The organism is Balneolales bacterium ANBcel1 (assembly GCA_029688905.1).
Taxonomy (GTDB): Bacteria; Bacteroidota; Rhodothermia; order Balneolales; family Natronogracilivirgulaceae; genus SLLW01.
This window is the reverse complement of the sequence record JARULB010000002.1, coordinates 1-115,343: the sequence shown is the minus strand read 5'-3', so window position 1 is coordinate 115,343 and position 115,343 is coordinate 1. Positions and strand designations below refer to the sequence as shown.

73 protein-coding genes (1 of these 73 running past the window's edge) are annotated in these 115,343 nt (G+C 53.2%); 19 read left to right on the top strand and 54 right to left on the bottom strand.

Annotated elements, in window-relative coordinates:
• The 7 genes from QA596_02705 to QA596_02675 all read right to left on the bottom strand — a co-directional run.
• On the bottom strand, positions 1–806 hold the beginning of the coding sequence (locus tag QA596_02705; protein ID MDG5766362.1) for a ribulokinase. Its footprint begins 883 nt before the window's first position; only the first 806 of its 1,689 coding nucleotides appear in the window; its start codon is at positions 804–806; its stop codon lies beyond the left edge, outside the window.
• Between the two features lie 171 nt (positions 807–977).
• A complete protein-coding gene (locus tag QA596_02700; GenBank protein ID MDG5766361.1) occupies positions 978–1,694 on the bottom strand; it encodes an NUDIX domain-containing protein in 717 nt (238 codons plus the stop codon).
• A 91-nt stretch (positions 1,695–1,785) separates the two neighbouring features.
• Positions 1,786–3,297 (bottom strand): alpha-L-arabinofuranosidase C-terminal domain-containing protein, encoded by a 1,512-nt coding sequence (locus QA596_02695; GenBank protein MDG5766360.1) that lies wholly within the window; start codon positions 3,295–3,297, stop codon positions 1,786–1,788.
• A 211-nt stretch (positions 3,298–3,508) separates the two neighbouring features.
• The gene (locus QA596_02690; protein MDG5766359.1) at positions 3,509–4,627 is read right to left on the bottom strand and encodes a galactose mutarotase; all 1,119 of its coding nucleotides are present in this window, start codon (positions 4,625–4,627) and stop codon (positions 3,509–3,511) included.
• A gap of 237 nt (positions 4,628–4,864) precedes the next feature.
• Positions 4,865–7,465, bottom strand: coding sequence for a T9SS type A sorting domain-containing protein (locus QA596_02685; GenBank protein MDG5766358.1), 2,601 nt, complete (start codon positions 7,463–7,465; stop codon positions 4,865–4,867).
• Positions 7,466–7,577: 112 nt separating this feature from the next.
• Positions 7,578–10,502 carry a TonB-dependent receptor gene (locus tag QA596_02680; protein MDG5766357.1) on the bottom strand — a complete coding sequence of 975 codons (2,925 nt, stop codon included), beginning with the start codon at positions 10,500–10,502 and terminating at the stop codon, positions 7,578–7,580.
• 405 nt (positions 10,503–10,907) lie between these two features.
• Entirely contained in the window at positions 10,908–13,259 is a 2,352-nt protein-coding gene (locus QA596_02675) for a glycoside hydrolase family 3 N-terminal domain-containing protein (GenBank protein ID MDG5766356.1), read from the bottom strand.
• Between the two features lie 547 nt (positions 13,260–13,806).
• Between QA596_02675 and QA596_02670 the strand changes: the two genes are divergently transcribed.
• A complete protein-coding gene (locus tag QA596_02670; GenBank protein MDG5766355.1) occupies positions 13,807–16,896 on the top strand; it encodes a DUF5060 domain-containing protein in 3,090 nt (1,029 codons plus the stop codon).
• 73 nt (positions 16,897–16,969) lie between these two features.
• On the opposite strand, the gene QA596_02665 is transcribed toward QA596_02670, so the two are convergent.
• Complete coding sequence (locus tag QA596_02665) at positions 16,970–18,169, bottom strand: glycosidase (protein ID MDG5766354.1); 1,200 nt, start codon at positions 18,167–18,169, stop codon at positions 16,970–16,972.
• Positions 18,170–18,388: 219 nt separating this feature from the next.
• Entirely contained in the window at positions 18,389–19,600 is a 1,212-nt protein-coding gene (locus tag QA596_02660; protein ID MDG5766353.1) for an ROK family transcriptional regulator, read from the bottom strand.
• A gap of 310 nt (positions 19,601–19,910) precedes the next feature.
• Between QA596_02660 and QA596_02655 the strand changes: the two genes are divergently transcribed.
• Positions 19,911–20,873, top strand: a complete 963-nt coding sequence (locus QA596_02655; protein MDG5766352.1) for a Gfo/Idh/MocA family oxidoreductase — start codon at positions 19,911–19,913, stop codon at positions 20,871–20,873.
• Positions 20,874–21,187: 314 nt separating this feature from the next.
• Positions 21,188–23,257, top strand: a complete 2,070-nt coding sequence (locus tag QA596_02650; protein ID MDG5766351.1) for an AMP-binding protein — start codon at positions 21,188–21,190, stop codon at positions 23,255–23,257.
• A 109-nt stretch (positions 23,258–23,366) separates the two neighbouring features.
• On the opposite strand, the gene QA596_02645 is transcribed toward QA596_02650, so the two are convergent.
• Positions 23,367–26,864, bottom strand: a complete 3,498-nt coding sequence (locus tag QA596_02645) for a two-component regulator propeller domain-containing protein (protein ID MDG5766350.1) — start codon at positions 26,862–26,864, stop codon at positions 23,367–23,369.
• 251 nt (positions 26,865–27,115) lie between these two features.
• Here QA596_02645 and QA596_02640 point away from each other — a divergent pair, with 251 nt between their 5' ends.
• Entirely contained in the window at positions 27,116–28,264 is a 1,149-nt protein-coding gene (locus QA596_02640; protein MDG5766349.1) for a transporter substrate-binding domain-containing protein, read from the top strand.
• 33 nt (positions 28,265–28,297) lie between these two features.
• Here the strand turns inward: QA596_02640 and QA596_02635 are convergent, their stop codons facing one another.
• The 3 genes from QA596_02635 to QA596_02625 form a co-directional block, all read right to left on the bottom strand.
• Positions 28,298–29,575, bottom strand: a complete 1,278-nt coding sequence (locus QA596_02635; protein ID MDG5766348.1) for a metallophosphoesterase family protein — start codon at positions 29,573–29,575, stop codon at positions 28,298–28,300.
• 536 nt (positions 29,576–30,111) lie between these two features.
• Positions 30,112–33,573 (bottom strand): CotH kinase family protein, encoded by a 3,462-nt coding sequence (locus QA596_02630; protein MDG5766347.1) that lies wholly within the window; start codon positions 33,571–33,573, stop codon positions 30,112–30,114.
• An 80-nt stretch (positions 33,574–33,653) separates the two neighbouring features.
• The gene (locus QA596_02625) at positions 33,654–34,529 is read right to left on the bottom strand and encodes a hypothetical protein (protein ID MDG5766346.1); all 876 of its coding nucleotides are present in this window, start codon (positions 34,527–34,529) and stop codon (positions 33,654–33,656) included.
• 63 nt (positions 34,530–34,592) lie between these two features.
• Here QA596_02625 and QA596_02620 point away from each other — a divergent pair, with 63 nt between their 5' ends.
• Positions 34,593–34,823: a hypothetical protein gene (locus tag QA596_02620; protein MDG5766345.1), complete on the top strand. Its 231-nt coding sequence runs from the start codon at positions 34,593–34,595 to the stop codon at positions 34,821–34,823.
• Here QA596_02620 and QA596_02615 read toward each other — a convergent pair.
• From QA596_02615 to QA596_02585, 7 genes are all read right to left on the bottom strand, one after another.
• Positions 34,760–37,300 carry a T9SS type A sorting domain-containing protein gene (locus tag QA596_02615; GenBank protein ID MDG5766344.1) on the bottom strand — a complete coding sequence of 847 codons (2,541 nt, stop codon included), beginning with the start codon at positions 37,298–37,300 and terminating at the stop codon, positions 34,760–34,762. The two genes, QA596_02620 and QA596_02615, sit on opposite strands and share 64 nt — an antisense overlap.
• A 282-nt stretch (positions 37,301–37,582) precedes the next feature.
• Positions 37,583–37,876, bottom strand: a complete 294-nt coding sequence (locus QA596_02610; protein MDG5766343.1) for a HigA family addiction module antitoxin — start codon at positions 37,874–37,876, stop codon at positions 37,583–37,585.
• A gap of 430 nt (positions 37,877–38,306) precedes the next feature.
• Positions 38,307–39,476 carry a UDP-N-acetylglucosamine 2-epimerase (non-hydrolyzing) gene (gene wecB / locus QA596_02605; GenBank protein ID MDG5766342.1) on the bottom strand — a complete coding sequence of 390 codons (1,170 nt, stop codon included), beginning with the start codon at positions 39,474–39,476 and terminating at the stop codon, positions 38,307–38,309.
• 120 nt (positions 39,477–39,596) lie between these two features.
• The gene (locus tag QA596_02600) at positions 39,597–40,628 is read right to left on the bottom strand and encodes a stealth family protein (protein ID MDG5766341.1); all 1,032 of its coding nucleotides are present in this window, start codon (positions 40,626–40,628) and stop codon (positions 39,597–39,599) included.
• A gap of 519 nt (positions 40,629–41,147) precedes the next feature.
• Positions 41,148–42,047: a DUF4249 family protein gene (locus QA596_02595; GenBank protein ID MDG5766340.1), complete on the bottom strand. Its 900-nt coding sequence runs from the start codon at positions 42,045–42,047 to the stop codon at positions 41,148–41,150.
• A gap of 11 nt (positions 42,048–42,058) precedes the next feature.
• On the bottom strand, positions 42,059–44,377 hold the full coding sequence (locus QA596_02590; protein ID MDG5766339.1) for a TonB-dependent receptor: 2,319 nt from the start codon (positions 44,375–44,377) through the stop codon (positions 42,059–42,061).
• 243 nt (positions 44,378–44,620) lie between these two features.
• Entirely contained in the window at positions 44,621–46,153 is a 1,533-nt protein-coding gene (locus QA596_02585) for a capsule assembly Wzi family protein (protein ID MDG5766338.1), read from the bottom strand.
• A 295-nt stretch (positions 46,154–46,448) separates the two neighbouring features.
• Here QA596_02585 and QA596_02580 point away from each other — a divergent pair, with 295 nt between their 5' ends.
• Complete coding sequence (locus QA596_02580) at positions 46,449–47,540, top strand: sugar transferase (protein MDG5766337.1); 1,092 nt, start codon at positions 46,449–46,451, stop codon at positions 47,538–47,540.
• A gap of 60 nt (positions 47,541–47,600) precedes the next feature.
• Here the strand turns inward: QA596_02580 and QA596_02575 are convergent, their stop codons facing one another.
• The 16 genes from QA596_02575 to QA596_02500 form a co-directional block, all read right to left on the bottom strand.
• Positions 47,601–48,653: an NAD-dependent epimerase gene (locus QA596_02575; protein ID MDG5766336.1), complete on the bottom strand. Its 1,053-nt coding sequence runs from the start codon at positions 48,651–48,653 to the stop codon at positions 47,601–47,603.
• Positions 48,654–48,712: 59 nt separating this feature from the next.
• Positions 48,713–50,044: a nucleotide sugar dehydrogenase gene (locus tag QA596_02570; protein ID MDG5766335.1), complete on the bottom strand. Its 1,332-nt coding sequence runs from the start codon at positions 50,042–50,044 to the stop codon at positions 48,713–48,715.
• A 221-nt stretch (positions 50,045–50,265) separates the two neighbouring features.
• The gene (locus QA596_02565; GenBank protein MDG5766334.1) at positions 50,266–51,312 is read right to left on the bottom strand and encodes a DUF354 domain-containing protein; all 1,047 of its coding nucleotides are present in this window, start codon (positions 51,310–51,312) and stop codon (positions 50,266–50,268) included.
• A complete protein-coding gene (locus tag QA596_02560) occupies positions 51,309–52,568 on the bottom strand; it encodes a glycoside hydrolase family 127 protein (GenBank protein ID MDG5766333.1) in 1,260 nt (419 codons plus the stop codon). Before QA596_02560 ends, QA596_02565 begins: the two co-directional genes overlap by 4 nt.
• Positions 52,489–53,577 carry a glycosyltransferase family 4 protein gene (locus QA596_02555; protein ID MDG5766332.1) on the bottom strand — a complete coding sequence of 363 codons (1,089 nt, stop codon included), beginning with the start codon at positions 53,575–53,577 and terminating at the stop codon, positions 52,489–52,491. The genes QA596_02560 and QA596_02555 overlap by 80 nt, the downstream gene beginning before the upstream one ends.
• Positions 53,574–54,137: a GNAT family N-acetyltransferase gene (locus QA596_02550; protein ID MDG5766331.1), complete on the bottom strand. Its 564-nt coding sequence runs from the start codon at positions 54,135–54,137 to the stop codon at positions 53,574–53,576. The genes QA596_02555 and QA596_02550 overlap by 4 nt, the downstream gene beginning before the upstream one ends.
• Complete coding sequence (locus QA596_02545) at positions 54,130–55,188, bottom strand: hypothetical protein (protein MDG5766330.1); 1,059 nt, start codon at positions 55,186–55,188, stop codon at positions 54,130–54,132. Before QA596_02545 ends, QA596_02550 begins: the two co-directional genes overlap by 8 nt.
• Positions 55,185–56,225 carry a hypothetical protein gene (locus QA596_02540; protein ID MDG5766329.1) on the bottom strand — a complete coding sequence of 347 codons (1,041 nt, stop codon included), beginning with the start codon at positions 56,223–56,225 and terminating at the stop codon, positions 55,185–55,187. The genes QA596_02545 and QA596_02540 overlap by 4 nt, the downstream gene beginning before the upstream one ends.
• Position 56,226: 1 nt before the next feature.
• Complete coding sequence (locus QA596_02535) at positions 56,227–57,369, bottom strand: O-antigen ligase family protein (GenBank protein ID MDG5766328.1); 1,143 nt, start codon at positions 57,367–57,369, stop codon at positions 56,227–56,229.
• Positions 57,370–57,506: 137 nt separating this feature from the next.
• Positions 57,507–58,679, bottom strand: a complete 1,173-nt coding sequence (locus tag QA596_02530; GenBank protein MDG5766327.1) for a hypothetical protein — start codon at positions 58,677–58,679, stop codon at positions 57,507–57,509.
• 120 nt (positions 58,680–58,799) lie between these two features.
• Complete coding sequence (gene murB, locus QA596_02525) at positions 58,800–59,774, bottom strand: UDP-N-acetylmuramate dehydrogenase (GenBank protein MDG5766326.1); 975 nt, start codon at positions 59,772–59,774, stop codon at positions 58,800–58,802.
• Positions 59,775–59,777: 3 nt separating this feature from the next.
• Complete coding sequence (locus QA596_02520) at positions 59,778–61,046, bottom strand: UDP-N-acetylglucosamine 1-carboxyvinyltransferase (protein MDG5766325.1); 1,269 nt, start codon at positions 61,044–61,046, stop codon at positions 59,778–59,780.
• A gap of 14 nt (positions 61,047–61,060) precedes the next feature.
• Entirely contained in the window at positions 61,061–62,371 is a 1,311-nt protein-coding gene (locus QA596_02515; GenBank protein ID MDG5766324.1) for a lipopolysaccharide biosynthesis protein, read from the bottom strand.
• Between the two features lie 130 nt (positions 62,372–62,501).
• Entirely contained in the window at positions 62,502–62,990 is a 489-nt protein-coding gene (locus tag QA596_02510; protein ID MDG5766323.1) for a winged helix-turn-helix domain-containing protein, read from the bottom strand.
• A 276-nt stretch (positions 62,991–63,266) separates the two neighbouring features.
• Positions 63,267–63,809, bottom strand: coding sequence for a hypothetical protein (locus QA596_02505; GenBank protein ID MDG5766322.1), 543 nt, complete (start codon positions 63,807–63,809; stop codon positions 63,267–63,269).
• A gap of 65 nt (positions 63,810–63,874) precedes the next feature.
• Positions 63,875–66,262 carry a polysaccharide biosynthesis tyrosine autokinase gene (locus QA596_02500; protein MDG5766321.1) on the bottom strand — a complete coding sequence of 796 codons (2,388 nt, stop codon included), beginning with the start codon at positions 66,260–66,262 and terminating at the stop codon, positions 63,875–63,877.
• 507 nt (positions 66,263–66,769) lie between these two features.
• On the opposite strand from QA596_02500, the gene QA596_02495 reads away from it, so the two are divergent.
• The 6 genes from QA596_02495 to QA596_02470 all read left to right on the top strand — a co-directional run bounded on the left by QA596_02495 (position 66,770) and on the right by QA596_02470 (position 76,726).
• Positions 66,770–71,020 (top strand): T9SS type A sorting domain-containing protein, encoded by a 4,251-nt coding sequence (locus tag QA596_02495; GenBank protein MDG5766320.1) that lies wholly within the window; start codon positions 66,770–66,772, stop codon positions 71,018–71,020.
• Between the two features lie 167 nt (positions 71,021–71,187).
• Positions 71,188–73,359 (top strand): T9SS type A sorting domain-containing protein, encoded by a 2,172-nt coding sequence (locus QA596_02490; protein ID MDG5766319.1) that lies wholly within the window; start codon positions 71,188–71,190, stop codon positions 73,357–73,359.
• Positions 73,360–73,444: 85 nt separating this feature from the next.
• On the top strand, positions 73,445–73,600 hold the full coding sequence (locus QA596_02485; protein ID MDG5766318.1) for a hypothetical protein: 156 nt from the start codon (positions 73,445–73,447) through the stop codon (positions 73,598–73,600).
• Positions 73,601–73,625: 25 nt separating this feature from the next.
• Entirely contained in the window at positions 73,626–74,867 is a 1,242-nt protein-coding gene (locus tag QA596_02480; GenBank protein MDG5766317.1) for a hypothetical protein, read from the top strand.
• Positions 74,864–75,325 carry a lasso peptide biosynthesis B2 protein gene (locus tag QA596_02475; protein ID MDG5766316.1) on the top strand — a complete coding sequence of 154 codons (462 nt, stop codon included), beginning with the start codon at positions 74,864–74,866 and terminating at the stop codon, positions 75,323–75,325. The genes QA596_02480 and QA596_02475 overlap by 4 nt, the downstream gene beginning before the upstream one ends.
• Before the next feature lie 240 nt (positions 75,326–75,565).
• Entirely contained in the window at positions 75,566–76,726 is a 1,161-nt protein-coding gene (locus tag QA596_02470) for a GAF domain-containing protein (GenBank protein MDG5766315.1), read from the top strand.
• Positions 76,727–76,851: 125 nt separating this feature from the next.
• Here QA596_02470 and QA596_02465 read toward each other — a convergent pair whose 3' ends face one another.
• From QA596_02465 to QA596_02445, 5 genes are all read right to left on the bottom strand, one after another.
• Positions 76,852–78,057, bottom strand: a complete 1,206-nt coding sequence (locus QA596_02465; protein MDG5766314.1) for a nucleotidyltransferase family protein — start codon at positions 78,055–78,057, stop codon at positions 76,852–76,854.
• Between the two features lie 31 nt (positions 78,058–78,088).
• Entirely contained in the window at positions 78,089–78,226 is a 138-nt protein-coding gene (locus QA596_02460) for a hypothetical protein (protein MDG5766313.1), read from the bottom strand.
• A 77-nt stretch (positions 78,227–78,303) separates the two neighbouring features.
• Positions 78,304–81,231 (bottom strand): T9SS type A sorting domain-containing protein, encoded by a 2,928-nt coding sequence (locus tag QA596_02455; GenBank protein ID MDG5766312.1) that lies wholly within the window; start codon positions 81,229–81,231, stop codon positions 78,304–78,306.
• Between the two features lie 875 nt (positions 81,232–82,106).
• A complete protein-coding gene (locus QA596_02450; protein MDG5766311.1) occupies positions 82,107–85,940 on the bottom strand; it encodes a chitobiase/beta-hexosaminidase C-terminal domain-containing protein in 3,834 nt (1,277 codons plus the stop codon).
• Positions 85,941–86,196: 256 nt separating this feature from the next.
• Positions 86,197–86,427 carry a hypothetical protein gene (locus QA596_02445; protein ID MDG5766310.1) on the bottom strand — a complete coding sequence of 77 codons (231 nt, stop codon included), beginning with the start codon at positions 86,425–86,427 and terminating at the stop codon, positions 86,197–86,199.
• 56 nt (positions 86,428–86,483) lie between these two features.
• On the opposite strand from QA596_02445, the gene QA596_02440 reads away from it, so the two are divergent.
• Positions 86,484–86,765, top strand: coding sequence for an HPr-rel-A system PqqD family peptide chaperone (locus tag QA596_02440; GenBank protein MDG5766309.1), 282 nt, complete (start codon positions 86,484–86,486; stop codon positions 86,763–86,765).
• Between the two features lie 38 nt (positions 86,766–86,803).
• Here QA596_02440 and QA596_02435 read toward each other — a convergent pair whose 3' ends face one another.
• Entirely contained in the window at positions 86,804–88,669 is a 1,866-nt protein-coding gene (locus QA596_02435; GenBank protein ID MDG5766308.1) for an ABC transporter ATP-binding protein, read from the bottom strand.
• 171 nt (positions 88,670–88,840) lie between these two features.
• Positions 88,841–91,759: an endonuclease gene (locus tag QA596_02430; GenBank protein ID MDG5766307.1), complete on the bottom strand. Its 2,919-nt coding sequence runs from the start codon at positions 91,757–91,759 to the stop codon at positions 88,841–88,843.
• Between the two features lie 309 nt (positions 91,760–92,068).
• On the opposite strand from QA596_02430, the gene QA596_02425 reads away from it, so the two are divergent.
• Positions 92,069–92,767 carry a metallophosphoesterase family protein gene (locus QA596_02425; GenBank protein ID MDG5766306.1) on the top strand — a complete coding sequence of 233 codons (699 nt, stop codon included), beginning with the start codon at positions 92,069–92,071 and terminating at the stop codon, positions 92,765–92,767.
• A gap of 147 nt (positions 92,768–92,914) precedes the next feature.
• Here QA596_02425 and QA596_02420 read toward each other — a convergent pair whose 3' ends face one another.
• The 4 genes from QA596_02420 to QA596_02405 all read right to left on the bottom strand — a co-directional run bounded on the left by QA596_02420 (position 92,915) and on the right by QA596_02405 (position 98,294).
• On the bottom strand, positions 92,915–94,531 hold the full coding sequence (locus QA596_02420; GenBank protein ID MDG5766305.1) for a LytS/YhcK type 5TM receptor domain-containing protein: 1,617 nt from the start codon (positions 94,529–94,531) through the stop codon (positions 92,915–92,917).
• The gene (locus tag QA596_02415; GenBank protein MDG5766304.1) at positions 94,528–95,541 is read right to left on the bottom strand and encodes a hypothetical protein; all 1,014 of its coding nucleotides are present in this window, start codon (positions 95,539–95,541) and stop codon (positions 94,528–94,530) included. Before QA596_02415 ends, QA596_02420 begins: the two co-directional genes overlap by 4 nt.
• A gap of 313 nt (positions 95,542–95,854) precedes the next feature.
• Entirely contained in the window at positions 95,855–97,180 is a 1,326-nt protein-coding gene (locus QA596_02410) for an outer membrane protein transport protein (protein MDG5766303.1), read from the bottom strand.
• Positions 97,181–97,538: 358 nt separating this feature from the next.
• Positions 97,539–98,294: a class I SAM-dependent methyltransferase gene (locus QA596_02405; protein ID MDG5766302.1), complete on the bottom strand. Its 756-nt coding sequence runs from the start codon at positions 98,292–98,294 to the stop codon at positions 97,539–97,541.
• Between the two features lie 255 nt (positions 98,295–98,549).
• Between QA596_02405 and QA596_02400 the strand changes: the two genes are divergently transcribed.
• The 3 genes from QA596_02400 (at position 98,550) to QA596_02390 (ending at position 102,858) form a co-directional block, all read left to right on the top strand.
• A complete protein-coding gene (locus QA596_02400; GenBank protein MDG5766301.1) occupies positions 98,550–99,182 on the top strand; it encodes a Maf family protein in 633 nt (210 codons plus the stop codon).
• Between the two features lie 158 nt (positions 99,183–99,340).
• Positions 99,341–101,419, top strand: a complete 2,079-nt coding sequence (locus tag QA596_02395) for a tetratricopeptide repeat protein (GenBank protein ID MDG5766300.1) — start codon at positions 99,341–99,343, stop codon at positions 101,417–101,419.
• A 29-nt stretch (positions 101,420–101,448) separates the two neighbouring features.
• Complete coding sequence (locus QA596_02390; GenBank protein ID MDG5766299.1) at positions 101,449–102,858, top strand: asparagine synthetase B; 1,410 nt, start codon at positions 101,449–101,451, stop codon at positions 102,856–102,858.
• 100 nt (positions 102,859–102,958) lie between these two features.
• Here QA596_02390 and mazG read toward each other — a convergent pair whose 3' ends face one another.
• Positions 102,959–103,735: a nucleoside triphosphate pyrophosphohydrolase gene (mazG, locus tag QA596_02385; protein ID MDG5766298.1), complete on the bottom strand. Its 777-nt coding sequence runs from the start codon at positions 103,733–103,735 to the stop codon at positions 102,959–102,961.
• A 10-nt stretch (positions 103,736–103,745) separates the two neighbouring features.
• Entirely contained in the window at positions 103,746–104,063 is a 318-nt protein-coding gene (locus QA596_02380) for a ribonuclease E inhibitor RraB (protein ID MDG5766297.1), read from the bottom strand.
• A 619-nt stretch (positions 104,064–104,682) separates the two neighbouring features.
• Between QA596_02380 and QA596_02375 the strand changes: the two genes are divergently transcribed.
• Both QA596_02375 and QA596_02370 read left to right on the top strand, forming a co-directional pair.
• On the top strand, positions 104,683–105,843 hold the full coding sequence (locus QA596_02375; protein ID MDG5766296.1) for a citrate/2-methylcitrate synthase: 1,161 nt from the start codon (positions 104,683–104,685) through the stop codon (positions 105,841–105,843).
• Positions 105,844–105,941: 98 nt separating this feature from the next.
• The gene (locus QA596_02370) at positions 105,942–107,417 is read left to right on the top strand and encodes a GH3 auxin-responsive promoter family protein (protein ID MDG5766295.1); all 1,476 of its coding nucleotides are present in this window, start codon (positions 105,942–105,944) and stop codon (positions 107,415–107,417) included.
• Between the two features lie 42 nt (positions 107,418–107,459).
• Here QA596_02370 and QA596_02365 read toward each other — a convergent pair whose 3' ends face one another.
• The 5 genes from QA596_02365 to QA596_02345 all read right to left on the bottom strand — a co-directional run.
• On the bottom strand, positions 107,460–109,427 hold the full coding sequence (locus tag QA596_02365; GenBank protein MDG5766294.1) for a GDSL-type esterase/lipase family protein: 1,968 nt from the start codon (positions 109,425–109,427) through the stop codon (positions 107,460–107,462).
• Between the two features lie 25 nt (positions 109,428–109,452).
• Positions 109,453–109,821, bottom strand: a complete 369-nt coding sequence (locus tag QA596_02360) for an SxtJ family membrane protein (protein MDG5766293.1) — start codon at positions 109,819–109,821, stop codon at positions 109,453–109,455.
• Between the two features lie 20 nt (positions 109,822–109,841).
• Positions 109,842–109,991, bottom strand: a complete 150-nt coding sequence (locus QA596_02355; protein ID MDG5766292.1) for a DUF5989 family protein — start codon at positions 109,989–109,991, stop codon at positions 109,842–109,844.
• A 46-nt stretch (positions 109,992–110,037) separates the two neighbouring features.
• Complete coding sequence (locus tag QA596_02350) at positions 110,038–111,948, bottom strand: carbamoyltransferase (GenBank protein ID MDG5766291.1); 1,911 nt, start codon at positions 111,946–111,948, stop codon at positions 110,038–110,040.
• 176 nt (positions 111,949–112,124) lie between these two features.
• A partial coding sequence (locus QA596_02345) for a T9SS type A sorting domain-containing protein (GenBank protein MDG5766290.1) occupies positions 112,125–115,343 on the bottom strand: 3,219 nt, incomplete at its 5' end.

The following is a 115,343-nucleotide window of genomic DNA, read 5'->3' as shown; positions in this document are numbered from 1 at the left end:
ACCACATCCTCGCTCAGTCCCAGTTTTTCCGCCCATTTTGGAGAGAGTGTACCGGCGGGTTTGTCGGCGGTAAAGGTATCCTGATACAGCCTGTCACGGATTCCGTCGAGCAGCGGGTCGAGCGCGGTCAGAAACTTCTGGTCGGGCAGTCCGCCGAACTCTTCGTGCCACATGGCCTTGTGTCCAGCGGCACAGCGGCTTCGGATCATGTTCGTCACATCGGTACCGCCGGTCAATTCAAACGGTATCCAGTCGCAGTGCTCCACCCACGACCATGCCGCCTTGCGTACGCTTTCATCCTCGCGGAGGGTATGCAGAATCTTGGCCCAGAACCATTCCGAAGAATAGATTCCGCCCACGTATTTCGTGTAGTCGATATCCCACTTCCGGGCCAGGACATTGATCTCCTCCGCTTCCCGGATCGCCGTATGGTCTTTCCAGAGAATGAACATGGCGTTGGGGTTTTCCTCGAATCCTTCGGTCAATGCCAGGGGAGTTCCGGATTTATCGACAGCCACGGGGGTAGATCCGGTGGTGTCGACCGAAATGGCCTTCACCTTTTCCCTCACCCCGGCCGGGGCCTTTTCGAGCACGCCCTTGATCGTGTTTTCGAGACCTTCGAGGTAGTCAAGCGGGTGCTGGCGAAACCGGTTTTCGGAGCTGTCGCAATAGGCGCCTTCAGCCCAGCGGGCGTAATAGTGTACCGAATCGCTGATCAGTTCGCCCCCGGTGCTAATGAGAACGGAACGTACCGAATCTGATCCAAAATCGATTCCAATAACATAGTGTGCGTTTGAGTCTGCCATATTTTTAAATAATTTCCGGGAGTAAAAATTCACGAAGCGGATTTACGTGAACATAGCAATATGTCGACTTTCGGAAAACCGCTTTTTTACATAAAGTGTAATTTTAACACTTTAGATTATGCAATTCAAGGACGGATTCACAAAGCCGGTCTGTTTCAGCACCAAAGCGGGTCAGTCATTGGGTGGTTTGAATATTAGTTGTGAACCGTTACCGGGTGCGCCATGTTTCTGATATTTTTCCTTGTCGAATCGGTAGAGAAAGGCCCCTTTTTTTGAAAATCCCTTCTGTTTTTCATTGGTTTTGACCAGTACCCCCATGGAAAGAATCCTCCTGCGAAAGTTTCTTTTATCGAGACTGGTTTCATAGATGGCTTCGTACAGTTGCTGCAGTTCAGGCAGCGTAAACTTTTCCGGAAGGAGTTCAAATCCTACCGGTTGCCGGGCGGCCTTGTACCGAAGGCGGGACTTGGCGGCGTCGACCATTTTCTGGTGGTCAAAAATCAGTTCCGGCAGATCATCGGCCGGAAACCACTTGGCGCTGTATTTTTTGACCAGGTTCTTGTCGTGGTTATGAATATTGATCAGCGAATAGTAGGCGATGGATATCGTCCGTTCCACCGGATCCCGGTTGATATCACCAAAACCGTGCAGTTGCTCGAGGTAGATATCGGTCAGGCCGGTCAACCGGGTCAAAATGCGGGATGCGGCTTCATCCAGGCTCTCGTCCTGTTTCAGAAATCCACCCATTAGTGACCATTTCCCTTTTTCCGGCTCAAAATCTCTCTTAATCAGCAGCAGTTTCAGTTGTTCCCGGTTGAAGCCGAATATGATTCCGTCCAGTGCTACCGGAAAGCGGTCAATGTTGTCGTATTGTTTTCGAATGGTCATGTTGTGCTAAAGCCATCTCCGACGCCTCCGCTGGTGCTGATCTGTAGTACCATAACAAAAGGAGGCCGCCGCAAGGCAGCCTCCCTGGCAATTATTCCATGGTAACAACAACGACAGATTTCGCCGGCAATGTCATCGACAGTCTGTTATTTCTCAGATTATAATCAGTAAAATCCCGAATAGCGACGTTATCGGGATTATCAAATGTATTTATGGAATCAACTTCATCTGCGGTCAGCAAGCGTCCGTTGGTCACTCTTCGAACATCCTGTCCGCGAATATCAATATCAGCGATCTGCGCTTCCCGTGCATGCAGATTGGTTATGGTAATATTTATCCTCCCGTCATCACTCTTGGAAATGGTATGACTGATTGTGGGAATCTGCTCATCATTGTACTCATAATCGGATATTTCGCCATGGGTATGCAGCAGCGTAGCATCAAAATGAACTCTGTACATATCAAAGATATGATAGGTCGGAGTCAGTAACATCTCCTCTCCGTCCGTGAGTATGACTGCCTGCAAAACATTGACCATCTGCGCGATATTCGCCATTCGAACGCGGTCGCTATGCTTGTTCAAGATATCAAGAGATACCGATGCAATCAAGGCATCTCTCAGGGAGTTCTGCTGTTGGAGGAAACCGGGATTGGTGTCCGGCAGCGGGTCGGTCCATATTCCCCACTCATCAACGACGAGTGCCACCCGCTTTTCCGGGTCGTGACGATCCATTCGGTTAGAGTGTCCCTCAATAAATCGATCCAGCCAAAGTGCTTTCTGTACACCGATAAAGTATCTGTCTTCATCAAAATCCATGGAAGGACCCTTATCCTCCCACTCGGGACCGGCAACGGTATAGTAATGAAGGGAGAGTCCTTCCATCATATCACCTGCCCGCTCCATCAGGGTATCGGTCCACCAGTATTTGTCAAGATCAAATCCGCTGGCTACACGGAACAGCTCATGCCCGCTGTATTCTCTCGTATACGTTGCAAACCGGCGATATAGATCGGCATAATATTCCGGGCGCATGTTACCGCCGCATCCCCAGCTTTCGTTACCGACACCGATATACTTCACTCCCCAGGGGTCTTCCCTGCCGTTCTTGCGACGCAGGTTGGCCATTTCGCTGTCACCGTCATAGTTCATGTACTCGAGCCATTGCTGCATTTCCCTGGGTGTGCCGCTGCCCACATTCATGGCGATTACCGGTTCCGCTCCCAGAAGCTCGGTGAAGCGCAGGAACTCGTGAGTTCCGAAACTGTTGTCTTCAATGACCATTCCCCAGTGGGTGTTGATGCGTTTCGGGCGGTCTTCGCGCGGACCAATTCCGTCTTTCCAGTAGTATTCGTCAGCAAAGCAGCCTCCCGGCCAGCGGATGTTGGGAATCTCGAGTTTCTTCAGTGCTTCCAGCACATCGGTCCGGATCCCATCGGTATTCGGAATGTCGGAGTCTTCCCCGACCCAGACCCCTCCGTAGATACCTGTTCCCAGGTGTTCGGCAAAGTGTCCGTAGATATGCCGGTCGATCTTGCTCAGCTCTTCATCGGCGCTTACGGTTATCCGGTTTTGAGCGATAGCCGAGGTGGATATAAGTAACATTACCGTTAACAGTAAAGTGAAATGGTTCTTCATGGTTCATGTATTGTTAAGTGTGAAGCTTTCATGCAAATGGATTCGCGGGAGGCCAGCTCAAATCCTTCAGGTCCGGCAGGATGAACCAGCTGGCCCGTTGCTCGGAGAGAGGCGAGCTGCTGCCTGACTTGTTTTCTGGTGGAGACATCCCGCGTCAGGTGATTTTTTTCACATCGAACTATTCCGTTCCGAACCGGTAGACGGTTGTTGAGCGGTAGGTTTCCCCCGGTCTCAGGATAGTGGATGGAAAATGGTCATGGTTGGGCGAGTCCGGGAAAAACTGAGTTTCAAGGCACAGGGCAGCGTACCGGTCAATCGGCCGGTTCTCCGGGTCAAAGAGGGTTCCGTCGAGAAAATTTCCCGAATAGAACTGCAGGCCGGGTTTGTCGGTATAGACATCCATAATGCGTCCGGATGACGGGTCGTGCAGGCGCGCGACGCGGCTTACTTCTCCGGATTCCGGGTTCAATACCCAATTATGGTCGTAACCGCCGGGTACCTGATCAATACGGGCACCGATCACTTCGGCGGATGTGAAATCGAACGGTGTGCCGGCAACCGGTGCCAGTTCTCCGGTGGGAATCAGGTTCTCATCGACAGGCGTATACCGGTCTGCATCAATCGTCAGCAGGTGGTCCAGGATTCCCTCGGTTTGGTCACCGGTGAGGTTGAAGTAGGCGTGGTTGGTCAGGTTCACCGGCGTTGCCTGATCGGTGGTAGCCTCATAATGGATTTCCAGCTCATTATCATCGGTAAGCCGGTAGATCACCTCAACATGGAGGTTGCCCGGGTATCCCTCCTCGCCGTCTTCACTCAGGTAGCGAAGAGCCACGGCCTGTTCATCCAGCAATTCATACTCCCATAGCACGCGGTCGAAGCCGTCCACACCGCCATGCAGGTGATTTGGTCCGTCGTTGGTGGCCAGTTCGTACACTTCGCCATCCAGCTCAAAGCGTCCCTCGGCGATACGGTTGGCATACCGGCCGATAATGGCTCCGAAAAAGGGGTGTTCTCCGAGGTAATCGTCCAGGTTGTCAAAGCCCAGAACGACATTCTCGAGCTGTCCGTCACGATCGGGCGCCATAATCCGTGTAATAATACCACCGTAGTTGGTAACGGTCAGTTCCATGCCGCCGGCATTCACGAGGGTGATCAGATCGGCGGTTGTCCCGTCATCCAGGGAGCCGAATTCCCGGACTTCCGCTCCGGGCTGTTCGTCGGGGGTGCATGCTCCGGCTGCAAGCAGTAACAGCAGAAGTACAGAGGCTGATATTCTTGTTCTTTTCAGGTTTTTCATGACAGGTTGGGTTGATGGGTGTCGGAATAATGGGGCGGTCCTTCGGTCAGCAATACTGTATAGGTGTTATTTGGACACTTGCTAAATAACAGAACCTGAAGCCCATTTGCAAGCGCTTTTAATAAAAAGGCCGAAACGGTTGCCACCGCTTCGGCCTTCTACTTCTATTGTCTCCAGGCGCGCATGCCGGGATACCTATCATACGCGTTTTGGAGGCTTCTCCTGAAAGACCCTCCCTTATTTAATCAGGGTCATTTTGCGTACAGCTACATGGTTACCCATTTGAAGACGATAGATATATACGCCCGAAGCCAGGTTGGCTCCGTCAAATGTAACCTGGTGCGTGCCTTCCGTGCGATATTCATTCACCAGTGTAGTTACCCGCTGCCCGATCAGGTTGTAGACATCCAGACGCACATCCGCTGCATTCGGCAGTTCGAATGAAATCTGTGTCGCAGGGTTGAAGGGGTTCGGGTAGTTCTGGTTCAGTCTGAAGCCATCAACCACTTCAGGTCCGCTATCGCTGGAAGTAGCCGTGCTGAAGCTGAATATTTGTGCATATTCAATAGTCAGATCACCACTATTGGAAGTAAAGGCAACCGTATTGGAACCTTGATTCATCGCATAAATATCGGAATCAAAGATTTGGCGTTCCGCATTATCAGCAGGCAAAGCAGTGGTTATCACGTCATCTCCATTTATTGTCAGTGTAGCCTCCTGTGCTCCGCTTTCGGATTGATAGAACAAACGGACAAAGTACTGGCCGTCGCTGGCAAGATCCACATTCCAGGAAACACTTCCGTCTTCAACCGGGATCATCTGCCAGTTTCTTGGAATAAAATCAAGTCTTTCTCCACCCATTTCAGCAGCGCCGCGGTAGGTGGTTCCACTCTCAACAGCGGCTTCCTGTGCTATCATTTCTGCGACAGGCTCACTGGAACCGGCAGGCAGTACCCGGAGTGAAGCAACGCTGATTTCACCCCATCCTGCATTGACGGTTACCGTATTGGTACCTTCATGAAGTGTAAGGGCACCATCTTCCACGATTTCATCCTGCACAATGGAAGCCCATGTCCAGGAGTTGGTCGGGATCCCTGCATGCACGCCGTCGTCAGTATCAAAGACATACTCGCCCCATCCTTTCAGATCATGGATTTCTGTATCATTAACAAACATGTTAACAGCTCTCATACCGCCATTTTCCATGTGAATAAGAAGTTCCAGGTCATACTGACCGGCATCGGGTACTTCAAATTCCCATTCGATACCACCATGCCCAAAGAAGTACCACCCAAATCCGTCAAACTCTTCCAGAGAAGCGGAACCGCTGACTGAAGCATCGGCAGCTTCCAGGGTAGCAACGATCTCGAGATCAACTTCTCCACCGGCCTTGGCCTCAATATCACTCACCCAGGCATCGCGATTGGCTTCATAATTCGCTTTTGCGTCCGGGAACCAGTTCAGATCACCTAACGGCTGACCGTGGGTACCTGCGGTGTAATAGTCATGCTCAGTAGCATATGAGAAATCCTCGGGAAGCGGATAAACAAATCCGGCAGGACTCCAATCCTGGAAATCACGTCCGGGATCCCATACCCATGCATCATCCCAGGTTGAGGATTCGTTATTGGCACGAAGCCGGTTGATCACTTTCCACTGCTCGGGAACCAGGTCCTCAAGGGTCCTATAGTTGGGATCCACCTCCGGAGGGGTTCTGTAGGAAACCAGATCGGGATCATTCTGCCAGTGGTTGGCATCTTCAACCATGGCATCCCATTCTCTGAACCAGTACGCTGTCGTATCGGCAAAGAGCGGCTGTGCCCGAACAGTATCTCCATAGAATTCATGGAACTGCGGGTCTCTCCAGTGTCCGGAGTTTGCATAGACGATTCGACGTCCGAGATCGGCACCAAACTGTGGCGGCAATTCGCCAATAGTAAACCAGCCGGTATAATCGGTATCACGACCGGGAGCATCATAATCGGCACTTCCTTCTCCATGCCAGGCCGGATTAATATGCAGGTTGTTTGTGAAATATGCTTCCTGCCAGATACCACCTGAGTTCAGGGTACGCCCGACATTAACCGTTGTATTCTGATTGAAGAGGACATAGTTGATAGGGCGTGCTTCGGATTGCACGACAGTGTGACCGATATTAAAGAAGGTATTGTTCTCCATTACCAGCGTATCGGCTCCCTGCTCATACATAATACCACGGCCTTCCCACTGTTGCGAGGTATTGATGTAGTTACGGTAGACACTGTTGGTAATATATGCTTTGGTGCCGGTACCGGAGACAATGATGGGCGCAAAATTATTACGCTCGAAAATCACATTGTCAATAATCATGCGAATATCCGACGCCTGCACACTCATAGGTGCATAGGCACTCGTTCCACCTTCTTCATCTGCCGTAGAGAACCAAACATTCTTAAAAGTAATATCATCCTGGATATTGATCATACGGGCTTCGATGGAACCATCATCCCGGGCACCCATTTGAATAACCGGTGGCCCAAAATCACCAGCCTCACCAGCGCCTTCCATGGAGCCAATGATACGAAGGTGATAACCATCATTTTCAATGGAGTTGAGGTTGATGTAAATCCCTCCCCGCTCAAGCATGTAGATTCGGCCTTCCGGACGATCTTCATCGTTGGCGATGGTATTTCGAAGGGCATCACGGATGATATCACCATCGTGAATCCATTCGACTTCACAAATGTCCTCGTCGGTCGGACAGACCGTGTATTGTGGATCATCCTGAGCCAATGCCTTGCCGGCCCATAAAGATCCAACCAGACACATCAGGACGGTCAATTTTGTTATTCGTAACATATTGAATTCCATATTGTTATTGTTATTATTATTGGTTGTTGTTTGTACTTTCAAGCATTTAGTGTTTGTTTGTCAGAAAAAGCACATCATTGGTCACGGTTTAAGTTTAAGATTAGAAACGATATCGCATACCAATATCCACGGTAGTACCATAATACTCTATGTAGGTCGGATCACCGCCAACAGACCCCTGGAAGTTCCGATCGGCGGTATTCAGCAGGTTGTTAAGATGCACATAGAACTCAAGTCCCATTTGGAGCTTTTGCCTGACCGACATATCGATACGCGAATATTCGCCGGTAAAGGTATCAAATACAGGAGTAGTTGCATCCACCGAGTTTGCACGGTCGGACTGGTACAGATAGGATACACGTGTTGAGAACCCCTTGTAGTCATAACCCACGGTTACGTTTGCAAGGTGAGCCGGCTGATCGACCATTCTCCCTTCCCGGGTTTGTGCTACCTGGATATTGTCGTACGTTCTAAATCGCTCACCGGGGAGCAGGTTGCCGTCATCATCACAATTGTTGCAAACCTGGTCACGACGAAAATAGGTGTACTTGGTATCGGAGAAGATCCGGGTATAGTTGAGATTCAAGACTATTCCCTGCAAAACACCCGGCAAATACCACAAGTTGGTTTGCCAATCGAGCTCCACACCGTAGTATGTTGCGTCGTGGGGGTTGTTGATATAGGTGTCCAGTCTCGGATTTTGTGAAAGCCAGTTATCCGGCAGATGAAGATCAGGATCTGGAAGTTCTCCCTGGTTCACAAACTGCCGGGTCCATATGATATGATCGGCGATCGTTTTGTGGAATCCGGCCACTGAAAACAGGCCGAGTTCATTGGTATAAAACGATAACGCCGCATCATAATTGACCGAATGTGCAGGTTTGAGACCGGCATTGCCCGCGCTGGCATAATTCATCTGCGAGTCAATTGAGGTAATGGGCACATACTGCATAAAGTCGGGACGCTGCAAGGTCTCTGTTCTGGCCAGTCGAAGGTCGGCCCAGTCGACAGGTGAGAACTGAAGATGAACCATGGGGAGGTAGTAATTATTTGTTCTCTCAACTTCCAATTCTGCCAGATCCACCGGTTCGGCTTGCTGGTTATTAATGACTACTTCACGAAACTGCTGACCGGTATATTTGGACCAATCACGCTCCCATCGAAATCCAGGGATGAACCTGACATAGTTTCCGATGTTAAAATCGGCCATAACATAGGCCGCATAGGTGTGTTCGGTCCCTTCATAATCCCGTCCCCTGGAATCGACGGCATTTCTGGTAAAGAAATCCCAATCCAGGTCATCCAGTGCATGGGTCAGTTTCTTGAGCATATTCGGATCAGCCGTGTACCCCAGCGGATAATCCCCCTCCATGAAATCCGGACGTGAATATCCATCATCAAAAACATAAATAGGTACCCAGCCATACTCCAGGCCTTGCTCATAGAGATCATATCCGTTAAAATCATCCGGAGAGAGCATTTCCATGGCCTCTCTGACCGCCCTTCCGTTCTCACTGGCGGCAGCGAATCCGTAATGCATACCTTCCGTACCACGGCTGTACTGGTCATTGTGTCTATCCAGAAAATTGACTTTACCACCCGTTTTAAAATAACCGTCAAATATGCCGTAGGATACGGGAAACTGCAGATTGAGCTGGGCACTATATTGATTTTCGGATCTTTCCACACCACTTATATTTATCGAGTTCAAAGCCGTCAGGCTTGAATCCGCGATCATAAATGGAAGTACCTCTCTGGGATCCATCCCCTGCTCTCGGGTAAAGGGGTTCACTGCGCCATAATGGCTGAAAGCCCACCCATAATTCTTCGGGTTCTCCGCTCTGGAACCTGTCACTGAAACCGTTGCATCATATTGCACCCAGTCAAAATCCTGCATGATACCCAGTGCCGCTGTCATAATGGAAGTCTGGTTATCGAATTCGTTCATACTATAATGGCGGCGGTTGTCATCATAGCTAAATATCTGGTTGGTACGACTCCGGCCTTCATTATTCAGACGGTTAAAAAATGCATTTGCATTGATTTTTCCGTTGGGAATATTTGCATCCAGGACAACACTCGCACCTAGTCTGCCTCGATCGACATTATCTTCAATCGCATTCATTGATGTAATGACGAGCTCGGATGCTCCGGTTTGCGGATTATCGCGCTGGCCATATCCGGCATTGAACTTATCGGCACTTCGGTCATACTGTTCGATATTGAAATTTGCAATGACTCCAATCCGATTGTCCAGGAATCGGTTGCTCATACTGCCCACAAACTTGTAGTTTCCATAATGGTCTTGTAAGCGGGTATAGCCTCCCTGGGCGGAAACGTCGACCTGAAGTTGTTCCGGAGCTTCCCGAAGCCGAAGGTTGATGGCCCCTGCAACAGCATCTGCATCCTGATCCGCCGTGATTGCTTTCATCACTTCAATTCCATCCAGCATATTGGAGGAAATCAGAGAAAGGTCAATACTGCGGTCCCAATCGCCGGTAGAGGGTACACGGACTCCGTTGACGGAAACCGTGCTGAATTTGGGAGACAGACCGCGAACGGCAACCCGGTTGGCTTCACCGCCGGATCTCTGAATTGAAACGCCGGGCAGACGGCCAATTGATTCCGCTGCATTGACATCCGGCAGCTCCTGTATTCTGTCGGCGGATACGATATTGGTAATCGTATTGGAGCGGAGCTGTTCGTTGATCGCACTTACCTGTCCCTGCGCCTGGGCAGAGATAGTCACCCCTTCCCCGGTCAGGCCCATCCACTGCATTTCAAAGTTTACGATATTGGTTTCACCTCCAATAACTTCGACATCCTGACGTACCGGCTCATATCCTATATATGTAGCTACCAGTGTCTGGGTTCCGGCCGGAACATTGCGAATCACAAACTCACCATCCAGATTGGTTGCCGATCCACGGGATGTACCTTGAAGCACGATATGCACACCTATCATTTCTTCGCCATTCGTCGCATCTACAACCGTACCTCTGATGATACCTGTGCCTTGTGCCATAAGATTGCTGAATCCGACCAGCAATAAGGCTACCAATAGAAAAGAGGAGAATTTTGTATACATGTTCATATTGCACGTGATTAGTTTTGAAATTTGATTAAACACACAGCATCAGCAGTATTATGCTGTAAGCGCTTTTCCTCGTAATATCGGACCACGTCCTAATCATTTAACGAGTATTATCAACTGAGAAACCCTTGCCAGGTATTTTTAATATACCCCCTGCTTATCCACTTTCTCCAATAGTGATATAAAAAGATATATTCTAATTAATCAATTTGATTGATGATTGTCAAACAAAAAAGCTCTTTTTTAAAAAATTGTGAAAATCGCAGTCGGGATTGATTATTCATAAGATTGAGCCCGCAAACAGAAATGGTTGTCTGTCTGCGGGCGGAAAAAAAATCACGGGATATAATAAAAGGGCAACGAGTGTTTGTAGGGACGTGAGACATGTGCTTCGTCCGGATCTTCCGGCGGCTCAAACTCAAATCCGAAGCCTCCGATCATGAACCGAATTTCCCCTTCTTCTATACCTCTGATGTAGGTTCCTCTTTCTTCACCATAGCGGACATACGCGAGGTCGTCTGTCGAAATCTCAAACTCCACCCGTTTCTCTTCCCCCGGCTCGAGATGAATCTGCCGGAATGCGCGCAGCCGCCGCAATGGCGGAACGATCGAGGGGTACATGTGACGTGAATAGAGTTCAACGGCTTCATGACCGGCACGGTCGCCGGTATTGGTCACGATCACCGATGCCCGGATGGAATCATCTCCCCGAAGCGTATCCCGGTCAATTTCAAATCCGCTGTATCCAAAGGTGGTGTAGGAGAGGCCGTGTCCGAAGGGGAATTGCGGGTCGTATCCCCCCACTTCGGGCTGTCCGGCGTCATCCTCATAGTTCAATTCGGTCCATTTGTGGTCATACAGTACCAAATCGTGAGGATTGCGCGGGTAGGTAAACGGAAGCTTCCCTCCCGGATTCCAGTCACCGTACAAAACATCGACGATGGCGTTGGCGCCCTCGCTGGCGGGCCTGTATGCCATCAGGATGGCGTCTACCTCGTCGGCGAACTCACGGATAATCCGGGGTCGGCCCTGCGCAAGTACCACCGTTACAGGGGTGCCGGTTTCGGCGGCGGCCAGTGCCAGTGCCGACTGCCTCGGATCGATGGCCAGATCGCGTATGGAGCCCGGTGACTCGGCATAGGAAAACTCACCGAGTACCAGCACGATGTGATCGGCCCTGGCCGCAGCCTGCCGCAACCGTGCGGTGTCGTAATTGGCATCGGCGTAGTAGTCGGGATCCGAGATATTGGTGACATTGTCACTGCCGATACGTGCGGTGAGCGCTTCGAGTACGGTGCGTGTGGTTTCCGGATACAGCTCCGGGACTTGTCCCTGCCACGAGAACGACCAGCTTCCGTGCAGAGCCGGCAGGTTGTCGGCGCCGGGCCCGGCCAGCAGAATGGTTTCCGTGCCGTCCAGCGGCAGGACTCCTCCGTTGTTCTGCAGAAGCGTCATGGTCTGCCTGGCCGCGTCCAGGGCCACCTCCGCGTACTCCTCAAGGCCGAACATTTCAGCCGCTTCCGGCTCCGGGTAGGGGTTGTCAAACAAGCCCAGTTCGAATTTCAGGCGCAGAATACGCCGTACAGAGGCATCCACACTGGCGGCCACTTCCGGGTCTTCGTCATAGAGTTCGATCACGTAGTCGGCAAAATAGAAGTCCTGGGGCGTCATGCTGATGTCGATTCCGGCCATTACGGCTTGCCGTACCGCCTCTTTCAGCGTCGGGGCCACGTTGTGACGCTCATGCAGCCGGTTGACATCCTCCCAGTCGGAGACAATCACCCCTTCGAAACCAAGTTCGTTGCGCAGCACTTCGGTCAGCAGATAGGGATCGCCATGGACCGGCACGCCGTTGACGTCACCCGAGTTGATCATCACGGTAGCGGCGCCGGCATCGATCGCCTTCTGGTAGGCCGGCAGTTCGTATTCGCGGTATTCGATTTCCGGGATCCAGGCCGGGGTCCGGTCTCGGCCGGTGCGCGGATTCGAGTATCCCAGAAAATGCTTCAGTGTGGCGGCAACGGCCGGAGGTTTGGAGAGGTCGCTGCCCTGGTACCCGTCGATGGTGCGCAGGTTCATTTCGGTCACAATATGGGGATCCTCGCCAAACGTCTCCTCAAACCGGGGCCACAGCGGATTGCGTCCGATGTCCAGTACCGGATCAAAATTCCAACGGATACCCGAAGCGCGGGTTTCCCGGGCAGTGATCACCGACGATTCGTACATCAGTTCCGGATTGCGGGATGCGGCCATGCCGATATTGTGGGGAAAAAGCGTCGCGTCGGCGGTATAGTTGGTTCCGTGGATGGCATCAATACCGTAGATTACGGGAATCTGACTCGGGTTTTCCATAGCGGCATCCTGGATAGCCGTGATTATTTCATGCCAGGTTTCTACGTCATAGGGGATGTTGATGTTGTTCAGAATGGATCCAACGTGATATTCATTGACAGCATGTCGGAGCCGCTCGGGATCAATGGAGCCGTCGACATTATAGTAATCACCATCCAGGATCAGGTTCAGGTTGACCTGGGTCATCTGTCCGGCCTTTTCGGCTATGGTCATACCGGCCATTACAGAGTCGATCTTTCTGTCAATATCACTGGTTCTTTGGGCGGTGTCTGTCTGGCAGCCGGATATCATCAATCCTGCAAAAAAAATCAAAATGTAAATCAAGGTATTTCTCATGCTATGCGGTGTATATGATTTGAAAAGATCTTTTGAGATAATAAGCACCCGGCGATCCGCAGACAGAGCGCAGGGTTCTTTTTGTAACGGGTACTGATTGAGGCTGATCTGCCTATCTAATGAGCATCATCTTGCGGGTCCGGACAAAATTACCTGCCTCTGTGCATTCTGCAGAACGTTTCGGGGCGATAACTAAAAGCGCTTCCTCTTTTAATCCCCCGTGTTTGCTTTGGATACATTATGTCTTCCTTCGCTTCTCACACATCCACCCGCCTACCTTTGCAAGTAAGCAAACTTGAATAATAAATTCAAATGATTTTATAAATTATTTGCGGAGGCCGTTTCATTCAGGTCGTGTCTCCTGAAGCAGCGGGTGTACTGCTGTATGTCGTTGCCGTTCATCATGTAAGTCTTTTCCGGGATCTAATTGGTAAATTCATTTGATTTTACCGGGTCGGGATGGTAAACTTTTTTAGCTCTCTTTTCCTCCAAATCCGTATCCCTCATGAATCGCATATCTTCAGAAACGATCTATCGGCCTGCCGGTATGTTATCGATAATCACAGCCTCATGGCTGAGCCTGCTGCTTGCCACGGCCGTTCCCGCCCTGGCCGACAGCCCTCTTTCCGGATTTTTCGACACGTTCGACAGGCCCTCGCCCGACACGGTGTGGAACGGGGAGGTTCATCCGCTGTGGCAGACATCCGCGCCGCAAACCTATCAGCTTGCCACCGGCGACGGCGCGCTGGTGATCGAATACACACGCACCGGTCAAAGTGGTGCGAATGACGGGTTCACCTTCACCCCTCCCCGGCCGATCGATGCCTCGGAAACCCCGCGAGTGTACCTGACCGTCCGTTCGGATATCGATACCGAAATGACCATCCGCGCCCGGTACTCGCGTATCAGTATCGACGACCATGTTATTGACATTCCCGGAGACGGTGTTTGGCACACCCGCATGGTGAGGCTCGGTGACCATGCCCTCAGCCAGACGCTCGACCAGATGCTGTTTTACCTGGATCGCGGCACGACCGCCCCCAACGACGGAACCGTGGAGTTTCGCGATTTTCGGGTCGCCGGGCCCGGCATCCGGATCACCGGTCTGGAGGCTCAAAACAGCGGGGCTGGAGCCATCCGCCTGCAATGGGGCTCCGATAACCCCGACGCGCTATCGCGGTACCATATCCACCGCTCCACCGATCGCCATTTCGAGGCATCCGAAGCAAACCTGGTCGGCACCAGTGAAACCGGCGAATATCTGGATGAGAACCTGGAGATCAACACCTTTTATCATTACCGGGTCAATCCGGTCGACACCCTCGGCGGTATCCATCCCGGTGAACGGGAAATCCGTTTCCCCGCGTTCGATCCGGCGGTTACTCCGGGCGTCTCTGTCAGCGGGAGCTTTCCTGCGGGTGACATCCGGCGCTATGAGCCCATCACCATCAGCGCAACCATCCGGGATGCCGTCTATGAAAATCCGTACGACCCCGACGAAATCGACCTGCGCGCCACCTTTTACGCCCCATCCGGCGACACCTTCCAGGTATTCGGGTTTTATAACGGGGCACCGGAATGGAACACCTGGATGATCCGGTTTTCCCCGATGGAGACCGGCAACTGGGAGTACCGGCTGCATGTGAGCGATATGAGCGGCAGCGACCAGAGCGAAACACGGCAGTTCACGGCTGTCGCGTCCGAGCACCCCGGCATGCTCACCATTTCCCCGGATAATCCCTCCTTTCTGATGCACCACGACAGCACGAGTTTCTATGGCCTGGCGGTCTACTACCCGTGGTCGGTCTCCCAAACAGGGTTGGATCGTTTTCGTGAGTACGGCGGCAACATCTTCGGCTACTGGAACAGCACCTACGACGGGGGTGGCAACCAGGGAGGCCGGTACCTGCTGATGTCGAACGACTCCGGCCTCGGCTATATCGACGAGCGGAAAGCCGCGCGGATCGATGAGGTGCTGGAGTGGTCCGAGGCGCGCGACATGTACGTCATGCTCGCCATCTGGCCGCACGACTGGCTCCGCATTAGAGGCACTCCCTGGAACGTGGAGCACTCGCGGTGGCTGGATGAAAATCCCTTCAGCGAACTCTTCACCCCGGAAGAGTTTTACACCTCCGAAGAGGCCTGGGAAATTCAGGAGAAGCTCTATCGCTACATCATTGCCCGCTGGGGCCACAGCCGCGCCATGGGCATCTGGGAGCTGATCAACGAAATCCACGGTACCACCGGCTTTGTGCACAACGAGCCGGCCGCCGTGGAGTGGACAAACCGGATGCACCGGTACTTCCGCGAATATGACCATTACAATCGGCCCACCACCGCCTCCTACGGCAGCATCGACATCTATAACCGGCGCGATATCCAGCCCGACATCGTCAACCGCCACTATTACGAAGCCCAGGGCGGTTACTCGCGGCCTTATGGCGATGCCGTGCGCGACGGCCTCTACAACATCACCAACGCCTACCGCCAGATGATCGACGTTGGCGAACGGCCCGCAGTGCTCGGTGAGGCGGGCTATTACACCATGTTCGCCGAAGCCGGCAGCGATGAATACACCCGGGAGTTTCACAACGCCTTCTGGGCGGGAGCCGCCATGGGCATGGCAACCACCCCCTTCTGGTGGGACTATACCCAGAACGCCATTTTTACCAATGAGCGGATGGAGATCTACCGGAACCTGGAGCGGTATGTCCGGGATATCAACTACGCGCTGACCCCGTTTACCGACTCCGGGCTGTCCGGCGAAAGCACCAAGGCCTTCGGCCTGTCGGCCGATACGGTCGCGATCGGGTGGCTATGGACCACCGGCAGCGACATCTCCGGAATGCAGGCCCGGCAAAACGGTCTGCAGAACGGTTCGTTTGAGACCGCGTGGTACGACACCCGGACCGGCGACGTGGTCCGTACCGTCATTGGAGCTTCCGTCGATAACACGCACCCGCTGCTGACCACCTCGCTCCCCGACCCACAGCCTGATATCGCCTTCAAGACCCGGCGCATCGAAAACGGCACCGACGCCTCCAGGCTGAACCTGTTTTTCCGCAAAGCGGATGGCGTCAGCGACAACGGTGCGACAGACATCCTGCTCTATGTCAGCGACGCGGAAGGCCGCCTGGTTCCCGGCGAAGAAAACGGCTATCAGGTGGATGTTACTCTGGATGGCGCCGGATCCCTGAGCGCCACCCGTGTCGTCACCACGGACGGCTATGCGGTGATCACCTATGAGCCGGATCCCGGCGCGGGAGGTACGGTCGTCATCACCGTCGAAGCCGACGGACTGGAGCCGGCGGAACTGGTCTATCGTACCGCCACCAGCGCAGGGCCGGAGCATCTCGATGAAGCGCACCCCGGCCGCGTGGAGCTCCATGGCAACTACCCCAATCCGTTCAACGCGTCAACAGTCATCCAATACGCGCTACCGGAGGCGGGTCAGGTCATCCTGAACGTCTATGACGCGCTCGGCCGGGAAGTGCGCCGCCTCGTCGACGGCTATCAGGAAGCCGACACCTATTCTGTTACCTTCGACGGCACGGGCCTGCCCAGCGGTTTGTATATCTTCCGGCTGCGCGCGCCGGGATATGCGGACAAAAGCCGTGCGATGCTGCTCGTGAAATAACGCGCCCCATGCGTCGGGCCGCGGCGGTTTGCCGAGGTTCCCTCCGTGCAGGACGAAGGAGGCCGCAATTCGGCTATTTGCCGGTATATTCCAGATTCCTGCGAATAAAATCGATGCGCTGGAGGGTGCATGCGTGGGAGCGCATGGCGTCGGGTGGCGTGTTTTTGGCATAATCGAGGAGCAGGTCCACGTGCGTGGTCGCCACATGCATCCGGGTATCGGACGACGCGTAATAGAGGAACACCGTCCCGTCATCGTCCTTGATCCAGCCGTTGGTGAAAGTCACATTCAGCACATCGCCGACATACTCGTCACCGCTGGGTGCCAGAAAATAGCCGCCCGGCTCATAGATCACTTTGGAGGGGTCCTGCAGGTCGGTGACAAATACATAGAGAACGTAACGCAGGCCGGCCGCGGTACCCCGCACGCCGTGGGCCATATGGATCCACCCTTCCTTTGATTTGATGGGGGCCGGACCCTGACCGTTTTTTACCTCTTTGATGGTGTGATAAGCGCGGTGGTTGATAATCTTCTCCTCGCCGACCACCGGGTTTTCGATGTCGTCGCACAGTGCCCACCCGATACCGCTGCCGGAACCGGTGTCGATGAAACCGTCCTGTGGACGAGTGTAAAACGCATATTTGCCATCCACAAATTCGGGATGCAGCACCACGTTGCGCTGCTGTTTGGAGTTGGTTTTCAGATCGGGCAGGCGCTCCCAGGTGACCAGGTCTTTTGTCCGTGCGATGCCGGCCTGGGCCACAGCGGCCGACATGTCGTGCATCGGCGCGTCCGGATCCTTGCGCTCGGTGCAGAACAAACCGTAGATCCAGCCATCCTCATGATGCACCAGCCTCATGTCGTAGGTATTGGTATCGGGGTTATCGGTCTCCGGTATCACCAGCGGATAGTCCCAGAACCGAAAGTTGTCGATGCCGTTCGGACTCTCGGCCATCCCGAAGATGGATTTGCGGTCGTTGCCCTCCACCCTGCCGGCCATAAGGTATTTTCCGTTCCATTTGATGGCCCCGGCGTTGCACACGGCGTTAATCCCCATGCGCTCCATGAGGTTGGGATTACTCTCGGGGTTGAGGTCATAGCGCCAGAAAAGCGGCGTGTGATCGGCCGTTAGTACGGGATGGCGATAGCGCCGGTAAATCCCGTTATAACTGTCTTCCGGTTCGTTCTTCCTGGTAATGAGCTGATCGTGCCGGCGCTCAAGTTCCGCCAGCTTTTCCCTGAAACTGTTTTTTGATCCAAATGAAAGTGACATCGTTGCTTTCTGATGACGGGTGAAGGTTTGGACCTAATTAATCAATTTGATTGGTTAATTACAACCTTGAATTTCTATTTCAAGCCCTGAATGCGGCAGAAACAGGCGAATCGAGAGCGTGGTGATTCAATCGGGCAGCGCCTGCCAGGGCTACACCTGCCAGGGCGGCACGTGCCGGGTCCGGTGGCCGGGCGAATTACCGGACGATTTGTTGTAAGGCTATCGTGCCTGGCGCATTTCCTGCATCAGCAGGCGGTGTTGGGGTGCGAACGAGGAGTAAAGCGGCAGGGATGCCACACCAAGGGCGGCGGCATCGATCCCGGCCGAGGCGATCCGGAAGCGGGGCTGCTCCAGCGTACGTTCGATCCGGGATGGCGGCAGAAGTTCCTGGAGCTTGTCCAGCAGCGATCGCAGGATGGAATCGGGCATCCTTCCGCCCAGGAATATGGCTTCGGGATCAAGCAGATAGTCGATACCAAGGATGAGAGGAACCAGCGACCGTGCGCCCGAGGTGATCCATTCATCCAGCACCTGCGGCTCCCGTTCGTATAAGGTCCCCAGTTCCGACATGCTGTGCACATCGTACCCTTTTTTGCGCATTTTCTTCTGGAGGCGCGGCATATCGAAAAAACCGCCCAGGTGATCGTATTCATACTCCTTACCGGATTCCAGAAACGCCGATGTCGGGAAATAGCCCAGCTCGCCGGCGTTAGTGCTGTAACCGGAATAGAGCTGGCCGTTGATCACAATCCCCCCGCCAAGTCCGGCGCCGAAATAGATGTAAAAAAAGGAGTCGATGTGTTTGCCGTCGCCGTACCAGTGCTCGCCGATTGCGGCGGCCGACGCGTTGTTTTCAAGCAGAATCGGCATATGGAGACGTTTTTCCAGCTCTCTGATGATCGGGACATTCTCCCAGCCGGGAAACGCTTCGGGATTCATCACGCGGGTGGAGTCCTCCTGTTCGCTCACCGAAAGCGGGCCCGGAAATCCGAGGCCGACACCCAGAATCAAGTCCCGGTCAATGCCCTCTTCACTGATAATATCCCGGACAAAAGCGCTCATCAACTCGATGGATTCCATCGGTTCGGGAAGTCTGAGGGCGGCGGTCTTCTTCTGGCAGATTCTCCCGTTAAAGTCGACCAGTATGACGGTCAGGTGATCCTTGTCAAAATCGATACCAACAGAGTAGCCCGCCTTTTCATTGACTTTCAGCAAAATGGAAGGGGCTCCGGGTCCGACCGACTCTCTGGAGTCCTCGATCACCAATCCCGCCTTCATCAGCTTCTTGGTGATATTGGTAACGGTCTGGGCCGTCAGCTGGGTTCGCTTTGCTATGCCGACCCGCGAAAGGGGTCCGTACAATCGAATCGTTTCCAGTATGATTCGGTTGTTGTAGGAATTGGCATACTGCAGGTTGGTTCCAATAAGCATAGGCTGTATCTCCGGCCGTTTACGTGCGGCATATTCGGCGCAATATAGTCAATTTATACCAGAACGGCATTCGCTTTCCCCCGCATGTGCCTGCAAAACTGTGCAATTATTCCTGCCTGTTTTGCAGGTTCTGCCAAGCTTGCCAATTCAGCCGGTTCTACCGGTTCTGCCCCCTCCCTTTTCCATTTCAATCGGCGAAAGATTTCGAATATATTGCCATACAGGCCCGGCAAGTAGACATGCATATCAGTGGCCATCCGTCAGAAATCACAATCACCGGCAACCCCTTCCCACCCCAACCATCTGAGCTATGGACTTCATCCGCATCGGAATTCTAAGCACTGCGCAAATCGGAACGAACATGGTGATTCCCGCCATGAAAAGATCGAGTCGATGCAGAGTCACCGCCATTGCCTCACGCGACGGGGAAAAAGCGGAATCCGCCGCCCGGCGCCTGGGGATCCCCAAGCACTATGACTCCTATGAGGCGCTTCTGGAAGACCCGGATATTGACGCGATTTACAACCCGCTGCCCAACCACCTCCATGTCCCGCTCAGTATCAGTGCCATGGAAGCCGGTATCCATGTTCTCTGCGAAAAGCCCCTGTCGATGGATGCCCGCGAGGGCCAAATGCTGCTGGATGCCACCCGCGACTACCCCGCGCTGAAGGTGATGGAGGCCTTCATGTACCGGTTCCAGCCCCGCTGGGACCGTGTCCGGCAGCTGGTACTTGACGGCAGCATCGGCGATCTCAAAACCATCCATTCTTTTTTTTCCTACTACAACGACAATCCGGAGGATATCCGCAACCAGCCCGGCATGGGCGGCGGCGGACTCATGGACATCGGCTGCTATTGCATCAACAGTGCCCGGTACCTGTTCGGATGTGAACCGGGCAACGTCTCCGGCGTGACGGAAACCGAACCGGGCTTTGGTGTGGACCGGCTGGCCTCCGGCCTGCTCGATTTCGGAACCGGCACAGCGGTGTTCAGCTGCACCATGCGCAGCCCGGCGTACCAGTACATGAAAATATTCGGCACAAAAGGACATATCCATCTGGAGTGGCCGTTCACCCCCGACCTCGAAAAAGAGTCGGAGCTCACCCTGGTCACCAGTGACCAAACCCGCACCGAATCCTTCCCTCCGGCAAATCATTACACGATTATGGCAGACCGCTTCGCAAAATCCATCATTCATGACACAGCGGTACCCATCCCGCTTGAAGACGCGGTTGCCAATATGAAGGTGATTGATGTCATTCACGGCCGATAGGCAAAAGCATGGCACCTGTCTCTCTGCTCCCGACACTTCCCGAAATGTATTGATAGGATAACAGCCCTGTCACAGACTGCCACCCTGTTCATCAAGAAACACACATCATCAAGTGAGATTGACGACAACATACAGAGCAGCGCAGCCTCCGGTTCTTACAGCGGAAACGGTGCCGGCAAGTGCTATTCGGAGATCATTTTTGAATTTGAGATGCTTTTGGTTTTCTCTGATATTATCCGACAGAACAAAAAGTATTTCGCAGAACCGGAATCATCCGGCAGAGCCACTATTATCCATTATTAACTCCTGTTGCCATGCAGACCCTCGTACGTTTTGTAGAAGCGCTTGTTGAAGAACACGCCGATCGTCCCTATATGTGGGAAAAACCGCGCATACGTGCCACCGATACCGGGCAGGATTCCGATTCGAAGACAGACGACACCTACCGTCCCACCACGTATCGTGAGACCCTGGAACAGGTATATGATTTCGGGGCCGGACTGATGTCCCTTGGCATCGAGCCCGGCGAGCGGGTCGCCCTGCTCTCGGAGGGGCGTAACGACTGGGTGGTCAGTGAACTGGCGATCCTCTTCAACGGCGCAGTCAATGTGCCGCTCTCGGTCAAGCTCTCGCCCGTTGAGCTTCAGTTCCGCCTGTTCCACTCCGACGCCACCGTACTGATCGTCTCCGAAAATCAGGCTCAGAAAATCACCTCCATTCGCGAGAATCTTCCTCAGCTGCAGCGCATTATCCTGCTGGATTCCAAAGAACAATACGCCGAAGACGAGATCAGCAAAAACCAGGTGGTTCAGATGGGCCGCAAGTTTCTGAAGAAGAACCGGGAGGCGTTTCTGAAGCGCAAGGATGCCGTGCAGCCGGACGATCCCGCCAACATCTCCTACACCTCCGGAACCACCGCCGATCCCAAGGGCATCATCCTCACCCACCGCAACTATACCGCCAATGTCGAGCAGGCGCTCACGCTCATGGACATCCCTCCCACCTACCGCACCCTGCTCATCCTGCCGCTGGATCACTCGTTCGCCCATACCGCCGGCATTTACTCCTTCATGGCGAAAGGGGCCAGCATCGGCATGGTCCAGGCGGGCAAGACCGCCATGGAGACCCTGCGCAACATCCCGAAGAATATCAGGGAATTTAAACCCAATCTGCTGCTGAGCGTCCCCGCTCTGGCCAAAAGTTTCCGGAAGAACATCGAGGCGGCCATCCGCACAAAGGGTCCGTTGATCCAGCGGCTGTTTGACGACGCCCTCCGCACGGCCTACCGCTACAACCGGGAGGGGTACAATAAAAACAAGCGGGATCTGCTCAGCCGCTCCAAGCTGTTTCTCTACGACAAGATCCTGTTCAGCAAGATCCGGGAGAATTTCGGGGGCGAGCTGCGCTTCTTCATCGGTGGCGGCGCTTTGCTGGATATTGAACTGCAGCGCTTCTTTTATGCTCTGGGGATGCCGATGATGCAGGGGTACGGACTTTCGGAAGCCACTCCCATCATATCGTCGAACTCACTGGACCGGCACAAGCTGGGATCCTCCGGCCACCTGGTCAGGCCCCTTGAACTCAGGATCATCGATGACGAAGGCCGGGAGCTTCCTCCAGGGGAGAAGGGAGAGATCATCGTAAAGGGTGAAAATGTCATGAAAGGGTACTGGAAGAATCCCCAGGCTACCCGTGAAACCATCCGAAACGGCTGGCTCCACACCGGCGACATGGGGTATATGGATGAGGACGGCTTTCTCTATGTGCTGGGGCGGTTCAAGAGTCTGCTGATCGGCCACGACGGCGAGAAATACAGTCCGGAGTCGATTGAGGAGACCCTCACCGAGAAATCCCCCTGCATCGAACAGATCATGCTCCACAACAACCAGGACCCCTACACCATCGCCCTGCTTTATCCCTCACCCGAAGCGCTCAGGCGAGCCGTTGACAAGGAGAAGGCCGCCTCTGCCGCGAAGGCCGGCAAAGCCGCGAAAAAGGAGAAACCAGGCGAGTATGGCGGTACCCCGGGCAAGGAGCAGGCTGCCGGGCCCGGCCGTTCATCGGATGATGAGCTTGCCGCCGACGTCGACCTTGCCCTGGATATCATTGAGCGGGAAATCGGCCGGTTCCGGGACGGCGGAGAATTCGGCGACCATTTCCCCGACCGCTGGCTGCCTACGGCGGTCGGTATTCTGCCCGAGGGGTTCACCGAAGCGAACAAGATGATGAACAGCACCATGAAAATCGTGCGCGGCAAGATCAACGACCACTACGAGGAACTGATCCAGTACCTGTACCTTCCCGAGGCGAAGAAGATCCGGAACAGCCGCAACCGCAAGGTCATGGAAGAGCTGCTCAAGCGGCAGGGATCACAGAAGGGCTGATCGGATTACCCTATGACAAGGCCGGTGAGCAGGACTGCATGGCTCAAGCAGCAGGGAGCACAGAAGGGCTGATCGGACCCGCATCCAGCCACTCCGCCCGGATACCGGCCTAATGCGGCTTATCCGGGCGATCCCGCGCACCCGGCGAGTCGCCGGAAACTTGTCGGTTTTCCGGTCGCGGGAACACCATGGAAAACGTGGATCCGCGGTTATGGCCCCCGCTCTTCACACAAATCTCCCCTCCCAGCTCCTTCATATAATTTGAGGCGCTATGCAATCCAAAACCGTACCCGGACTTTTTGGTGGTATACCCGTGAGAGAAGACTCTTGTCAGGTTCTCTTTCTCCACCCCGATTCCACGATCCGATACTTCCAGATAGATATGCTGCTCATCCTGCCGGAGGGAAACGGTTATGAGTTTCTCATCCGGAGGAAGGTGCTGCATCGCTTCGGCGGCGTTCTGAATGAGGTTGACCAGCACGTGCACCAGTTTGGAACGCTCCACTTCGATTTTGTCAACCTGATCAAAGCGGGTCTCCACCCTTACTCCGTCCTTTTCCAGATTCCCGGCCTGCAGCTTGAGGGTGTCTTCCACAAAAATGATCAGCGACAACTTTTCTTTGACTCTCCCAACTCTGGCGAACTGTTGCTGGGCGTAGACCACATCGTTGATCAGCCTGACTTTTTCCACCAGCCGCGCATTGTATTCGACAAGCTGTTCCACTTCCGTCTCAAATGACTTTTCCAGACCCAGATAGTATTCCATCAGCAGCCGGCCTTTCTCGTCCTCCAGGATGAAATGTTCCAGGTTGTTGATGTTATCCTTCAGCAGTTTATTCGCCTTTTTGAAATTATGGAGCTGCGAATTCATGAGCGTCTCTCCGGTCATGCTCACCGAGGTGTTCATGGTATTCAGAATATTGCCCAGATCGTGCAGAACATCGGTTGCCAGATCCGCCATACCCGCCTTGTGCGCCTTCTCGACCAGTTGGCTCCTGGTTTCACCAAGTTCTTCAAGCGCTTCCTTAAGTTCCCTGTTACTCTGACTGAGGTCAGACGTCCGCATCGCCACCTCTTTTTCAAGGCGGCGGTTGATGCGGGTGACGGATTGCATTCTCTGCTGGTAGCCCAGCCCGATGACCCCTGCCACCAGCAGGAAAACCATGACGTAGAACCAGGGGCTTTGCCAGAATGGCGGGACGATCTTCAGGTCCATGGTTGCGACCTGATCCCCCCAGACGCCGGCCAGATTTGCCGTGCGCACTTTGAGGCGGTAATTACCCGGACCCAGGTTGGTATAGGTTGCCGTCCGGTTTCCACCGACATAGTGCCAGTCGGTATCAAACCCTTCCAGCTTGTAGGCATACTCGTTAGGTGAATTGAGGTTGAAGTCCAGTGCTGCAAAGTCGAATGCCAGGATGGCACGGTTATGAGGGAGCTCGATGGCATCCGTCTGGCTGATGTGCCTGTCCAGAACCGATCCGGGCCCTGGGGCAACGGACTGATTGTTGATCCGAAAGTCGGAAAACCGCACCGGTGCGATCCGGTCGTCAATACTCAGGCTGTCCGGATGAAACCGATTGAAGCCGTTTGTGCCTCCGAAATAGAGATAGCCGTCACTGTCGCGGTAGGAGGCGCCACGATTAAACTCGAGTCCCTGCAGGCCGTGCACCATGCTGAATGAGGTGAATACTTCCCGGTCCGGGTCAAATCGAACGATCCCCTGACCGGTGCTCAGCCAGATATTCCCCCTGTCGTCATCCAGGATTCCGAAAATGTCAAGCGAGGGGAGTCCGTCGGCAAACGAATAGGAATGCATGTACCCGGAGTCGCGGTCCAAAAGCAGAAGCCCGCCTCCCACCGTACCGACCCAGAGGTTGTCCCGGCGGTCTTCGTGAAGCACTATAACGACATGACTGGTGAGTCCCTGGTCGCCATAATAGTAGTACTTCAGGATTTCCTCGCGATGCGGATCGATGGCACGCAGTCCGCCTCCGTACGAGCCCACCCAGAACGTCCCGCGGGAGTCTTCAAGCAGGGCTCTGGTGGCGTCATTGCCGTTGGAAAACTCCCTGAGACGTACGAAGCGGTCGTTTTCGGCATCATAGCGGTTGACTCCGCCGCCATTGGTGCCGATATAAATGTCTCCGCTGCTATGCTCCATAATGCTGAATACATGGTCGCTTGCCGGGGTATGCGGGTCGTCGGGGTCATGCCGATAGCGTGTGAACCGGCCGGTTTCGGCATCAAGGCGAATCACTCCGCCGTTGTAGTAGCCCGCCCATTTATTGCCGCGGCTGTCCTCCATCAGCGCCAGTACGGCATCGCCTTCCGATGGATCCTTTTCTCCGCGTTCATGATAGTGTTCGGACCCAAACCGCCGGGCCTGACGATCAAATACGTTGATTCCCAGGCCGGTACCGACAAAGAACCTGCCATCGCGATCCTCCAGGAAAGAGGTCACAGAATTGTCGCTGAGGGTATTATCCATATAGGGGCGGCGCATGTAGTGCTCGAACCCGGAAGATTTCAGCTCAAGCAGATTGACGCCTCCGGTTTCGGTTCCGACCCACAAAAGTCGGTTATCGCTCTCAAAGACCGCATAGATGACATTACTGGTGAGACTTGCGGGGTTGTCGCTGTCGGCGGTCAGTGTCTGAAAGTTCTGTGTCCCTGGAAGCAGCATGTTCAGTCCGCTGCCACTGGTACCTGTCCACAGTCTGCCGGCGGAATCCCTGAAAATGGCGGTTATGTGATTTCCGCTGATGCTGCCGGCAACCTGCTCATCCGCCTTGTAATGCTCAAAACGGCCTTCCTCCGGATAAAAACGATTGAGTCCGCCGCCTTCGGTTCCAACCCAGAATTTCCCGAAGCAATCTTCATAGAGCACGGTTACATGATTGTGGCTGAGACTGTTCGGATCATGCGGATCGTGCTTGAAATGTCGGAACACCCCGTTTATGTGATCCCAATAGTTGAGGCCATCCACCGTGCCGACCCACAAGAAGCCATCGCGATCATCCATCAAGGCGGTAATATGGCTGCTTGAGGGACTTCCCTCCCACTCTTCGGTTTCAAAAAAATGGATAAACTCCTCCGTTTCCGGATCAAACACGTTGAGCCCGGCGGTTGTTCCGATCCATATTTCACCGTTGCGGTCTTCCAGAATGGAGGTGACGGTATTATCGCTGATACTGGAGGCGTGATCCACATAATCGGTCTGAAAGCGGGTGAATGTTTCCAGGTTACGGTCAAAGCGGCTGATGCCGCCGCCCGCTGTTCCAATCCAGAGCGTCTGTTCGCTGTCTTCGTAAATAACGGAAATATTGTTTCCGCCTATGGATGTGGAGTCGAGTGGATCGCGTCGAAAAATATCAATCTCCTCACCGTTGTAGCGGTTCAGGCCATTCCATGTGCCAATCCACATGTAGCCCTGGTGATCCTGGAGAAATGCATTTACGGCACTCTGCGAAAGGCCGTCCTGCCTGCCCAGATGTTTGAATTCCATCGGAATCGGATCCGGCTGTGCCGCAACATCGACAGTACAGGTCCCCGCAATCAGAACGAACCCGGCAATTGAAACAGCCTTGATCAATGTAACCCTCATACAGCATTTTTGTATGAACCGGTTTGCCAAGAGTAAACCGGCACTTTATGCAGACATCCAGTGCAGCTCGCTCCTTGTGGAGCGTATCCGCCGACTTCACTTATCGGCGCATCATTAAAATAATTTAATCACTAGCCAAGTGAATTTCACGCAGTATTTTATGTTTCTTTTACACATAGAGTGCGACAGACGAGAATTGCGTTACAACCGGAAATGTTCTTCAAGCATATATGCATGAATCCAAATTACTTATGATAAAGTGTTGCAAATCAACGACCCTTGTAACAACGATCCTGATTTATGCTTTGGCGGCCGGAGGAACCGGGCGGGCATGGGCCGCGGAAATCGACGCTATTGGCCCGGAGAGCGGCGCTTCGGCCGGGACTGAGCAAGTGACGGTTGGGGTGCGGGTCGTCCCGCCGTTTGTGATCGCCGAGCCGGACGGCTCGTACAGCGGTCTGACGATCGCCCTGTGGGAGCATATCGCCGATCAGCTCGGCATTGCCTACCAACTGGAAGAGCGTGATATCCAGGGACTGCTTGACGGGGTGCGGATTGTGGAGGACACCCTCCGGCACGCCCCGGAGCTGTTTGCCGCAGCCTCGGCCCTGACCATCACCGCCGAGCGGGAGGAGATGCTGGATTTCACCCACCCTTTTCTGGTCACCGGCCTGGGCATTGCCGCCACCTATACTCCATCCGGACTGTGGCAGGCTTTCATGGCAATATTTTCCCCGGAGTTTCTCTGGATCGTCGCGCTGCTGATTCTGCTGTTGCTCTTCTGGGGCGTGCTGGCCTGGTGGTTTGAGCGACGGCACAATCCCGACCACTTCGGGGGAACGCCGGCTGAGGGTATCGGCAGCGGTTTCTGGTGGGCGGCGGTGACCATGACCACCGTCGGTTACGGCGACAAAGCGCCGGTCACGTTCGCGGGCCGCACCGTCGGTTTCATCTGGATGTTTGCGGGCATTATTCTGGTTTCGTTTTTCACCGCATCGATCGCTTCCAGTCTGACCGTCACCCGGCTGGACAGCCGCATATCGGGTCCGCAGGATCTTCCCCATGTGCGTGTCGGCGCCCTTCAGCATTCCGCCACCCTTGATTACCTGGATGAGAACCGTATCCGCTACCAGACGTTTGAAACCATATCCGACGGCCTGCGCGCCGTTTCCGAGGATGCCATCGACGCGTTCGTCCATGACGCTCCGATCATCCGCTATTACGCGACCAACGAGTTTCCCAACAAGGTACGTGTGCTGCCCCGGACGTTCAACGAGCAGTACTACGGCATCGCTCTTCCGCTGGATTCCCCCTGGCGCAACGACATCAACCGGGTGATGCTGGAGTACATCGGCAGTGATGAGTGGGAGGCGCTGAACCGTCGCTATCTGGGCAACTGACAGCTACCTCCTGTCGGCGCGAAAGGCCTGTTTTTATTTCGCACGCTCCGCGCGTATGACGGGTTCTGTTCTTCCGGCCCCGGTGATCTCGAACCGGTCGAGCAGCCGTGCGCCTTCGTCAAACATCTCCACCCGCAGATCATCGCCGTCGATCTCCACCACGGCAAAATTGAATACCGAATCGGCTTTGGCAATGTACCAGGGCAGGTTTCCCTCCTCATCGGTACGCGGCTGCCGGAGCCGGACTCCCCAGGCCCCGTCGCCGACATAATAGATCCCGGTTTCGTCTATTTGATTATTTCTGATCGGATGGGTCCGTTTGAAGGTATGGTCGTGGTGCTCCAGGGCCAGCCGCACGCCATGATCCTCAAAACGCGGCACCCACTGCTCCCGGACGGTGCGTGACAGGAAGGAGTCCTTATCACGGAAAGAGGGCCAGGCGGGCACATGATAGACCGGAATGATGTGCCGGGTGTCCGGGCGCCGGGACAGTTCGTACTCCAGCCACTCCGTCTGCCGGCCTTCGATAAAATTCAGGTGTCCGGAATCCAGAATAAACAGGCTGAGATATTCACCGAAATCCAGCACCCCATACCCCTGCGCCCCTGGAAACGGGATAAAGCGGGAGAAATAGGGCGCCTCGCGCAGGGCAAAGTCCGGCCGTTCGTATTCCGCCGCCGGGTATCGGTACACGAACTGTTCGACCACTTCGTGATTGCCGATCGCCGCAATGTGGGGGATCACTCTTCCGGTGGGGGTAATCATGGTCTCGGACCATACCTCGAAATAGTCGAACCAGCGAAACGCCTTGCGCGCCAGGCCGTCGGCATAGGCCAGGTCACCGCCGAGAACGGCAAAATCGGCCTCCTCTCCGGTCACCTGCATTGCCGCTTCCGCGGTACGCTGCATCCACTGGCGGTGGTGCATGACATCTCCGCCTGCGATAAAGCGGATGGGGCGATCGGCTTGCCGTGGCATGGTCCGGAACGAGTATACCGGATCGGCGCCGGAGAATCGAAATTCATAATAGGACTGCGGTTCCAGGCCTGTGAGCTCTTCACGCATCAACCGGCGCGGTGATCCGGGGATCGTCAGGGACGCGCCCTCCGCGAAGATCCACTCATCCTCCCCCCGCTTGCGATATTCCAGCCAGCTGTGGGCATCCGCTTCGGGATGCCAGTCGATGGTCATGGTCGTCGCCGGATCCTGCTGCCAGGAAAGCAGAAACGACCCCGGAGGCTCGGGCGTCACACTGGAGGAAAAGGTGCACCCGCCTACAAAAACCAGAAGTACTAAAACAATGAATACCATAGGTTTGTCCTATTGTTTACATGAAATTGTGCCTGTGAAAACACTTCGGTTGGGCATTCCGTGCATTATTTTTTTTTAATAAATCACAAAGGTGCCGGATAAGCAACAAAATGGGCCATTTTAATTTGCAGAAGAACTATGCAACGCGCTGCGTTTTTTGTAATATAGTTTAATAGTCAACCAGATATATTAATTCTTTATCTATCTGTTTTTTATACATATTCATCACTCATTACTATTGTGGGTATCATTGTGATCAAGAACAGCAACATATGCAGCGAGTGCGGCATGCCCATGATGCGCATCAAGAGAAAACGGTGGCACAGGGCGCTTAGTCTTATTGTACCTGTGGTTCACATGGAGTGCTGCGGCAGGAAGTATCTGGTACGCAAATCCGGGATTTTCAAGAACGGCTCCGGACAGCACCACCGGCCGGGTGACAAAACCGCGGCCAAGCATAAAGAAACCATCGAGTGATGGCCGGGAGGGGCGGGCCGTCAGGCATACCTGGTCGTGTTTGCCCGCATGTCAAACAATCACCGGATGAGTGTCATTTTCCCGTGCCCGATCCAATCCGGTGTTTCCACGCGATACAGGTACATGCCGCTGGAGAGTCCCGAGGCATCCACACGGATGGCATGGTGTCCCGCAGAAAGCCGCATCCGTTCCCGGACCCTCATCACCTTCCGGCCGCTCACGTCAAACAGTGAAACGGCGACCGTTGTCTCCTCCTCGAGCTGAAACTGAATGAACGTGTTCTGGTTGAACGGGTTCGGATAATTGGCCAGCACCCGGTTCTTCTCGACAGGCTGCCCGTCGTATTCCCGGGCGTACCGTCCGGTCACATGAATCTCCCCTACCCGCAGGCGTGAACGCGCCCCGCTCTCATCGTCCTTGCGGATTCCGGTGTAGTAATATTTCCAGCGCAACTCCACCCTGGGTTTGTTGGCCGTGGCGTCCGGCAGCCGGATATCGCGGAAACGCCGGCTGTGCCCCGCTTCATGGTGGCGTTCGTACTCAACCGGCTCGCCCGACTCATCGACGACATCCCGGAACTCGCCGTCACTGCCTATCCGATGCTGCAGACGCAGGTGATATACTCTGGAGTTCGGCTCCACGGTGCCTCCGGTCCAGCTCACGCTCACCTCCTTCATTTCGCGGGTATCCAGAGCCAGAACCGCCGCTCCGAGCCGCAGGCCGGGGAAGCCCGGATTGCCCTCCAGGCTGGATGTGTTTATAAATGAGAACCCCTTTTCCCCCATTCCGTTAATACGTGTTCTGGAAGAAAGATTATAGGCTCCGCCGGCCACTCCTGCGGCGGGGGAGTCCAGTCCGGGTTCGGGATCGGCCATATACTGGAAGACCATATTGTCGGGCCATGAACCCGGATCGGCATCCGGATCCCAGCGATCCATCCGGTAATCTCCTTCGACCAGCGGGTGTGCGGCGGGAAGGCCCGGCAGGGATGTTTCATCAGGGACAAACACCGCTTTGAGTTCGACATGCCGGTCGGGGGCGAAAATCAGCGTGAGGGTATCGGAATCGATGGCGGAGGATCCGCTGTAGCCCGACACAATGGAGGCATTTTTGATGCCGGTCCCCTCCCAGTGTGAAAACCGGTACCCGTCGTACGGCAGGACGGTGACCCGGACCGGGACATCGGCAAAGTAACGGCCTTTCCACGGGTAGGGACTTTCGCGGCGCGCTGCGGGCCCTTCAGTCTCGCCATCGATCACAAGGCGGTTCACCTGCACCCTGCCCTTGTGCAGCCCGGACACGTCGACAGTCAGGTCGGCCATCCCCCGCAACCCGAAATGCCTGCGGATGTGCTCCCTGTTATAGCCGGGCCGTTTTCGGGCAAATTCGCGCATGCGCTCGACATTGAAATGCCAGCGCTCTTTGGACGCGATCTGCCCCCAGCGGCGGATATGTTCCTCGATCACCGGCTCCAGGTTCTCCTCGAACCGGTCAATCAGCGGAATCACGTGGTCGGGGTGAAACAGGGTGTTCATGTAATCGGCCGACCGGTTGATAAACTCGTTGCGAAACTCCTCGTACCTCATCATGCGGCGGATCAGCCGGGTGGACCATTCGGGGTTGGGCCAGTCGTCGTACCGGTCGCTGGTCATGTGGTTGATCATATCGAAGCTTTCCACCCTCCAGGGGTTCAGCAGGCCGAACCCGGCGTCGGTGTCGATCATGAGCCACCGCCATCGGCCGTCGTGGCCGGGCGGCGTGTCGGGATCGTACTCCGTATCGAGCCGCCAGTACTCGATATTGTTGCCGGGCCAGTCCACATTGCGGATAAACGCTTGCGCCACCAGATAATCCAGGTAGTTGTCGACATCCATCATGGTGCGGATGTGTTCATAATTCGCCGGGTCGGCGGGATCACGCTCCGCGACAAAGTCCATCATCGCCAGATAGTGTTCGTTGCTGCCGATATCCACCTCCGCACTATCGTTCAGCATCTGCACACGGCCGGGATCCACGCCGTAGGTTCGCGCCAGGTAATCTTCGTCGTACCGCTCCCGAATGTTGTGGATCCCCCAGTATTCGCCGTTGATAAACACGACGGAAGGCCGGTAGGCCTGGGTGTCGAAATTGAGTCCCCCAATGAGCTTCTGCATGAAGGCGTCGCGGAACATGGTGGAGCGCACGAAGAAATCCTGGCCGGAATTACGAAGAATAAGCCGGTTGTACTCCCGGTGCGGGAGATCCGGGAACACCTGAAAACGGAACCGGTTCTCTCCATATTCGTTGCGGGCATAGAGGCGCAGCGACTTCTGGGTCAGCGCCCTGGAGCCGCCGCCGTGAATCCGGATACCGATATCCTGGGAGTGGACGCGTCCGCCCTGCTCGTCAAAAAACTCAAACGAGGCGGGCCGCTCCCAGTCATGTCCACGCTGACTGTAATTGCCCACCAGGTGCTCATCGGCATCATAGAGCTTCTCATACACCTCAAACGGGAGTTCGTCAAGCCGGTCGCGGTAGTCGTGAACGATACCCGGAACATAGATGCCGGTTTCGTAACCAAACAGGTGGAGCGAATCGGTGACGATAGAGACCACCGGCATATGGTAGCGGTCGCCGCCGCGCCTGTCCACAAAAAAGGAGTGCGTGGCGGTGCGGGAAGGCCGGCTTCCGGGGCGGAACACTCGGGCTCGCACCACATTGCCCTTGAACACCTGCCCGTCGGGCCACTCGGGATAAAATCCCAGAATATGCACACCGTCCAGGGGCGCCGTTACGATCATGGAGAGGTTGTTGGGCAGCGGGGTGCGGTCGGTGATGCGGATGGGTCCATCCAGCACCGGACTGGTACTGTCGGGTTCGGAGCCGTCCAGCGTGTAGCGGATCACCGCTCCGGTGGATGGGGTTGAAAGCTCCAGATCGAAGTCCTCCGTGTAGAAACCTCCGGTATGGGAAAACGAAGGCGGTTCAAGCAGTTCGTCGAATCCGGATGAGACATTGGGTTCGCCGGGAGTCGGCCGGTCGAAAAACTCCAGGTGATCCGAGCCGTCGGGATAGCGGCCGTACGATACGTCGGTGGGGATAAATGTGGGCGGGATGTGGTCGATCCGCCGGCCGTTGACATCGGTAAGCACCACCTCCTCCCCCGACTGGCTGACGCGGAAGTTGGTGTGCAGGGGCGCGGCCGGATCCGACCGGTTCTTTCCGGAGGCGAAGATCAACAGAAACTCACCGGGCTGGAGGGTGACATCCGGCATCACCCAGCGCCAGGGCCGCGAGTAATCGTCAGACAGTCCGTAATAGTGCAGGGAGACCGGCTGGTCGCCGGCGTTATAAAGTTCGATCCAGGGGACAGTATCGCCGTCCTCGTCCTCGATACCGCTTCCGTTGGAGGAAAGCACCTCGTTAATAACGACACCGGTCATTTCGCCTCCGCCTTCGTTTCCGATGGCGGTGCCGGTACCTGCCGTAAAGGCAAGAAAAAGAAACGCAAACAGTGCCGCTGCATTTGCGGTGATGGCCATTGTTGCCGATAGCGGGGCTATTCCGCGATCAGGTGGCGGCAGGCGGTGCCGGGAGCTTTGAATTTCAGTACAATGAGACATCAAAAGGTCCTTCCAAAGCTGAGGCCGGGAATCATGCGAAACCCTTTAAAATCGAGGTAATCATGCAGGTCGAGGGCGCCGCGATCTTTCAGTTCATCAAAAAAGCCGGAAAGTTCGCTGTTGATGGTGATCATGTAATGCGGAGAGAGTCCGATTCGAAACAGGTAGTTGTGGACCGACACGCGGTAGCCGATGACTGTGGTCACGGCCACTCCCTTGTAGCGGTTCCCCAGTTCCACATCATTATAACCGAGGTCGAACGGTCCGCCCTCGAACTTCATCGAGAAAAACGTGAGGCCGACCCCGAGTTCCAGCTGGTTGATTCCTTCGAAGAGGGTGAGGCTGAGTCCGGCCGGAATGGTATACAGATCGAAAAACAGGTCTTCGCCGCGATCCTCATACCGGACCTGGTCCGAGTAGCCGATCCAGGACGCGCCGATTCTGGCGTGGAGGTTCTCTCGCAGGGCGCGTTCATAATAAATGGCGTAGAGGTTGATCGCGCTGCCCAGCACCTCGGCAAACACGGCGTTGCGTCCGGTTCTCTGCAGCGGGGACGCGGCCCGAAGTGCGGTTTCATGAATGGTGTCGGCGGATGGGTTCGGCGCCTCCGGGCCATGCGCATCGTCGGCTTCCGCCGCTGTCAGCGTGTCGCCCCCATCGGGCGGCTCCGGTGTCGCGTCGTTACCGCTTGCCGCGGTATTACCGAACTCGCCATCATTGGCGGGATCAACTTCCGCATCCTCGTGGAGGACATTCAGCGTATCCTGCCGTTCCGCTTCAAAAAGCGCATGTTCGGCGTATTGTCCGGCGCTCACAGAGGCAAATAATAACAGAGCGGCCGAAGTAAAAAAAAGAGCCTTGGGAAGGGGAATCATGGTGAGGGGGTGATGAGTGTTGCTACAGCCTTCAAATTTACACCGCTTTCGTGAAACGGTCAAATGCGAGACCTCACAATGCGTCTGTGCGCCGAAACCACCTACGACACCGGGCAATGGTGGTCCCGGGTACGGGTACGCCATGTCCTGACCCAGGAGCGCATCGCCGAAGCCGAAGATGAGACCGGCGGTTGTATGCTCACCGAGGTCTCCGAAGACGCGTGGCTCACCTACTTCAACAATGTCATTTGCAGGGTTTCATGGTGTGGCCCTGCTTGCAGGTGCAGGAGGTAGATGCCGCTGGGACGGTTGCCTGCATCAAACATTTCCGAGTAAATACCAGGCGGTTTGATGTCATCCACCAGGGTGGCTACCCGACGGCCCAGCGTATTGTAAACATACAGTTTAACACGAACCTGTTCAGGGATCGAGTACTGAATCCGGGTAATCGGGTTGAAGGGGTTCGGATAATTCTGATAGAGTTTGAAGTCCATTGGTGCAGGCTCCGGGTCCGAGGCGACCGGCATAAATGTTGTAAAATGGCGAACATCAGACCAGTTGCTGTAGCCACTGCGGTTTGCGGCCCGGATGCGCCAATAATAGGTGGTGCCTTCCGCCAGTTCCCCGGTCACCTGATGTTCCAGACCCTCGATGGATTCCATATCCAGCACCTGATGGTTGAAATTCACATCATCCGAAAGCTGCAAATGGTACGTTTCCGCGCGATCCGAAGCGCTCCATACCAGCAACGGTGTAAGTGACACGTTATCCTCGCCGTTGCATGGCTCCCAGTAAGGTGTTTCGGGAACGCGCAATTCGGTCGTAAAGCTCCATACAGGAGACCAGCCGGTCACATGATCATCCACCCTGGCACGAACTCTCCAGAAGTAAGCGGTGGCGTCTTTAAGATCCGGGAGTTCATAACGGGTACCATCAAATTCGTAAACGGCATAGGCGTATTCAAAAGACGATGCTTCCGATACATGCAGGTCATAGGTGCCGGCCCGGTCAAATGCATTCCATTCGATCACGGCAGGCAGTGGGGCATCAACCATTTCATTGGCCGGAGCTGCGGGAGTCACCGTAGCTGTAATGGGCGGTCCGGCCGTAGTAAAACTGCGGGTTTCACTCCAATCGCTGAAAACATCTCCGGCTGCCGCTCTGACCTGCCAGTAATATCGGGTATCATAATCGGGTATTTCGACGGTTTTGGCAACCATCCATCCGGCGGATTCCGGCAGCCCTCCGGCTTGCTTCGGAGAATCGGAGGCGATCACTTCCGCACCGGCCGGATCCAGACCGATCAGGGATTCAAAAGAGGCACTGGTCGAAATCTGAAGTTCATAATCTGCGGCATGCAGCACAGGCGACCATGTAAAGGTTACGTTTGTACCCTGGTCGATGGATTCATGCTCCGGCTGCAGCAAATCGGGTGACTGAAGGACCAACTGCTCATCCTCATCCTCGTCGTCATCGGCAGGTTCCACGACCCGGAAAACAACCTTTCTTTTGGCATAGAGCCCCATTTCCCCAAGCCCGTCTTCATAGGCATAGAGAATTACAGGCCAATCTCCCGTTTCAGCAGGAACTCCGGAGATGTGCGGTGCTTCCTCCGTAAGCGGTACCCCCCAGCTGGTCGTATTTCTGGTAACCCCCGGCGGGAGGTCAACACCAACTTCCAGATTTGTTCTGAGCCGGTCGGGGTTGAATCCGATTGTATGTACGGTATGTTCAAAAGGCTGGTTTATCACAAGATCGACGATATCCGGCCCGGTTATGGCGGGGTATCCGCCGGCATGTTCGTAGGGCGCGTAAAAAATCCCGACATCACCGGCCAGGACAAAACCTTCCTCTCCGGCGGCAACCCCTCTGATATTGCCACGCGAAATATCGGGGTCAGCGGAAGCGATGCGGTAGATATTGGAAATATTCCGTTCCAGATCCGTGGAATACCTCGCGCGGGTAGGTGACGTATAATCCCCCCGGTCGGGTATCATGTACATTCCGTTGCCATAGGCAATGCCGGTTCCCCTTCCCTGCGAAATATCCTGCCAGGCCACCCCGTCATAAGAGATGCTCATTCCGGAACTGCTCAGAGTAACAAAATGGTCATTGAGAAACTGGAGGTCGTCGGAAGTGGGCTGATCCGGAAGAGTGGTCCATACCATTCCGTCGGTGGAATAAGCCATGGTAATGGCCCAGGATCTGGATATGGTATTCAAGGCTACAAAAATGCCGTTGCCGTAAGCTACTTTCTGCAAGCCGAACTGATCGGAGTCGGTGACTTTGGCAAACGAACCAATCCCCCCGGTAGAGATGTAAAGGTGTTCGTTGATGGCGGCAACAAACGCGCCATCCCCATAGGTGATATCCATGACGCCAAACTGCGTATTCCCATCCACTATTTCGGAGAACGCCTCCGACCATCCGATACCATTGGCCGAAGTCCAGATGGTGCTGTACTCAGGCATCCACATATCCTCCACATCCCTCCATTTGCCAAACACGTAAAACGTGCCTTCCAGGAATGTGACGCCCTGAATGGTGGCATCCTCGAGTTCATGCGTCAAGCTCCAGTTCCTGCCATCCTCCGAAACGTAAATACCGGGAGGGTCTCCGCTCCCCTCGCGTTCAACAGCTACAAAAACACCGTTACCGTAGGCGACATCCTGGATATCGGCACCCAATTCAGCCCTTGTTTGAACCTGTTCGAAATAGGCGGGATCGGCTGAAGTTGTGGTTATCAGAAAAAACAGTACAAATAATTTCATGGCAACCTCCTGTATAATATGAAATACCTCTGGATAGGCGAGTCAGGAAATACGTTGTACCGATATGGTATTAATATATTTTAACAAAAAAAACCCGTTGATGTCAGTTAACCGTTTATCAACGGGGCGAATCTGCAAGTCGCAAAATGAAATTATTTGATAACGGACATACGGCGGGTCAACGACACCAATCCGGTATCAAGCCGGTAGAGCTTTGGCAGAGGTACGTCTGGTTATAAGATATTTTACCGGATTCTTGACTCTTCGCCAAGATAACGCTTGTTATGTCTGAACGGCAGTTTTCAAAGCTGAAACATGCTTTTTAGGCCTATGAGCCGACAAATCATAAGCGACTTGAAGGTTGAGCCAAAATTGCGGGGAAGTATTAAAAGCTTCAGAAAAGAGCCATGCTGTGTCAGGAGAAATACCCCGTTTGCCTTTTACAATTTCATTGACTCGTTGAACAGGTATGCCCAGATGGTTGGCAAGTTGTTTTTGGCTCAACCCCATAGGCTCAAGATATTCCTTGAGCAAAATGGTACCGGGATGGGTTGCTATTCTGTTTTTGGGGATCATGGGAATTCAAAGACAATTATTTGTGATAATCTATTATCTGAACGTCAAAGGCATTGGATTCATGCCATCGGAAAACAATTCGCCACTGAGAATTAATTCTGATGCTGTGAAAGCCCTGGAAATTGCCATGCAAAACTTCAAGTCGATTACCAGGTGGCGAACGCAAATCATCAAGTGAAGATGCTGCATTGAGAATATCAAGCTTGAGGTAAGCAGTATCCAGGATCTGATTCGGAAGACTTCGAACTTTTCGGCTGGATATGCCATGAAATAAGTCTGATGTAGCCTTGTCATTGAATGATTTGACCATGAATGCAAATTAATGCATTCCCGGTAATCATGCAATGAATTTGAATAGTGAAGACATAACAATAGCATAGCCACGCAACGGATGTCAACTCCGGGTGTTTCGAATGGCGACGAATAAAAATCAGCCGATCCGTGTCAGCAGCGTCTCATCCTTGTAGGGCACCGGCGGATCCAGCCTGCCGGAAGATTTCAGCTCCAGCAGGATGTCCACGATGCGTTCGGCGGTTCGGCCGTCCCATTTCTCGGGGATGGATCCCTGCTTCCAGTTTCCGCTCATCAGCCGTTCCAGCACCGGTGTAACCGCGCCGGGATCGGTGCCCACCAGCTCGTTGGTCCCCTGGATCACGGTTTCCGGTCGTTCGGTATTGTCGCGCAGGGTCAGGCACGGTATGCCGAGCACGGTCGCTTCCTCGGTGATGCCGCCCGAATCGGTGATCACGGCCCGTGCCCGCTTCACCAGATAAATAAACTCAAGGTAGCCGAGCGGATCCACATAATGCAGGTTCGGCCAGGAGAGTCCCAGGCGGTTCAGAATATTCCGCGTGCGCGGATGGGTGGGGAAGATGACGGGCTCACCGGCGGCGCCGTCAACGATTGACGCGATCAGTTCGCGCAATTTTTCTTCCTGATCGACATTGGCCGGGCGGTGCAACGTCATCACAAAATAGCCTCCCTCCTGCAGCCTTTTCTCCTCCCAGACGGCGGGTTTCTGCAGCCGGTCGAGCTGGGCGTAGAGCGTATCGATCATGGTGTTGCCGACAAAGAAAATCGCGTCATCGGCCACGCCTTCCGCGCGCAGATTGCGGTTGGCCGCCTCGGAGGTCGTAAAAAAGAAATCGGTGATACTGTCTGTTACGATGCGGTTGATCTCTTCGGGCATGGTCCAGTCGCGGGAGCGGATCCCCCCCTCAATATGCGCCACCCGCACGCCCAGCTTTTTGGCCGTGATGGAGCAGGCCATGGTGGATGTTACATCACCGACGACGATGCAGATGTCCGGGGTCCCCTTCTCCGTCAGAAGCTTTTCATAGCCGGTCATGATCGCCGCCGTCTGTTCGGCCTGTGACCCGCCGCCGGCTCCCAGATTGGCATCCGGATCGGGGATGTCGAGCTGACGAAAAAAATCGTCGCTCATGTTCTTGTCGTAGTGTTGACCGGTGTGGATCAGGCGAAAGCGGACCGGCTCGCGCCCTTCTTCGTCGCGGCGCTGCTGAACTTTCTGAATAGCATGGGTGACGGGCGCAATTTTCATGAAGTTGGGACGTGCGCCGGCAATCAGGTCAATTAGCATGTAACTGTGATTAACTGTGATGTGGGATGAGCTCTGTCAGATGGAGTTTCCGGGTGTTTCCCTGGTGGATAACTGTTTCTGCGGAAGCGGGTTATCACCGCGGTAAATAGTAGCGATTTATCACTTTAGTGGCAACCCGGATTCGCCGGATCCGGTGCTTTCCCGTGACACCAGCCGGTCGAATGTGCGGCGGATGGCGTCCAGGCGCGAAGCGCTGAAACGTTCGAGGGCGTGAAGGCAGGCGAAGCGGGTACGGCCTGCAGCTATGCGGCTCAGTTTGCGGCGCAGGATAAACCCGAAATCGTTCTCGCCGTTGATCATCACATATCCACCGGTATCGCGCAGTTCGGCCTTGCCGGCGGCAATCTCCAGATGGTGCGCCAGGAAGATGCCGCTGAACTGCTTTTCGCTGCGGAATTGGTAGGCGATATTCTCCTCCAGCACATCGGGGCGGGTGTCGAACCAGGCGCGGAGCGTCTCTGTGCGGACCGCATGCGGGATGTGGGTGGTCCGGAAATAGCGGCCGGTATGGCCGGCGAGCCGGGCCGAGCGGATCTGCAGCAGCAGGTTCATCGAGCGGGTGATGCCGAGCAGCCGTTTGGAAAGCCGGGTGGCGATGCCGTTCAGTTTCAGGCGGATTGGGCCGTAGCGCGTCATCGCGTTCCATTTCCCGTGGATGACGACCCCGTCGTCGGTGAAAAAGTCACCGGGCGAAACGGGGGCTGTGAGCACAAAATCGTCATTAAAATAGAGAAACCGCGGGGCCAGGCCGGGGATGCGCCAAAGGGCGGTTTCGATCGACCGGCTGTTGAACGTCGGCAGATGATGCTCGTACGGGGCGAAGATCTCGCGGTGGCCGACCATGGTGACGCCAAGCCGCTGCCGTTCCTCATGCGTCAGGAACGGCGGGGTCTGATCGGCGGTGACCAGGAAGATGGTGCGGATCCAGGGGGCGAATTTGCGGATGGACCGGATACAATAGAACAATTCGCCGTTATCCAGAAACCGGGTGGGGTCGCGCGAGGTCCGCACTTCATGGGTTTGCAGCGCTCCGGTTCGGGCGATGACTTCCTGCATGCTGCGCCGATGCTGCTCGTCGTTGCCGTCCACCCAGGTGATGACGGCGTCGATATTGGGAGAGGGTGTTTTCAAGGAATATCTCTATCTGCGGGATGTGATATGGCAGATGAGAAAATGCGAGGATCCACGGTAGCAATCAAGACGTTAACAAGCGTGGTGTCCAGGCCAGGTGGCAGAACACCTGAAAACGGAACCAGGCAGTTTGGGGAAAGCGTACCAGGAACCAGTGGCAGAACACCTGATCCGTTGGATGTCAACGGGAAAGCACCGCTTTAAAAAAAAACAGCTCGCGGCTAATTGAGCGATCAGAAAAAAATTATTCGCTGCCGACGCACAGCAATTCCACTTCGGCGAGACTCAATTCTTTATCAGCGGAATAATTTTCCTGATGCCGAGAAGCTGCGGAAATATTTTCTTTTTTGTTCTGAAGACTTTCACGTCTCCTGAACTCCTTTTCGTAGATCTCAATCTCCTTTGCGGACAAATCAAACATGAGAACCTCCTTTACTTCAATAATTAATATAATTTAATATTCACATTTCCATATACAAGTGCAAGCGCCGTACCAATTTTTTTTAAGAAAGTTTAATATTACTCATCAAGCGGTTCGGGATTCTCCACATAAATTTCGAAAGTGACCGATGAGAGGGATCCGAACAACCCTCTGCCCCCCTTTACATTGGTGATGGTGTGTTCAACCTGTCCGGGTATCAGAGTTGAGCCGCCTGCCTGCACATACTGGGAGCGATAATAATCATAGACATTGTCATCGATCGCGTGAATCGTTACCCGGCTTGGGCCGAACCACGAAATTTCCGACCATGGGTAGCGTATGGTTACCGTTTCATCGTGATTTCGTACGAAATTGGCCTCCGACAGGATTTTGGACGTTTGGCGCTGGCGTGCTGACCGGTTTGAAGAATTGTTCGTGTGATAGTACGGGGTCATGGGATAGTCATCCGGCGCGAGGGCTCTGGTTTCGAAAATGAACATATTCTGCCGGCCGGGAAACCAGCTGCGAGACAAGGTCACCTCTATCTGCTCATCCGACAGATACACGGCGCTGTTTTCTTCAAAACGCACAATCCGGAACGTATCGGGTACGGTTGTAAACGCGCGCAATGTGACCTGGTCCGGAGTAATCACTTCCAGTTCGTAGGTCTGGCGTGGCTGCGGTATCAACTCGCCGTCAACAGTATAATACCCTGTGCCGCTTTCACTCAGGATGTAGGAGTCGGCCCTGTTACCATCGGAATCGAGGCGAAAGATCGTTACATCCGCCCCGCAGACGCGAGAATCGCTCTTTGTATACTCTTCATCAAATGCTGCGGTTTTGGAGAGCTGGACTCTGTTAAATGGTTCGCCGGCCACCAGGAAGCCTTCGACAAAATACTCATTTTCATACGGCTCCATGTTGTAAACATCACAGGAAGAAAATAATGCAACGAGTGTTATCAGCAGTAAAAGCCGGGGTATTGAGGATGTGTACATGGTCCGATTGACTAAAACTCAATGGTGTAGGTAACCGATGGAAGAATGGGGAGCAGCGGCATTTCCTGTTTCTGGGGAGGGTTCTGATTGTAGTCGAACGTATAGAACCAGACATTGCGGCGGGAATAGACATTGATGACCTGTATTTGCAGCTCTGCCTGTGCAATGCCGAAGAAGGAGCCCCGACGTGTTGCCGCAATATCCAGCCGGTGATAGGCCGGCATCCGGGCACCGTTCACACGGTCAACTACCATGTGATTCAGCCGGCCATTTTGCAGCGGATTTCCTGACAACATGGAACGGCCAACAGGCTGCGTGTAGGGTTGACCGGTCTGGTAGGTGAAGGTTGTTGAAAACCGCCAGCTCGAACTGACTCTGTAGTTCAGTGCTGTAGTAAGGTCATGAGTGCGATCGAAGCGCGGCGGAAAAAACCGTCCCTGGTTGTATTCGGGAAAGCGCCGCCAGGTTCGTCCAAAGGTATAGCCGACATATCCGGTGAGGCGCCCTTTGGTGCGTTCCACCATCGCTTCCAATCCGTAGGCGTACCCGTCCCCTGTCCGGAAAAGTTCATGATATTCGAAACCGGCGACATCCCCCAGGAGCGGGTCAAACTCAAAGAGATCGTTCATGGTTCTGTAGTAGCCTTCCACTTCCACTTCCCAACCGGCTCGCGGTTCGTACTTGAGACCCACCGCGAACTGGTCGCTGCAGGATGGCGCGACCTTCTCACCTGCCATCACCCAGACATCAAATCCGGAGAATGTCGGGTTGCTGACCAGGCTCAGATACTGATAATACCGGCCATACCCTGCCTGGAGGCGGAGGTCCGGAGTCAGGAAAACGTCGGTGGATACTCTCGGGCCAAGTTTCCAGTAATCGCCGGTCCCATAATGCTCGACGCGAACACCGGAGTTGATACGCACGCGATCCACCGGCCGCCACTCTCCCTGCACATAGAATGCGGAATTCCACGAGCGAATTTCCGTATCCAGGGTGGCGATGCCGTTGAAGCTGTCGACAAGGGAGTAGGACATGCGTCCGACTTCTGCGCCTGCGCTCAGTTCATATCTTGTGTTCGGAAACCAGACCAGGGCGGCATTCATCTTCCCTTCACTCAGGCGGTTGTTTCGGTCGAACGGGGTCCCTCCCATATCCGTGAAGGGATAATTAAAATACTGAGAGCCGGTCAGGCTTATCCTGGAGAGCAGGCTGGATCCTGAGAAATGGGTCCAGGTGGTATTAAACGTGCGATTTCCATATCGGAAATTAAAAATCATCTGATCATCAAACGGCAATTGCACATCATCGGTACCCGAATAGATCGAGGCGTTCACACGATTCCGGCCGTTGAGGTCATAGGAGACCCTGGCATTCAGGTCATAGAAATAAAACTGATCGGGCACTCCGTCCACTTCGCCCTGCATGACGTGCAGGATCGGCTCCATGGTCGACCGGCGGAACGCTGCCAGGTAAGACCCTTTTCCGTTCAACGGACCTTCCGCCATGATTCGTGAGGAGAGCATGCCAAGGCTGAGCACACCGCCATGGCTTTCCCTGCTGCCGTCTCTGTTGCTGATGTCGATCACGGATCCAAGTCTTCCTCCATATTCGGCCGGGTAGGTGCCTTTGTAGAGATCCACATCACTTATGGCGTCGCTGTTAAACGTGGAAAAAAAGCCAAAGAAATGGCTGGGGTTGTATACCGTTGCCTGATCCAGCCGGATTAGGGTCTGGTCGGTGCCGCCTCCCCGTATATGCAGGCCACTGGAAAAATCGGAGGCTGCCGCCACGCCGGGCAGCAGCTGAATAGACCGGAACAGGTCATCCTGAAGCACGGAGGGTGTTTGGATAGATTCCTCAACAGAGATCCGGCGACGCCCCAGGTTGCGTTGCTCCATACGGTTTCTGGATGACGTTACGGTCACTTCATCCATTTCGTAGCGGGAAGGATACAATTTGATATCCAGCCGTTTCTCTTGTCCATGAACGATGGTAATCTCCCGTTCCACAGACTCATAATTGAGATAGGAAATGCGAAAAGTATACGTCCCGGGAGAGAGGCGGTCAATTTGGAAATATCCGATCGGATCTGACGAGGCACCGGTGGTAGTGCCGGGTAGGTAAATCCCGGCGCCGGTCAGGGGCTCTCCTGTTTCAACATCCTCGACATAACCGAACAAGGCGGCGGGTGCCAGTTCGCCATGGGCCGTCTCTTTTTCTGAAGACGGATTGACGGGATCCGGGTTGCCTGATGATCGGGGGGGCACAATCAGAATCACCAGGTACAGCAGGCTGAAAATCAGTAAGCATCTGTGGGGCAGTATTGCCATGGGAACCGCGATTTGAATCTGCAAGGTGACAAAGGGCGTGCACGGGGGGATGCACTACCGCATTTATCGAGCAAATTCAGGCAATACTGAAGCTTTTCAGCCTCTCAAACACCAATAAACTGTGTTTATATCTCTAAATAAATATTCTTAAAAGATTGCTATATAATAATTTACAACGGCTCTGAAATGTTAATAAGTTTATTAATAAATTTTAATTAAGATTGCTTAACAAGTAAATATTGGCTATCTGGCGGTCCATCTGAGCGAGATCATCAGGCCGAGATTATCCTTGTACACTTCGCCGGTATCGAGGGCGAGTGCGGCGCCGGCGACGAGAGATGGGTGGAAGGCTCCGGTTTCCAGTTCCAGCATGAATGACCACTGGTCGCGGCGCTCATTGGGCAGCTGCACGCGGGTTCCATCCAGCCGGGTGACACGTCCTGCTCCATAATTCCGGCTGTAGGTAGTAAACACGCGCCAGTCAATGGGGCCGGCATGACCCATGGCACCGGCGTGGTGTGCAATGATGATGTTATTAACGACTCCCAGGTAGTCGGGATCCCCAAAAAAAAGAGGGTTACCGAGGGATCGTCCGTAGTAGGTCCACCCGCCTCTGTACGAAGAGTGGTTATAATAATTAAAATAGCTGGTCATGTCCCGGTGTGGAAAGCGGGGAATCCCCTCTTTGGTATCGAGGTATTCGTAATGGACGGCTCTGAGCAGCGGGCGGTGGGGCGTGGCGACTCTGTCGTTGGGGAGATTGGACCGCCACCGGGTCCGGCTATCGGGCCTGAGCTCGACATAAGCGCCCCAGAGGCCATCCCACGGAGTACCAAACCGGGCGTTCGGGGTGTCCTCCAAAATAAACTGCCGGCTTATCGATACCCGGTATTGCCCCAGGTTTAGCCGCAGGTTAAAATCGTAGGAGCCCATGTGGTTCTGCTGGCTGTTCAGCAGTTCACCGCCTTCGAAAATTTCTTTGGAGTCGGCTGCCAGTGAAAAAAACACATCCCGGAAGGCGCGCAGGTTTTTCGGAGACCGGCCGAAAACCGGCGAGTCTCCCCCCCACTGGGCGAAATGTTTCAGGCCGCCCCGGCCCACGACAGGCGCGTCGTCACTGAATATCTGCAGATAGAGGTATTTCTGATGAAGCCATACATCGTCGACAAAGCGGTGGTTGGTGTCATTCATCCATCCGTGAGAGATACCGGCCTTATAATTAAGTACGCGCCTGGTTCCTGGAACTTGCTGGAAGCCATCGGTCTCAAAAGTGATTTTCGGGATGGGCCTGGCATTGTGGGACAGGTCGGTAGTACCCATGGAAAGATGCGGGTGCACCATTCCGAAATTCTCGCGTTTACGTCCCGCCCACAAAATAAAATGGCTGTACCCGGCTTCAAGATACGCTTCCTGCAGGCAGGCATCCGACGAAGCGGCTGCTCGAAGCAGCAGATTGCCTCCGGCTTTCAGGTGAATTCCCGAATCAAAACGATGCGACCAACTGCCAAACAGGTGTGTAGCCAGGTTGGCGCTCTCCTGATCGAGGGTGCCCAGCCTGTTGGAATGAATCCAGAATGGGAGCGGGCCGGCGGTTGAGGCTGCCGCACGTATCATCCAGCCATAAGAATAGGCGCCGGGCTCCTCTGTGCCGGTAATCCCGGCACCCTGGAAATACGGGTTTTCCTGTTCGGCGGGAAGGTCAGGAGCCTTGTTTGTGGCGGCGGTTGCCATCCCCCCATGAAAAAAAAGAAATATAAAAAGTGTGAATGCGCGCATAGAAACAAATAGCGTATTTAATTTCGGTAAATCGAGAAGTAAATAAGGTACCGCTTTTCCGGTACATACTCAGGGGCTTTTCCGGAAAAAAACTACCGGGCTACTTCAATATTACCGCATGGTTATGCGGTTGTAACTCATTGTGTTAAATGTTCTTAATTAATCTGGATATTCGTATTACAAACAATATATTTATGAGCACCAAACATTCTACAATGCAAGAAGAGTGGCTACGCCAAAACAGGATTTGGCAGCAACCAATGATGTTCTTTAAATATCTGAAACAGAGTTGCACATGGATAACACAATTACAATAGATAGGCGTGTTACGGATACCCCCTTGGATATTGGGCGCAAAAAGGAGATTTCGTACACCGGATGCAGGGAAGCCGACCTGTTCATCGAAGAAGCTACGTGGGTGCGCGGGGAAGTTTTTTTCCTGCTGCGTGAGTCTTCGAACCATGCCGCTTCCCATTTGGCAGTGAATGACTCTCCTGGTGTGATATGCCACCAGAAAATTAACAATGTACGGTACCTCAATAAATTTTTCGAAACCGTAAACGAGTCACTCAATATTGGCGATAAGTTTATCGGGTGCGTGGAGACCAATCATCAGTTTCGCTCCCGCATCAAAAAGAACTACCCGTTCTTCATCGTACAGCCCTATCTGTTCCTCCACTTTCTGGTCAAGCGGGTACTGCCAAAGTGGTCGGTATCCAAGCGGCTTTACTTTTTTATCACCCGGGGCCGGGGGCGCATGCTCTCTCTTACCGAAGTACTTGGACGGCTGGTTTCCTGCGGATTTGTGATAGACTCATACCGCCATATTAACGGACTCACCTGGTTCTCTGTGACCAAAAAAAGCACCCCTCTGTACGATATGGATCCGACCTACGGTCCATTGGTCAGATTAAAAAGAACCGGCAGGAACGGCAAAATCATCAAGATGTACAAGTTTCGCACCATGCATCCCTATGCCGAATACCTGCAGGAGTACATAGTAAATAAAAACGGCCTGGACAAGGGGGACAAGATCAGGGATGACTACAGGGTTACCAGCTGGGGCAAGATCATGAGAAAATTCTGGATAGACGAGCTCCCCATGTTTCTCAACTTTTTCAAGGGAGACCTGAAGCTGTTTGGTGTGCGGCCGTTGAGCAGTCACAAGCTCAGTCTCTACTCTCCTGATTTTCAAAAAATGCGGAACCGCCACAAACCCGGGTTGATTCCTCCGTTCTATGTGGATTTACCGGACTCCTTCGAGGGGCTGGAAGAATCCGAACACAGGTACCTCGTGCAATACGAACAAAGTCCATGGAAAACCGACTTTGTCTATTTCTGGAAGGCGCTTTACAACATTTTCATCAAGCGTGCAAGAAGCGCGTAGTGCTTGAAGATTGTGTTTGCCGGTGATCGAATGATTTTTAAAACATTCGCAGGCAGATACTTACTTGCGATAATACTCGCGATACCAGGTTACGAAGTTGGCTATCCCTTCGCGGATGCCTATTTGCGGTTTATAGCCGGTGTATTCAAACAAGTCACTCACATCCGCCCAGGTTTTCGGCACATCACCGGGCTGGATCTCCATGAAATTCTTCTTCGCCTCAATACCCAGGTTGCGCTCGATCTCGGTGATAAAATCCATTAGTCGCACGGGATTATTGTTCCCGATGTTAAACAGCTGGTATGGGGCAAAACTTGTGGCCGGGTCGGGTCTGTCGCCGTTCCATTCCGAATTGCCCTCAGGGGGAAGCGGAAGCAGCCTGGCGATACTTTCAATGATATCATCGACATAGGTGAAATCACGCTCCATCTCGCCGTGGTTGTAAACATCGATAGATTTGCCGGAGGTCATCAGATCGGCAAACTTAAAATAAGCCATATCCGGACGACCCCAGGGACCATATACCGTGAAGAATCGCAGGCCGGTGACCGGAACACCATATAAATGCGAGTAGGTATGCGCCATGAGCTCATTTGCTTTCTTGCTGGCGGCATATAGGGAAACCGGATGGTCCACATTATGCTTCACCGAAAATGGCAAGTTGGTATTGGCCCCATACACCGAACTGGACGAAGCATAAATCAAATGTTCCACGGGATGGTGCCTGCAGCCTTCCAGTATATTCAGAAATCCGGTGATATTGCTATCGGCATAGGCATGGGGATTCTCCAGGCTGTATCGCACTCCCGCCTGTGCTGCAAGATGAATAACGGCATCAAACGACTCTGCCTCAAATACCGTAGAAACCAAACTGCGATCGGCGATATCCGCTTTTAAAAACCTGAAGTTTTCGCGGGTTTGGCTTGTCACGATCTGCTTCTCTCTGATGTTCTCCTTGCGAATACCTAACTGTGCGAGCCGATCATACTTCAAACCGACCGTATAGTAGTCGTTTACAACATCCAGTCCCAGAACTCGATGGCCTTCCCCGAGCAGTTTATTTGCGGTATAATAACCAATAAAACCAGCTGCGCCGGTTACCAGTATGTTCATACGAAATAGTTACTACGAAATGTAATCTTCAATTAGTTTTTGGCTTAACACTTGGCACATTATGCTTTCCAAACCTGGCCGTCCTTAACCCCTTCGCGACCGTTCATAGCGTTTCTTGTGTCGACTATGCAGTCAGCCCAATGTGCCAATGTATCATAATCAACATCAGCGTGATCGGTGGCTATCACTACGCAGTCGAAACCGCTTATCGAATTTTCATTCCATCCGACTGATTTTGTTCCGGCCCAGTGCGCATGTTCTCTCGTTTTTCGTATAACCGGCACGTAGGGATCATAATAGGCTACCTCGGCGCCCAACTCCTTGAAATTGTCCATCAGCTTATAGGTGGGCGATTCGCGATCATCGTCCACATTGGGCTTGTAGGCCAGGCCGAGCAGCAAAATACGGCTGCCATTGACCGCTTTCTTGTGAGCATTAAGCGCTTCAATAGTTCGCCGCACCACGTAACGGGGCATTTCCGTGTTAATTTCGCCGGCCAGTTCAATAAAACGGGTGTTCTGCTCATATTCTCGCGCCTTCCAGGTGAGATAAAACGGATCGATGGGAATACAGTGACCGCCCAGGCCGGGTCCCGGAGTGAATTTCATGAATCCGAACGGTTTGGTCGCCGCGGCATCAAGCACCTCGTGAACATCAATTCCCATTTTATGAAACACCACCTTCAGTTCGTTGACCAGTGCGATGTTGACCGACCGGAAGATGTTCTCGGTCAGTTTCACCGCTTCGGCGGTTCGTGTATCGCTGACCGGCACGGTTTGCACGATGGCGGTGTCGTAGAGCGCGGTGGCCAGCTTGAGGGCATCGGCGCCGTGGCCGCCCACCACTTTGGGAATTTTGGCGGTGTTGAAGTCGGCATTGCCGGGATCTTCGCGTTCGGGGCTATAGGCCACATAAAAATCGGTGCCCGCGGAAAGTCCGGAAAGCTCTTCCAGCAGCGGGATAATCAGTTCCTCGGTGGTACCGGGGTAGGTTGTCGATTCCAGGATCACCAGATGGCCCTTGCGCAAGTGCGGACCGATGGTTCGTACGGTGCCTTCCACAAAACTCATATCCGGTTCCCGGTGTCCGTCAAGTGGCGTCGGAACGCACAGGAGAATGGCATCGGCCTCCGTAAGCCGGGAAAAGTCGGTCGTTGCGTCGCAGATCTCCGAAGCGGCCAGTTTGCCCATCATCTCCTCGCCAAGATGTTTGATGTAGGGGGTACCGGCGGCAATGTGGTCGATCTTGCTCTGATCGATATCAAATCCCAGTACGGGCATCTGTTTCTGGTGGAAGGTCCACATTAATGGCAGGCCGACATAGCCCAGGCCAACGATACCTACGGTGTAAGTTCTGTTATCGATGCACTCAAGCAATTTATCAATTTTCATTTCTTTAATTTCATTTGTCGAATTGTTCAAATATAAACTCATTAATCGTTTAAGATGCAATGTCAAATTGCAAGTATACAACTCACTTTTTGTTAGTTAGGACTTGTATAGGACGAATATTCCTTCCATTCACCTGTTCCGCATTGATCGCATCAATTATCGGAGCAATCTTCATAAAGTTGGGACGTGCTCCGGCAATTAGATCAATTCTCATAGATATTTTATGATTTTATGTTATTTATGTAGTTATACAAGAAGTCAGCAACGTTAATTTTTTCAGACAACATTACATTCCTTCTCTCTTGAAACTTATTAGTAACATTCTTGTCAGATGCCAATTCTTCTGCTTTTTGAAGCAGACGGTCTGATTGATCGGATGGAATACCAAATCCAAGTTTATATATCTCTTCCAATTCTTTTAAATATCCAATTCTTCCTACAAAGTCATTAAAACGAATAAAAGGGGTTCCCAGAACTCCAGCCTCTGCTGCCATCGTTTGACTATCTCCGATCACAATTTTTGCGAATGCCAGCAAATGATGCATATCCGAGGGGTTTACAGGCAATCTAAAAGGCTCCAAATCTTCGGATAATTCTCTCTCAGATGTGATTAATACATTCCCATGAAATTTAAGCTTCTCAATGAGTTTCAAAGCAATCTCATCGGTAATGCCCTTGATACCAACATCATGATGTGCATGTAAATTGGCAAACCTCAACACGAAATATGGTCTCTGAAGAGAAACATATTGCTCTACAATTTTTTTATCCGGGTTAAAAAGCTCCGGATGCAGATATGCCAATTCATGATATCCAGCATACGTAATTGTTTTTTTTTGCCATCGGCCATTATTACAGCTATCAGGACTTATAATGGCCGTGGCCCAGGGGTAAGCTATCCAGGCATGCAAGGGTATTACTGAAGCATCATCTTCGTTCACGTTCACTGCGGGTACACCAAGCATTTTACCCACATAAGATATATCGGCTGAAGTGCCTATCAAAAGATCCGGTCGATGTTCTTTGCAATAACGAAGTATTCGACGACCACGCCGTAACAAGTCTATTACAAGTCCAGTCTTTCCATGGCTTTTTCCCTCAGGTAGAATGTTTGCATATTGAAATCCACCATCATCCAAAAGTCTTTTCAATACATCCTTTTCTTTTATCAAAATGTGTGGGTCATGATCTGCTTTTAACAGTTTATTTATTACATTTTTAAATAAATGAAAGTGTGCAGGGTGACCAAAATGAAATAGAATTTTCATGATTTATTGTTATATATTAAATCTGTCAATGCCAGATACATCCATGCCTGTGACCAGCGCATGTATGGTATTTTAATTGTATACCATTTATGTTTTTGGTAATGAAAGTAGCCGTTTTTATCCTGCATGTTTTTTATGGTCCACTCTGCAATAGTTTTGGCAAAGAGTCTATAGGATGCAGAAAAGTTTTGCAACTTGCTGAACGTAATTATCCCCTGACTCTGATTGTGAATTTCCACGGGCCAAATTCTTGGTAATCGCCATAGTGAACGGCCATCGGGATAAAACTGCATTTCTTTGTAAAAAGACAGTCCTTTTTTCAGATAGTCATTATAAGTATCACCAAATTTGCACAATGAAATGATAAGCCAAGCGGATTCCAGCACATATCCTTGATGAAAATCGATTTGCTCTCTTTCCTTTCCGGTTTCCAAATTGAGACTATAATTCCATCTCCCGTCTTCATGCTGATAATGCACGGTAAAATCTAATGCCTGTCGTGCGAGTGTTCGATATTCTTCAACCCCTGTAAGTGAATAGGCATATCCGAGAATTTCGGCACCCAGCAGGTTGGCATTATAGCAAATATCCATTTGGATATCCGTATAGCTGATGCATATACCATGCTCGTTTTGGTAACGAGGCAAATCCTCGAGAACATACTGTGACGCACTGATGATGAGTTCTTTCGCTTGTAAGTCTCCAGTTGCCTTATAATAACTGAATAACCCTTTCACAATAAAAGCAGTGCACACAACGGAGGGGGTAAAAGCGGGCACAACTTTGATTGGGCTTGCCCAGTCAAAGTTGTATCCCCAGCAAGCATGAGTGTAACCTTTCGCAGTATGTTGAGAAAGCCAGCATATCATTTCACGGCAATGATTCAGATACTTTTGATCTCCTGTCATCATATATTGTTTACTGAAGGCATTGATGAACAAACCATAAGCTTTAGGGTTAATTTCCTTTTGGATACCCAATAGAGGACGGATATTAACCGGATTACGTTTCTGAAATTGTGTTGCCAGAATGGGAATCCACTTGCCCAATTTCTTAAATGGAAATTTTGCATTTAAGGTATCGTAGGGATCGTATCCAATAAAGTGCTCACTTTGTACATAGGAATACAATTGCTCAAGTGATGAGTAAGAAGCCGACATAGAAAAAGACCCTGAATCAGGAATGTGCATATACATCATCAACAATATTCTCCAATCTCTTAGCCACTTTACTGGCATAGAAATGTTCTTTAGCATATGTGTAATTGTAACGAGACATCTGCTCCATCAAATCCGGTCGATCAAGTAAAAATTCAATACGTTCGGCGATGTGCTCTGGATCCGTAGATTCCAGAAACAAACCCATTTTGCTATCTTCAAAAAAATCTGGTATGCCTCCAACACGCGTAGTCAAAACAGGCAATCCGAAAGCCATGGCCTCCAATAGTGCATTGGGCATACCTTCACCATGGGTTGAGGGAAAAACGAAGATGTCTGAGGTTATAAAAACTCTGGACTTCTCATCTCCAATCACATATCCGTGAAAATTAATATTTGAAATTCCAGTGACAGAATTATATAATTCTGCGTATGCCGTACCGTTTCCAACTATATCAATCGCCATATATTCATTTCTTTTAGCACTTACAATTTTAAAGGCTGAAATTAATTCAAAAACACCTTTATTCCTCTCCAATCTAGATAGAAATAGTAATCTAGTATTTTGATTGAAAGATTTCACTTGAATTTCGTGATGATATTTAGCGGTCAATTCATCGTCTACAATTGTGCTGTCAATGTATACGGGTTTGTTTACTTCCCAACTGTGCAGTTTTTCTTGAAATGATCTAGAGAGTACGATAAAAGCATTAGATTTGCTGTTGTATACGAAGTTAAATATAAGTCTGTATAATTTGTTTTTTTCTATTTTATCAGCAAACTTTTCATCCCACCCACGGAAAAAAATAATGACTTTTCCTTTTCCAGTAGATAATAAGCGCATTTGAATTAAGTCTCTGATCCATGAATATCCACCCAGTGATGGATTAAACACAGTTACCGTCGCTTTTCTCTGTAGCTTAAACAATTTAATTTGCGCCCGAAAATACTCCAGCATAAACCTTAAAAAGGTGTTTTTCTTAATAGAATAAGTTGCATCCAATAAGTAGAAATGATTTGTGTACTTTCGTAGTGTCCTGTAATAGCCTCCCACTCCCCCGCCATACTTACTCTTCTCTGATAACGTTTTGTTTACAATCAGCTTCATATGTAATAACGGTTATTATCTATTTTATACATTATTTTGTGAATTTTATAGCCAGCTTTAATCGCTGCTTTAATCTGCGGTATATTATCGAATGCGGCTTTACTTATGATAGTGTTATAATTTTTCTCGATAATTATTTTCAGCAATTCTGATCGCATAGCTTTTGATAAGTTTTGGCCTCGATAGGATTCTTTTACAAATGCTGGCCCAATCACCACAAATTTGGTGTAGTCAGTCTGGATTTCATGAAGTGGATCAAAATCAAAATGAGCCCACATGTAACCAATTATTTGTTCTTGATCTTTGGTAACAATCAATACAGACCTTTCATCGAATCTATTGACCAATACTGGTAACTCTCCACACATTCTATATAATGAACTTAGTGAGAATGGATAGTTACATACCACAAGATTGAATTCAGATTGAAAATTTGATTGTAAGTCCTTAGATGATATCTGACGCTCAAAAATAAGTAACAGGTTGTTAAAGCCAAGTAATGGTAAAAACTTTTTGACTATAAACCTTATAAACAAACGGATTTTTGAATTTTTAATCATTTGCAAACAGATAATTAATCAATGGAGCCAAAACCGGAAGCGGGTCATACCATCTGAAATGTAATTTATCAGATTTAATTACAGCCATTAACCTTTGAAAAATACCTGCATCACTTTGACAATTTGAAAGATCTTTCAAAAAGTTTACGGCAACAATCGACTCATTCGCAGTCCGAAAATGCAAAAAATCCATACTACCCCATGGCCGAGCATTACATTCAAGGAAATAGAGCTTTTGTTGTTTCAGATCTTCAATAAATTCAAATTGTACAAATCCGGTAACTGGAAAATGTTTCATGATCTCGTCAATTATCAGATAAAAATCTGAAACCCACTTTCCATCATACCGATGAAGCATAGAAGCCATACCTACCGGATTCTGGCGAACCTCTTCTGCTATTACATGTTCATTTAGCTTCCCGTTTTGAAACCAACCACCCAAATGATAAAATTTACTTGAAGATATGTACGGTTGAAATACCAAGCTTTCTGCATAGCCGGCATACAAATTTGAAAAGGTCTTCCAATTAGAATAATTTGATAGGATTTTTGTTTTGAATATTGCTTGAGCTGAACTATCCCACTTGGCCAGTACTGGGAATCCATCATAGGTTGACATTTGACTCCATGAATACGTCGGCAGATAAAAATAATTCAGATTTTTTTGTTCAGCCAGCCAACCGGTAATTTTCTTTTTATGATTTAATACACGTAAACTTGAAAAGGGATGAGGAAATATATTGACTATAGCATCATCTAGATTGGTAATGGCAAAATCAAGAGAAGAGCCACCACTGATCAGTACCGGTGTATCACTCCCGAACTGCTCTCGAATATCTTCCACAGCTTGTCGTATAGAAGCATAATTGGTGCGAATTATCTTATTACCGAAACGTGACAAATACGCATAATAACTTTTTGAACCAATAAGATAAATCTTCTTACCAGTGTTTTGTAGACTCCTGAGCAAAAACAAAGCCTGAGGCCCCATACCAAGAATGATTACAGCTTCGGAGTTTGTTGAAGCATCGATATGATCGGTCCAGGTCATAGATTATGAGTAACGTATTCCAGAGTAGTAGAAAACCGAACTTCGGAATCGACTGCTATATGGCGTAAAAAGTGTTCAAAATTATTAAAGTCCAAAAAACTTTTAGAGTGTGTTAGCAATGTGATGTATGGTTCCTTCATAAAACCAACTGAATGGTAAATTGATTGTACCTGATAAATATATTTTAATAAATGGCGGTAATGCATGTAGCCAAAACTACCGTAATACTCTTTTTTACGGCCGGATATAACCGGATTCATACCTTTTCGCCCTATTCCCGGTTGTTGTTTTCTTTTTTGATAAATTCGATAATAATGAAGCGGCTGAAATGCCGTTTTAAGCAAATATAGACTCTGTGGCAAGGTTGAAGTTGTAGTATATACAGGTAACTCCCACACACCACTTCCACTTTTTTCTCTAGCAAAGTTTCCCGGATCAACCTCCCAGGGTTCATATCGTGAAACCGCATTTCTAAAATCTACATAGCTGTTATCTTCATATATAGCATAACGTCCTTTCATTACTGAAACATCACAAATAATTCCATTGTTCCTCAACGCATAGTATAATGCATTTGACGGTTGACAAAGCCAGCCACCTGCTCGGTAACTAACAACTTTATAACTGGTATTTGATTGACATAGGAGTGATTCAAGATATTTTTTTCCCTTCCCAATCCATTGATCCAATAATAGATCTTCAACATGTCCGGTATGCCATTTTGAATAATCAAGATGCCACTCCCCCTTTTTTTGTTCAGCCCCAATCCATTGTGGATGAAAATGCAGTTGTACGTCATGTCCACGATTTACGGCATCAACTAAGATCTCCTCCCATAAATTAGCAATCTTCTGCCATTTTGTTTGAGGAGCATTGCGCATACATAGTTGTTGACCAATTTCAGCATAGAATGTGTATTTTGCCTCATAACGATCACAAATATCAAGAATACGTTTTGCCGGTTCAAACATAAGTTTATGAGGATCACCAGTCCCATCTCCATAAATTTCCCAGTCATCGTGGAGAAGCAAATTCATCTTATTGTATTTTATTATTTGATACCTCCATTGCATACCTACTTATCATTGCATAATACATCATCAAGCAGGTCAATGATGATATTACATAATATTGACCCGAGTAAGAAATGATAATATTGGCTGCTGTAATAGCTGCAAATAATGCTATAAGCTCTCTTCTTAAAGAGGTTTTTTTTATGTTTTTTATATTTCTAAGAAATTGAATCCATATTGATATAAATATATTAAGATATAACAGAAATCCAATTATACCACCACCTAATAAATAGGTGACATAGTCAGTATGTAAAGGCCTTCTGACATTTGCAAAATTTGGGTAATCAAAAAGTTCAGCTCCAAAAAGTATAAATGACACATCAGAATTTTTATAGATATCTGCTAGCCAAGTAAATTCCAGTGTTCGCCCTGTTTCCACAAAGTCTGAATAATCTGTAGGTCGTTGCTCCAAAACAATCTCCAATCTATCAAAGTAAAGTGGAGATGAAATTACCATTATAAAAAAAAGACCTAATAAAAATAAAACAAGTTTCCCTTTATAGGGAGTTAGTATAATATATACTAAAAAACCTAACATTAGCCCAAGCACAGCTCCTCTTCTGAAGATTAGTATGATTGGTATGAGAGATATAAAATATATGATAATTTGTATTTTACTAACTCCCTTATTTAAAATATAGTGAAGAAATGGCATAAATAGAAGAAGATATACAATGTTAAATGTCTGATGCACATCCCCCCATCCTGTATGGATATCAATATTCATTCTATATGGCACACGTCCAATATTAAAAAATTGTGCGAAAATAAAATGAACACCGATTATCAAAAGAAGTATTATGCTAATATTATAAATCCAATTATAATGACATTTTTTATATATATACCTATATGTGACTGGATACATTAATAAACTAATTGCAACTGATACCCATATTCCCATTGCTGGTTGAATGCGTTCATTTGTAATGACAAGTAGTAGAAAGTATGAAAGCGCAATGATAATTGAGTAAAGAACTCTTTCTTTATATACTGACATCATTAGTACTGGAATAGTAATAATCATTAAACCTGCTCTAATAATACCAGAATGAATAGACGCATCTTCAATTATTGAAACAGTAAATATTACAACTATATTCAATACATATATTAATAATACCAAGAATGATTTCGATATTTTTATATTTTTTAAATACAATTTAGTATGTGATAATATTTATAATTGTAATCATATTTTTATTAACCTATTCATAATAGTAATACTTATATTTGAATATGTTATTTTTTTATTATTTTATTGTTTATTGTTTTTATAACCTTTAACACATTGTTCACGATGTAGTCAAATAGCATATAATGTACTTTCGTCTTACGCACAATATTTATGTTTTTAAAATATTCTAGTACTTTTATAGCATTATAATTAGAGTTGTACTTAGCGTTTAAGTATTCTCTATTTTTTTTTGATTGCCCAGCATTATATAATATTACTTTAATTTTTTCGTATTCTTTTATTTCATTTTTTCCACTATAGTTATTTCTTAATGAGAAGTTATATTCTTCAAATATATTATAATTATATTCGTCTACAACAATAGGAATATTATATTTATTAGATATACCTAATACATTCTTATGCTCAGATACTGCCTCCATAAACCCTCTACCAACACCAACTACTAAATCAAATAATGGTATATATTCTCTAGCATTATATGTATACTTATAATCAGTTAGAAGTACAATATTACAATTATTATTAATTAACTTTATTAGTTTATTATATGCTTCTTCACACTCAATTATCCCTATTATTACTGTATTGACTTTGATATTATCCTTAGATAATCTATTATGTAGATTAATTGTTTTAACAAATGAATCATAGTATTTATTACCAATTTTTGATATTCGTAGAATATTTATGTGATTATCTAGATGATATTCAAATTCATTTATTCTTTTTCTATTTATAGGAATCTCTAATACTCTGTTTGATAATTTAGTTATAATAGAAGTACTACGATATATATACGACTTCTTAAACCATTGATAATTTTCAATAGAAAAACAAATAATATAATCATAATATGGAAAATAATATTTTGGATTACTTCCCCCTGGCTTAACACCAATTACTGGTGCCCCCTTTTTTATTAGCTGATATTTAATTAGTTGAGACTTACTACTGTTTGAAAAAAAAACACCGATGTCAACTTTTTTAATAAGATTGTATGTATCAATATCATCATTGCTACTAATATTAATTATATTGCATTCTTCTATTATTACTTCATCAAGTAGAGTATTATTTAAATCATTAATATGAATTACAGTAATATTATAAGTATTTTTTAAGACATATATATATGTTAATAAACTATAGTAGTGACCCCCAAATCCCGTATTGGCATATCTAGATGTAGAAATAACAAACACCAGATTTTTCATATTCTATATATAATAAAACAAATAATTATAGTAACTTAGTTTATTACTTTAGATTTACGTTGTCACGAGTCACAACTATTTCACACACCGGACAACTATGATTCGTAATTATAATTGATATTATATATCTACTAAATGAGCTCTCAGTAGTTTTCCATTTGGTGTCACATAAATTACTTCTGCATCAATAGCAACTCCGGTTTTCTCAATTATGCTCAAACGAATATTCTTAATAATTTGTAAAACGTCATTTGATTTTGCATTTCCCAAATTATTTATAAAATTTCCGTGTTCATTAGAAACGACTGCATCTCCAACCCTATATCCCTTAAATCCTAATTCTTCAATTATTTTACCAGGTGGGCCTATCTTATTATAGAGATCTGAATTACTGATAAATGTAGAACCGCAATTAGGCATTTTGTTTGGGAATTTTTTTCTTCTTGATTTCAGGATTTCTAGCATTTCATCTCGTATGACTTCATACAATTGGTTCTTATCAAAAGCTAATTCTATTTCTGTAATGATATTACCATTGCGTTGAAACACAGATGTACGATATCCAAAACAACAATCAGCATTTGAAAAAAACACCACTTCTCCTTGTGGCGAAACAGCCGTTACACTTATAACCCTACGACCTATATCTTTTCTTTGACTTCCCCCATTCATGCATACCAATCCTCCCAAAGTTCCCGGAATACCAACCGTATGTTCAATTCCACTTAGTTTGGCCTTTGCAACATTTTTGGCAAAACCTGGCACCCAAACCCCTGATTGAGCCCATACATTCGTATTATTAATATGGTAATCAGACATATCATTTCCAATTTGAATACATACTGCCCGAAGCCCATCATCCGAAAAAAGAATATTGCTTGTTGAACCAATCACTACGTATGGAAGATCATGTTTATATAGATACTTGATAACTGATGAGACTTCTTCTGTTCCTGTTGGGCGTACTAAACAGTCTGCAATACCTCCAATTTTCCATCGACTAATTTTCGATAGATCAACATCTTCTTCTATACCACCACGGACAAGTTTGCTTATTTCTAGTTTCCTTTTGATATTTAAGGATTTATATCTCATTTTTTACACTATCATCGATCCATTATTTATTTTAAATGAATAACCCAAGCCATGAAGTTTTTCATCCAACTTGTTATAACCACGAAAAGCCATTTGGATATTGTCAATTACTGATTCTCCTTTTTTTTCTGAAAGAAGTGCCGCCATGAGTACTGCCATACTTCCTCTTAAATCCGTTGAGTTGACATGAGCGGGCTTAAAGATCACTTTTCCTGTTGTTTGTATCTCACCTTTTTTCCACTTTAGACCACCATCAGTATGTTTTGCCAACTCTTTTAAATATGTTATTCGCTCAGGGTATCTGTAATCATAAATTCGGCTAATTCCATTTGCCTTTAGCCCTAATAGCACATAAAATGGCTGCATATCGGATATAACACCAGGATGAGTTCCAGTAGCAAGTTCAAATGGCTGAATACCGTTTGGCATACACTCTTGTGAAATCATTACAGAATTCTGATTTGCAAAGAAATCAACTCCAGCCTCTTGAAGATGAGTAAGAGGTATTTCCATATCTTTAAAGGGCACATTCTCAATCAACATTGGTTTTTCAGCAATTGCTGAAAAAATCATCCAGGTAATCGCTTCAATCCGATCTGAAATTATTCTGTGACTCGTTCCCCTGTGGTAAGTTGTTCCATGTACTTTAATGAAACTATTTCCAACCACCTCAATATCTACACCAATGGAACGAAGAAAGCGGATCAAATCGAATACCTCTGGAGAAATATAGGCATTTCGAATAACTGTGGTACCTTTTGCCACAGATCCGCAAATTAGTGCTGTCTCAGTACCACCAATTGTCGTAATTGGGAAGTCAATTTCAGCTGCATGTAACTGTTTTGCAGTAACTTTTATATAGTTCGACTTTTCTTCTACAGTTGCCCCCATCTTTTTCCAAACCATCAGATGAAGATCAAATCCTCGATTTCCGATTTTACAACCACCCGGATAAGGAACTTTAGCTTCACCTGTTTTTTTTAATAATCCAGGAACTAACAAATAAGTCGTACGTATAGGATAATTGTAATGGTCTAATACCTTATTATTTAAATTTTTACTTTCTATTTCTGCAATCTCTTTTTCATCATCTAACCTAATATTTCCACCTACATTTTCTATAAATAATTTTTTGTAATATGCATCAACTAGACTGGTGGGAAAATTATATAATGTTGTCTTTTCATCACAAATAAGAGAGGCGGCCATTAAACGTGTCGCAGAATTTTTTGCTCCACTTATACTGATTTTTTTTAATTCATTTGTATACATAGTATTAGATCCTATTATTTTATAATTTTATAAACCTGGTATCCAGTGAATATATAATGTCCACTGATAGATATCGTATACATTAGTAAAGTTTGATATACATCCATATTCCAATTATAAGCCATTCCAAATACTACCCCAACAATAATTATTCTTACTATATTAATTTCCAAAAACTTACGTTGCATATTGTAAACAGTGAATATATTTACAAGTGGAGTTGTGATAAACTGAATAAATAAGTAAAAAGCCAGTATGCTTGTGAATTCTCCGGCTTGAATCCACTCTGCTCCAAAAATAAATTGAAATAGAAAGGGAGAAAATAATAACAATATTAAAGTGGGAATAAGACTTAATAAAAATAATCTCTTTGTTATAGACTTTGTTACACTTAATATCTTTTCTCTTTGCTTAGCTCCTATCATTGCGATTTCAGCATAGTATGCTTTTGCCGTTGTTGTACCAATAAGTCCCATCGGTATCCCAACAAATAATATTGATAAACCTAATTGTCCTGTAGTTTCTGCCCCGTATTGGAATGCAAAGAATAGAACCGGCATTTTTGTTGCAAAAACCAATAAAAATTGAGATGGTAATCTATATAATGGAAGGTCCCGGTAATACTTAAAAATAAATATTATCCTTTTAGGTGTCACCTTATCGATATTCTCTTTAAAATCATTAAGAAAATATCTCATTAAAGAAAAGACTCCGCTTCCTCTTTGAGCAACAACACCTATTAACAGCCCCATTGGCTTTAAACCTGCGTATCCCAATCCAATTTTTGTGATTGCAGAAATTGATGATTGCCAAATATTGGTTTTGGCTATCGGTGTAAAGCTTTTCTTTCGAGTTGCCCAATTTGATAATAGTTCATAAAAAGAAGCACCCAATATCCCAATTATTAGAAGCCACCAATAAGAAGCAATCTCATTCATATTGAAAAAGCCAAAAACCGCTTCACCAGCAACTACAAACATTCCACTCAAAATCAACGAAAGAGCAATTATTAACAAACTTCCCAAAACGAAAATATTCATTGCCATTACATCTGTTTTGGGTAATGGAAGTGTAATGGAATACCTCATGGTTGCAAATGGAACAAGTATAGTAATAGCCGACGTAAACACAGCCATTACACCAAAATCAGCAGGAGAATAAATTCGGGTAATCACCGGATAAGTGGCAAGGCCTATGACTTTTGCAGCTCCTGAACCGGAAGCAAGGATACTCATGTTTTTTAAAACACTTCCGCTACTCCCACTTCCTGCAAGCTTTTGCAAGTAATACTTAATTTTAGCATTAATTGAATCGAAATGTTTCAAATATATTTTATTCTATTCATATATTCTCATAAATTTCTTCAGCCAAAAAAACTTGACCACTTATTCATTTATTTGCAGCAACTTCATTATTTATAATTCCTTCGCAATAGCCTAATTCTTCTCTTGGCATTTATTCGCTGCACCACAATTCAATAGCCTTTTCCTGATCAAGTCGTTTTGTAAAACGCTTAAACTCTTGTTCATTTAAAACAAGTGTTCGAATTTTCCTGTCGACCAGTTTCTCCGCTTTACTTACCAGTTTGTGTAGATAACCACTGTCGATACTACCGACGATAACCAGATCGATAATTCCGGAATCTATGCCCTTGGCATAGTCTCCTGTTATGAGTGCCCGCTCTACTGTTCCCAGTCGCTCAACAACCTGTTGTATCCGGTCAAGTCCCAGGTATTTTCTGGCGACACTTTTCAACTCCGGATAGAGAGGATGTTTTTTGTTGGCCATATATACCTTTTTCCGGCCATCCGTTTCGGAGGTTATCAAGTTGGCTTCGGATAATCGGTTCAGTTCCAGCCGTACCGCGTTGGTGGATTCCCCAAATTCTTCCGCCAGCCCCCGTAAATACCCCTGATTCTTGCTGTTGGTGAAAAACTTCAGCAACAGCTGGACACGGGTTTTTGATGTAATGAGTGAGTCTAACAAATATTATGGGCGGACACAGCTCCGCCTTGTGAGTCCCATGCCTGGTGGCCAGACAACGACAAAAGTGTATCACCGGCAATTGACCCGGTGTTGTTAGTGTAAACTATCTACTCGTTAATGAGTGCTATTTGGTACTCATTAATGATTTAAAAGTAGAGATTTTACCGCCCGATGTCCAACGATTTTCCGTTAGATTGTATTAACAAAAGGGTCGTTTAAGTGATTGGATTCGCGTCAGTTGCCTCGCACCCGGTCGTACAACAAGATGGTGCTAAGCAATAGCGTTACCGCCGGTGCGACAACCTGTACATAGTCGCGGAATATGGGGCGGCGTCTCACTTGCAGCGACACCATGTCGTCTCCGCGAAGCTTGAAGGTGCGGAGCTCATCCGGAATGGGTTCGTTGTAGGTATAGCGGAAATTATATACCTCCTCCATACCCGTCTCTCTGTTGTAGCGTGAAATGGCAATTTCAATACGCACTTGTGACCAGTCCAGGGTTGTTTCTCCCGTACGCAAACTGATAGGCCCGCGGGCGTAGGAGATTAGTTCCGGTACGGTAGTGCCCCTGGGAACGATATACCGGCCCGGAGCGGAAACATCGCCCCATAGGTTCAGCGTATCGGCCAGTTGGCCCGGTTCGGCAATTCGTACCATCCCTTCTCCCAGACGAAACATCTGGCTTTGCGGGGTCTCTCTAATGGTTGTTTGCGCTTCTGTCAGGGTCGGAACGGCAAGGATGCACACCAGCATCCCGATGCATACAAAATTTCTCATGAGTAATGAACAGGTCTGCGATAATGGTGAATAAAACGGATTAAAGGCGTATGCATGAATGGGGGTCAGGACTTCTCTTCCACATACGCGTTGTAATCGGTGTAAGCGTACCGGTAGTAGGTACTGGTATAGTAGTAACCGGTCGCTTTTTTGTGGTCAAACGCGTTCATCACAACGCCGATAATGTTAGCCCGAATATTGCGAAGGTTCTCGATAGTCTGATCGAGATCCGCCTCCCTGGTCTGGTTAAACCGGGTAACCAGCAACACTCCGTCGGCCCTGGTCATAATGGGCGCGGCATCGGTGATGATGCCATAGGGCGGCGCGTCAATCAACACAAAGTCGTATCTCTCCTTAAGGCTGTCGATCAACTCGCCCAGCTTCGCGCTGCGAGAGATCCCCGCCGGGTTGGGCGTCCGCTTGCCGGCGGGAATCACATCCACTCCGTCCACCAGGGTCGGACGGATAATTGCCGTTTCCGGAACTTCATCAAACAGATAATCCACCACACCCGGAATAGTCTCCACGCCGAACTCCTTGTGCACCCGCTGCCGGCGGAAGTCGCAGTCCATAAGCACCACCCGCTTGCCCGATTCGGCCAGGGTCACCGCCAGATTGGACATCACCGTGGTTTTTCCTTCCGACTTGCTGGGGCTTGAAGCGCAAATCACCCGGTAGGGTTTGTCGGGCTGCGAGTAGATCAGGTTGCTCTGAAGCCGCCGGTACGCTTCCGCCGTGGGCGAAATGGAATCCAGAACGGAGACCATATCCGTGGAGATGGTATGCCCGCTGATGTTCACCAGCGGCCGGCCATCGTAATGCTCCTTCACAAACGGGCGCAGATCCGGAATAACGGAAAGAACCGGCAGCTTGCGCTCTTTCAGCTTGTCGATACTGTTGATCTCGGTAGTCGTCATTTCACGTACAAAGGCATATCCAACTCCTGCCATTCCTCCAATTATGAATCCAATCATCAGCAATACTGGTACCCGTGGACTGACCGGAGAAATTGGTAAAACCGAATAATCCACCACACGCCCGTAGCCCATCTGCGTCTGTTCCCACACCCCCAGCTCCGCCGTCTGTTGGGAGATGGTCAGGTAGAGTTGCTCCTGCACCTTCATGTCCCGTTGCAGGCGGGCCATCTCCACCATGTTATCCGGTACCCGATCGAAGAACTGCTCCTCATCGGCAATGCGTTCATCCAGCACCCGCGCCTGGGCGTCCAGCTGGCTCTGCTCCACACGCAGCTGCAACAGCTCCTGACGCATCTCCGCCAGGCGGCTGGTTACGCCGCCCCCCTGGGTATCCAGAAAACCCAGAAAACGTTCGTCGTGCTCCATCAGGTCGGCCGTAAGGGCGCGGATCTCCCGGCGAAACTCTTCGGCCTGGTCTTGCAGCCGCACATAGGACGGTTCCAGCCGGGGGTTTTCGCGCAATTCCGGATTCCGGGAGACCATCAGCATTTTCTCGGTCTCCAGCTCGGCCAATTGAAACTGATACCGCACCAGCCGCTGGGAACGGCTCGCCGAGAACTGGTCCGCCAGGCCGGGCCGGATCGCCTCCAGCTCACTCTCGTAACTGTCGATGGCCGAATTGACCGCCACCATATTTACTTCCACCGACTTGCGCTCCGCCTCCAGTTCGGAGAGGGTCTGCACCAACCGGGTGGACTGGGCATCCAGCTGAATCACTCCCTCCCTGCTCATGAAATCGCGCAGACGGTTTTCACTCTCGGCCAGTCGTTCTCGCAACTGGGCCTCCTCCCGTTCGAGAAACTCGATGGCAGAACGGGCTTGTACGCGGTTTTGCCGGGTGGAAAAATCGTAGTATTCATCCAGCACCAGGTTCACCACCTGCCGGGCTTCCTCCCGGGAGGGGCTTTCGAAAGTGATCTGCACCACATCGGTATCACGGTTTTTCAACTCTGCGGTCAGGTATTCTCGTATGCGATGAATCACCCGCTGCCGGTCGACAATCGTTGAATCTTCCGGATACTCCTCCCACAGCACCGGCCATATCCGTCCGTCCGGCTGGTAAGGATCCGACAGCAGCCTATCGGCAATCTCCCCGGCGAAGCGTCGTGACCGGATCACTTCCAGCTCGTTGTGGAGCCGGCTCGATTGACCGATACCGAAACTGGTGGTGAGCAGACTTCCCAGGTCACTGCCGGCCATGGAGTAGCGGCTGCGGTCCTCGGTGATCAGCATACTCCCCTCGCCGCGAAAAATGGGGGTCTGGCTCGAGGCGTAGAAATATCCGGCGGCGGTACCGAGAATCAGGCAGGCCAGAATAATCCATTTGTACCGAAAAATGGTAAAGAAAAGCTTCTTTACATCCAGTTCGTCATCGTCCTGCCAGGCCGGCTGTCCGGTGTTGTTGGTTCCCGGGAGCTCTCCGTGATAGCGGCCGTTTGAGGAGCCGTTGGGGTGAGGGTGTTCGTTCGGACTCATGCGTTATGCGCAGATTAGTATGTGTCGAATAGCAAACCTGAATCAGCGGGGGTCACCGTTTCGTCCGGAAGCGTCGGCAAGGCTGGTTTCCGCTTTTGTTTTCGCGCTGTTTCCAGCGTCTGTCGTAGTGTCCGTACCACTGTTCAAGTGCCAATCTCCTGTTTCGAATGATGAATATACGGTGAAGGTCAACCCAATGCTTGTTAGAATATAATAACGTTTTCTCCGCAATATCAACGGGTTCCAGTATGTTTACGCTCGCCACCTGCCTCTCACCGCAGCACCCGGAATTCCTTAACAAATTCTAATTCAAAACAGACGGTCTCCTCCTCCTGTAAATCCACTTTATTTCATTGTTATACAGTAACTTGAAGCACCTGCACCGAATCACGTCCGCGATTTGGCGCACTCCTCTTTTTCTGTCTAAATTTATTACCCATGTGTAAGCGCTTACAGACTAGTGCATCTATCTGTTTATAATCCCTGTCACCAAATCCATCCAACGTGATGAAGCATTTTTTACTGTTCGCAGCCCTGGTCACCGGACTCCTGCTTTCCACCCATACCCTTTCACCCGCTCAACCCGGCGACCGCACCATGATGCAAGGTTTCTACTGGGATGTCTCCCCCGGCGGAGTCTGGTACGACTCCCTCTCCTACTACTCGGTGGAGCTAGGGCGTGCCGGTTTCGACGCCATCTGGCTGCCCCCGCCCAGCAAGGGAGGCGGCGGAAGCTTTGATGTCGGCTATACCCCCTACGACTATTATGACCTCGGAGAGTACGACAGCCAGCCCGGTGACATCAGCCCCGGCGACGGGTCCGGCATCCCGACCCGGTACGGCACCCGCGCACAGCTGGAACAGGCCATCAGCGACCTCAAGGACGCCGGCATGGAGATCTACATGGACATCGTGCTCAACCACCGGTCAGGCGGCATCCTCGAAGACAACCCCTACTCGAACTTTTACACCGACCGCAGCGGCGGCTCCCTCTTCTCTCCCGACGGAGATTCGACCTATACCGCTTTCCCGCTTACACACGGTTCAGGCCGTATCGCCTGGCCCGCCGGCGAGGGCGGCGATTTCTTTTTCCCGAACGCGGTCCGCAATCAGAATAACACCGGCGACTTTTTTGCCGACAACCAGATTGCCGGCTTCCATCAGATGTATATCAATAATTTCGGCTACCAGAACGCCCTGCACGATGGCGACGGCTCCACGCTGCCCATGGGCGACAGCCTGAAGGTCTGGGGCGACTGGCTCACCACTACTCTGGACCTCGACGGCTACCGTTTTGATTTCGTCAAGGGCATCCACCCCGAATACCTGAAAAACTGGGTGGAGTATGGTGCCAACGCCGGCCGCTTTCATGTACACGAACTGTACGACGGCGACATCGGCCGCCTGATAACCTATCTGGACCTGCTCTCCGGCACCACCAAAGAGCCCGCCATATTTGATTTCAACATCCGCTTTGCCTACAAGGCATGGTCCGACAACGGAGTGGACTACGACATCCGAAACCTCCACACCAGCGGCCTCTACAACCACGGCGTACCCTACGAACAGATCGTGCCATTCGTGGAGAATCACGATTTCGACCGAAACGATTATACCGGTACCGACAACCACTACGGCCACGCGCCCATCATAAACCAGAAAAACCTGATCTACGCGCACATGCTCACCCACCCCGGTTTCGCGCAGGTCTGGTGGCGTGACTATTTCTATTACGGCCTTCGCGATGAAATCAATCTGCTGATGGCCATCCGGCAACAGTTCGCCTCCGGCGGTCATCATATTCTCACTGCCCGGGGGGATGTGCACTGGCCCGGCTTTCAATCCACCGACGAGCGGCAGGTCTACGTGATGCAACGGGACGGAACCGACGACTACACCGGCCTGATCGTCGCCATCAACAAGCACCCCGAGTTTAATATCGGTGTATGGGTGACCAACATCCGCGACGACTGGCGCAACAGGCAGCTGGTTGACATCACCGGAAATGTGAGCGATACCCTGACCGTCTTTGGCGACAGCCGTGTGCTGATACCCACCCGGTCGAACTCCTATTCCATCTTTGTGCCGGTGGATTATGACTTCGAACTGGATACCGGTGTACGCCTGACCGGCCTCAGCGGCCTGCATGCCGAGTATCTGACAGGCGAGGAGATTCTGGCCGGCGCCGACCTGGCGAGCGATGCCACTCTGCAGCAGGAGGTAACCGTAGCGCTGACCGTAACACGGGAGTCCGGGCAGGGCAAGGCGGTCAGTACCGACTCCAAAAGCGGGCATTCCGTGGTTCTGAACAACACCGAAATTGTCCATACCGATACGGTGACGGTGAACCTGGGCGGCGGAGAGCAGCGCAACGTCTCTTTTGACGGATTTTCGCTGGATGACGCCGACACGTATACGGTCACCGCGCAGCTGGTTCACCACGGCAACGGCGAGCACACCTCCGCCTCCGAAACCATCAGCGTGCTGGATCCCTCCGAGGCACCGCCCGTCCGGGTGAACGGACGCCTGAACGACCCCGGGTACCGGATGCTGGCCTCCCGCCTGAACGACAACCTCGGCTTTGGCGCCGGCAAAACCGTTGACGCCCTCTATTTCTACGACGACGCCGATTCGGTCTATATCGGCGTTGACGCAACGCTGGTACTCAGCGACAGCGACGCCATCGGCATCATGCTCGATTTTTCGGAACGCAACGGTGTGGCTCCGGGTCAGCCGCTGGGCGGTGTGCCGGGGGCAGCGGGCTTCCTTGCCGCTTCTGGGAATCAATCGCCTGAAGGCTACCCATCCGGCTCCTTTACCATGGATTTCGAGGTGGATTTGGGCATGACCCTCTACGGCGCGCCCGGTCCGGACGGCGTAGGGCGACGGGTAGTGCTCTCCATGGCCGACTACAGCGGTGCCGTAAATGGCGCGGACGCCTCCGGCTTTCTGGTGCTCCCTGCGTCGGATGGCGCCGAAGACGGCGGAGGTTCGGTTACGGGTCCTGCTGCGGCGGATGTCTTCCCGGCCGGGTCTGTCACCTACGCGGTGCTGAACAGCGGCAATGAGCGGCAGGGCTACGAAATCGCCATTTCCAAAGAGGCGCTTGGGCTGGACGGCCTTCCCACCGTGAGTGTGCGGGGCATGGCGTTCATCGTATCGAATTCGGGTTTCTTTTCGGATGTAACCGTCCCCGGGTATCTCGACGGAAACGCCGGCTTCGGCGCGCGGCTCCACGAGGCCGATGGCGGACCCTTTACCGGTCCTGCGCTGCAATTTGGGGAAAGCGATGAGGCCTTTATGGTGGCTCTCACCGGCACCCCCGGTTTCCGGATGCTCTCCGCTCCTGCGGAGGTCACCATGTCGGCGCTGCTGGATCCGATCTGGACCCAGGGCCCGCTCAATTCCAATGTCCCCGGGGCAGCCGAATCGAATGTGTTTGTATGGGATGAGACATCCGGCGACTGGACGGCGGCCGATGATCTTGATCAGACCATTGCCCCGGGCACCGGTCTGCTGGCCTATGTATTTGAAGACGACGACCCCAACGATTCCGGTTCGCACTACGGCTTTCCGAAAATGCTGGCCGTGACCGGAGCGGGAAATACCGCGGACCACACCGCCGACGTGAATGAAACCGAAGACGGATGGTCGCTGCTGGGCAACCCCTACAGCGCCCCGGTCCGGTTCGATGACCTGGGCCGCACGGGACTCTCCGATGTGGCCTATGTCTGGGATGTCAATTACGACAGCGGCATGGAACAAACCGGGGAGAATGATCCCGGAGCCGGAAGCTGGCGGACCTGGTCGGGTGGTGTCGGAGCCGGTGACCTCTCCGACGGTATCATCGCTCCGTTCCAGGCCTTTTTTGTGCATAATGAGGCGGGAGGCAGCGCTTCGGTAGCGTTTCATGATCAGGCTCGAACCAGCGGCGGGTCGTTTCTGGGGAAACAGGCGGACAGAGACCTGGTGCGGCTGGAACTCAGCGGAGAGGGAATGCGCAACTCCGCCTGGTTCGGATTTGGTCCGCAGGGCTCGCTTGACCGCGTTTACGGCGATGCCTACCAACTGATGCCCATGTCGGTGCAGTACGTCCTGCTGGCCGGACAGAAAGGCGACGAGCTGCTGGACATCAGCGTGCTTCCGGATCCGGGATCGCTGACGGACCGCAACGGGCTTCGGTACCCGCTTCATGTTGAGGCGTCACAACCCGGCACCTACACCCTTACCGCCACCGATGTGCAGCTCGGTTTCCGGGATGGGCTTTATCTGGAGGACCGCCGGACCGGGGCGCGTCTGCCGGTGGTCGGCGGCATGGAATATGAGTTCACACTGGATGGGCCTGCCGCCAAGGCACCCGCACGGCCGGATGCGCGGCCTGCTCCCTCCGGTCCACAGAAAGCTTCCGGGCATGACCTCGCTGCTGCCAACGGACCTGAGCTGTATCTCACGTACGGGTCTCCCCTTCCCGCCGAACCACCCTCCGGATTGCCTTCAGAAACGGCTTTGTCACAGAATTACCCCAATCCGTTCAATCCGGTCACAGTGATCCGGTACGAACTTGCGGAAAGCGGTCCGGTGAGCCTGACGGTTTACGACCTGCTGGGACGGCGGGTCAGCACGCTGGTCGGTGAGACCCGGCAGGCTGGGCGCCATCAGGTATCGTTCGACGCTTCCGGACTGTCGAGCGGCATCTATATGTACCGCCTGGAAGCCGGAGGAATCACCCTCACCCGGCAGATGACGGTCGTCAAATAGCCTTGCGCCGCCTCGTGACCCGGCCTCGCGGGGCGGCCCATTGCAACAGAACTTCGGGTCTAACGGCGCAGCCGACCCACAACGAACTTCCGGGCCTGCTCAAAGGTTGCGGTATCCCGGCCCAATGAATTAGCTGATACGATTCCAACACACAAACCACGATCCTCATGAAACATGTAATACCATCCAAATCCATTCTTACGCTGCTGCTTGCTGGCTTTCTGGCCTGGGGTACGGCGGATGAATCGAGTGCACAATTTACCATCGCAGAAGATGAAGCGGCCAATTACTCGGGCTGGACCAACGGAAGCAACGAAGGGTTCGGTTTTGGTGAGTGGTCTATCACTTCCGGCGACGGTACTGGTTCTGCCGGTGCCTTCACTGGCGATCCCGGTGACGCCGATATCTCCGGCCTCGGTGACCCATCATTTGCGCTGTTCGCAAATCCGGACGGATCCGGCGCGTTTGTCAACGCCGATCGGAGTCTGCAGCAGCCCCTCTCGGTCGGACAAACCTTGCAGTTCGACTGGGGGGTGAACTGGGATTCCGACGGTTCCGGGAACAAGGGATTTAACCTGTACGTCGGGGGAACGGGCGGAGACCAGGTCATCAACGTCAATATGGGTGGTAGCGCCACGATCACCATCAACGGCGATCCGATGTTCGAAAATTATGGTACCCAGGCCATGACCATCCACATCGAACGGACCTCCGAAACGGAACTGCGCATTCATGCCACGGGGCGGGACGGTTCCGAAAGCTATGACCAGACATTTACGCTGACAAGCTCTGCCGTTGACGCGTTCCGGTTCTATGCTTCGGATCTCGCCTCAGGTGATAACCGCCAGCCCTATTTCAACAACTTTCTGGTAACGGCCAGTGAGGTTTCGGTCGCCTTGGACGGTGCGGAGGGCTACCGGCTGCTCTCCGCTCCTGCGGAGGTCACGATGTCGGCGCTGCTGGACCCGATCTGGACCCAGGGCGCAACAAGCGGTGGAAACAGCAGCGAAGGATCTCCCAATGTGTACACCTGGAACGCCGATGCTGCCGGCAACGACGCGACAAACTGGAACCCGCTTGCAGATCTTACCCAGAACACCTCTCCCGGAACCGGGTTCCTGGTATATGTTTTTGAGGACGACGACCCCGGAGTGGAGGGCGTCAGCGGAGGCTTCCCCAAAACACTTGCCGTTACCGGCAGTGAACCGGCAGAGGCGGTCACTCCCGACATCAACAGCAATGCGGATGGATGGTCGCTTGCCGGCAACCCGTTTGCCGCTCCCATCCGGTTTGCCCAGCTCGATAAAACTAACCTGACCGATGTTGTCTATGTCTGGGATGTAAATGACGGTGGCGGCGCGAGTGGTGGCAGTGACGTGGGGGCAGGAAGCTGGCAAAGTTATTCCGAGGGTGCCGGAACCGGTGACCTTGTGGATGGTGTGATTGCCCCGTTTCAGGGGTTTTTCGTCCATAGTGCCGGTACCGGTGGTTCCCTCACCATCCCCCTTGATGCCCGGGGCAATGGCGGCGAGTTCATGGGCAAACAGCAGCCGGACAACCGGATCAGGCTCGAGTTGACCGGTGAGGGCATGCGCAACTCCGCCTGGCTCGTATTTGGTCAGGGCGGATCCATGGAGCAAGCCTACGGCGACGCACATCAGCTTATGCCGCTGAGCTCCGATTACGCTCTGATTGCCTCCGAGAAAGCGGGAGATCTGTTCGACATCGGGATGATGCCGCTGCCTTCGACTACCGCGGATAAATCGCTGGAAATCCCGTTGCATGTGGAAGCCTCACTCCCCGGAACCTACACCATCACCGCTACCGATGTGGATGTTGCGTTTGCGGAGAGTCTCTTTCTGGAGGATCGCAGCCTGGGCATCGTCAAACCGATCTCGCCCTCCTTCTCTTACGAATTCACCATCGAAACCGGCGCAGTGGCCAGGCGTACCGTTTCGCCTACCGCTCTTTCCGGAGGCGAGTTGGCCAAGGCCGAAGCGGGTACCGCAACGGAACGGTTTTATGTAACGGCCGGTTCGGTTGCCGATGCCGGGGAGGGCGGCCCGGCGTTGCCGCATCGGACGACTTTGTCACAGAATTACCCCAATCCGTTCAACCCGGTCACGGTGATCCGGTACGAACTTGCGGAAAGCGGTCCGGTGAGCCTGACGGTTTACGACCTGTTGGGACGGCGGGTCAGCACGCTGGTCAGTGAAACCCGGCAAGCTGGGCGCCATCAGGTATCGTTCGACGCCACCGGACTGTCGAGCGGCATCTACATGTACCGCCTGGAAGCCGGAGGAGTCATCCTCACCCGGCAGATGACGGTCGTCAAATAGCCGCAGCCGAACCATTCTCCAATGCCATTTTTCACACTTTGACGTATATTACACCATGAAATCACAAAAAATGAATCGAGATTTAATGAACGACAGCAAAGCAGCAGATGCAGGTCGGCGCAACAGCGATGCGCCCGTCCGAAAAGCCTGGAAGAAACCGCAGATTGTGGAGGAGCATTTGAGCCGCACCGAAGCCCAGGCCCCACCGATGCTGCCGAACGCTCCGGAGCAGGTTTCCTGACACCGGCGGAAAATGTTTTCTGCACATGTCACAGCTGGATGCCCAACCCGATCGAATGACCTGTAGCGGTTCCGATGAATCGCAGGAAGGCTCCTTTCCGCAGGATTTGCCGCGCGATTTCCGGGGGTATCGGCTGTATGGCATGCGGGTGCTGAGTCAGTATCCGTTGTCGGAACACGGCATCAGGCAATTGCCTGGTGCCGGTTGCTCCGATGATGCTTCGCCCCGGCAGCATCCTCATCCTCCCGACATAACCATCACTTACAGGGGTATTGTGCCCAGGGAGACCGACGATCCCGCCAAAGCGGATCCGCCGCCCGATGCACTGGGCCGCGTGTGGGCAGATACCGGTAGCCACCGGATGCTGCGCTTCTACGGGCGTTATGGCCATACAATAGATTTCCTGATCGATCCCGACGGCAGCGGGATCCAGGTATCCCAAAGCTGGCCGGAGTGGCGCGACACGTTCTTCGGCCTGGCCAACGGTGCCATAACTGCAGCGCTGCACCTCAAAGGATTCCGGGCGCTGCACGCCTCTTCGCTGATCGCCAACAGCCATTCGTATCTGGTGATGGGGGTGAGCGGCGCCGGCAAGTCGAGCCTTTCGGCCGCCCTGGCCGCGGAAGGCATGGCGATGCATTCCGACGATATCGCCATCCCTATGGAGGCCGGCACTGTCGCCATGAACATAAATGGGACGCCCCGCCCCTGGGAAGGACACGCTCCTCCCCATATAGCGGCGGGATATGGGCGCATCAAAATCTCCCCCATGCTTGCCGAAACGCTGGGGCTGCCGGGCGATGAACTGGTTCCCGTGCAGGCGCGGCGTTCTGATAACGTGTTGCCGCGCAAGACCGGGATTGCAAGCCATCCCCCTGAAAACCACGTGGCCGACACTGAAGAGGATACCGACTCCGCCAATACGGAACTCTGGGTTTCGGCACATCTCCTTCCCGGGGACTTCCACCCCGACCCGGCTCCGCTGGGCGCCATACTTGTACTTGGAAATCGCCGGACCGGACTCTCTCATCCCGTCATCGAGCCTCTGCAGGGCATGCCTGCGGTAATCGCGTTGTCCAACCATTTCTACGGGCGCGACTGGCTGCAGCCTCCCTCACCGCAGGATCCGGAGTTTTGCCGCCGTCTGGCGGAGCACGTTCCCGTCTACCGTATTACCATGCCGGACGACCTCTCGCTGCTGCGCGCCTCGGCGCGGCACATCATGACGCGTGTGATGGAACCATCCCGCCCGGAGTCGCCGTCATGAAACCAGGGGGCGTCATACCGGCCGTTTCGCAATTCCTGCGAAAACCCTTCGCCGAACAGCGGATCTATGCGGAGGCGCTGCTGCTGACGGCGATCTTCCGCTTTATGATCCTGTTCCTGCCGTTTCGGGTGCTGCTGCGTTTCCTGGGCAAGACCGTTGCGGTGGAGGATAACGGACATGGCAGTGCCGCTATCAGCCCGGAGGTACTGCCTGTCATCCGGGCCGTGAAGGCCGTGAGCCGTCGGGTGCCCTGGGACAGCAAGTGTCTGGTGCAGGCTTCGGCCGGCAAGATCATGCTGCGCCGGCGCGGGATTGCCGGCATCATCCACCTGGGGGTGCGCCGCGACCTGACCAGGAGCAAAGCGATGAAGCCGCATGCCTGGCTCACTTCCGATGGACAGGTGCTGCTGGGCGGCGGCCGCCTGGATCAATACGCGGAGGTCTCCAGAATACGCTGAGAAGACGTTCCGATTTATCCCTTTTCGTGAGCGAACGTGATGCGGAGGGATGAACCCAGAGGGGAAGCCAATCCGGTGCAATACGATAAATAATCGCCCTTAAGTATTTCCGGACAGAGCCGATAACATTATTGTAATAGAATATTTATATTGGCCCAGGTTGCACGTTCAAGCATATCCAGAGACATGTCAGGCATAGCCAGGCCCCGACCCGGCTATCGAATAAAATATCAGGTACTTATGAGTCAGGCCAAAGAGTCCCCGGCGCGCTACGCCAGGGTTAAAATTGAGGGTTCAAAGCACCTTGTAACAATTCCGGTATCCTACAACAAACCGGAAATTCCCGAGGCGGTTCAGCAGAAGTGGCAGAAACTGATTGACCTTACCGCCGAAATTATCGGAGTTCCCGGCGGACTCATCAACCGCTTTACCTCCGAAAACCTGGAGGTGGTCGTGGCCAGCAGCTCCGATGAGAATCCCTACACCAACGAAGCCTATGACACGCTGGGGATCGGCATGTTCTGCGAATCGGTGGTCGGAAAAAAACAGCCGGTCATCGTAGAGAACACCGAAGATTCAGATTTCTGGCGGAATAACCCGCATGCCGAATTCGGCATGAAATCCTACCTCGGCGTGCCCCTTGAGTGGCAGGACGGACAGCTGTTCGGCACGCTTTGTGTACTGGACAACAAGGCCAACCCCTACTCCCAGACTTTCGTGAAGCTGGTGAATCAGTTCAAGGAACTCATCGAAACCGACCTGCAGAATATCCTGCTTATAGAGGAGCTCAAGAAACGGGTCAGCTACCAGGAGATTCGCCTGCGGGATGTGCACCACCGGCTCAAGAACCAGTTCAACACCCTGATCAGCTATATCAGCCTGCGGCTCATGGATGACGCGGACCGGCCCATGGATGAGCTGCTCAATGACATCACCCACCGTATCGAGGTGATGGTTTCGCTGCATGACGAAGTGTGCCGCTCCACGGATCTGGATGTTCCAGCCCTTGACACCTATATCCCCATGCTGTGCCGGGCCCAGATCAAGGGGTACTCCGATATCGCGCCTGAACTTGTGTTTTCGATTGAGCCGTTGCAGCTCTCCATGCAAAATACCGTAACGCTGGGACTCATCGTCTCCGAACTGGTGTCCAACTCGCTGAAGCACGCGTTTTCCGGGGTGCGGGATAAAAAAATTGAAATCAGTCTGCAGCGAACCGACGACGGCCTGATCTCACTGACCTACCGCGATAACGGCCATGGCCTGCCGGACGGATTTGATCCGGCCAGGGTGACTTCCACCGGCATGACCCTCATCCGGGGATTTACTGCCCAGCTGAACGGAACTATGACGATGAAATCCGGCGCCGGAGAACCGATATCATTCACGTTTGAGTTGTAGTGGAGGGTGTCCGGACCTCGAGTGTGATGATGTAGCCGGCCGGTTTTTGTAAATGCACCGATACCATCTTCCCGAAGGCTTTGTTGTTAAGCGGTGAAGCGTTGCAATCCCCGCAAAAGCTGCGCTTACTCCATCATCCAGTCACGGAGCCTGTTTTTCCTGTCGACGATGCCGGTAAGGGTTTTGTCTCCCCGGTAGATGCGGATCGTTCTGAGCGCGTATGTTGCCATGAGTCTGCCGAACCGGTCCAGATAATAGTACCACATCCATGGGGAGCCGGGCCTGACCGGGTACAGGCCTGCCATCCGTTCCTGTGACGGAAATACCTGGCTCCAGATAGTCCGGATTTTGTCACGGATGCGATTCTGCCGTATGGCTTCCGCCAGCGTGGGCGGCACCGAAGCCGCAAGCTGTTTTTCTGTGAACAGTTGTTCCATGGCGATTTGGCGGATTTCCGCGGGGTCCGGTCCGTTTTTCGGCTGAAGGGATTCAAGCACATCTTCCGGCACCTCCGCCCCGGTGAGTTCCCGTGCCATGGAGAGTGCCATCCAGACGCCCTTGTCCCAGCGATACGCTTTGGCGCGCTGAACCAGGGTCATCCAGTCGAGCCGTTCCCGGTCATGCCGGATCACGGCGGCGATGTCGCAGAACGGGCGCAGCCCGAAGGAGAACAGATGCTGGTACGAAGTATGAAGGCACAGATGGAGCAGGCGGTCAATTGGACAGAGAACCATGGCCGGCTTGCCGTTGACGGTGATGCTTTCGGCGCGCTCCCACAGCGGTTCCGGATCGATATAATAGCTCCGGCCGGGCCTGGTGATGTTCCAGTGCAGCTCAAGCACCGCCACGCCCTTTTTCATGAGCGGTGCCAGATGATGGCTTCGGCGCACCTGTTCATCGACCCGTACGGGCAGGTCGGCGTGGTAGCCCAGGCTTTCGGCCAGACGCAGCGCTTCGGGCAGGTGGTCGGCATGGAACATCAGGTCCATGTCGTTCATTTCCCGCATGCCCATGCCGGGGTACACCTCGTGGGCCAGCCAGATGCCCTTCAGCAGTATGACCGGGATGCCGGCCTTTTCCAGTTCCCCGAGGTAGGCATCAAGCTCGGCGAAAAACCGGAGGTTGTTGCGGGCCACTTCACGGACATAAGGCGCAAGATGCTCGCGACCGTGTTCCGGGGCGAGCCGCTGATGGAGCAGCGGCACGACCCGGTGTTCGACGGCGAGTTGGAACAGCTGCTCCCTGCCGGCCGCATCCAGTCCGTTGAGGCGGGTTTCCGGATAGCGGCCGGGATCCTGGTGCAGCACATCAAGAAACACCTTGTCCATCATGGCCGGAGGCCCCGGTAAGGGGCCGGATCAATCAGGAGACTCCCTGATCTCCGGGAGAGTTCGGCAGCATCGGTGGCGGAAAATCTTCCGTGTTCGTGAATGAGTCCTCGATTACTTCCGGCTTGCTCCAGGGACGCTTCTCGTCGGTTTTCATATCTCTGTTTTTCATCTCGAAAAAATTTTGATTTGTAATGTCAGATAGAATGACATTCAATATTATTTAAAAGGTTGCGGGATCCGGGCCAGTTACTTGACCAGGGTCATGCGCCGTGTGAGAGTATGGCTGCCGGCTTCCAAACGGTAGATATAGATACCGCTGGAAAGCTCTGAGGCGTCAAAAGAGACCTGATAGCGTCCCGTGGATTGCCTTTCATTGACCAGGGTGGCCACTTGCCGTCCCAGCAGGTCATAGACCGCCAGCCGGACATCACTGTTCTCCGGCAGCGCGTAGCCGATTATTGTCACCGGGTTGAACGGATTGGGATAATTCTGTGCGAGTTCAAGGGCGACGGGTACTTCGCCGGGCTGATCGGTATTCAGCGGTTCACCGGCCACGATATAGAGATCCGGGCCTGCGGCGTTATCGGCTTCCGCCAGGGCGGTCATCGGCCGGGGCTGCAGCGATTCCGGTCCCTCTACCGGCCGTTTCGCGGCGGGCACTTCGATGTCAAACGAATACGTCATCCCCTGCTCAATGGGGATTCGCTCGCCGCTGCGTCGATTTTCGAGCATGAGCGGCATCTGGAACGCGAGATCCACATCGGTTGCCGTGATGGTGTAGGTACCGGAGCGGGATGCCTGCACACGGAGCGGAATCTCAAACGACTCCTCCGGTTCGGGCAGTATGCTGATATCGAACAGTGAGCCGGCCTTTTCGGTGGCCAGTATCGCGAAGTCGGCAGAAAGCGGCGCGAGCTGCTGCGCGTCGCCGTACACCCGTTCCAGCGCGCCATGCTCTCTGAAGCTCAGCCACGTGGAGTTGCGCATGCCGCTGCCTTCCAGCTCCAGCCGGACGATATCGCGGGAAGTCTGCTTGCCGAGGAAACCATCCGTGTTGCCCTGTTTTGCCGCCTCGGTGAAAGTGACCGTTCCTGCTTCAGTATCGTTATTCTGGACGAAGAAGCCCTGGAACGGGGCGATATGTCCGTTGGTGAGTTCACCGCCATTACCCGGCCCTGACCACGTCTTCCAGCTTCCGGCTCCAGGGTCGGTTTCGCCGGTTGCATCAACGCCGGTCTCGTCGTTCACATCCCAGACATAGGCAACGCCGGTGAAGTTCTCCATGTCGAGATCATCAAAGGCAACGGTTTCGGCAAACGGATTTCCCAGGAGTGTGAAACCGTCGGTATTGCTGTTGATGGTGGGTTCAACCGATGCCTGATTTTCAATACCGGTTACCGACAGCGTTTTGGGGAAGCCGCCGGTGACGCCTTCCTCGGTGGGATCGTCGTCCTCATACACATATACCAGGAAGCCGGTACCGGCACTTACGGTCGTGTTGCCGAGATTCGTCACGGCATTCCAGTTTCCATCGCCTCCGTCGGTGGCGGTATTATCCCACAAGAAGACGGTTGGACTGCTGTTCGGCGCATCGGCATCGTCGGCGCCCTGGGTCCATATCCCGGACAGAAAATCGGCGAGGTTTACTTCCACCGGGGTGGAAAGCATCCGGAAGCCGGTCGTGCCGGTGAGGGTGAGGGTCTTTTCCGCAGGTTGAATATCGGCAAGAGAACGCGGGGCAAGGTTGAGCCCATTATTGTTTTCCTGTATCACACCGGTGATATTTACCGGTACTGATGGGATAGTACTACCGGTAATATCCGACTCGCCGAATACATTGCGGAACAAACCGTTAAACCCTTCAATACTTGGATCGGTAATATCGGTAGTGAATCCACCACCACCAAACGCATCACCATCATCTTCAAATTCAACAGTCGCTACGAGCACCAGTCTCGATTGATCATCCGAAGTCAGATTATCCAGTGTGCGTATGACCGGTGTAACGATATTTTCTGTTGAAACCGGTGCGCCAGGATCAAGGGCCGGAACCAGTTGAAGTTGTTCCTGGAACACACCAAGTGTACCAACCAGTTCGGCAACATTATCTCCTGCATTGTATGATGTGGAGATAACTTCGCCGATATCATCAATCTGTATCCCGTATCCGGAGTTGTCCTGAAAGAATTTCGTGTTTCGGAAATCGGTTCCGGCGGTAAATGTAGCTTCGTTGTTCAGCCGGAGGAGTGTTGAACCATCGGCGGTCTGTGAGCGAAGCGCAGCTATGTCGGCGACATTAATAGGAAATATATATTCAGCAGTAGTGACATTCGTGGTTTCGGCACCGTCGATCGCTATCGCTTTCAGAGTGATCGGCCCGTTACCATCTGCAAGAAGAATTCCCTCGGAATGGTCATATTCGTCACTTTCGCTGTCGGGATCTTCTCCATCAAGCGTGTAGAAGACCGATACCGATGACTCATAATCCTCATAGTTATCTACAAACACGGTTTGATTTTCAAAATAGGTGCCCGCTGCAAGGTCAAATACCGGGTCATCAAGTGCCGGTTCCACATAAGTTACCGTCTCTCCATCAATGCGGACATCGTTTATTCTGAAATCACCACCTCCGCTCGTTGATCTTGAGCCATTGTCCCAGCCTTTGACACGCACCTCAACATCGGTCAGATTTGTAAAGCCGGTTAGCGATTCTGAAAACTGATCCTGTGCATTTGAACCAGAGTCAAATGTGGCAACTTCCTGGCCATTGATTTCAACCGTAATTGCCGATGGCCCTGCTCCCGTTGTTCGCCATTCGAAGGAGATATTGCTCAGGTCGAAAGCGAAAGTCTCATCGGCATTGATATCAAAATAGAAGTATTTGGCGTCTTCTTTATTTTCAACACTCCATCCACCGCTTCCCTGGGCATAGGGTGTGCCGGATCCACTCCAGGTGCCAGCGGTGCCAAATGAGATATTGCCTGAACTGATCTGAAAATCTGATGTAGTAGCGTTTTGTGGTTCTTGATTTGGCTGAACCGACTCTCCTGTAAAATGATAAACAAGAAAAATTGGTTCTAATACTTCCCCACTTAAAGAAACGGTTTCATCCAATTCACCACTAGATATTGTGATATCCCCCGAGTAGGTGTCAATTGACAAGTCAGCAACCAAACGTACATATATATTAGTTGTTCCGACCTCTCCATCGACTTCGTTCAAAACGATTGGATCAGAAACAAAGCCATCGGATTCACTTTCAGAAATTTCAAAATTAGCTGGTGGTGATATAGAAATGTCATTGACTAGATTAGAACCGCTAACAGTAAATGATTTTGGGTCAGAAGGACCCGATCCCTCTGTATAAGCCAGGTCTGAAACTGTTGATACTGATACTGAAATTACCGGCTCTTCTGTTGAAAATCCTGTCCAGGATATTTCACCTATTGAAACTCGGTCATCAGACCCGCTAGGTTGCCCTACTTCGACCGTTACATTTCCGGCGATATTTACATCGCTAAGTGTAGTAGTCTGTGGCTCATCGCTATATGGAACCGTTCCAACCTCTACTCCATTTACTTTAACTGGAAGTGTTCCACTAACACCATCAAAAAAACGTTGAGTTGTAATTGTAATATCTCCAAGCCCACCACTATATATCGGGCTAAGGATGGTTCCATTTCGAATCAAAACAGAGGTACCAAACCCATCAATAGGTTGATCAATTCTTGAATCAAAAGATTGCCACGTACCACCCTGATCACCAGTCCATTCACGATCCCTGTATTGACCCACAGGTTGACCATCATCACCGGCATTTCCGAATGTTTCAGTTACCTGCGCTTCTGCACTAAATGTCAAAGCACCAATAAAAACCACCGCCAACATCGCTGTCAGCCATTGTGAACTGCTGCATTTTTTTTTCATAAAGCCTTCATTTGGTTTGTCTGAGTTGTATTGCCTTGCTGCCGGCCCGTACCCTCTTGCATGATAGCCATTCGGCAGGGTACGGGTTGTGCTGTTTGATTGCTATCTGTACTACTGTGATACTATTTCACCAGCATCATCTGGCGTGTGGCGCTCTGTCCCGCCGTTTCCAGACGGAACAGATAGATTCCGCTGGAAAGCGATGCTCCGTCGAAGGTCACCTCATACCAGCCCGAGCCGCGGATGTCGTCCACCAGCGTTTCGATGTGTTGCCCCAAAGAGTTGTAAACCGACAGGCGTACATGGGTTTGCTCAGGGATGGCGTAACGGATCTTTGTGGACGGGTTGAACGGGTTCGGGTAGTTCTGCTTGAGCTCGAACATCTCGGGCCGGTCCACACCGGCAATACCCGTCGGCACTACCGTCGTGAATTCCCACGCCGGACTCCAGTCGCCCTCGCCGCTTTCGTTCACTCCACGGACCCGCCAGAAGTAGGTGCGGTCGTGACTGAGCTCATCCGGCAATGTGTAATTGGTCTCTTCCAGACCCGCTACCATCACCTCCGGGGTGGCGAATCCGTTGTCGGATGCGACCTCAAGCTCGTAGGTATCCGCCCAATCGGCTTCTTCCCAACTGAACGGGGGCTGCAGCGCGATGCTTTCGGCCCCGTTCTCGGGCATCAGCAGCACTACCGGCTCCGGAACAGGTATCGGAGCGTCTTCGGTCGTGAAACTCCATACCGCGCTCCATTCACCCTCGCCGCCTTCGTTGACCCCGCGAACCCGCCAGAAGTAGACGGTTTCGTAGTCCAGAGATTCGGTCAGGGCGTATTCGGCAACCTCCAGACCGGCGGCCTCGGCCACCAAATCGTCAAAGTCCGCGTCGGACGCCAGCTGCATCGTGTAGCTGGCGGCGTCATCGGCCGCCTCCCACGCAAATTCCGGCAGCAGGGAGACATCCACCGCGTCATCGGCGGGCGAGCTCAGCGCAATCGCGCCCGGCGCCGGGGGCGGAGGTGGTGGCGGCTCCTCTTCGGTCGTAAAACTCCATACCGCGCTCCATTCACCCTCGCCGCCTTCGTTCACACCGCGAACCCGCCAGAAGTAGGTGGTCTCCCAAGCCAGGGATTCGGTCAGGGCGTATTCGGCGGCCTCCAGTCCGGCGACTTCGGCCACCAGATCGTCAAAGTCCGCGTCGGACGCCAGCTGCATGGTATAGCTGTCGGTGTCATCGGCCGCTTCCCACGCAAATTCCGGCAGCAGGGAGACCTCCACCGAGCCGTCTTCGGGGGTCAGCAGCAGCACCGGCTCAGGCACCGGTTCGGGATCCTGGTCGGCCGGCTCTTCTTCGGTCGTAAAGCTCCACACCGCGCTCCATTCGCCGTCGCCGCCGTCGTTCACACCGCGAACCCGCCAGAAGTAGACGGTTTCATAGTCCAAAGAGTCGGTCAGGGCGAACCCGGCAGATTCCAGTCCCGGGGCCTCGGCCACCATTTCGGCAAAGTCCGCGTCGGTCGCCAGTTGCATCGTATAGCTGTCGGCGTCATCGGCCGCCTCCCACGCAAATTCCGGAAGCAGGGAGACCTCCACCGCGTCATCGGCCGGCGCGCTCAGCGTGATTGCGCCCGGCGCCGGGGGCGGAGGGGGCGGCGGCTCCTCTTCGGTCGTGAAACGCCACACCGCGCTCCATTCACCCTCGCCGCCTTCGTTCACCCCGCGAACCCGCCAGAAGTAGGCGGTCTCCCAGGACAGAGAGTCGGACAGGGCGTATTCAGCGACCTCCAGATCGGCGGCTTCGGCCACCAGATCATCAAAACCATCGTCGGAAGCCAGCTGCATCGTATAGCTGTCGGCGTCATCGGCTGCTTCCCAGGCAAATTCCGGAAGCAGGGAGACCTCAACCGCTTCATCGGCCGGCGCGCTCAGCGTAATTACGCCCGGCGCCGGGGGCGGAGGGGGCGGCGGTTCCTCTTCGGTTGTAAAGCTCCATACTGCGCTCCATTCGCCCTCGCCGCCTTCGTTGACACCGCGAACCCGCCAGAAGTAGACGGTTTCGTAGTCCAAAGAGTCGGACAGGGCGTATTCGGCGGCCTCCAAATCGGCAGCCTCGGCCACCAGATCCTCAAAATCATCGTCGGACGCCAGCTGCATCGTATAGCTGTCGGCGTCATCGGCCGCTTCCCAGGCAAATTCCGGCAGCAGGGAGACCTCCACCGCCTCATCGGCCGGCGAGCTCAGTGTAATAGCGTCCGGCGCCGGGGGCGGCGGCTCCTCTTCGGTCGTGAAACTCCATACCGCGCTCCATTCACCGTCGCCGCCTTCGTTGACCCCGCGAACCCGCCAGAAGTAGACGGTTTCCCAGGCCAGCGAGTCGATCAGGGCGTACTCGGCGACCTCCAGATCGGCGGCCTCGGCTACCAGATCGTCAAAGCCCGCGTCGGAAGCCAGCTGCATCGTGTAGCTGTCGGCGTCACCGGCCGCTTCCCACGTAAATTCCGGCAGCACAGAGACATACACCGCGTCGTCGGCCGGCGAGCTCAGCGCAATCGCGCCAGGCGCCGGGGGCGGAGGTGGCGGGGGCGGCGGGGAATCGTCCTCGATATCGGCCAGCGACCGCGGACTCACATTCAGCCCGTTGCTGTTTTCCTGAATGACACCGGTAATATTGACCGGTCCGTCGGGAATGTCGGCTCCGGTAATATCCGACTCGCCGAACACATTGCGGAACCATCCGTTGAACCCGGAGATACTTGGATCGGTGATATTTGTACTGGTCCCACCGCTACCAAATGTTCCGCCGGCCTCTTCAAACTCCACATTCTCAATCCACACCAGCCGCGCCTGATCCGACGCACTCAACTGCGACAACGTACGCACCACTACCGAAGGCTCATTGCCCGTGGACACCGGAGCGCCCGGATCCTGCTCGGGCGTAAACTGAAGCTGCCCCTGGTATACACTCAGCGTTCCGACCAGTCCGTAGACATTGTCACCCGTACTATATGATGTAGTGATGGTACCTCCGGGATCGTCGATCTGTATCCCGTAGCCGGAGTTGTCCTGGAAAAATTTGGTGTTTCGGAAACCGGTACCTCCCGTAAACGTAGCCTCGTTGGCCAGCCGGTACAGCGTGGATCCGTCGGAGGTCTGCGAACGCAGCGCCTGGATATCAGGGACATTAAGCGGAAATGTGTACGTGGCGGAAGCGACCTGACTCGGATCCTTCTGACCCGTATCGTCAAAGGCGCGCACTCTCAACTGCACTACCCCGTTGCCGTCGGCCACGGTAAAGGGACCGGTATAGGCCTGACTGCTCTCGTTGGGCGTGGAGCCGTTGGTCGTGTAATAGATAGTCTTGTTGCTGCCGTCAACATCCAGTGTGACGGTCAGATCTTCAAAGTAGGTTCCCGACGACGGCACAATGGTGGGGATGGCCACCTCCCCGTCTCCGGCCGCGGGTTCGCCGGAAATAACCACATCGCGAAGACGCTTGCGGGACGGGCTGTCCGGACGAATCCACCGTATCCTTACATTATCACCCGATACGTTAATGGCGGTCGGACCGCTGGTGAGATAGGTAGCGTCGGTCGGAACCGGCGAATCAAATTGCTGGGCGGTCCAGGTGCTGCCGCCGTCATTGGACACCTGCACGGTGAGCGGCCCGTCGCCACCCGACCCCCACTTGGCGACATCAAAGGTAAGCGTGACATTCTGATAGCCGGAAAGATCCAATACCGGTGTAACCAGTTCTGCAGCAATATCATCGAACCGGGCATACCCTCCGGCGGGTTCCTCAAACGAGATGTCCGGATGGGTCCACCCCGACGGGGCCGATCCTCCGCGAAGGCTCTCGTTCAGTATTTCCTGCGGTTGCGCATGTGCCATACCGCCAATCATCATGAACAGGGCAAGCAGCGCTATACCCCCTGTTGAAAATAGCCTGTACTTGTGTTTCATGGAATCACTTCAATTGATAGAAAGGGATCGTGGTGTCATGGAAATTATTATCCTGCCGGAACAACACTGACAGGTACTGATTTTGCGGCAAAACCTGGTGACACTGAAAACAAACCGCACCGGACACGTGTTAGTCATTCTTTTCTCCGGCAATGGGTTGGACTGCGCAATGAAACTGACCTCGTGGGTTTCGCTGCATGATATAATACTGATTCAAAATTGCTTGGCGACAGATTACCAATTATGAAACAGGGGTTCAAATTAAGAAAACTTTAAGCACCCGGAATCCGCCCCAGCCGCCCTCAAATCCTTTTTTTTCTTCTGATTTTTTTTCGGCGCGGTATTTTTTGGATGGAATCGATACTTTTGGAACTGCCCGGATTGTGATACCGCAGCTTGTCCCGTTGTTCACGTGACCGTATGCCTTGATTTTCAGGAAGGCCCATTCCGGACGCCGATTTGACAAAATCGTATCCTTTTCAGGCAAGCCTTTTTCGGGCACCGATTTTACAACACCGTACCATTTTCACACTCTGGAATGCCATGATGAATCCCGACACCAAAGTAACCCGGTCCGACAAAGCCCTGGGCACCCCTATCGACGACGAGCTGGTCATGTTCGACTCCGGTGCCGGCAAGTATTACGGCCTCAATGAAGTAGCCACCGAAATCTGGCGGCATCTGGAGCAGTCGATTACCGTGGATGAGCTGTGCGCGCGCCTCACCGCCGACTTCGACCTGTCGCGTGACGAGTGCCTGGCGGATGTGCTCCCTTTTCTGGAAAAGCTGAAGGAACGGGGTCTGGTGAAGGTTTCCGACGATTAGGCTGTACGCTCCGGCGCGCTTCTCCGAATGCTTCCCTTTCACTTCTCCCTGTAATCGGCCTGATCCCGCAGCGACGGTACCGAAGCCATCAGCTCCTCAAAGGTACCCTGACCCGCCAGACGCCCCTCTTCCAGCAGGAAGATACGGTCGGCATTGCGGATCGTGGAAAGCCGGTGCGCCACCAGCACAATAGTCACCTCTCCCCTTAGCCGGCGGATGCTTTCGTGGATGAACTGCTCGGAGCCGATGTCGAGAGCGCTGGTCGCCTCATCCAGAATGAGGACAGCAGGACGGCGGTAGAGCTCCCTGGCAATGGCAATACGCTGTTTTTGTCCGCCGGAAAGCCGCACGCCGCGGTCCCCGACCAGGGTATCGAGTCCGTCGGGCAGCTCCTCGGCAAACTCCATCACATACGCCTGTTCGGCGGCTTCCAGGGCGCGTTGGTCGCGGTCGGCCTCTTCCGACCAAAGGTGGATGTTGTTGGCGATGGTATCATCGAAGATGACGATCTCCTGCGGCACAAAACCGATGCAGCTGCGCCAGGAGTGCCGATGGATGCGCTGGTGAGGCAATTCATCCACATAGAGCGTTCCCTGCTGCGGTTGCAGCAACAGCGTCAGCAGGTCGACAAGCGTCGATTTGCCGGAGCCCGACGGACCAAACAGGGCCACCGTGCTGTGAGCCTCAATCTGCAGCGAGAGGTTGCGCAGAGCCGGCTCTTCGCGTCCGGGGTAGGTATAGGCGACGTTTTCGAGGCGGATGCTTTCGCTGAACTCTTTGAGGCGGACCTCCCCCGGCGCTTCCTGCCACTGCTCCGCCCGGTCAAACTCCTCTTCCACAATTTCGAGTCCGCCGATCATGTTCATCACCTGCTGCCAGGAGGCCTGGATCGCGAACACATGTCCCATGGCGCGGTGAATCAGCAGCAGCGATACCAGTATGGGAGCGATGGGTGCCTCAAACACAGAGATCTGCAGAATCACGATGCCCAGGACCAGCAGTATGGAGACCGGCTCGCGCACGGACGATGTGAAGGCGTGCGCGATCTGCTGGTTGCGGTAATACCCGGTGAGCCGGTGGATGCTGCCGGCGGCCTTGTCACGGAGCCTGCCGAACCGGCCGGTGGCGCTCACCCAGGGAAACGCGTGCAGCGTCTGCACCAGAAAGCTGTAGAGCGTGGAATACTCGTCGGAGGTCTTGCGGGAGAGGTTTTTCGCGTAGGCATTGAGACGGCGAAACAGCAGCAGGATGAGCACACCCGCCACGGCCGCCATCAGCGCGAACATCCAGGAGATCAAAAACGCGAACAGGAAGTAAATCGCACAGATGATGATCTGTGACAGGAACTTCTTGAACGCTTCGAACGCCTGAAGCAGCCGGTTGATCTGCACGGAGATGACGTTGATGAAGTGGCCGGTGTTGCGGCTGGTGTACCAGGCGTAGTCCATGGTACTGTAGCGGTCCAGCAGCCTGCTCTTCATCTCCCTGAGCAGGTCGGCGGTGAGCACCGCCTTGTAGCTCCCTTCGCCGAAGCGGATGAGGCCCTTGACCACAAACGCCATCGCGATAAACAGAAGGATGCCGGTCATGGATCCCGAGATACCGAACAGATCCAGGAACCGGACCAGCTGCCGGGTGACAAAGGGGGCATCGGCCGGAACTTCGCCTGCACCGCCGGCCGAAACCTCACCGGAGGCGCCGCCGGGTACATCCGCGGCGGAAACGGCGGAAGCTCCTCCCGCTCCCGGAGAATCCATCAAATCCAGCAGCGGGAGCAGCAGGGCGATACCCAGCGCCTCGGCCGATACGGCCAGCGCCGTGAGCAGAAACACGATGTACAGGCGGTTTCCAAGATGCTTCCTGAAAATCCGGAGGTAGCCGATAATTTCTTTGAGCAGCGTCAATCGAAAGCCGGTAGTGGGTGGATGGAGCCACGGTTAGCGCATGGCGACAATCCGTGATCACCATAATAGTACGCGATCACAGGTATCATCATCCGCGATCGCCGTGATGGTCCGTGGTGCCGGTGGAAACGTTCGCAATATAGCGCCGCGGCCGGAAAATGACCAGCCGCACTATTTGACGATCGTCATCCTGCGCTGCACCACCGTTCCGGCGGCTTCGAGCCGGTAGAGGTACACTCCGCTGGAGAGCCGCGAGGCGTCGAAGGTTACCCGGTGGCGGCCCGCCTGCTGCGTTTCGCTGACCGGCATCGCCACCCGGCGCCCGAGCAGGTCATAGACCGCAAGCCGAACCGGTCCGCTCTGCGGCAGTTCGTAGGCGATCACCGTGACCGGGTTGAACGGGTTGGGATAGTTTTGATGCAGCGTTACGTGGTCGGGCAGCTGTCCGTCGCGGGAGTCGGCGTCCGTTGGCGCTGCAAGACCCGCATGCAGTACGAAACGCGGTTCCCCGTCATCGGGGTGGAAGGTTTCGGTCTCCGTGAAGGTCCATTTACCGGACTCTGCAATCGCGATCAGCTCGCCGGTGAGGCGGTCTTCCAGGGTTAATTCCAGATCAGTGGAAAGATTCACCGCGCCTTCCCAACGTAGCTCGAATTCTCCCGACATGTCACTGCGCTCCAGCACTATGGGGATACTGAAGCCGGTCTCGCCCGGTGTTCGCGCCAGCTGGGCCATCTGCCCTCTGTGGCCATCCTGAAACGCAATTACCGCATGGCGGCTTTGCACGCCATGGCCCCGGCCGAGCGGCGGGAGCTTGGGCATGTCGTAGGTCCGTGTTGCCGCCCCCTCCGGCAGCAGTACCAGCGACAGGGCGTGATCGACCGTCCGGTAGCCGTCACCGGCATCGGTACCCGACAGGGAGAACCGGATGTGGCAGGCGCCGTATTCCCCGGCATCCGCGATTCCGGGCTGTTCCGGGTTGATCGCGCCGCTCTTGCGGGCCACCGGGCGCCCTTCCATGTTGTGATGGACGGCGTCGCCGCCATAGGTCAGCGGGGTGTCGCTATTGCCGGCATCATTGACTCCGTCAATCCGGAACCGCACACGGTCGGCTCCGTTCGGCTGAACCACGAACCCCTGCCATGCGGAAATCGGTTCGTCGGGATCCGGGATGCGGTAGGAACCGAGTCCGCCGCCGGCTTCGGGATCCCAAACCTGCAGGGCCGTAACCTGACCCGTTTCGTTGCCCTGCGCATCCAGGTAAACAATGGACGAGCGATCAAGGGAGCGTCCAAACGGGTTGCCCAGCAGATTCCAGCCGGGTTCAAGCGTGATCTCCACATCGGTTTCATGGGCGCCGCCCTCCGCTTTCAACAGGAAAGGAAACGCCTTCGAGGGACCCTGGTCGGTGTTGAAGAAATACCAGATGAAGCCGGAGCCCGGTGTGATTTCGTCATAGATATCCCTGGGCGCGGCCCACTCCCGGGCATCACCATTGCGCGCAAACAGAAACAGATTGGAGCCTGAGCCATGTTCCAGACCGGCCCCGGGAAAGGCGACCTCGTAGCATTCGTCCAGTCCGGTGATGCCCTGCACCCGGTTCTGCAGGGCGAGGTCGCACCAGGTGACGCCGCCGGCCGGCATACTCATCATGCGCCAGCCTCTGTAATCGCTGTCGATATTGATCCGGAACACCCCGGCGGGATCGGTCGGCTCCTGTTTCAGTTGACCGCCGACGTGCAGCTCGTTGATGCTCATGGTCCCTGCCCCGGATGATGCCTCCCACCCGTAAAGCCGGAACTCCAGTTCCCCGGCTTCCTCTTCCGGCGGATGAAAGGTGATTTCGCGCTGGTAATCGCTGGTGCCGGTGAGGGTGCCCGACTCCAGTTCCCGGAACTGGCCGCCATCCACCCGGTAATACCAGGCAAACTGCCGCGGACCGGTGGCCGAACGCAGCAGGGTATAGCGGAAAGAGGCCGGTTGCGACAGATCCATCAAACGACTGCCGGAGGTTATGGTGAAATGGGCATAATGGCTTTCGCTGCGCTCCGCCGATGCGGGCCACTGCCGGCTGTTGAAGCGTGAGGCCCCCGTATTGCAGGAGATGCCTTCCCGCTGCATGGGGGACGCGTTCACGCGGTTGTCCGGTATCACCGGATCCGCGTTTTCGTCGCCGCAGCCCGAGCCGCCTGCAAAAGTGAAGGTGACCAGGAATTCGTCCGGGTCTTCAAGGTCGTGACCGTCGGAGGGATCCCACTGTTCGTAATTCTCGAAATAGGCGCGCCGGATGAGGGTGGTGTCGATGACAAAGGGATTGGGCTTGCCGTCCTGCACTTCGGCCACCTCCATGGTCCAGCCAACCTCTTCTTCATTCACCGGATCGATGTTGTGGTAGCTGCGCAGATCATCCATCTGCAGATAGAGATAGTTGGGGTCGGCGGAACGGGCCTCATCCGGGTACATCGTGTAAAAATAGAACATGGCGCGGGCCACATCTCCCTTGAACCCATCCATCACTTCAAAGCGGGGAGGCGAAGTGCTGCGGGTGCGGCTCCATTCGGACAGGTCACCGTCGGGAATGGATGTCTGTGACACGTTGCCGCGCCACCAGCGAGTGACTTCCGCCGGCTCCAGAAACGTGAAGGGGTAGTTGCTGCGGGAGGTGTTGACATCCGCGCGGATCGGCCGGAGATGGTGCAGATCCACCCTGGCGTTCCCGCTCCCGGCACCCATCGACTGCGGCCAGATGTGCTCGGTATTCCACCCCTCCTGCTGCGCGAAAGCGCGGGCAGTGAGGCCCGAGTTGGGATTCCAGGTGATGCGGTCGCCGCTGTATACGCAGGTAAGGGTATTGTTTTCGTCGAGATGAACCACACCGAACATATGGTCACGCGCCTGGTCGTAGCCCGACATCACATAGGAGGGCCGGTAATGGACCCGGAGGCTGTCCACCAGTTCGTTGCCCGTAAGACCCGGAAAGAGGGTCTGGTGCTGCGCCGCCGCCGGCCCGGGCACTGTGGCATACAATGAAGCCACGAGTACCGGAATGAGCGCCTTGAGTAGTACTGCCCGGTTGCCTGACTTGTTCATAAAGGTACCGACTGATGGTCATGGAGGGTGGGCATCAACCGTGTTTTTTCCGGAGATACCGTTTGGTTTTTTAAGGTACCAAATTGTGACTTCTCCGGCAAAGCGCGAGGGGTCGGAACTTCTCTTTTTGTGCGGCATTCCGGCAGGCCGTGACGGTAGCTCTTTTCTGGCCTCGCATTAATCCGTACCTTTGGCTTTGGCATTTGCCCGGCCATCCGCCATCCGAATTTTCCGAAGCTTTCCGGCGCCTCGAAAGCATCCGGAGCGCAGGTGCCGGCTTTTAGTTTTTACGATAATTATTTCCCAGGTATGCGCTTAGCCATATTATCCGACATCCACGCCAACCTCCCCGCTCTGGAAGCCTGCCTCAGAAAGCTGGATCAGCTGGAATATGACCGGGTAATCAGCCTGGGCGATCAGGTAGGCTACGGGCCGTATCCCAACGAGGTGATCAGTCTGCTGCGCGAACGGGAGATCCCGACGGTACTGGGAAATCATGATGCCGGCGCCGTGGAACGCATTCCGCTGACCATGTTCCGGGAACCCAACCACTCGCTGCTGACCTGGACCCGGGACCATCTCACTCCGGAAAACCGCGCCTGGCTTGCCGAGGCTCCCTGGACCCTGGAGGGCGATGACTGGATCGCCTCCCACGCCTCGCCGGTCGATCCGCAGCACTGGACCTATCTGGATTCGGCTCCCCGGTGCCGGGAAGTGCTCTCACGTATCCCCCATCGCTACTGCCTGGTGGGCCACACCCACATCCCGGCCGTTGTCGCCGAACAAATCGGGGTCTTTCGCGTGAAAACGGGGCACCGTTACGTGATTAATCCCGGCAGTGTGGGTCAGCCGCGGGATTACAGCCGCACCTCGTCGTTCGGCATCCTCGATACCGGCAACCACACGTGGGAAAGTTATCAGGCCACCTGGCCGGAAGAAGTGGCGCTCGAAGGGTTTGCCAAAACCGGCCTGGACGAGGCAACCGGCCGCCGGCTGCTGATGCTGTAAGAAGGGGAAATTGAGGCACCGAACCTCCGGGGCTCCTTAATTTACGAGGCTCCTCAATCTCCGGGGCTCAGGATCCGCGATTTCAAAAGCCGGCAACGGTCTCCGGTTGCGGGCCGGGTTCTTCAAACATCGCCTTTTCAGGCGGATTCAGAAAACCAGCGTCACTGTCAGTCCACGGCTCTGGCCCGTGTCCCGGCTATGATCTTCGACATCGCGGCCGCCGCCATCAGAACGGAACGCTATGCTGCCCCGAAGCTGGCGCGCCAGTCCGTGGATAATCGTGTAGCCGAACGAGGACGGGTCCCGCAAGGCGGCAAGATTGGCAACCCCGTGTCCGTCGTCCCGCACTTCCAGGCGGTACTCATCACCGACACGATGAAAACAGACCGAGATAACGCCTTCATCACGGCCGGCAAACGCGTGCTTGAACGCGTTGGTTACCAGTTCGTTCACCAGCAGGGTAAACGGGATGGATCGCGTCATATCCAGCAGAATCGGTTCCGCGTCAAGGTCCAGCCGGATACTTTGACGGCCCGTGACATAAGATCTTGAAAGCTGCTGCAACAGGCGCTGCAGCAATTCGCTCATGTCGATTTCCGCGTAATTGTCCTGCTCGTAAACTATTTCGTGCAACAGGGCCATGGACCGCACACGTGCCTCCGTATCGACCAGTACTTCAACAAGCTCCGGGTCGGACTGCCGATCGGATTGAAGCGTCAGCAAGCTGGATACGATCGCCATGTTGTTTTTTACACGGTGATGGATCTCGGACAGCAGCACGGTTTTCTCCCGCAGCGACCTCGCCAGCTCTTTCTGGGTTCGTTTCAACTCGGTGATGTTCCGCCCCACTCCGACCAGCCCGATAATCTCGCCGCCGCTTTTGCGGATCGGCGACAGGCGGGTCTGGAAAAACGCCTTCTCTTTGCCGACCGGTACAAACCACTCATATTCAATCACCTCACCCTTCAAGGCCAATCGGTATTTCTTCTCGTGATACTGTGCTGTATCCGGACCCAGAACATCCGACGCCGTTTTCCCCAGAAAATCTTCCGGTGTCATTCCCGACTTCTCGACCCATGAACCGAATACACCGGTATGCCGCATTTCGGTGTCCATGGTAAAGATCACATCGTCGGTCGATTCCACCAGCAGCCGGAACCGTTCCTCGCTTGCGGCGAGATCGTGCAATTGTTTCTTTTGCTGCTGCTGATCCTGCAGGATTCTGCCGATCAGCATGGTGATAATCGGGTAAACCACCATGATCGTCAGAATAACGTTGGTTATCACTTCCGAACGAATCTCGCCTGGCAACCCAAAAGAAGTCAGAAGCATCACCACATGCACCATCACTCCGAAAAGGAACAGCTCCCGTTTCTTTAATTCGCGAGAGTCTCTGCGTCTTCGGTAGGTATGAAAAGCCCATCCGATCAGGTAGGCGCTGATGATGGTGAGCAGCCCCATGGTGAGCCCCGCACCCCCCAGCGAAAACCGGAACACGCCCGCAGAAAGAGCGGTGATCAAACCGGCCAATGGTCCGAAGAACAGGGTTCCCAGGCTTACTACAATGGTTCGGCCGTCAAAAAAAATCCCCTCCTGAAAGGTGTAGGGAAAAGCCATGGCCACGATGGCGATCACACCGAAAAGCAACCCCTGAAGCAACGCTCCCTGCCTGGTCTGGCTGTCGAACCGGTCATCCAGAAACCCGGAAAACACGCAGAGCGCCACAAGCAGTGACAGGTTGTATATGATTTCGGGGATGATCACAGTATGTGCCTCATGTATGCGCCCGCACCCGAAGCCGTTGCCCTTCCAATGCCGGGGTGCTCCAGTACGGCCTCCGAACTGTATCTGCACAGGCGCCGGCCGGTTTCCAGAAGTTGGTTATGGGACACGGATACCCGGATGTCACCGTCGCGAAAACGGAACGCGTGGGCCGGCCAATGCAGGTAGCGATTGGGGCGACGGCGGTACATCGCTTCCGCGGAAAGGGTGTGAAGCAGCCGCCGGTTGTCCGGACTAACCAGCCAGGCATGGCACTCCTTCTCCTTCTTGCCTTTGCTCAAACTGTAAATCAGTGTGGCCTGGGGAAAATGAACCCGGCCCTGATACCATTCACGATACCTGCCCGCGGCGGGCCCCGACCGCAGATGGTGGTAGTGACAACCCGTTCCGTTAAACTGCATCTCACGCCGCACCAGTCCGTTGCGGGTCAAGCTTATACGGCACTGCAACGTGGCGCATGGCAGTGCCAGATTGCAGCAGTTGCCCTCTGCGGACTTCCCGTTGCCGTTGACCAGCAGCTTGTTGTTGGGATAGAGTCCGGCGAGGGTGACGATTCCCTTCAGTTCTTCCCCGCTCTTGCCGGCCATGTTGATGCGAATATCGAAAACCCCGTATTCACGGTTTCCGTGCTTTTGCCGTTGCTCGAAACGAAACGAGTTGCCGGCGATTTCGGCGGCGGGAGTCGACTCACTGAAGGTGGCTTCATCCGCATCATACCGGTTCAGGCAGCTGAAAACCCGTTTCCCCCGGTGATAAAGGACGATGCCTACGGCCGGTCTGTATCCAAGCTGTTCCGACGCCGAGTCGGCTAACTCCCCCCTGGTGCCGGGCTCGCCGAATCCATCGGACACAAACGGGTACCCGTCGTAAAACGTGATGGCCAGCCGATAGTCTCCCTCTTCGGAGATACCGTCAAAATACCACCATTCGAAACTTTGGGGCAGTGTTTTGGGGTGACGGGCGTCCTGATGGATGTCGGAAATAAACTTCATGGGAGGGGTAAAACATGGACGATAAGTAACCCGGTAAAAATATGGCGTTTCACCGGTAATTCAAATATTTATCGACCCGTACCCGTATTCCTGAAACCATTGACCGAAAAGCAGCTGCATGAACGCATGGCGGCATCATGTGCGGTCCCTCAATAAAAAAAGAGGAATGCGGACTCCGGACAAGAGTCTGCATTCCTCTTCATGGTACTGTTTCCTGACGCTCCGCTTTGGGTAACTATCCGGAGCCGATCACGGTTGCTGTCTCGCCAAGCGGCACTTCCGCCACCCGGCCAGGATGCCGCAATCGCGTATATCAGAAATTATAGTAGAACGAGAGGCCGGGAATCAGCGCGTTAGTCTGGAACTCGCCAACGGGCACTACAGCCGGAGTACCGGGCTGGTTCATATCCTCGAGAGTCTGCTCGCGGTAGCTGGACGTGATGAACAGCACCGAAGCATTCAGGCCCATCTGCGGGGTGAGCGCGACACTTGCGCCGGCGCTGAAACCGTAGCGGTCCACATCCGGGGTTTCCGGGGTGATGAAGCCTTCATCCACCGGCGACATATCGTAATAGGCGCCAAGCCGGAGCTGCAATACCTCGGTGGCATCCCATTCGCCGCCGACCCGGAAGATCCAGCGATCATTGAAATTTCGGGGCTCCTGGCTGTCCTGAACAGCGGGTGTGTTGATTCCGAAATCGAATGACAGATCTTCGTATTCGCTCCAGAAAGTGAGGTTGGCGTCAAGGCCGATCCGCACAACTTCGGAAGGACGGATACCGAGTCCGAGGCTCAGGACGGCCGGCAGCGGCAGGCTGGCGTCAAAGGTGTTCCCCGGAGGGAAAAGTTGTCCGGCGACAGCGGCCGGTACTTGCTGGGACTCAAGCGTGAAGTCGGCATCACCCTCTTCCAGCTCCATATCGACTTTTGAACGGTAGGATACACCGAAAGAGAGCATGTCGTTGTGCTCATAATAGAGGCCGGCGTTAAAGCCGAACGCGGTGGTGGAACCGTCCAGCTCCACATGAAGCGGAGCGTCCTGCGGCAGGTTGGGGTCCACGCCTCTCAGGTCAACTGTGGGGCGGCGCTGGAGGTTCACCGAACCGATGGCGAAAATGGGGCCGGCACCCACACTGAGCCGCTCGGTGAGGCTGTAGCTGAGGGTCGGCTGGATAAAGATGGTGAACATGGTGATTTCGGTGAGCATCCCGGCATAGAGCCAGTCGTTGTCCCAGCGAACGTTGTTGCCGTACGGGGTGTACACACCAAGGCCGGCACGCAGGTTTTCCAGCGGGGTTTCGTAGGCGGCGTAGATGCTGAACGGCGTGCGAATCCGGCTGTCGGTTTCCGCTTCATAGTCACCCTGAAGGACAGGGAACATTTGCGGGTTGGAGCGGAAAGTGGTGTTTATAAACGTGGCGTTGCTGCCGAGCAGGATACCGTTATGGTCCAGCGCGGCGAGTCCGCCGGGATTCATACTGATCGTAGCCAGATCAAGCGGCATCCCCGTTCCGACATAGGCCATACCCACCTGGCGCTGCCCGGACAGGTTCAGTTGATACCCACCGGCCCAGGCCGTTTTAACTCCCATACATGCTGTCAAAAGCATGATCGCAATTACCGTGACAAAGTTTTTCATGTGCTTGATTTTTTTATGGTTTAACTATGCCTGACGACACAGCCCGAACGCATGTACCGGTCCCCGGAGCGTATTGTTTTCCATGGATGGATTACGAGCTGCATCCTTATTGATTCTGCCGGCGGCTTCACAGGACAAAAGACCGATTCAGGACAGTTTGAAATTATTTGAATGATACAAGGCTAAAAGGCGTGCAAACGGCACATGTTCTCCGTTTTCCTTGCCCCCACTTCACAAAAACCCCGGCGCGGCCCAATGCAAACCCCTGCATTATCCGTCCGGCTTACCTTGCAAACTGTCCTAATTTAAAAGTTTGCCGGTGATATGCCAATTATTTTCTAAGCGCTTTTTTGGACGGTTATCCATCGCCGGTTGACACCTGTATGCGTTTGCGAATCAGATGCATACCGTCTCTGACCGGCAGCAGCACATTCTCCACGCGCGGATCTGCCGCAATGATCCGGTTGAGGCGGTCTATGGCGGCGGCCTTGCGGTCAACCGATCCCGTGAAAACCTCCCGGGCGATGGCTCCGGCACCGGCTTTCTCTCCTCCGCCCCCCTCCCACACCTTTCCCCCCCAGAAAGCGTTGTCAACCACCAGCATGCCGCCGGGCCGCAACAGGGGAATCAACCGCTCGTAATAGTCGGGGTATGCCTCCTTGTCGGCATCCAGAAATATGAAATCGAAGGGGTGCTCTTTGAGTTCCGCTTCTTCGCTGAGGGTAGCCAGGGCCGGGCCTCGCAACAACCGGATTTCCGCCTTTCCTCCCTCCTCCCGGTAGCGCCGGAAAAAGCGTTCGGCAATGGCCGCGTACTTGTCATTGGACTCGCAAGTAAACAGGAGCCCGTCTGGCGGAAGCGCCATGGCCATCTGCAGGGTGGCGTAGCCGGTGAACGTACCGATTTCCAGGGCTCGCCGGGCATTGCAGGCACCAGCGAGCAGATGAAGCAACGTCCCGGCGAGGGGTCCGCTGAGCATGTCGTCGTACCGGAGCTCCCGCGCCGTGGCTTCGCGAAGCTCGCGCAACAGATCCGTTTCGGCCATGGTCATCTCCAGGGCATAGCTTTCGGCACGTTCATGAAAAGATCGGGACGCTGAATTCGGTTGGTTCACGATGAGGCACCTTTTGGTTACTTGAAGACAGACCGGGCAGATGTCGTTTCGCCGGGTTGCCGGCGATCCGTGCTTTCCGGCGAAACTTGCTGAGCGGAGTGCCGTGCTGACCGGTGATCCGTATTGACCGGCGTGCCGGAGCGGACAACAGTCGCCGGCTGTTTTTTTTATCTTTACGATCAAAATACGTGAATTATTCGTATCATTTGCCCTTTGACCGAAGAAATCCCCCGTATCCAAACCGTAATCAAATCCATGCCCGTTCAGATCATACTGGCTTCGTCCAGTCCGCGCAGACGGCTGCTTCTCCGCCAGATCGGTGTAACTTTTGAAGTGGTCCCCGCCGCATTCGAGGAGTCGGTTACGCCCGATACCGATCCCGAGACGGTTGTGGAAGAGCTCGCGCTCGCCAAGGCGCGCATGGTGGCGGAAAAACGGTTCGCACACCGATCCGCGCTCGTTATCGGGGCCGACACGCTGGTTGTCCGGGATCGCGAGATACTCGGGAAACCGGAAGACGCGGGCCATGCCGCTGCGATGTTGCGCTCTCTCAGCGGCCGGACCCACCAGGTGTTCACCGGCGTGGCGCTCATCCTCACCGGTGAAGGGCGACAGCCTAAGCAACGCGTCTTCCACGAACGCACCGATGTTACCTTCGGAACGCTCTCCGACGATGAAATCCGTGCCTACATCGAAAGCGGCAGCCCCATGGACAAGGCCGGTGCCTACGGCATACAGGATGACCTCGGCGCGCTGTTCGTGAAGGGAATCAACGGCGATTATTATAATGTTGTGGGATTTCCCCTGTTTCGATTTTACCGGGAGGTCAATAAGCTGGCCCCCGGTGTCGTTACTCCTTTCGGACAGCCCGCCACCGGCGCTTCCTGAGCGCCGGCCTGTTCCTCCGCCCGGTGCCCTGAGGCCTTCCGCCGTAAGCGGACCCGCCGGGCTGAAGCGACCATTGTGCCGCGACCTTTTTTTTGCCGACAACATCTTTCTTAATGTCCACTGAAACCAACATGAGCCCGATCAGATCCGCCGCAGTCATGAACGTTCCGCAACCGGACTCCCGCCGGCCGGCGGATACCTCTTCCGTGGTCAGTGATAACGGGATCGTTTCCGGCAGCACCTCGTTGCGCCTGCCGGGCTATCTTCTGGCGGTGATCCTCATTGCGGCATCCCTGTTCATCCCTCCGGGACTCCAGGCACAGAACCCCGACGAGTACGCACTGGGCAACCGGCTGCTCAACGCCGGGGAATATGAAGAGGCGTATGAAGTTTTCAAACAGCTTCTGGAAGATAATCCCCGCTCCTACGCGGTGTACGACCGGGCCGTCAGCGCGCTGGTCAGCTTGCAACGATATGATGAGGCGCTTGAAATCACCCAACGGCGCCTTGACCGGTACTCCAGCGACATCAACACGCGGGTTCGGTTCGGTGAAATTCTCCATTACGCGGACCGTTCCGAAGAGGCTTACGCCGCCTGGCAGAGTGTGTTGGATGACCATGCCGAAAACCTGCACGCATACCGGAGGGTGGCGTCTATACTGAATGAGCGTCGTGAATACGAAAGAGCCATCGATGTCTATGAACAGGCACGACAACAGCTTGGTGAGCCTTCGCTGTTCACGCACGAAATCGCGTCAAACCACCTCTCCGTGCGCAATTTCGAGGAGGCCATGCGGGAGTATCTGGATCTGCTTGGCAACGACCCTTCCAGCATGAGCAGAATCCAGCGTCAGCTGCTCAATTACGATGAGCGTGCGCTTTATGACACCGCGATCATGCTTGCCGGGGAACGGGCGGAAAGGCAGTCACCCGGCAGTGAACCGGATGTGGCATACCGCAACTTCCTGGTGTGGCTGAATATGGAGCGCGGCCTCTACCGCCGGGCTTACGCTGCGGCACAGGCCCTCGAACGCCGCGGCGAGAATGAGCAGCATATTCTTTTCCAGACGGGCCGCCGCCTGCGCACCCAGCAGCAGTTCGAATGGGCCGAACAGGCCTTTACCTATTATCTCGACCTGGAGAATCACCCGCTGCAGGCACGCAGCTTTGAGGAGCTTTCAAGCACCTACCGGGCGTGGGCCGATCATCTGATCGACACCAACCGCGATTTCGGCGGCGCGGCCGATTCCCTGTACCGCAAGGCGTTCGACACCATTGAACGGCTCACCGAACGTTTCCCGCGCTATGACCGGATCATCCAGACCCTGATGATGCAGGCCGAACTGGCCCTGGATCATCTCAAGGATCCGGAACGCGCCGAAACCTATCACGCCAAAATGGAGCAAATCGCCCGCACCAGTGACGAAAAGGCTGCGATGGCGTATGTCGAGGGACGAATTCTGCTCTTCCGGGGTGAGTTTTCGCTGGCGCGGGTGGCACTGACCCGGAGTACCCGCATCGGCGGCAGCGGCAACCTCTCGGAGAAAAGCCGCTACTACCTCGGCCTGGGCGATTTCTATAACGGCGATTTCACCTACGCCCGGCTGCAACTGCGCTCGCTGGAGCGCGAGAATCACTCGTTTTTCGCCAACAACGCGCTGCGCCTCCGCCACATGATTCAGACCGCCTACGTCGAAAATGATCCGGGACAGGATATGCACCGGGAACTGCGCCGCTATTCGGAAGCCCGGTACCGCTACGATACCGGGGACTACACGGGTGCCGCCTCCCTGCTGGCACCGGCCATGGGCGAACCGTCATCGGCACCGGTACACGGTGAGAGCATTTTGCTGCTTACCCGCAGCCTTCGCCAGATTCATCCGGAAACGGCCTTTCTTGTGATTGACCGGCATACGCGCCGCCCATCGTCCCGGCAGAATCCCGGTGAACGCCTGCTCTGGGAGCGCGCTCGTCTGGCGGAACTCCTGTTTGAACAGAGGGAGCGCAGTGACGGCGAACTTGCCTCCTCGGGAGGCATCCCCCCGGAAGAGCTTCTGGAAACGCTGTTCGGTTCCGAGATTCCGCTGTTTGACGGAACGGGACTGGCCACGGCAACCCTGTCGCCCGACACGCTTGTGGACTACTACGAGGAGCTGCTGATGCACTATCCCGACGGCTATTTCGCGGATTTTGCCAGAGAGCGGATTCGCAGACTGGAGCAGGACGCCTTGTCATGAGTTGCAAAACCTGAATCAATTTGAGATCTATGACTTCATTGACCTTCATCCCCGTTTCCGCCGCAACAGCGACCGGCGACCGCTCCGGTGTCCGCTCCCCGCGTGCCCGGAGAAAATTGTTTGCATTGCTGATGCTGTTGCCGGCGCTGCTGCTGTTCATGGCGGCCTCCGTCCAGGTCCAGGCGCAGTCCGGCTGGGTGCTCATTCCCATGGACGACAGCCAGCGCAACCATCTGAAGGCCTACGGTGTCATCTACCAGCATCTGGAGGACGGGCATAACGGAAAATGGCTCCTGAACTATCGCGGCGGAAGCTTCCTGGCTCCGCGAAGCGACAACATCATCCGCCGAAGCCGGGTGCGCGGCGTTTCGATCGAGGAGATTTCCGCCGGGCGTGCAAACAGCATCATCGAGGAGGTGGAGCGCCCCAATGTGAACATGTCGGTGGTTGAGCTCGAGGAAGCCCCGCGAATCGCGGTCTACACCCCCGACCACACCCTGCCCTGGGACGATGCCGTGACCCTTGCGCTCACCTACGCCGAAGTGCCCTACGAAACCCTGTACAACGAAGAAATTCTGGACGGGGCGCTTGATGAGTTCGACTGGCTGCATCTCCACCATGAAGACTTCACCGGGCAGCACGGCAAGTTCTGGGCCGTGTACCGCAATCAGCCCTGGTATATCCGGCAGGTTCGCGACCTGGAGGAGATGGCAACCAATCTCGGGTTTTCAAAGGTAGCCGATATGAAGCTGGCCGTGGTGCTCACCATCAAAGATTATATCCGCGAGGGCGGATTCCTGTTTGCCATGTGCTCGGGCGCAGATACGTTTGATATCGCCCTGGCCGCAGCGGAAACCGACATCGTACCCGTTGAACTGGACGGCCGTCCCGCCGATCCGGATGCCAACGAGAAGCTGGACTTCTCCCGGACCCTGGCCTTTGAAAACTTTGAGGTCACTCTGGATCCCGCCGAGTACCGGCACGCGAATATCGATATTCCGAATGTCCAGGAACGCATGGCACAGGTGGATGAAGAGATGGATTATTTCACCCTGTTCAATTTTTCGGCGAAATGGGATCCCGTGCCCACGATGCTCACCCAGAATCACGTAAGCAGCATCAAGGGGTTCTACGGCCAGACTACGGCGTTCCGCAAGGAGACCATCAAAAGCAATGTGGTGGTGCTGGCCGAGGCGCCCGGCCGCAATGAGATCAAGTACATCCACGGAAACCTGGGGGAAGGCTTTTTTACGTTTTACGGCGGACACGATCCCGAGGATTATACGCATCGGGTGGGCGACCCGCCGACCGAGCTGGACCTGTTCCCCAACAGTCCCGGTTACCGGCTGATTCTCAACAACATCCTCTTCCCCGCCGCCCAGAAACAGGAGATGCAGACGCACCTGCTTCGGGAAGTGATCCGGCGGAATTACCCCTGAACCGGGACGGCAGCAATGGCAACAGCATCCCCGGGACCGGCCTCACCGGGGGCAGACATTGCGGAAGCGATAACACCGGCGCCGGGGTATGAGCCGCGTCCTACAGCGACTTGGCTTCTTCCCAGATTTTATCCATCTCTTCGAGGGGGGTATCCTTGATATTCCTCCCTTCTTCGCTGAGCACTTTTTCGATATGCTGAAACCGGTATTTGAACTTCCGGTTGGTCAGGCGCAGACAGTCTTCGACGTTCAGGCCGGCCAGCCTGCCGACGTTCACCAGGGAGAAAAGCAGGTCGCCGAACTCCCCGGCTTTCTCCTCTTCGTTGCCGGATTCGGCCGCCTGACGAAACTCTTCGATCTCCTCGATGAGTTTGGGCCAGGCCTGCTGCCAGGTGTTCCAGTCGAAACCGACGGCCGCGGCCTTGTCCTGCATCCGTTGCGCCTTGATGAGCGCAGGCAGGGTATCGGGCACTCCCTGGAGTACCGAGGAACGTTCGGCCTCCTTCATTTTAAGATCCTCCCAGTTGCGCACGACCGTTTCGGAATCCCCGGCAACGGTATCGGAAAACACGTGGGGATGGCGCCGGATCAGTTTCTCCTGGATGCCGTAAATGACTTCGCCGATATCGAACCGGCCGGCCTCTCTCGCTATCTCGGTATGGAAGACGACGTGAAGGAGAAGGTCACCGAGCTCTTTGCGAAGCTCGGCGGGGTCGTCGTTGTCGATCGCTTCGATCGCTTCATAAATTTCTTCGACCATCAGGTCCTTTATGGATTCATGGGTCTGTTTGCGGTCCCATGGACACTCCTTCCGGAGTATCGCCATTATCTCAACAAGGTCGTTAAAACTGCGGGTTGGTGTTCGTTTTTCAGCCATGCATTGCGGTTCAGTACGGTGAGTCCAACTCCCACCGTTTGAACGTGCCACCGTAGAACTCCGATAAATCTGACAGATAATCACACAAATCACTGATGGTCTGGTGATCCGGGGTGGCAACGGCATGCGCAAGGCAAATCCAGCAGGAGCCGGTTGGTATAACATTTACTTCCCAGTGTTCCTTCTGCAACCGGGCAGCCATGTAATATGCGGAACTTTCATCATTGATTTCAATGTAAAAAACAATCGGCCGTTCGACACCGACCGACTTCGCCTTCACATAGCCGGATAACCGTGCGCTTTCTGATTCTGAATTGATCTTCCCCATGGTAGTATTCTCGGTTCCATACTGAGTGCGTATTTGCTAACGATTGAGAAATAAATTACAAATACTCTTTCTTCACACAAAATTTATATTTTTTTAGTAAAGCGCTTCCAGGATTATTTCAACTCCCTCAACCCGCTGAACGTCATTTTCTTAAGATTCTGATTTCGCGGCACCTGCACGCTCTTCGGCGAGCGCTGCAGGACGTCCCTTTCAGGAGAAAAAAGTCAAAATTATCTTTTTTTAATGTGACCATCCGGCCGAAATCGGGGAACAAGTGATGTTTATTACCGCTTTTATCCGTATAATCGTGTTAATAAAGTCACTCCAGCAGAACGCATTATCGGGACGGATGAATCGGAACCGCATCCTGATGGGGAGTGAAATCGGTGAAGCGGAACGCAGGCGGCAGACAGCGGCGTTTAACGGGATGTAGATATCATTGACTGATGATTTTTTTGGGTTAATCACTCACATATAATTTGCGTATTGAAACTTCACCAGGAAGCCGAAAGTTTAAAATGCGGTTCGGCCGATCAATCACAATCGGATCGTTTTATCCCGGAATCAGTTTTATCACACTGTCGTCATCATAACCAACAAGTGAAACAAGGAGTATTCTATGACCAGCAAAAATCTTGAAAACATTGACAGCGAAAAGTATCCTCACCTGAACAGGGGGCTGGAGGGGATTGTCGCTTTTACCTCTACCAAGAGCGCTATTAACGGCGAAGAGGGGGAGTTGATTTATGCAGGCTACAATATTGACACACTGGCTGAGAACGCCACATTTGAAGAGGTCGCCTTTCTGCTCTGGAACGACAGGCTGCCTTCACAGGAAGAGCTGGATGATCTTAACAAAAAGCTGATTGCCGAGCGGGATCTCCCGCAGCCGGTCATAGACTATCTGAACAGCACGAACAAGGAAGCGGAGCCGATGTCCGTACTGCGCACCGCCGTATCGATGCTGGCCGATTTTGATGAGGAAATCCTGTCCAGTGACCCTGACGCCAACCAGCGCATGGCCATCCGTATGACCGCAAAGATGCCGGCCGTTGTAGCGGGATTCCATCGTGCCAGGGAAGGCAAAGAGATTCTCGCTCCCCTGAAGGAGGGCAGCACCGCCCACAATTTCCTATACATGCTTAATGGAGAACGCCCGGGTGAGAGCGCCGAGAAGATGATGGACATCTGCCTGACCATCCATGCCGAGCACGGAATGAACGCATCCACGTTTGTCGCTCGCGCCATCTGTTCGACACAGTCCGACATCTACTCCGCGGTTACCGGCGCCATCGGATCGCTCAAAGGCCCCCTCCACGGAGGCGCGAACACCGCCGTTATGAACATGCTGCTTAAACTGGACCGTGACGCCGACGTCGAGGCCTTTATCAGGGATCGCCTGGCCGCCAAAGAGAAAGTCATGGGCTTCGGCCACCGGGTCTACCGCACCATCGATCCCCGCGCCAAGCACCTCAAAAGATTTTCAAAGCAGTTGGCCGAAGAAACCGATACCCTCTATCTGTACGAGTGGTCGGAAACCATCCAGAATGTGATGAAGAGTGAGAAAGGCATCGACCCGAATGTGGATTTCTTCTCGGCTACCGTTTACTATTCGATGGGGATTAAGCCTGACCTCTATACCGCCATCTTTGGCATGAGCAGGGTGACCGGCTGGACCGCTCACTTCCTGGAGCAAATGGCCAACAACCGGCTGATACGTCCGCGCCAGCTTTATCTGGGGGATAAGAACCTGCCCTGGACGCCAATAGCCGAACGTTAATTTTCTATCTGTTTCACCATAATTGCACTAATGAGTCAGGCCGGGAAACGGTGCGTCACCCTGTTTCACCAGCCTGACTTGTTTTATTTCATCAGCGTATGTCCAGATCTGTTGAAGCGGCCCAGAAGAAAGTATTGTCCCACATGCTCCGGAAAGGCGCACGCACGGAATACGGCAAACGATTCGGCTTTTCTTCCATGAAAGGCTTTGAAGAGTATTCTCAGCAAGTACCGCTCAGTACGTACGATGATGTCGAGCCCTACATTGAACGCCTGAAAAACGGGGAGCAAAACCTGCTGTGGCCGGCCAGGATCCAGAATTTCGCCGTCTCTGCCGGAACCACCGGCAAAGGGAAGCACATCCCGCTGAGCGAAGACCGATTGCGCAGCGACCAGCGGTTCATGCGCAAGGTGATCATCTCCTACTTTCGCCAGAAACCCAACTTTCTTCATTTTTTCCTGGGAAGCCATGTAAGCCTTCCCGGCAATATTGAGCGGTTGGAACCGAGGTCTAACATCCGTATCGGGGAAATCAGCGCGTACCTTGCCAAATTGTCGCCGGGCTGGCTCTCGATGTTCCAGGTCCGCTCACCCCGCACCATGATCCAGGAGGAGTGGACAGAAAAGTTTGACCGTACCCTGGAAAAGGCGGTTAAAGCCGACATCCGCAAAATTGTGGCGATCCCCTCCTGGGCCCTGCGCTTTTTTCAACGGGCCCTGGAGATCACCGGCAAGCAGTATATCCGTGAAATCTGGCCCAACCTGCGACTGCTTATCTGCGGCGGCGAAGCGCTGAATACCTATCGCCCCCATTTCAACAAGCTGCTTGACGGGCTGAACATGGACTATATCGAAAATTACGGCGCTTCCGAATCCTATTTTGCTTTCAGTGACGACCTGAAACGCACCGACCTCCGGCTGATCGTTGACAACGGCGTGTTTTACGAGTGGATCCCCAATCCCAAGGAACACAAGGACGACCTGGCGCGTCAAAAAACGGTACCGACCTGGGAGGTCGAGAAGGGAGTCCCCTACTCGCTTGTCGTGAGCAGCAACTCCGGACTCTGGCGCTATATGATCAACGATGTGATCGAGTTTACCGACCTCGACCAGCCCCGGATTCAGGTGGTAGGCCGGGTTTCGGAAATTTTTGACCGGTTCGGAGAGGCCGTTGAATCCCACGAGGCGCAAAAAGCCCTGGAAAAGACGGCGGAGCAGGCCGGAGCCGAATTCTCCGTGTTTACCATGGGCGGCCTTATCGATGATGACATCGGCGCCCCGCGCCATTTCTGGTTTGTGCAGTGGGTGCGTAAACCAGATGATATCGCCTCTTTCACGAAACAACTGGATGAAAACCTGGGGGAACTCAACCGCCACTACAAAAACCGCCGCACCAGCATGGGAATCCACCCTCCGGTGATATTCAACCTCTCCAAGGATGCTCTTCACGAGTGGAGAGAAACCCATCAGGCGCTGCATGCGCAGACCAAAATGCCGCGCATCCTCGACGATGAGGAGCAGATTCTCCATATGGCCTCCCTGTGCCGCCGGTATCAGGAGGCCGAATCCCTGTAGCGGCGTATTTGCCGGTTTTTCGCTTTCACCCGGCCCGTCTCGTTACGGCTCCTGCCCGTTTGCGGACCGCGCCGACGCTTGCCGTTCCGCTCGCACCGACATAATATGGCTCAGGTGGCCGCGCCATTGCTCCAGATTTGGAAATTGGGGGTTGATGGCTGCCAGCTGATCGGCCAGCTCCACCGCCCTGTCGAATTGTTCGGCAGCGGCATGCGCTACCGAGGCGCGATACAGACTTGCATGGTCGGAGCGATCCCTGCGCCAGGCCTCTTCCAGCAGCTCCGCTCCCCGCCGGCTGTTCCCGCGGGTCGCCTCAACCCAGCCAAGCGTACGGACAGCATAATGGGACGGGCGGATACGATACGCCTCCTCCAGAAAGTCGGCGGCTTCATCGAGCAGCTCCGCTTCCACCGCCATACGCGCGGCAAGTTCATATGGATCGGCTTCATAGGGAACCACCCGGATGATTCCGCGCATTTCGTCGAGGGCGTCGTTGTGCCTGCCGTTATCCAAATGCCATTGGGCCATCTCCGTTTTTGCCTGATGCCACTCCATCTCCTCCCGCACATGACGGAATGCCAGCTGGTCTGCGAAATTCTCCGGGACATAATTAGCCGGATATCCGGCCGGATCCACCGTATCCACAAACGGCCAGCTGTGGGTGAGCATCAGAACCCGGTGCCGCACGATATTCTCGTCCAGCTCGGTGTGATACATGGCACGCCGGTAATGGTCGGCTGTTCCGAGGCGGCTGCGGTCGGGCCGGAGTCCGGGCAGCCCTGCTTTCAGCAGTTGTTCGACAAAGATTTCGGCCATCAGGGCGTATCCTTCGCGGTTCGGATGCAGGTGCTCCAGCATCAGATCGAATCCGATGATTCCGTTCTCCGCATGTTCGCTCATCCGCTCCTTCATCGGAACATACCGGGCACCGTGGCGGTCGGCCTGCCGGCGAACGATATCGTTGAAAGCGGCCGGGGCACGGAACCGGAGCGCGTCCAGATCACGGGCATGGCGGTACGCTTCAAGCGCCTCGCCGTACCGGCCTTCGTCATACGCTTCCCCGGCACCGGCAAACACCTCCGCGGCCGGCGGATGTCCTTCGGCTCCGACCGAATAAAAAGGCGGATGGTCTTTCAGGTTACTGACCAGACTGGAGAGGAAAACCGGGATATCCCGCTTCCCGAAGGTGCTCAGGATGGCGTCGAGGTTGCCGGCATATTGCCGTTTGCCCGCCTCGAACAGGCGGCTGTCCAGGGGGATGGCATGACGCTGTGCCATGCGCTGCATCAGGGTACCGTGCTCTTCGTCACTCTCGCCGGAAAGCCGGCCGGCCTGACCCGATACCCATCCCATCGCGTCCCGGAGCATGAGAAAGGTCCGGTACCGGTAGAGACGGAGGTTGAAACGTACGAATCCGGGAAAACGCCCGATGTTTTCCGCCGACGCGATGCCGAGCGCGCCGTAAAATTCATTCTGACCCGAGTATATGAAGATGGCGTCGGGCTCGTGTCTGATGATTTCACGGGCCTGATCGTACAACGTGTAGGTGTTGGTAGCCGTAATGCCGAGATTGACGACCTCCACATGGCGACCGGGAAGCACATCCTCGAGCATATCCTGGATCACCAGTGGAAAACCGCCATTAAAACCGTACGGAAACCCCTCGGTGGTCGATGCTCCCAGAACAAAGACGCGAAACCCGTTGTCCGGCTTCTCGGCCAGAAAGACACTGCCCCTGCCGGCGGTGAACGTGGTTGTCCGGTGAAAAAACTTCTCGTGATAGTGGGGATTAAGCTGCACGTACCGGCCCTGGTGCCGATCCGGTTTGATAAACAGACCGGTTTCGCCGCCGTACCCGGCCAAACGCAGAGATCCCTCAAGGATGCCGAAAAAAAGAAGCGGAATGCAGATGGTAACGAGGGTAAACGCCACTTTCTTCCCGCGCGTCAACGTTTTGCGCTCTGCCCGCTTTCCACCCTGCTTTTTCTTGTGATGTTCTTTTTTTGCCATCGGTTAGCCTATATCGGCCGTGGCCTCACCACGGGTTTATGAAGTCTTCTTTGCCGAATGTTTTCTCCACCCGACGGAACATGCTGTCCGCTCTGTTGTCAAGAACAACCGGCGGCTCTTTCCGGAAAAGGCGTGCCAGCAATGCCACAGGCAGCAGCACCAGATAGAAGACAAGTGTCAGGATGATGTTGGGAACGACATACCCCAGCAGCCGGGCCAGGAGCATCCAGCCCCGGTGGATGAGTCCGGCAAGGTATTTGGAAAACAGGCCCGCCACACCGACGGCAACGGCCGCAAGTACGGTCCACTGCCAGCCTGTGATGAGGTAAATCACCAGAAACCCGATGGTAATGGTGTGTACCGTTCGCTGCGAGTCCGGAGTTTTGGGGTTCATATGGAGTCCGGTCAGGTTTCCTAAAAAATGGAATAGATAAACGGCGCGATCGGACTGTTGCCCCCGAACACGATCAGCAGGCCCAGCAACAGAATGACAATGATGATCGGAGCCAGCCAGAATTTCTTCCGCTCCTTCATGAAGTACCACAGATCCGATATATATTCCATATTCCCTTCTTTAAACGTTTATTGTTGTAATTTTTGCAAACAGCACCTAATCCGGCGCATAGGCTCTGCGCCATTTTTCACGGTTGGCGTGATCGGGTTGTTCCGTTTTGTACATCAGGAAGTTGCCGATTACGAGCAGGTCCATGTCGGTGCCCATGAAACAGCGCCAGGCATCCTCCGGAGTGCAGACGATCGGCTCTCCCCTTACATTGAAACTGGTATTGACCAGCAGCGCGCAACCGGTAAGTTTTTTGAATGACCGCAGCAGGGCGGCAAATCGCGGATTGGTCTCTTCGTGGACGGTCTGAATGCGGGCGGAGAAATCCACATGTGTGATGGCCTGCAGATTGCTTCGGGGATGGTAGAGCTTCTCGTTGAGCGGCTTTTGGTGATAATCGTCCGGTACCGGGATCCGGTGCTGCTCCCTGACAGGCGCGGTGAACAGCATGTAGGGGGAATCCGCAGAAAGATCAAAATACTCACCGGCATCCTCCGCCGGTACCGAGGGGGCGAACGGCCGGAACCCTTCCCGGAATTTGATTTTCAGATTCAGCTTTTTCTGCATTTCGGGGTTGCGGGCGTCGGCGAGTATGCTTCGGTTGCCCAGGGCCCGCGGACCGTATTCCATCCGTCCCTGGAACCATCCCGCCACCTTTCCGTCGGCCAGATCCCGCGCCACGAGATCCGCCAGCTCGTCGAAGTCGGCTACATGCCGGTAAACCGCCTTTGCATGACGCAGCATGCGGATGATCTCCTTGTCGGAGAACGATGGACCCAAATACGCGCCGGCCATGGTGTCCCGGTGTCTGCCTTGCTGCTCTGTTTTGGATCCGGTGGAGTTGCGGGCTTGCTTATCAGATGTCAGGGGGATGTCGTAGTAGAGATGAGCTGCAGCCAGGGCCGCGCCAAGCGCCCCTCCCGCATCGCCGGAGCACGGCTGGATGAAGACCTCCTCAAAAACGCGCTCCCGGAGCAGCAGTCCGTTGGCCACACAGTTGAGGGCGACTCCGCCCGCCATGCAGAGGCGGGTCTCGCCGGTGAGCTTTCGGGCCTCACGGGCCATTTTAAGCACAATCTCTTCGGTCACTTTCTGGATGGCCAGAGCCAGGTTGCAGTGGTGCTGCAGAATCTCGTGGTCGGGTTCCCGGCGTGGAAAGCCGAACAGTTGTTCCCATTTGCGATCCCTGACCATACGGAGTCCGGTAGCGTAGGAAAAATAGTTCTGGTTCATCCAGAGGGAGCCGTCCGGCTTGATGGCTGTCAGCCGGCCGGTGATGACATCCATAAACTCGCGAACCTGCGCTGATTCCGGATCGCCGTAGGGTGCCAGTCCCATGAGTTTGTATTCGCCGGAATTGACACGAAACCCCAGATAGTAGGTAAACGCGCTGTAGAGCAGACCGACGCTGTGCGGGAACTCCAGCTCCCGGAGGAAGGTGATTTGGCGGCCGTCGCCGATCCCGATAGCGGCGGTGGCCCATTCGCCGACGCCGTCGATGGTCAGAATGGCGGCCCGGGGGTACGGTGACGGATAAAACGCGCTTGCGGCATGGGAGAGGTGGTGTTCGGTAAAACGCAGGTTCAGCCGTTTCAGGTCATACGGCCCGATTTCCCGGAGTCCGTCATACACCATCTTTTTGAGGAACATTTTTTCACGGAGCCAGAGGGGAATAGCCTTGAGAAAAGAAACGAGTCCGCGCGGGGCGAAGGCGTAATAGGTTTCCAGCAGGCGTTCGAATTTGAGCAGCGGCTTGTCGTAAAAAACGACGGCGTCCAGCTCATCGATGGTCAGCCCTCCCTCCTCCAGGCAGTAGCGGATGGCGTTTACAGGAAACTCCGCGGTGTGTTTGGACCTGGTGAAGCGCTCCTCCTGCGCGGCGGCCACAATAGCGCTGCCGGATACCAGCGCTGCCGCCGAATCGTGATAAAACGCCGATATGCCCAGGATTTTTTTCATGCTGTCTGTTCGTGATCCCCATCCGGTAAAAAAATGTTATAAGATGGTAATATAACAGATCGCCGGGCAAACTTGCATTACATACTTTTACAGTACCGTCCGTTTGATGTGCTTTTTTGCGGATTTGTGCGCCTGAGCTACCGGTATATTAAGCAAGACCTATCGGAAAAACTTCCTTAGTTGATGAGCATCATTTGTCCGGTCAGGATTTCCGGACCTGCAACCAGCCGGTAGATATAAACCCCGCTGGCCAGGCCGCTTCCATCAAATGAAACCGAATACCATCCATTTTGATGAACCCCGTTGGCAAGTGTCCGCACATGCCGACCCAGGATATCAAATACTTCCAGCCGTACATCGGTCTCTTCCACAACTGAATAGCGGATAGTCGTTGACGGGTTGAACGGATTGGGATAATTCTGTTTCAAAACAATTTCCCCTGGTGCCATGCGGTCCATCACATCCATGATTGCCGCTTCGTCACCGACATAAACGTGATAGGTGGAGTGCCTCTCTTTTACCTTCCAGCCAGCTGTTTCGCCGGACCCCATCAATACAAACCGGTCGTCAGCAGGGTCATGAATAAGGATCACTGCCTGGTTGCCGATACCACGGAACCGGGCCTTCCACTCAATCCCGGTGCCCCGAGGAGCTTTCACTTCCAGCAGGAATTTTTCCCCGGTGGGCTTATAGGCAGCTGATCTGCTCCGGAGCAGAAGCTCCTGGCTTCCGGAGAATTCCAACCCGCTCTGCCCGGATATCTCCTGGGAAGACATCGCATACCTCTCTTGATCAGCCGTTTTGCCCGGGCTCATATCATCCATATCAGCAGCATTTCCTGATACCAGCGCCAGGCCGTATCTCGTCATATCAAGCGGTGGATAGGGAACATCCTGATGCCCGGATCCGAAATTCAGACGCACTGCTTTGGAAAAAGGCGAACGGTCATCGGCCTCAGCAAAAAGGGCCTGCAGCTCCATGTTTGCGCCTTCGCCGGAATACTCTGATAGTTGCTCTGCAGCGGTCTTTTGCCCGGGATCTGTGAACCGCCTTCGGGCCGTAGTAACAAAAGGCACCTTCAGGCTGTCCAATTGCCACTCCGGATCGTTATAAAAATAGAACCCTTCGAAAGCCTGGAGGCTGTCGCGCTTTTCAAACGTCCGGGAATATCCGTAAAGCGGCGCGTTAAGATCGTTATATGCCATCATCTCCATCCAGGATACAGCCGAAGTAAACGGGTTGGTGATAATATTCCAGCCGGATTGAACTTCAATGGCAAAAGCATCATCCCTGTCCGTCCGGGCAGGAACCGGCTTAAGTTCGACGCGCACTGAATCTTCATGATGGATCCAGTGCCCTCTTCCTGGCCTGAAGCAGAATCGATTGCTTTCCTGATCAAATGGAACCAGGAACCCGGCATCGCCTCCCGTCTCCATGAATGCAGACCAATGACCGCTCTGCTCCTTGCCAAAAATATCATCCAGGAAAAGTATCTGACTGCCCGGCAAGCCAATCAGGTTGTAATAGCCCCATTCTCCATTTTCAGATTCTCCCGGAACAAATTGGAAGGTGACCGCCACCTTCTCTTCGGCCGGATCGGGCCGTGTCGTAAACCTGCGGATTTCACTCCAGTCACTGTGGGTCAACCGGTCGGCCAGGCGTACCTGCCAGTAGTAGTCGGTATCGGCTTGCAAGCTGTCTGGTTCGAAATGTGTAGCCTGAATTTGATAAACCTGGATTTGCTCCCGCAAGTGTGGATCTGATCCCAGACGAAGTTCAAATTTTGAGTCAGGATGTGCTGTTTCCCAGGACAGCTGCGGAGCGATACTGATCAAAGTTGCGTTTTGTGCGGGAAACAGAAGCTCCGGTATATCGGCTTTGGTAACAAAGACGCCCGGCACCGACCAGCTGCCGTTTCCAGCTTCGTTCTCCCCACGTACGCGCCACTGGTATTTGGCATAGGACTCAAGTATGTCCTCCAGAGGAACAGAGGTCGCGGCTATGCCGTGCGCAACAAAGAGCGGATGGTCAAAGTCGTCGTTTTCGGTGATCTCAACCCGGTACCTGTTGGCGCGTGCTGTCTCCTTCCATTTCAGCTCCGGATCTGTTTGCACAGCGCCGGCAGAATCTTCAGGCGCGATCAGTATCACCTGCGCGGGTTTTTCTCGCAAGGTTGCGAAGGAGCGGGTCTCGGACCATGCTCCGGTGACTCCATGGTTGTTTCCGCGAACCCGCCAGTACCACGTCTGATCGTGACCGAGATGATCTTCCATGGAAAATTCTGGCCCTGGAATGTTCTCAATGGTTATAACCTGGTCCTCTGACCGGAAATCCGGGTTCTTTGCCAGCTGCAGTTCATAGGTTTCCGCATGGTCTTCATGCTGCCAGCTGAACCGGGGCTGCAATCGTTGCCTCGAAGCTCCATCTTCAGGCAACAGCAAAGTGATTTTCGCTGGTGGCTTGCTGTAGAGGACTGTAAACGCTACGGATGACTCGTTGGGGTTGTTTACATGGTCATGCGCAGCGCCTTCAGGAACCGTAAGGCGAACCGGTCCGTCTTCAGCAGGAACTACCGTTACGAAATACTCGGTATCCCCGTCCGCACCTTCAAATCCGGATATTTTTGCATTATCGATGAGGATATCGCCTTTATCGAATCCAAATACCGGTCTGCAAAAAACGAGTGTCACCTGAAACTGGCGCGCGGTAGTCTGCCCATTTTCAATATCAGGAGAAAAGCCCGTGACGGTCAGCGGACGGCCGTCATATGTTATGGTGAATTCATCAGCCCCTGCATAGGTATTACCGGCCTTGTCAACAACGAGTCCGTCTGAAAAACTGATTTTGACAGGTACCTGTTCCAGTAAAAGATGTTCGGGGATTTCTACCGGTAGATGCAGTGTATCGCCATGCAGCTCCAGTTTCTCCGGGTCTGCAATCTCTTCCGGAGTGATGGAGAGAGCGGACGGATCTGCGTCCTGAACTTTTTCGCTGAATGCAATTGCAATTGTGAAGGCGGATTTGCCGGTGAATGAGGATGTTTCCGGAATTGTGCCGGTAATGGCCGGTGGCGTGTTGTCAATGAGATACTGCCCGCTGGAAGCGGGGGCCTTCAGGGCCAGTCCTCTTGAATCCGCAAATGCCCGGGTGCCAATTTCAATGCCCAGTTCACCGTCGTTAGCGATATTTGTGACCGTAATTGTATGGATTGAGCCCAGGTTTTCTCCATCGGAGACGGTTACGGTACTGTCGGTTGTCACTGTGCCACCGGTCTTGATGGCTACAGTAGAGAGATCTTCAACCCGTACAGGCTGGCTGAAGGTGATTTTAAAATCTACGGACGCTGCATTGGTGAGTGTATCATCTGCCATGGTGATGTTTACGACTTCAGCCTG

Excerpts from the sequence above, each read along its gene's own strand:
- QA596_02700 (MDG5766361.1), bottom strand. The coding sequence starts at position 1,694 with ATGACCATTCGAAAACAATACGACAACATTGACCGCTTTCCGGTAGCA.
- QA596_02695 (MDG5766360.1), bottom strand. The coding sequence starts at position 3,297 with ATGTTACTTATATCCACCTCGGCTATCGCTCAAAACCGGATAACCGTA.
- QA596_02690 (MDG5766359.1), bottom strand. The coding sequence starts at position 4,627 with ATGAAAAACCTGAAAAGAACAAGAATATCAGCCTCTGTACTTCTGCTG.
- QA596_02685 (MDG5766358.1), bottom strand. The coding sequence starts at position 7,465 with ATGTTACGAATAACAAAATTGACCGTCCTGATGTGTCTGGTTGGATCT.
- QA596_02680 (MDG5766357.1), bottom strand. The coding sequence starts at position 10,502 with ATGGCACAAGGCACAGGTATCATCAGAGGTACGGTTGTAGATGCGACG.
- QA596_02675 (MDG5766356.1), bottom strand. The coding sequence starts at position 13,259 with ATGAGAAATACCTTGATTTACATTTTGATTTTTTTTGCAGGATTGATG.
- QA596_02670 (MDG5766355.1), top strand. The coding sequence starts at position 13,807 with ATGTTATCGATAATCACAGCCTCATGGCTGAGCCTGCTGCTTGCCACG.
- QA596_02665 (MDG5766354.1), bottom strand. The coding sequence starts at position 18,169 with ATGTCACTTTCATTTGGATCAAAAAACAGTTTCAGGGAAAAGCTGGCG.
- QA596_02660 (MDG5766353.1), bottom strand. The coding sequence starts at position 19,600 with ATGCTTATTGGAACCAACCTGCAGTATGCCAATTCCTACAACAACCGA.
- QA596_02655 (MDG5766352.1), top strand. The coding sequence starts at position 19,911 with ATGGACTTCATCCGCATCGGAATTCTAAGCACTGCGCAAATCGGAACG.
- QA596_02650 (MDG5766351.1), top strand. The coding sequence starts at position 21,188 with ATGCAGACCCTCGTACGTTTTGTAGAAGCGCTTGTTGAAGAACACGCC.
- QA596_02645 (MDG5766350.1), bottom strand. The coding sequence starts at position 26,864 with ATGAGGGTTACATTGATCAAGGCTGTTTCAATTGCCGGGTTCGTTCTG.
- QA596_02640 (MDG5766349.1), top strand. The coding sequence starts at position 27,116 with ATGATAAAGTGTTGCAAATCAACGACCCTTGTAACAACGATCCTGATT.
- QA596_02635 (MDG5766348.1), bottom strand. The coding sequence starts at position 29,575 with ATGGTATTCATTGTTTTAGTACTTCTGGTTTTTGTAGGCGGGTGCACC.
- QA596_02630 (MDG5766347.1), bottom strand. The coding sequence starts at position 33,573 with ATGGCCATCACCGCAAATGCAGCGGCACTGTTTGCGTTTCTTTTTCTT.
- QA596_02625 (MDG5766346.1), bottom strand. The coding sequence starts at position 34,529 with ATGATTCCCCTTCCCAAGGCTCTTTTTTTTACTTCGGCCGCTCTGTTA.
- QA596_02620 (MDG5766345.1), top strand. The coding sequence starts at position 34,593 with ATGCGAGACCTCACAATGCGTCTGTGCGCCGAAACCACCTACGACACC.
- QA596_02615 (MDG5766344.1), bottom strand. The coding sequence starts at position 37,300 with ATGAAATTATTTGTACTGTTTTTTCTGATAACCACAACTTCAGCCGAT.
- QA596_02610 (MDG5766343.1), bottom strand. The coding sequence starts at position 37,876 with ATGATCCCCAAAAACAGAATAGCAACCCATCCCGGTACCATTTTGCTC.
- wecB (MDG5766342.1), bottom strand. The coding sequence starts at position 39,476 with ATGCTAATTGACCTGATTGCCGGCGCACGTCCCAACTTCATGAAAATT.
- QA596_02595 (MDG5766340.1), bottom strand. The coding sequence starts at position 42,047 with ATGTACACATCCTCAATACCCCGGCTTTTACTGCTGATAACACTCGTT.
- QA596_02590 (MDG5766339.1), bottom strand. The coding sequence starts at position 44,377 with ATGGCAATACTGCCCCACAGATGCTTACTGATTTTCAGCCTGCTGTAC.
- QA596_02585 (MDG5766338.1), bottom strand. The coding sequence starts at position 46,153 with ATGCGCGCATTCACACTTTTTATATTTCTTTTTTTTCATGGGGGGATG.
- QA596_02580 (MDG5766337.1), top strand. The coding sequence starts at position 46,449 with ATGGATAACACAATTACAATAGATAGGCGTGTTACGGATACCCCCTTG.
- QA596_02575 (MDG5766336.1), bottom strand. The coding sequence starts at position 48,653 with ATGAACATACTGGTAACCGGCGCAGCTGGTTTTATTGGTTATTATACC.
- QA596_02570 (MDG5766335.1), bottom strand. The coding sequence starts at position 50,044 with ATGAAAATTGATAAATTGCTTGAGTGCATCGATAACAGAACTTACACC.
- QA596_02565 (MDG5766334.1), bottom strand. The coding sequence starts at position 51,312 with ATGAAAATTCTATTTCATTTTGGTCACCCTGCACACTTTCATTTATTT.
- QA596_02560 (MDG5766333.1), bottom strand. The coding sequence starts at position 52,568 with ATGCTAAAGAACATTTCTATGCCAGTAAAGTGGCTAAGAGATTGGAGA.
- QA596_02555 (MDG5766332.1), bottom strand. The coding sequence starts at position 53,577 with ATGAAGCTGATTGTAAACAAAACGTTATCAGAGAAGAGTAAGTATGGC.
- QA596_02550 (MDG5766331.1), bottom strand. The coding sequence starts at position 54,137 with ATGATTAAAAATTCAAAAATCCGTTTGTTTATAAGGTTTATAGTCAAA.
- QA596_02545 (MDG5766330.1), bottom strand. The coding sequence starts at position 55,188 with ATGACCTGGACCGATCATATCGATGCTTCAACAAACTCCGAAGCTGTA.
- QA596_02540 (MDG5766329.1), bottom strand. The coding sequence starts at position 56,225 with ATGAATTTGCTTCTCCACGATGACTGGGAAATTTATGGAGATGGGACT.
- QA596_02530 (MDG5766327.1), bottom strand. The coding sequence starts at position 58,679 with ATGAAAAATCTGGTGTTTGTTATTTCTACATCTAGATATGCCAATACG.
- murB (MDG5766326.1), bottom strand. The coding sequence starts at position 59,774 with ATGAGATATAAATCCTTAAATATCAAAAGGAAACTAGAAATAAGCAAA.
- QA596_02520 (MDG5766325.1), bottom strand. The coding sequence starts at position 61,046 with ATGTATACAAATGAATTAAAAAAAATCAGTATAAGTGGAGCAAAAAAT.
- QA596_02505 (MDG5766322.1), bottom strand. The coding sequence starts at position 63,809 with ATGAGAAATTTTGTATGCATCGGGATGCTGGTGTGCATCCTTGCCGTT.
- QA596_02500 (MDG5766321.1), bottom strand. The coding sequence starts at position 66,262 with ATGAGTCCGAACGAACACCCTCACCCCAACGGCTCCTCAAACGGCCGC.
- QA596_02495 (MDG5766320.1), top strand. The coding sequence starts at position 66,770 with ATGAAGCATTTTTTACTGTTCGCAGCCCTGGTCACCGGACTCCTGCTT.
- QA596_02490 (MDG5766319.1), top strand. The coding sequence starts at position 71,188 with ATGAAACATGTAATACCATCCAAATCCATTCTTACGCTGCTGCTTGCT.
- QA596_02485 (MDG5766318.1), top strand. The coding sequence starts at position 73,445 with ATGAACGACAGCAAAGCAGCAGATGCAGGTCGGCGCAACAGCGATGCG.
- QA596_02480 (MDG5766317.1), top strand. The coding sequence starts at position 73,626 with ATGTCACAGCTGGATGCCCAACCCGATCGAATGACCTGTAGCGGTTCC.
- QA596_02475 (MDG5766316.1), top strand. The coding sequence starts at position 74,864 with ATGAAACCAGGGGGCGTCATACCGGCCGTTTCGCAATTCCTGCGAAAA.
- QA596_02470 (MDG5766315.1), top strand. The coding sequence starts at position 75,566 with ATGAGTCAGGCCAAAGAGTCCCCGGCGCGCTACGCCAGGGTTAAAATT.
- QA596_02465 (MDG5766314.1), bottom strand. The coding sequence starts at position 78,057 with ATGATGGACAAGGTGTTTCTTGATGTGCTGCACCAGGATCCCGGCCGC.
- QA596_02460 (MDG5766313.1), bottom strand. The coding sequence starts at position 78,226 with ATGAAAAACAGAGATATGAAAACCGACGAGAAGCGTCCCTGGAGCAAG.
- QA596_02450 (MDG5766311.1), bottom strand. The coding sequence starts at position 85,940 with ATGAAACACAAGTACAGGCTATTTTCAACAGGGGGTATAGCGCTGCTT.
- QA596_02440 (MDG5766309.1), top strand. The coding sequence starts at position 86,484 with ATGATGAATCCCGACACCAAAGTAACCCGGTCCGACAAAGCCCTGGGC.
- QA596_02430 (MDG5766307.1), bottom strand. The coding sequence starts at position 91,759 with ATGAACAAGTCAGGCAACCGGGCAGTACTACTCAAGGCGCTCATTCCG.
- QA596_02425 (MDG5766306.1), top strand. The coding sequence starts at position 92,069 with ATGCGCTTAGCCATATTATCCGACATCCACGCCAACCTCCCCGCTCTG.
- QA596_02415 (MDG5766304.1), bottom strand. The coding sequence starts at position 95,541 with ATGAAGTTTATTTCCGACATCCATCAGGACGCCCGTCACCCCAAAACA.
- QA596_02410 (MDG5766303.1), bottom strand. The coding sequence starts at position 97,180 with ATGAAAAACTTTGTCACGGTAATTGCGATCATGCTTTTGACAGCATGT.
- QA596_02400 (MDG5766301.1), top strand. The coding sequence starts at position 98,550 with ATGCCCGTTCAGATCATACTGGCTTCGTCCAGTCCGCGCAGACGGCTG.
- QA596_02395 (MDG5766300.1), top strand. The coding sequence starts at position 99,341 with ATGAACGTTCCGCAACCGGACTCCCGCCGGCCGGCGGATACCTCTTCC.
- QA596_02390 (MDG5766299.1), top strand. The coding sequence starts at position 101,449 with ATGACTTCATTGACCTTCATCCCCGTTTCCGCCGCAACAGCGACCGGC.
- mazG (MDG5766298.1), bottom strand. The coding sequence starts at position 103,735 with ATGGCTGAAAAACGAACACCAACCCGCAGTTTTAACGACCTTGTTGAG.
- QA596_02380 (MDG5766297.1), bottom strand. The coding sequence starts at position 104,063 with ATGGGGAAGATCAATTCAGAATCAGAAAGCGCACGGTTATCCGGCTAT.
- QA596_02375 (MDG5766296.1), top strand. The coding sequence starts at position 104,683 with ATGACCAGCAAAAATCTTGAAAACATTGACAGCGAAAAGTATCCTCAC.
- QA596_02370 (MDG5766295.1), top strand. The coding sequence starts at position 105,942 with ATGTCCAGATCTGTTGAAGCGGCCCAGAAGAAAGTATTGTCCCACATG.
- QA596_02365 (MDG5766294.1), bottom strand. The coding sequence starts at position 109,427 with ATGGCAAAAAAAGAACATCACAAGAAAAAGCAGGGTGGAAAGCGGGCA.
- QA596_02360 (MDG5766293.1), bottom strand. The coding sequence starts at position 109,821 with ATGAACCCCAAAACTCCGGACTCGCAGCGAACGGTACACACCATTACC.
- QA596_02355 (MDG5766292.1), bottom strand. The coding sequence starts at position 109,991 with ATGGAATATATATCGGATCTGTGGTACTTCATGAAGGAGCGGAAGAAA.
- QA596_02350 (MDG5766291.1), bottom strand. The coding sequence starts at position 111,948 with ATGAAAAAAATCCTGGGCATATCGGCGTTTTATCACGATTCGGCGGCA.